At 63.9% G+C, this 115,343-nt stretch carries 107 protein-coding genes and 3 pseudogenes (1 of these 110 cut by a window edge); 53 read left to right on the forward strand and 57 right to left on the reverse strand.

The window, feature by feature from the left end:
* Positions 1–10: 10 nt before the first annotated feature.
* The 3 genes from V7R84_RS07190 to V7R84_RS07200 are packed head-to-tail and all read right to left on the reverse strand — an operon-like array spanning position 11 to position 3,207.
* Positions 11–1,435, reverse strand: coding sequence for a hypothetical protein (locus V7R84_RS07190; protein WP_338573541.1), 1,425 nt, complete (start codon positions 1,433–1,435; stop codon positions 11–13).
* 52 nt (positions 1,436–1,487) lie between these two features.
* A complete protein-coding gene (locus V7R84_RS07195; RefSeq protein WP_338573542.1) occupies positions 1,488–2,396 on the reverse strand; it encodes a proline dehydrogenase family protein in 909 nt (302 codons plus the stop codon).
* A gap of 1 nt (position 2,397) precedes the next feature.
* Positions 2,398–3,207, reverse strand: coding sequence for a sugar phosphate isomerase/epimerase family protein (locus V7R84_RS07200; RefSeq protein WP_338573543.1), 810 nt, complete (start codon positions 3,205–3,207; stop codon positions 2,398–2,400).
* 182 nt (positions 3,208–3,389) lie between these two features.
* Between V7R84_RS07200 and V7R84_RS07205 the strand changes: the two genes are divergently transcribed.
* Together V7R84_RS07205 and radA are read left to right on the forward strand one after the other, a co-directional pair.
* Positions 3,390–4,028, forward strand: coding sequence for a VOC family protein (locus V7R84_RS07205; RefSeq protein WP_338573545.1), 639 nt, complete (start codon positions 3,390–3,392; stop codon positions 4,026–4,028).
* Between the two features lie 159 nt (positions 4,029–4,187).
* Positions 4,188–5,606, forward strand: coding sequence for a DNA repair protein RadA (gene radA, locus V7R84_RS07210; protein ID WP_338573548.1), 1,419 nt, complete (start codon positions 4,188–4,190; stop codon positions 5,604–5,606).
* A gap of 157 nt (positions 5,607–5,763) precedes the next feature.
* On the opposite strand, the gene V7R84_RS07215 is transcribed toward radA, so the two are convergent.
* Together V7R84_RS07215 and V7R84_RS07220 are read right to left on the reverse strand one after the other, a co-directional pair.
* Entirely contained in the window at positions 5,764–6,051 is a 288-nt protein-coding gene (locus tag V7R84_RS07215; protein ID WP_338573551.1) for a transcriptional regulator, read from the reverse strand.
* Positions 6,048–6,515: a hypothetical protein gene (locus V7R84_RS07220; RefSeq protein ID WP_338573553.1), complete on the reverse strand. Its 468-nt coding sequence runs from the start codon at positions 6,513–6,515 to the stop codon at positions 6,048–6,050. Before V7R84_RS07220 ends, V7R84_RS07215 begins: the two co-directional genes overlap by 4 nt.
* A 92-nt stretch (positions 6,516–6,607) precedes the next feature.
* Between V7R84_RS07220 and disA the strand changes: the two genes are divergently transcribed.
* Entirely contained in the window at positions 6,608–7,669 is a 1,062-nt protein-coding gene (disA, locus tag V7R84_RS07225) for a DNA integrity scanning diadenylate cyclase DisA (RefSeq protein WP_338573556.1), read from the forward strand.
* 141 nt (positions 7,670–7,810) lie between these two features.
* On the opposite strand, the gene V7R84_RS07230 is transcribed toward disA, so the two are convergent.
* The 9 genes and pseudogenes from V7R84_RS07230 to ftsH form a co-directional block, all read right to left on the reverse strand.
* Positions 7,811–10,309, reverse strand: a complete 2,499-nt coding sequence (locus V7R84_RS07230; protein WP_338573558.1) for an ATP-dependent Clp protease ATP-binding subunit — start codon at positions 10,307–10,309, stop codon at positions 7,811–7,813.
* A gap of 691 nt (positions 10,310–11,000) precedes the next feature.
* Positions 11,001–11,324 carry an Lsr2 family protein gene (locus tag V7R84_RS07235; protein ID WP_338573560.1) on the reverse strand — a complete coding sequence of 108 codons (324 nt, stop codon included), beginning with the start codon at positions 11,322–11,324 and terminating at the stop codon, positions 11,001–11,003.
* Positions 11,325–11,809: 485 nt separating this feature from the next.
* Positions 11,810–12,466, reverse strand: coding sequence for a hypothetical protein (locus V7R84_RS07240; RefSeq protein WP_338573563.1), 657 nt, complete (start codon positions 12,464–12,466; stop codon positions 11,810–11,812).
* An 87-nt stretch (positions 12,467–12,553) separates the two neighbouring features.
* Positions 12,554–13,051: a DUF3180 domain-containing protein gene (locus V7R84_RS07245; protein WP_338573565.1), complete on the reverse strand. Its 498-nt coding sequence runs from the start codon at positions 13,049–13,051 to the stop codon at positions 12,554–12,556.
* Positions 13,048–13,611 (reverse strand): 2-amino-4-hydroxy-6-hydroxymethyldihydropteridine diphosphokinase, encoded by a 564-nt coding sequence (folK, locus tag V7R84_RS07250; protein WP_338573568.1) that lies wholly within the window; start codon positions 13,609–13,611, stop codon positions 13,048–13,050. Before folK ends, V7R84_RS07245 begins: the two co-directional genes overlap by 4 nt.
* The gene (gene folB, locus V7R84_RS07255) at positions 13,592–13,960 is read right to left on the reverse strand and encodes a dihydroneopterin aldolase (protein ID WP_338573571.1); all 369 of its coding nucleotides are present in this window, start codon (positions 13,958–13,960) and stop codon (positions 13,592–13,594) included. The genes folK and folB overlap by 20 nt, the downstream gene beginning before the upstream one ends.
* Positions 13,961–14,034: 74 nt before the next feature.
* Positions 14,035–14,835: a dihydropteroate synthase gene (gene folP, locus V7R84_RS07260; RefSeq protein WP_338573573.1), complete on the reverse strand. Its 801-nt coding sequence runs from the start codon at positions 14,833–14,835 to the stop codon at positions 14,035–14,037.
* Positions 14,836–14,839: 4 nt separating this feature from the next.
* Positions 14,840–15,406: a GTP cyclohydrolase I FolE gene (gene folE / locus V7R84_RS07265; RefSeq protein ID WP_338573574.1), complete on the reverse strand. Its 567-nt coding sequence runs from the start codon at positions 15,404–15,406 to the stop codon at positions 14,840–14,842.
* Positions 15,294–17,409 (reverse strand): annotated as a pseudogene (ftsH, locus tag V7R84_RS07270) (ATP-dependent zinc metalloprotease FtsH); the annotation flags it as partial. The pseudogene ftsH and the gene folE, both read right to left, overlap by 113 nt.
* Positions 17,410–17,741: 332 nt before the next feature.
* Between ftsH and V7R84_RS07275 the strand changes: the two are divergent.
* The 3 genes from V7R84_RS07275 to sigJ all read left to right on the forward strand — a co-directional run bounded on the left by V7R84_RS07275 (position 17,742) and on the right by sigJ (position 20,749).
* Positions 17,742–18,611 carry an NAD(P)H-binding protein gene (locus V7R84_RS07275; protein WP_338573576.1) on the forward strand — a complete coding sequence of 290 codons (870 nt, stop codon included), beginning with the start codon at positions 17,742–17,744 and terminating at the stop codon, positions 18,609–18,611.
* A 264-nt stretch (positions 18,612–18,875) separates the two neighbouring features.
* Positions 18,876–19,901: an FAD-dependent oxidoreductase gene (locus tag V7R84_RS07280; RefSeq protein WP_338573577.1), complete on the forward strand. Its 1,026-nt coding sequence runs from the start codon at positions 18,876–18,878 to the stop codon at positions 19,899–19,901.
* Entirely contained in the window at positions 19,898–20,749 is an 852-nt protein-coding gene (gene sigJ / locus V7R84_RS07285; RefSeq protein ID WP_338573580.1) for an RNA polymerase sigma factor SigJ, read from the forward strand. The genes V7R84_RS07280 and sigJ overlap by 4 nt, the downstream gene beginning before the upstream one ends.
* Here the strand turns inward: sigJ and hpt are convergent.
* Positions 20,740–21,291 carry a hypoxanthine phosphoribosyltransferase gene (gene hpt, locus V7R84_RS07290; protein ID WP_338573582.1) on the reverse strand — a complete coding sequence of 184 codons (552 nt, stop codon included), beginning with the start codon at positions 21,289–21,291 and terminating at the stop codon, positions 20,740–20,742. The two genes, sigJ and hpt, sit on opposite strands and share 10 nt — an antisense overlap.
* Before the next feature lie 111 nt (positions 21,292–21,402).
* On the opposite strand from hpt, the gene V7R84_RS07295 reads away from it, so the two are divergent.
* Positions 21,403–21,990, forward strand: a complete 588-nt coding sequence (locus V7R84_RS07295) for a histidine phosphatase family protein (protein WP_338573585.1) — start codon at positions 21,403–21,405, stop codon at positions 21,988–21,990.
* A 39-nt stretch (positions 21,991–22,029) separates the two neighbouring features.
* On the opposite strand, the gene V7R84_RS07300 is transcribed toward V7R84_RS07295, so the two are convergent.
* Positions 22,030–22,407, reverse strand: a complete 378-nt coding sequence (locus V7R84_RS07300; RefSeq protein ID WP_338573586.1) for a DUF2218 domain-containing protein — start codon at positions 22,405–22,407, stop codon at positions 22,030–22,032.
* 282 nt (positions 22,408–22,689) lie between these two features.
* Here V7R84_RS07300 and mutA point away from each other — a divergent pair, with 282 nt between their 5' ends.
* Both mutA and scpA read left to right on the forward strand, forming a co-directional pair.
* On the forward strand, positions 22,690–24,558 hold the full coding sequence (gene mutA, locus V7R84_RS07305; protein WP_338573587.1) for a methylmalonyl-CoA mutase small subunit: 1,869 nt from the start codon (positions 22,690–22,692) through the stop codon (positions 24,556–24,558).
* Between the two features lie 3 nt (positions 24,559–24,561).
* Complete coding sequence (gene scpA / locus V7R84_RS07310; RefSeq protein ID WP_338573589.1) at positions 24,562–26,754, forward strand: methylmalonyl-CoA mutase; 2,193 nt, start codon at positions 24,562–24,564, stop codon at positions 26,752–26,754.
* A gap of 242 nt (positions 26,755–26,996) precedes the next feature.
* Here the strand turns inward: scpA and V7R84_RS07315 are convergent, their stop codons facing one another.
* Positions 26,997–27,356 carry a hypothetical protein gene (locus tag V7R84_RS07315; protein ID WP_338573592.1) on the reverse strand — a complete coding sequence of 120 codons (360 nt, stop codon included), beginning with the start codon at positions 27,354–27,356 and terminating at the stop codon, positions 26,997–26,999.
* Positions 27,322–28,734, reverse strand: a complete 1,413-nt coding sequence (locus tag V7R84_RS07320; RefSeq protein WP_338573593.1) for an ankyrin repeat domain-containing protein — start codon at positions 28,732–28,734, stop codon at positions 27,322–27,324. The genes V7R84_RS07315 and V7R84_RS07320 overlap by 35 nt, the downstream gene beginning before the upstream one ends.
* 212 nt (positions 28,735–28,946) lie before the next feature.
* Between V7R84_RS07320 and V7R84_RS07325 the strand changes: the two genes are divergently transcribed.
* Complete coding sequence (locus tag V7R84_RS07325; protein WP_338573595.1) at positions 28,947–29,339, forward strand: DUF1304 domain-containing protein; 393 nt, start codon at positions 28,947–28,949, stop codon at positions 29,337–29,339.
* On the opposite strand, the gene V7R84_RS07330 is transcribed toward V7R84_RS07325, so the two are convergent.
* The 5 genes from V7R84_RS07330 to V7R84_RS07350 form a co-directional block, all read right to left on the reverse strand.
* A complete protein-coding gene (locus V7R84_RS07330; protein WP_338573597.1) occupies positions 29,329–30,285 on the reverse strand; it encodes a hypothetical protein in 957 nt (318 codons plus the stop codon). The genes V7R84_RS07325 and V7R84_RS07330 overlap by 11 nt on opposite strands.
* Entirely contained in the window at positions 30,285–30,602 is a 318-nt protein-coding gene (locus V7R84_RS07335) for an immunity 53 family protein (RefSeq protein WP_338573598.1), read from the reverse strand. Before V7R84_RS07335 ends, V7R84_RS07330 begins: the two co-directional genes overlap by 1 nt.
* A 280-nt stretch (positions 30,603–30,882) precedes the next feature.
* Entirely contained in the window at positions 30,883–32,346 is a 1,464-nt protein-coding gene (locus tag V7R84_RS07340; RefSeq protein ID WP_338573601.1) for a methyltransferase, read from the reverse strand.
* 143 nt (positions 32,347–32,489) lie between these two features.
* The gene (locus V7R84_RS07345) at positions 32,490–33,635 is read right to left on the reverse strand and encodes a cobalt-precorrin-5B (C(1))-methyltransferase (RefSeq protein WP_338573603.1); all 1,146 of its coding nucleotides are present in this window, start codon (positions 33,633–33,635) and stop codon (positions 32,490–32,492) included.
* The gene (locus V7R84_RS07350; protein ID WP_338573605.1) at positions 33,625–34,275 is read right to left on the reverse strand and encodes a precorrin-8X methylmutase; all 651 of its coding nucleotides are present in this window, start codon (positions 34,273–34,275) and stop codon (positions 33,625–33,627) included. Before V7R84_RS07350 ends, V7R84_RS07345 begins: the two co-directional genes overlap by 11 nt.
* Positions 34,276–34,544: 269 nt before the next feature.
* On the opposite strand from V7R84_RS07350, the gene cobI reads away from it, so the two are divergent.
* The 7 genes from cobI (at position 34,545) to V7R84_RS07385 (ending at position 41,075) form a co-directional block, all read left to right on the forward strand.
* On the forward strand, positions 34,545–35,291 hold the full coding sequence (cobI, locus tag V7R84_RS07355) for a precorrin-2 C(20)-methyltransferase (protein ID WP_338573607.1): 747 nt from the start codon (positions 34,545–34,547) through the stop codon (positions 35,289–35,291).
* Positions 35,288–36,148 carry a precorrin-4 C(11)-methyltransferase gene (cobM, locus tag V7R84_RS07360; protein ID WP_338573610.1) on the forward strand — a complete coding sequence of 287 codons (861 nt, stop codon included), beginning with the start codon at positions 35,288–35,290 and terminating at the stop codon, positions 36,146–36,148. The genes cobI and cobM overlap by 4 nt, the downstream gene beginning before the upstream one ends.
* The gene (gene cobJ, locus V7R84_RS07365; protein ID WP_338573613.1) at positions 36,145–38,565 is read left to right on the forward strand and encodes a precorrin-3B C(17)-methyltransferase; all 2,421 of its coding nucleotides are present in this window, start codon (positions 36,145–36,147) and stop codon (positions 38,563–38,565) included. Before cobM ends, cobJ begins: the two co-directional genes overlap by 4 nt.
* Positions 38,565–39,791: a CbiX/SirB N-terminal domain-containing protein gene (locus tag V7R84_RS07370; protein ID WP_338573615.1), complete on the forward strand. Its 1,227-nt coding sequence runs from the start codon at positions 38,565–38,567 to the stop codon at positions 39,789–39,791. The genes cobJ and V7R84_RS07370 overlap by 1 nt, the downstream gene beginning before the upstream one ends.
* A gap of 176 nt (positions 39,792–39,967) precedes the next feature.
* The gene (locus tag V7R84_RS07375; protein WP_338573618.1) at positions 39,968–40,192 is read left to right on the forward strand and encodes a DUF4244 domain-containing protein; all 225 of its coding nucleotides are present in this window, start codon (positions 39,968–39,970) and stop codon (positions 40,190–40,192) included.
* A 5-nt stretch (positions 40,193–40,197) separates the two neighbouring features.
* Positions 40,198–40,692, forward strand: a complete 495-nt coding sequence (locus V7R84_RS07380) for a TadE family type IV pilus minor pilin (RefSeq protein ID WP_338573619.1) — start codon at positions 40,198–40,200, stop codon at positions 40,690–40,692.
* On the forward strand, positions 40,689–41,075 hold the full coding sequence (locus V7R84_RS07385; protein WP_338573621.1) for an Rv3654c family TadE-like protein: 387 nt from the start codon (positions 40,689–40,691) through the stop codon (positions 41,073–41,075). Before V7R84_RS07380 ends, V7R84_RS07385 begins: the two co-directional genes overlap by 4 nt.
* Positions 41,076–41,161: 86 nt before the next feature.
* Here V7R84_RS07385 and V7R84_RS07390 read toward each other — a convergent pair whose 3' ends face one another.
* Positions 41,162–43,393, reverse strand: coding sequence for a DEAD/DEAH box helicase (locus tag V7R84_RS07390; RefSeq protein ID WP_338573623.1), 2,232 nt, complete (start codon positions 43,391–43,393; stop codon positions 41,162–41,164).
* A 701-nt stretch (positions 43,394–44,094) separates the two neighbouring features.
* Here V7R84_RS07390 and V7R84_RS07395 point away from each other — a divergent pair.
* From V7R84_RS07395 to V7R84_RS07415, 5 genes are all read left to right on the forward strand, one after another.
* Positions 44,095–45,237: a sensor histidine kinase gene (locus V7R84_RS07395; RefSeq protein ID WP_338573625.1), complete on the forward strand. Its 1,143-nt coding sequence runs from the start codon at positions 44,095–44,097 to the stop codon at positions 45,235–45,237.
* Positions 45,234–45,965 carry a response regulator transcription factor gene (locus tag V7R84_RS07400; protein WP_338573627.1) on the forward strand — a complete coding sequence of 244 codons (732 nt, stop codon included), beginning with the start codon at positions 45,234–45,236 and terminating at the stop codon, positions 45,963–45,965. The genes V7R84_RS07395 and V7R84_RS07400 overlap by 4 nt, the downstream gene beginning before the upstream one ends.
* Positions 45,966–46,079: 114 nt before the next feature.
* Positions 46,080–46,979, forward strand: a complete 900-nt coding sequence (locus V7R84_RS07405) for an ABC transporter ATP-binding protein (RefSeq protein WP_338573629.1) — start codon at positions 46,080–46,082, stop codon at positions 46,977–46,979.
* Positions 46,976–47,728: an ABC transporter permease gene (locus tag V7R84_RS07410; protein WP_338573631.1), complete on the forward strand. Its 753-nt coding sequence runs from the start codon at positions 46,976–46,978 to the stop codon at positions 47,726–47,728. Before V7R84_RS07405 ends, V7R84_RS07410 begins: the two co-directional genes overlap by 4 nt.
* A 6-nt stretch (positions 47,729–47,734) precedes the next feature.
* Positions 47,735–48,481 carry an ABC transporter permease gene (locus V7R84_RS07415; protein WP_338573633.1) on the forward strand — a complete coding sequence of 249 codons (747 nt, stop codon included), beginning with the start codon at positions 47,735–47,737 and terminating at the stop codon, positions 48,479–48,481.
* Positions 48,482–49,584: 1,103 nt separating this feature from the next.
* Here the strand turns inward: V7R84_RS07415 and V7R84_RS07420 are convergent.
* From V7R84_RS07420 to ssd, 4 genes are read right to left on the reverse strand one after another with little or no spacing between them, the layout of a single operon-like run.
* The gene (locus tag V7R84_RS07420; protein WP_338573636.1) at positions 49,585–50,196 is read right to left on the reverse strand and encodes a type II secretion system F family protein; all 612 of its coding nucleotides are present in this window, start codon (positions 50,194–50,196) and stop codon (positions 49,585–49,587) included.
* The gene (locus tag V7R84_RS07425; protein ID WP_338573639.1) at positions 50,193–50,981 is read right to left on the reverse strand and encodes a hypothetical protein; all 789 of its coding nucleotides are present in this window, start codon (positions 50,979–50,981) and stop codon (positions 50,193–50,195) included. The genes V7R84_RS07420 and V7R84_RS07425 overlap by 4 nt, the downstream gene beginning before the upstream one ends.
* A 5-nt stretch (positions 50,982–50,986) precedes the next feature.
* On the reverse strand, positions 50,987–52,126 hold the full coding sequence (locus V7R84_RS07430) for a TadA family conjugal transfer-associated ATPase (RefSeq protein WP_338573640.1): 1,140 nt from the start codon (positions 52,124–52,126) through the stop codon (positions 50,987–50,989).
* Entirely contained in the window at positions 52,126–53,148 is a 1,023-nt protein-coding gene (gene ssd, locus V7R84_RS07435; protein WP_338573641.1) for a septum site-determining protein Ssd, read from the reverse strand. Before ssd ends, V7R84_RS07430 begins: the two co-directional genes overlap by 1 nt.
* A gap of 95 nt (positions 53,149–53,243) precedes the next feature.
* On the opposite strand from ssd, the gene V7R84_RS07440 reads away from it, so the two are divergent.
* Complete coding sequence (locus V7R84_RS07440) at positions 53,244–54,008, forward strand: class I SAM-dependent methyltransferase (protein WP_338573644.1); 765 nt, start codon at positions 53,244–53,246, stop codon at positions 54,006–54,008.
* Between the two features lie 55 nt (positions 54,009–54,063).
* Positions 54,064–54,513 carry a phage holin family protein gene (locus V7R84_RS07445; RefSeq protein WP_338573647.1) on the forward strand — a complete coding sequence of 150 codons (450 nt, stop codon included), beginning with the start codon at positions 54,064–54,066 and terminating at the stop codon, positions 54,511–54,513.
* Positions 54,514–54,634: 121 nt separating this feature from the next.
* Here V7R84_RS07445 and V7R84_RS07450 read toward each other — a convergent pair whose 3' ends face one another.
* Positions 54,635–56,608, reverse strand: a complete 1,974-nt coding sequence (locus V7R84_RS07450; protein ID WP_338573649.1) for a tetratricopeptide repeat protein — start codon at positions 56,606–56,608, stop codon at positions 54,635–54,637.
* 64 nt (positions 56,609–56,672) lie between these two features.
* Positions 56,673–57,056 carry a hypothetical protein gene (locus V7R84_RS07455; protein ID WP_338573652.1) on the reverse strand — a complete coding sequence of 128 codons (384 nt, stop codon included), beginning with the start codon at positions 57,054–57,056 and terminating at the stop codon, positions 56,673–56,675.
* Between the two features lie 214 nt (positions 57,057–57,270).
* Here V7R84_RS07455 and V7R84_RS07460 point away from each other — a divergent pair, with 214 nt between their 5' ends.
* From V7R84_RS07460 to V7R84_RS07520, 13 genes are all read left to right on the forward strand, one after another.
* Positions 57,271–57,699, forward strand: coding sequence for a hypothetical protein (locus tag V7R84_RS07460; protein WP_338573654.1), 429 nt, complete (start codon positions 57,271–57,273; stop codon positions 57,697–57,699).
* A gap of 204 nt (positions 57,700–57,903) precedes the next feature.
* A complete protein-coding gene (locus tag V7R84_RS07465) occupies positions 57,904–59,916 on the forward strand; it encodes a hypothetical protein (protein WP_338573657.1) in 2,013 nt (670 codons plus the stop codon).
* Complete coding sequence (locus V7R84_RS07470) at positions 59,913–61,184, forward strand: hypothetical protein (protein ID WP_338573659.1); 1,272 nt, start codon at positions 59,913–59,915, stop codon at positions 61,182–61,184. The genes V7R84_RS07465 and V7R84_RS07470 overlap by 4 nt, the downstream gene beginning before the upstream one ends.
* Before the next feature lie 127 nt (positions 61,185–61,311).
* Positions 61,312–63,201 (forward strand): hypothetical protein, encoded by a 1,890-nt coding sequence (locus tag V7R84_RS07475; RefSeq protein ID WP_338573661.1) that lies wholly within the window; start codon positions 61,312–61,314, stop codon positions 63,199–63,201.
* A gap of 194 nt (positions 63,202–63,395) precedes the next feature.
* On the forward strand, positions 63,396–64,481 hold the full coding sequence (locus V7R84_RS07480; RefSeq protein WP_338573663.1) for a hypothetical protein: 1,086 nt from the start codon (positions 63,396–63,398) through the stop codon (positions 64,479–64,481).
* A gap of 3 nt (positions 64,482–64,484) precedes the next feature.
* Positions 64,485–66,587, forward strand: a complete 2,103-nt coding sequence (locus V7R84_RS07485) for a hypothetical protein (RefSeq protein ID WP_338573666.1) — start codon at positions 64,485–64,487, stop codon at positions 66,585–66,587.
* Between the two features lie 482 nt (positions 66,588–67,069).
* Positions 67,070–67,846, forward strand: coding sequence for a hypothetical protein (locus tag V7R84_RS07490; protein WP_338573669.1), 777 nt, complete (start codon positions 67,070–67,072; stop codon positions 67,844–67,846).
* 5 nt (positions 67,847–67,851) lie between these two features.
* Positions 67,852–69,900, forward strand: coding sequence for a hypothetical protein (locus V7R84_RS07495; protein ID WP_338573671.1), 2,049 nt, complete (start codon positions 67,852–67,854; stop codon positions 69,898–69,900).
* Positions 69,897–71,165 (forward strand): hypothetical protein, encoded by a 1,269-nt coding sequence (locus V7R84_RS07500; protein WP_338573673.1) that lies wholly within the window; start codon positions 69,897–69,899, stop codon positions 71,163–71,165. The genes V7R84_RS07495 and V7R84_RS07500 overlap by 4 nt, the downstream gene beginning before the upstream one ends.
* Before the next feature lie 91 nt (positions 71,166–71,256).
* Entirely contained in the window at positions 71,257–73,281 is a 2,025-nt protein-coding gene (locus tag V7R84_RS07505) for a hypothetical protein (RefSeq protein WP_338573674.1), read from the forward strand.
* Positions 73,281–74,528, forward strand: coding sequence for a hypothetical protein (locus V7R84_RS07510; protein WP_338573677.1), 1,248 nt, complete (start codon positions 73,281–73,283; stop codon positions 74,526–74,528). The genes V7R84_RS07505 and V7R84_RS07510 overlap by 1 nt, the downstream gene beginning before the upstream one ends.
* Before the next feature lie 384 nt (positions 74,529–74,912).
* Positions 74,913–75,068: a hypothetical protein gene (locus V7R84_RS07515; RefSeq protein WP_338573679.1), complete on the forward strand. Its 156-nt coding sequence runs from the start codon at positions 74,913–74,915 to the stop codon at positions 75,066–75,068.
* A gap of 199 nt (positions 75,069–75,267) precedes the next feature.
* Positions 75,268–75,567 (forward strand): hypothetical protein, encoded by a 300-nt coding sequence (locus V7R84_RS07520; RefSeq protein WP_338573680.1) that lies wholly within the window; start codon positions 75,268–75,270, stop codon positions 75,565–75,567.
* A 34-nt stretch (positions 75,568–75,601) separates the two neighbouring features.
* On the opposite strand, the gene V7R84_RS07525 is transcribed toward V7R84_RS07520, so the two are convergent.
* The gene (locus V7R84_RS07525; protein WP_338573681.1) at positions 75,602–77,608 is read right to left on the reverse strand and encodes an NAD(P)H-binding protein; all 2,007 of its coding nucleotides are present in this window, start codon (positions 77,606–77,608) and stop codon (positions 75,602–75,604) included.
* 37 nt (positions 77,609–77,645) lie between these two features.
* Here V7R84_RS07525 and V7R84_RS07530 point away from each other — a divergent pair, with 37 nt between their 5' ends.
* Positions 77,646–77,897 carry a hypothetical protein gene (locus tag V7R84_RS07530; protein WP_338573684.1) on the forward strand — a complete coding sequence of 84 codons (252 nt, stop codon included), beginning with the start codon at positions 77,646–77,648 and terminating at the stop codon, positions 77,895–77,897.
* A 184-nt stretch (positions 77,898–78,081) separates the two neighbouring features.
* On the opposite strand, the gene V7R84_RS07535 is transcribed toward V7R84_RS07530, so the two are convergent.
* From V7R84_RS07535 to V7R84_RS15470, 7 genes and pseudogenes are all read right to left on the reverse strand, one after another.
* Complete coding sequence (locus tag V7R84_RS07535; RefSeq protein ID WP_338573687.1) at positions 78,082–78,705, reverse strand: CoA pyrophosphatase; 624 nt, start codon at positions 78,703–78,705, stop codon at positions 78,082–78,084.
* Complete coding sequence (nth, locus tag V7R84_RS07540) at positions 78,684–79,301, reverse strand: endonuclease III (RefSeq protein ID WP_338573689.1); 618 nt, start codon at positions 79,299–79,301, stop codon at positions 78,684–78,686. The genes V7R84_RS07535 and nth overlap by 22 nt, the downstream gene beginning before the upstream one ends.
* On the reverse strand, positions 79,298–79,759 hold the full coding sequence (locus V7R84_RS07545) for a RidA family protein (RefSeq protein WP_338573691.1): 462 nt from the start codon (positions 79,757–79,759) through the stop codon (positions 79,298–79,300). Before V7R84_RS07545 ends, nth begins: the two co-directional genes overlap by 4 nt.
* Entirely contained in the window at positions 79,756–79,920 is a 165-nt protein-coding gene (locus tag V7R84_RS07550; RefSeq protein WP_338573694.1) for a DUF4177 domain-containing protein, read from the reverse strand. Before V7R84_RS07550 ends, V7R84_RS07545 begins: the two co-directional genes overlap by 4 nt.
* Before the next feature lie 140 nt (positions 79,921–80,060).
* A complete protein-coding gene (locus V7R84_RS07555; RefSeq protein ID WP_338573697.1) occupies positions 80,061–80,345 on the reverse strand; it encodes a WhiB family transcriptional regulator in 285 nt (94 codons plus the stop codon).
* Between the two features lie 833 nt (positions 80,346–81,178).
* A complete protein-coding gene (locus V7R84_RS07560) occupies positions 81,179–82,606 on the reverse strand; it encodes an MFS transporter (protein WP_338573699.1) in 1,428 nt (475 codons plus the stop codon).
* Between the two features lie 49 nt (positions 82,607–82,655).
* Positions 82,656–83,150, reverse strand: a pseudogene (locus V7R84_RS15470) (MFS transporter); the annotation flags it as partial.
* Between V7R84_RS15470 and V7R84_RS07565 the strand changes: the two are divergent.
* Positions 83,149–83,973: a class I SAM-dependent methyltransferase gene (locus V7R84_RS07565; protein WP_412728115.1), complete on the forward strand. Its 825-nt coding sequence runs from the start codon at positions 83,149–83,151 to the stop codon at positions 83,971–83,973. The pseudogene V7R84_RS15470 and the gene V7R84_RS07565 sit on opposite strands and share 2 nt — an antisense overlap.
* Before the next feature lie 474 nt (positions 83,974–84,447).
* Here V7R84_RS07565 and V7R84_RS07570 read toward each other — a convergent pair whose 3' ends face one another.
* The 3 genes from V7R84_RS07570 to V7R84_RS07580 all read right to left on the reverse strand — a co-directional run bounded on the left by V7R84_RS07570 (position 84,448) and on the right by V7R84_RS07580 (position 85,660).
* Positions 84,448–84,702, reverse strand: a complete 255-nt coding sequence (locus tag V7R84_RS07570) for a Txe/YoeB family addiction module toxin (RefSeq protein WP_338573704.1) — start codon at positions 84,700–84,702, stop codon at positions 84,448–84,450.
* Between the two features lies 1 nt (position 84,703).
* Complete coding sequence (locus tag V7R84_RS07575) at positions 84,704–84,955, reverse strand: type II toxin-antitoxin system prevent-host-death family antitoxin (protein ID WP_338573707.1); 252 nt, start codon at positions 84,953–84,955, stop codon at positions 84,704–84,706.
* Between the two features lie 120 nt (positions 84,956–85,075).
* Positions 85,076–85,660 carry a TetR/AcrR family transcriptional regulator gene (locus V7R84_RS07580; protein WP_338573710.1) on the reverse strand — a complete coding sequence of 195 codons (585 nt, stop codon included), beginning with the start codon at positions 85,658–85,660 and terminating at the stop codon, positions 85,076–85,078.
* 70 nt (positions 85,661–85,730) lie between these two features.
* Between V7R84_RS07580 and V7R84_RS07585 the strand changes: the two genes are divergently transcribed.
* Positions 85,731–86,960, forward strand: a complete 1,230-nt coding sequence (locus tag V7R84_RS07585) for an MFS transporter (protein ID WP_338573712.1) — start codon at positions 85,731–85,733, stop codon at positions 86,958–86,960.
* 199 nt (positions 86,961–87,159) lie between these two features.
* On the opposite strand, the gene V7R84_RS07590 is transcribed toward V7R84_RS07585, so the two are convergent.
* The 3 genes from V7R84_RS07590 to V7R84_RS07600 all read right to left on the reverse strand — a co-directional run bounded on the left by V7R84_RS07590 (position 87,160) and on the right by V7R84_RS07600 (position 89,496).
* Positions 87,160–87,762: a histidine phosphatase family protein gene (locus V7R84_RS07590; protein WP_338573714.1), complete on the reverse strand. Its 603-nt coding sequence runs from the start codon at positions 87,760–87,762 to the stop codon at positions 87,160–87,162.
* A gap of 337 nt (positions 87,763–88,099) precedes the next feature.
* On the reverse strand, positions 88,100–88,399 hold the full coding sequence (locus tag V7R84_RS07595) for a PIN domain-containing protein (protein ID WP_338573717.1): 300 nt from the start codon (positions 88,397–88,399) through the stop codon (positions 88,100–88,102).
* Positions 88,400–88,554: 155 nt separating this feature from the next.
* On the reverse strand, positions 88,555–89,496 hold the full coding sequence (locus tag V7R84_RS07600; RefSeq protein WP_338573719.1) for an aldo/keto reductase: 942 nt from the start codon (positions 89,494–89,496) through the stop codon (positions 88,555–88,557).
* 76 nt (positions 89,497–89,572) lie between these two features.
* Here V7R84_RS07600 and V7R84_RS07605 point away from each other — a divergent pair.
* Positions 89,573–90,493 (forward strand): annotated as a pseudogene (locus V7R84_RS07605) (LysR family transcriptional regulator); the annotation flags it as partial.
* A 199-nt stretch (positions 90,494–90,692) separates the two neighbouring features.
* Here the strand turns inward: V7R84_RS07605 and V7R84_RS07610 are convergent.
* From V7R84_RS07610 to V7R84_RS07625, 4 genes are all read right to left on the reverse strand, one after another.
* Positions 90,693–91,841 carry an ISAs1 family transposase gene (locus V7R84_RS07610; protein WP_338567917.1) on the reverse strand — a complete coding sequence of 383 codons (1,149 nt, stop codon included), beginning with the start codon at positions 91,839–91,841 and terminating at the stop codon, positions 90,693–90,695.
* Positions 91,842–92,119: 278 nt separating this feature from the next.
* The gene (locus V7R84_RS07615) at positions 92,120–92,527 is read right to left on the reverse strand and encodes a type II toxin-antitoxin system VapC family toxin (RefSeq protein WP_338573722.1); all 408 of its coding nucleotides are present in this window, start codon (positions 92,525–92,527) and stop codon (positions 92,120–92,122) included.
* The gene (locus V7R84_RS07620) at positions 92,524–92,805 is read right to left on the reverse strand and encodes a type II toxin-antitoxin system prevent-host-death family antitoxin (protein ID WP_338573723.1); all 282 of its coding nucleotides are present in this window, start codon (positions 92,803–92,805) and stop codon (positions 92,524–92,526) included. Before V7R84_RS07620 ends, V7R84_RS07615 begins: the two co-directional genes overlap by 4 nt.
* A gap of 147 nt (positions 92,806–92,952) precedes the next feature.
* Positions 92,953–93,822 (reverse strand): DUF4839 domain-containing protein, encoded by an 870-nt coding sequence (locus tag V7R84_RS07625; protein ID WP_338573726.1) that lies wholly within the window; start codon positions 93,820–93,822, stop codon positions 92,953–92,955.
* 779 nt (positions 93,823–94,601) lie between these two features.
* Here V7R84_RS07625 and V7R84_RS07630 point away from each other — a divergent pair.
* The 4 genes from V7R84_RS07630 (at position 94,602) to V7R84_RS07645 (ending at position 96,844) form a co-directional block, all read left to right on the forward strand.
* The gene (locus V7R84_RS07630; protein ID WP_338573728.1) at positions 94,602–95,042 is read left to right on the forward strand and encodes a transposase family protein; all 441 of its coding nucleotides are present in this window, start codon (positions 94,602–94,604) and stop codon (positions 95,040–95,042) included.
* 233 nt (positions 95,043–95,275) lie between these two features.
* Entirely contained in the window at positions 95,276–95,401 is a 126-nt protein-coding gene (locus tag V7R84_RS07635; protein ID WP_338573730.1) for a hypothetical protein, read from the forward strand.
* 17 nt (positions 95,402–95,418) lie between these two features.
* On the forward strand, positions 95,419–95,997 hold the full coding sequence (locus V7R84_RS07640) for a hypothetical protein (RefSeq protein WP_338573732.1): 579 nt from the start codon (positions 95,419–95,421) through the stop codon (positions 95,995–95,997).
* A 313-nt stretch (positions 95,998–96,310) separates the two neighbouring features.
* Positions 96,311–96,844 (forward strand): DUF4242 domain-containing protein, encoded by a 534-nt coding sequence (locus V7R84_RS07645; protein ID WP_338573734.1) that lies wholly within the window; start codon positions 96,311–96,313, stop codon positions 96,842–96,844.
* A 219-nt stretch (positions 96,845–97,063) separates the two neighbouring features.
* On the opposite strand, the gene V7R84_RS07650 is transcribed toward V7R84_RS07645, so the two are convergent.
* The 3 genes from V7R84_RS07650 to V7R84_RS07660 form a co-directional block, all read right to left on the reverse strand.
* Positions 97,064–97,828 carry a hypothetical protein gene (locus tag V7R84_RS07650; protein WP_338573736.1) on the reverse strand — a complete coding sequence of 255 codons (765 nt, stop codon included), beginning with the start codon at positions 97,826–97,828 and terminating at the stop codon, positions 97,064–97,066.
* 61 nt (positions 97,829–97,889) lie between these two features.
* Positions 97,890–98,963 (reverse strand): redox-regulated ATPase YchF, encoded by a 1,074-nt coding sequence (gene ychF, locus V7R84_RS07655; RefSeq protein WP_338573738.1) that lies wholly within the window; start codon positions 98,961–98,963, stop codon positions 97,890–97,892.
* 389 nt (positions 98,964–99,352) lie between these two features.
* A complete protein-coding gene (locus tag V7R84_RS07660) occupies positions 99,353–100,618 on the reverse strand; it encodes a M18 family aminopeptidase (protein ID WP_338573855.1) in 1,266 nt (421 codons plus the stop codon).
* A gap of 89 nt (positions 100,619–100,707) precedes the next feature.
* Here V7R84_RS07660 and V7R84_RS07665 point away from each other — a divergent pair, with 89 nt between their 5' ends.
* Positions 100,708–101,895, forward strand: a complete 1,188-nt coding sequence (locus tag V7R84_RS07665; protein WP_338573740.1) for a DNA recombination protein RmuC — start codon at positions 100,708–100,710, stop codon at positions 101,893–101,895.
* 115 nt (positions 101,896–102,010) lie between these two features.
* On the opposite strand, the gene alr is transcribed toward V7R84_RS07665, so the two are convergent.
* On the reverse strand, positions 102,011–103,123 hold the full coding sequence (gene alr, locus V7R84_RS07670) for an alanine racemase (protein WP_338573742.1): 1,113 nt from the start codon (positions 103,121–103,123) through the stop codon (positions 102,011–102,013).
* A 70-nt stretch (positions 103,124–103,193) separates the two neighbouring features.
* On the opposite strand from alr, the gene V7R84_RS07675 reads away from it, so the two are divergent.
* Positions 103,194–103,982, forward strand: a complete 789-nt coding sequence (locus tag V7R84_RS07675) for a hypothetical protein (RefSeq protein WP_338573743.1) — start codon at positions 103,194–103,196, stop codon at positions 103,980–103,982.
* 63 nt (positions 103,983–104,045) lie between these two features.
* On the opposite strand, the gene V7R84_RS07680 is transcribed toward V7R84_RS07675, so the two are convergent.
* Genes V7R84_RS07680 through pdhA form a run of 3 tightly spaced genes read right to left on the reverse strand, consistent with a single transcriptional unit; the run spans position 104,046 to position 107,601 of the window.
* Positions 104,046–105,530 (reverse strand): dihydrolipoamide acetyltransferase family protein, encoded by a 1,485-nt coding sequence (locus V7R84_RS07680; protein WP_338573745.1) that lies wholly within the window; start codon positions 105,528–105,530, stop codon positions 104,046–104,048.
* Positions 105,531–105,550: 20 nt separating this feature from the next.
* Positions 105,551–106,525, reverse strand: a complete 975-nt coding sequence (locus V7R84_RS07685) for an alpha-ketoacid dehydrogenase subunit beta (RefSeq protein ID WP_338573748.1) — start codon at positions 106,523–106,525, stop codon at positions 105,551–105,553.
* Complete coding sequence (gene pdhA, locus V7R84_RS07690) at positions 106,522–107,601, reverse strand: pyruvate dehydrogenase (acetyl-transferring) E1 component subunit alpha (RefSeq protein ID WP_338567663.1); 1,080 nt, start codon at positions 107,599–107,601, stop codon at positions 106,522–106,524. Before pdhA ends, V7R84_RS07685 begins: the two co-directional genes overlap by 4 nt.
* A gap of 372 nt (positions 107,602–107,973) precedes the next feature.
* Between pdhA and V7R84_RS07695 the strand changes: the two genes are divergently transcribed.
* The 6 genes from V7R84_RS07695 to V7R84_RS07720 all read left to right on the forward strand — a co-directional run bounded on the left by V7R84_RS07695 (position 107,974) and on the right by V7R84_RS07720 (position 113,887).
* Positions 107,974–108,345, forward strand: a complete 372-nt coding sequence (locus V7R84_RS07695) for a DUF6507 family protein (RefSeq protein ID WP_338567665.1) — start codon at positions 107,974–107,976, stop codon at positions 108,343–108,345.
* Between the two features lie 1,214 nt (positions 108,346–109,559).
* A complete protein-coding gene (locus V7R84_RS07700; protein ID WP_338567667.1) occupies positions 109,560–110,483 on the forward strand; it encodes a Tox-REase-5 domain-containing protein in 924 nt (307 codons plus the stop codon).
* Positions 110,484–110,599: 116 nt separating this feature from the next.
* On the forward strand, positions 110,600–111,766 hold the full coding sequence (locus V7R84_RS07705) for a hypothetical protein (RefSeq protein WP_338567669.1): 1,167 nt from the start codon (positions 110,600–110,602) through the stop codon (positions 111,764–111,766).
* 177 nt (positions 111,767–111,943) lie between these two features.
* Positions 111,944–113,023: a DUF6177 family protein gene (locus V7R84_RS07710; RefSeq protein ID WP_338567672.1), complete on the forward strand. Its 1,080-nt coding sequence runs from the start codon at positions 111,944–111,946 to the stop codon at positions 113,021–113,023.
* Positions 113,023–113,358 carry a hypothetical protein gene (locus tag V7R84_RS07715; protein ID WP_338567675.1) on the forward strand — a complete coding sequence of 112 codons (336 nt, stop codon included), beginning with the start codon at positions 113,023–113,025 and terminating at the stop codon, positions 113,356–113,358. Before V7R84_RS07710 ends, V7R84_RS07715 begins: the two co-directional genes overlap by 1 nt.
* A 55-nt stretch (positions 113,359–113,413) precedes the next feature.
* Entirely contained in the window at positions 113,414–113,887 is a 474-nt protein-coding gene (locus V7R84_RS07720; protein ID WP_338567677.1) for a YfbM family protein, read from the forward strand.
* 47 nt (positions 113,888–113,934) lie between these two features.
* Here V7R84_RS07720 and argF read toward each other — a convergent pair whose 3' ends face one another.
* Entirely contained in the window at positions 113,935–114,927 is a 993-nt protein-coding gene (argF, locus tag V7R84_RS07725) for an ornithine carbamoyltransferase (protein WP_338573857.1), read from the reverse strand.
* 101 nt (positions 114,928–115,028) lie between these two features.
* Positions 115,029–115,343, reverse strand: partial view of a low molecular weight protein-tyrosine-phosphatase gene (locus tag V7R84_RS07730; RefSeq protein ID WP_338567680.1) — the 3' portion only. 135 nt of this gene lie beyond the right edge of the window; 315 of the gene's 450 nt are visible here — the last part of the coding sequence; its start codon lies beyond the right edge, outside the window — the gene reads right to left on this strand; it ends in the stop codon at positions 115,029–115,031.

Raw genomic sequence — 115,343 nt, forward strand, 5'->3', positions numbered from 1 at the left:
CAGAATCGCGCTATCGGGGCCGGTACCCCACCAGCGAGGAGCCCTCGATGGCAATGACGAGGTCTTCTCGCACGATCGGCGTGACAGTACGTCGACCCGCCGCATGGTTGATGAGCGGGATCTCCTTTCCGCTCGGAATATCGACGAGGTCCACCGTCCCCGAAGTGCCTGACCCACCGAATCGCATGAACAGGGTCCGACCATCGGAACTCAGCGACCACTCATGCTGGAACCTCGCCCTATCCCTTACATCCCAACTCATCTTGTGCGTGAGGTCCAGTGGGGATGGATTGCCGTTGAAAGAGCACTCTTGCCTACTCGGACAGTCGATCACGACCCGCGCCCAGCTGACGTCACCGGTCTCGTAGGCCGCCCGGAACTGGTCAATGGTCGGTTTTCCCGTCTCGGCCACCACCAACGCGGCGTTGGAGCCGGTCAGCGGAAAGGAGGTCCGTTCACCGGTCAGGAAAACGGCGGAGGCCTCGGTGCCCTCCGGCGCGACATGAATCCACCCGTCAGCCGCCTCGATGTACTGGCCCTTCTGGTTGGATGCCGCCGCAGGCCATTCCGCCAACAGCGACCCATCCTCCAGAGACACAGTCACAATCGACTTTTCCTTGGCCGCAAGGTCGTTTTTCAGTTCCGCCAGCACCGCTCCCTTGTCCGTGGTCCCCGCAAGCCCCTGATCGGTCAGCGCTGAGAGCTTCCCGTCGTACTCCTGCGTCCAGCGTTGTGCGGGTGCGCCACCATTCCAGTCCCAGCCCGAGCAGACATCGGGTCGTGAACTGTACGAAGGCTCCGTGCAGATCAGCGCGAAATCATCGGAAAGGACTTGAGGGGTTTTCCAAGAACCCCAAGGACCGTCGCTCAATGCGCCGGTCGTGGGATCGAGGAGCTGACTCCCCAGCACCAGCTTCCCGCCCCACCACACATTGTCGTCGATGGTGCTGGGCCTGCGAAAATGTTCTTCCTCCATGGACCAGAGGCGCTGGGGACCATCCTCGGTGATCCGGTAGCCGGTCAGACGCGTCTTCTTCCCAGCCTCCCAGTTGGAGATCACGACCAAACAGTCGCCATGTGCATAGGCGTCCCAGAAATTGGGCTTGATCTGGTCCGGTTCACTTCCCCATTTTCCTTCACCCGTCTCAAAGCTCCACGCCTGCTGCCACTGGGTCGAGCCGGTCGAGGGGGTCACTACGTCGGAGGTGGCGGAGCAACCGCTGGCAGCTTCCTCACCCGTTCCCGGCGGTTGGGATAGCGCCAGCACCATTCCGATAAAGACAGCCCCAACCCCGAGTGCCGCGAAGAAAAACGGCCAGGAGAACCGGGGCCGGCCACCACCGCCACCCCCAGCGTTTCCAGAACCTATGCGCGCTGGCGGCTCCGGGCTGCGGCACGACGCCGATGTCTGTGACGGCGCCTCGAATTCCGGCATGTCTCGAGGGGAAGGAGAGGAGGTCACCGAATCAGTATCCCTTGGCCAGGGATCAGCGTTTGTCGAGAAGGGCGCGGGCGTAGCTGAACAGGATGCGCGGACGGGCGGCCATGCGGGTGGCGAGATAGCCGTACCAGCCGGGACCGAATGGGATGTAGGTGCGGCACCGCAGGCCGATGTCCGCGAGACGCCGTTGTTCCAGGGGGCGCACCCCGTGGAACATCTGGTACTCGAAGCTTCCGGGTTCGCGTCCGTTGCGTCTGGCCAGCTCCTGGGCCAACTCGATGATGCGCGGATCATGGGTGGCGAGCATCGGATAGGCCTGGGACTCCATGAGGATCCGCAGGCAACGCACCAAGGCCAGCGCCTTGTCCTGCTCGGTGCTGTGAGCGAGCGCGTGCCCCACCGGGTAGGAACCGACACACAACCGCACCCTGGCTCCCTCTGCCCCGAGTCTTCTGCACTCCGTCTCCACCCTCAGGAGGTTCGCGGGGAGGGTGATACCAAGCATCGGGTGGTTCTCACGGACCGTCCGGTACAGATCCATCACATCGTCGTAGTCGGCGGGCCACTGCATCTCCAGGGTCACGTGCGCGCCGTGCCCCTCGGCCATCACGCACAGCTCCGCCAAGGCCTTCCTGGCCTGCACGAGCGATCTCTTCATCCCCAGGGCCGAGGGTTTCACCGCCACCTCGGAGCCACTCGAGATGCCCTGCAGTTGTTCCAGGAGCTCGTCAATCACCGCATGGGTGTCTTCCCCGGGGTCATGGCCCGACAAATAGGAAAACCCCAGCCGCAGGCCCTGCCTGCACAGTTTCGACCCGACTTTCACGGCATCGCGGACCTCTCGTCCCGCCACGTAATTGCTGGCTAATTCCCAGACCCCAGGGTCCCGGGCCGCGCGACGCGCCACCCATGAGCCGAGGACGAGCCACCGGATCCAATCTCCCGAACGTCGCATCTCAGCTCCTCCTCGTCGCTTCCCCCACCCCAGCCTTCAGGTTCGCCCGGGTGGTTTCCAGCATCGACCTCAGCATGTCAGCCCGTTCTCCTCCCGTTCTGGCCCGCCGAGTGGAGACCTCCAGCACGATGTGTCCCTCGAAACCACGACGCCCCAGCTCACGCACCACCGCCCAGGCTTCCTGGTCTCCCTCTCCTGGGAGCAGGTGGTCGTCCTTGAACGATCCCCTCCCGTCGGTCAGGTGCACATGGGCCAGCCGGTCACCCCACTGCTCCACCAGGTCGAGGGACCGCAACTGAGCGGTCGAGGCATGGCTGAGGTCGAGGGTGAGGTGGTCGTAGTCGAGGTTCGTCGGGTCCCAGTCGGGCAGATAAGCGGTAAACGAGCCTGCAGGGGTGCGCCACGGGTACATGTTTTCCACCGCAAAGGTCACTCCCGAGGTGCGGTTCAGCTCCCGGATGCCCTGGACGAATCCCTCGCCGTAGCCACGCTGCCAACGGAAAGGAGGATGCACCACGACGATGTCGGCGCCGATACGTTTGGCCGCCTCGGCGGAGCGCCTCAGTTTCTCCCACGGATCGCTGCTCCAGGCCCGCTGAGTGATCAATAGGGTCGGCGCATGCAGGGACTTTACTGGCATCTTGTAACGATCACTGATTTCCGCGATGGCCTCTATGTCCAAACTGATCTGGTCCACCCCGACCATCAACTCCACCCCGTCGAATCCCGCCTCCGCTGCAAAATCAAAAGCACTGGACGTGGAATCGGGATAGACCGATGTGGTTGAAAGCAATATCAATGGCTCGGGCACGGCCACAACCCTAGCGCCGTCCACCGACCACACGGTACGCACAGGACAAAGCTCGGGACATCTCCCCCGCGCTTTCGTCCATGACGCCACGTCCTTCGAACTCCTGCCGGGGCGTGAGACCGTCACGACATCCTGCACCGCCCGATTGGGACATGCCACATTGCAAAAGGCAGAATGAGAGCATGCGCATCGATCACATCATCTTTGCCAGCGGACCACAGGGCATCAAAGCTGATGTCGCCTGCTTGGCCGAACAGCTGGGTGCTGATTTCAAAGAAGGTGGTTTCCATCCCCGGTTCGGAACCCGGAATTGCATCATTCCCCTCGCGAATTCCCGCTATCTGGAGGTTGTGGAGGTCCTCGATCATCCCGCGGCCGAGAAGGCACCGTTTGGGCAGGCGGTGCGGGCACGTTCCGAGATGGGCGGCGGCTGGCTGGGGTGGGCCGTGAGTGTTGACGACATCGCACCCTTTGAGGAACGCCTGGAACGCGCCGCAGCGCTCGGCGCCCGCCAGTTCCCTGACGGTCGTATTCTCGAGTGGCGCCAGCTCGGGGTCAGGGGGTTGATGGCCGATCCTCAGCTTCCGTTCTTCCTGCAATGGATTTCGAATGCGCAATTGCGCCCGACCGCGCTGGGTTCCACGCTGCGCCTGACCGAGATCCAGATCTCCGGTTCCGCGGACCGTCTGTCCGAGTGGCTCGGGGTCCCCGTGAATGACTCGCTCGACGGAGTTCACCTGGATCTGATCGCCCCCAACGGGCATCCGGGAATCACCCAGGTGACCTTCGAATCACCGTTGAGGGGCACCGTGGTCATCTGACCGCAACTGGGGGACGGCATCGACGGCAACACCGCAGCAATCCACGGAAGCGGTCGCACCGGCAAGACAGTGAGCGACCTCCTCGGTCTCGCGGGACGGCTCGGCTGCTCCGGAATCTCCGATCCGGTTGTGTCGGTGGCCCTCCGTAGACTCCCCGGCATGGCGAAACAGGACTCCTTCCAGTGCACAGAGTGCGGCTGGACCACGGCCCGCTGGGTGGGACGTTGCGGCGAGTGCCAAGCATGGGGCAGCGTCACAGAGCGGGGTACCCCGAAGTTGACGAAGGTCACCGCAGCGGCCCCGTCGCGCTCGGCGCAGCGCATCTCACAGGTCCCCACCGACGATGCCCGCCGCAAACGCACCGGCATCGAGGAATTGGACCGCGTGCTGGGCGACGGCCTGGTGCCGGGTGCGGTCGTGCTGCTGGCGGGCGAACCGGGGGTGGGTAAATCCACCCTTCTGATCGACGTGGCCGCCAAATGGGCGGGCACGGGGGAAACCACTCTCTACATCTCCGGCGAGGAATCGGCCTCACAGGTGAAGCTGCGCGCCTCCCGCACCGGGGCCGTCCACGACGATCTCTTCCTGGCCAGCGAGAACGACCTCGCCACCGTGCTGGGGCACGTCGAGGAGGTCTCGCCGTCGCTGCTGATCGTGGACTCGGTGCAGACCATCTCCGCCACCGGGGCTGACGGTACCCCGGGCGGGCCCGCGCAGGTGCGGGAGGTGACGGCCGCCTTGGCGCGGGTGGCGAAGAACCGCAACATGGCTGTACTGATCGTCGGCCATGTCACCAAGGACGGTTCCATCGCCGGGCCACGCACCATGGAACACCTCGTGGATGTGGTGCTCAGCTTCGAGGGCGACCGCCACTCAGGGTTCCGCATGGTGCGGGCCACCAAGAACCGGTTCGGCCCCGCAGACGAGGTGGGGTGTTTCGAGATGAGCGAAACCGGCATCGTCGAAGTGCCGGACCCGTCGGGCCTGTTCACCACCGTCCGCTCCACCCCCGTGCCGGGCACCTGTGTGACGGTGACCCTCCAGGGGCGCCGACCGCTGCTGGCGGAGGTGCAGGCGCTGGTGGCCCCCACCCCGGGGAACTCCCCGAAACGCGCCACCCACGGCCTCGACTCATCCCGCATCGCCATCGTCCTGGCCGTGCTGGAACGCAAGGCCCGGTTGCCACTCAGCCAGTCGGACGTCTACACCTCCACCGTGGGCGGAGCCAAGGTGACGGATCCGTCGGTGGACCTGGCAGTGGCGGTAGCGGTGGCCTCCGCCGCGTTGGACCGGCAGCACCCGCAACGTCTCCTGGCGCTCGGGGAAGTGGGTCTGGCTGGCGACCTGCGTCGCGTCCCCGGCACCGAACGCCGCCTGGCGGAGGCCGCCCGGCTCGGTTTCGAACTGGCACTGGTACCCCGTGGGTCACGAGACGTCACCGTGAAGGTGCCCCGTCTGGCGGGTTTGAAGGTGGTGGAGGTGGACACCCTTGCCGACGCTTTGGGCATCCTGGACCTGCGCCGCCCCGCCAGCACTCCCCCTCACACCGACAAAACAACCTCGTCCGAAGCCCCGTGACGCTGGCTGAGCCGGCGTATGAGCGAAGCGAATGGTCGAGTCGAAACCATCTGGCGACCAAGAAGCAGGCCCGGCCACAAAACCCCGGACACAGTCGCCATGGCGTCGACACGACCCGCTGGCTGGCGCTCACAGGCCGACCCAGCCGGCTTTGACGTCAGTTCTCCTCGATGATTTTTCGCAGGGCCGCGACGTGATTTCGGTATGCCCTGCGACCTGCGGAGGTCAGCCCCACCCAGGTGCGAGGCCGACCAAAGGGCTGGGGCTTGCGTTCCACCGCAACATAACCAGCGTCGATCAGCACCTTGAGCTGTTTGCTCAGCAGCGACTTCGACACCCCGAGCCCCTGCTCCAGGGTGGCGAACTCCACCTCCCGGGCCGCCGAGAGGGCCGCACAGATCCGCAGCCGGTTCGGGGAGTGAATGGTCTCGTTGAAGCCGATCACCAGATGTCATACTCCTCGAACCGTCCCTCGGCGAGACGTCGGTTGCGCCAGCGCTCGTCGAGCAGAAGAGCGACGAAATACACCACAGAAGCGATCATGCCGTAGCCGACCGCGATCCAGAACCAGTCAACCGATACATCATCCAGCAGGGCACGCAGCAGGAAGGGGAAAGGTCCCGCCAGCGGGAGCGGGAAGGCATGAATCCACGGTGATACGAGATGTTGACCGCGAGAGGTCCCCCATCGGTGGAGCAGCACGACTACGGTTGTCATCATCGCGATCCCGATGATGACAACCACCCAGGCATTGACGATGATTCCACCGCAGAAGACCCCGGCGCATGCAGCCTCCAGCGCGAACGGCCACCACGGCAGGGCAGCGGCATGTACGGTCGCCGCACGGGCCTCGTCGGCGAGCTCGAGGAGATGAGCCGCCGACTCGCGATCCGGCACGTTGGTTTCCATGTATTCAACCATACCGAGCCGGGAACGACAGTGAAGGAGCGGGTTTCGCTGGGTTTGTACACTTGCTCCGGTATCGACGGTTCGGGAGGGACATGAAGCGGGATCGGCTACGCCAGTACCAGCGACGCCTCGCGCCCGGCACCCCGCTGCGCGCCGGGTTGGACCGCATCCTGCATGGCCGCACGGGCGCGCTGGTCGTGCTGGGGAACAACCCGAAGGTGCAGCAGGTTTCCACCGGTGGTTTCCAGCTCAATGTCGAGTTCACCCCCCAGGCCCTGCGGGAGTTGGCGAAACTCGACGGAGCCATCGTCTTGTCCAACGATCTCACCCGCATCATCGCAGCGGGCGTTCACCTCGTCCCTGCCGGCGATCTGCCGACCGCCGAGACCGGCACCCGGCACCGTTCTGCTGACCGCACCGCGCAGGCCTCCGGAATTCCCGTGGTCACGGTGTCGGCGTCGATGTCCACGATCTCGCTGTTCATGGACGGGGACCGGCACGTGGTGGAGACCTCCGGGCAGATGATCAGCCGCGCCAATCAGACCTTGGCGACCCTCGCCCGTTTCGTCGACCGCTTGGGTGACGTCCTCCACCAGTTCAACGCTCTCGAGGTCGGTGAACAGGTCACCATTCGTGACCTGGTGCTCGTCGCCCAGCGTTTTGAGATGACCAGGCGCCTGTCCGCTGAGACCCAGTTCCACATCGACACCCTCGGGGTCGAGGGCCGTCTCATCGCCCTGCAGCACGCAGAACTGGTGGGCGAGTTCACCGGTCTCGACGAGCAGTTGAGAACCGACTACGCCCACAACCTCCCCGACCCGTCCCAGTTCACACTGGAACTGCTGCACAACTTCTCCGCGGACGAGCTGCTGAGTTCCCAGCTGGTCGCGGAGCGCATCGGCTTCGGCGAGTCTCCCTACCTGGAGACCCCGATCCACACCCGTGGCGCGCGTCTGCTGATCTCCGTGGGCCGCTTGTCGGAGGGCATGACGACGAAGCTCATCGATCGTTTCTCACTGCAGGAGCTGTTCAGCGTCTCCGTCTCGGAACTCCAGCAGCTCGAGGGGATCGGGGCGGCACGGGCCCGTCTGATCCGCGACGCCCTGCTGCGCATCACCGAGGCCGCCTACGCTCGCCCCCAGACCCCCGTCTGAGAGATTCTGCCGGACAAGGCCGTTCCAGTCGCTGCCCTGCTCAACCAGCTTCGGGACGGATTGGCTTCACCACAACCGGCTCCATCAGCCTGGCACGACACACGGGCCCCGACCATGGGTCGGGGCCCGTGTGTCACTCAGTCACTCATTCGAGGGGCCGGTCTCCGCGGGGAGAACCGGCGGGGTCTTGGAGATTCCCGTGAACTTGAACGGCAGTTCCGCTCCCTCCTCGGCAACGTCCACCTGGACGATCTGCCCGGCGGCCAGATCCCCGAACAGAATCTTCTCGGCGAGCACGTCCTCGATGTCGCGCTGCAGGGCGCGACGCAGGGGACGGGCCCCGAGCACCGGGTCGAAACCGCGCTTGGCCACGAGGGTCTTTGCGGCTGGGGTCAGCTCGATTCCCATGTCCCGGTCCGCCAGGCGGGTTTCGATCTGCGCCACCATCAGGTCCACGATCCGTTCGATATCGGACTGCGTGAGCTGGTGGAACACGACGATCTCGTCGACGCGGTTCAGGAACTCGGGGCGGAAGTGCTGCTTCAGCTCGTCGGAAACCTTCGCCTTCATCTTTTCGTAGCTGGAGGCCTCGTCCCCGGCCCGCGAGAAGCCGAGGTTGACGCCCTTGCTGATGTCGCGGGAACCGAGGTTGGTGGTCATCACGATGACGGTGTTCTTGAAGTCCACCACGCGGCCCTGCGCGTCCGTGAGACGACCCTCATCGAGGATCTGCAACAGCGAGTTGAAGATGTCGGGGTGGGCCTTCTCGATCTCGTCGAACAGCACCACCGAGAACGGCTTACGACGCACCTTCTCGGTGAGCTGGCCGCCCTCCTCGTAGCCTACGTAGCCGGGCGGGGATCCGAACATCCTGGACGCGGTGTGCTTCTCGGAGTATTCGCTCATGTCGAGGGTGATGAGAGCATCCTCGTCGCCGAACAAGAACTCCGTGAGTGCCTTGGTGAGTTCGGTCTTCCCGACACCCGAGGGACCGGCGAAGATGAAGGAACCAGAGGGTCGTTTCGGGTCCTTCAGACCGGCACGGGTGCGGCGGATCGAGCGGGCGAGGGCTTTGACGGCGTCCTCCTGCCCGATGTAGCGCTTCCCGAGTTCCTGCTCCATGCGCAGCAGGCGCGCCGACTCTTCCTCCGTCAGCTTGAACACCGGGATACCGGTGCTGCTGGACAGCACGACCGCGATCTCCTCTTCGCCCACCACGGCGGGGATATCGGAATCGCCCTGTTTCCAGGCTTCCTCCTTCTCCGCGCGCTGTGCTTGGATGCGGGTGACGTCGTCACGCAACCGGGCCGCGGTCTCGAAGTCCTGCGCATCGATGGCGGCGTCTTTCTCCATCTTCAGCTTCGCGATCTGCTCGTCGAACTCGCGCAGGTCCGGAGGCGCGGTCATTCGCTGGATGCGCAGCCGCGCACCGGCCTCGTCGATCAGGTCGATGGCCTTGTCCGGCAGGAACCGGTCCTGGATGTAACGGTCCGCCATCGTCGCTGCGGCCGTGAGGGCCTCGTCGGTGATGGTGATGCGGTGGTGGGCCTCGTAGCGATCACGCAGGCCCTTCAGGATGTCGATGGTCAATGCAACAGAGGGCTCGGCCACCTGGATCGGCTGGAACCGACGCTCCAGGGCGGCGTCTTTCTCGATGTGTTTGCGGTACTCGTCGAGGGTGGTCGCACCGACGGTCTGGAGCTCGCCACGGGCCAGCATGGGTTTGAGGATGCTGGCGGCATCGATGGCTCCCTCCGCGGCGCCGGCACCGACGAGGGTGTGGATCTCGTCGATGAACAGCATGATGTCGCCGCGGGTCTTGATCTCCTTGAGCACCTTCTTCAGGCGTTCCTCAAAGTCACCGCGGTACCGGGAGCCGGCCACCAGCGCGCCCAGATCGAGCGTGTAGATCTGCTTGTCGCGCAGGGTCTCGGGGACATCACCGCGAACGATGGCCTGGCTGAGGCCCTCGACGACAGCGGTCTTGCCGACACCCGGTTCGCCGATCAGCACCGGGTTGTTCTTGGTGCGGCGGCTGAGCACGGTCATGACGCGCTCGATCTCGCTAACACGACCGATCACCGGGTCGAGCCGGTTCTCGCGTGCCGCTTGGGTGAGGTTGCGACCGAACTGGTCGAGCACCTGCGAACTGGACTTCTCCGGCCCGGCCTCGGGGGCGCCCGCCATAGACGCCTCCTTGCCCTGATAACCGGCCAGCAGCTGGATGACGGTGGAACGCACCCGCCCAAGGTCGGCCCCGAGCTTCAGGAGCACCTGGGCGGCCACTCCCTCGCCTTCCCGCACCAGTCCGAGCAGGATGTGCTCGGTGCCGATGTAGTTGTGGTTCATCTGCAGGGCCTCGCGCAGCGAGAGTTCCAGCACGCGCTTGGCACGCGGCGAGAAGGGGATGTGCCCGGACGGCACCTGCTGCCCCTGGCCCATGATCTCAACCACCTGCTCGCGTGCGGCCTGTAGGGAGATTCCCATTTGTTCCAGCGCCTTGGCGGCCACACCCTCGCCCTCGTGAATCAGGCCGAGAAGCAGGTGCTCTGTGCCGATGTAGTTGTGATTTAACAGCTTGGCCTCATCCTGCGCCAGCACGATGACACGACGGGCGCGATCAGTGAAGCGTTCGAACATTCTCTATCTCCTCCTGCGGTGCACGACGACGTTGCGTCGACTCCGCTCATACCAGCTTAGAGGCTTACACAAGCATCGTGCTGGATCATGCTTAGAAACGCCTTCCACAGGGCGCATGACCGAGGTGACCGTGTCGGAAGCACTGGAGCGGATATGGCGTGATGGCGCGATCTCCTCGGGTTTCGTTCGGTCTGTTCACACCGTTGCGATGGCTCAGCGCCGCGAGACATGCACACAGACGCAAGACTCTGACCGGATTCTCGCCTGAAGGGCCCTCACCCGGTGAGGGAATGACTCGACACGGTAAGCCTCACCATGGTCACTTGCACAAGGAGGTGCACTCTTCCATCTCCCCGAGGAGATCAATTCCTCTGATCAGATCACGGGAGCCGTCGAGAGAAGCAGCGTGTTTCCTCCGCTTGCGGGAGAAGCACACAATCCGCTCATACACCAGCTCGTTCGAAACTCCAAATAGTTCCCATCGACCACTGCACGTTCCAATAATTCCGTTCCCTCAAAGGCAATCGCGTGAACATGTCCTCGTTCCGCGCACTGGAGCGCAAGGAAGAGCCTCAACAACACCCAAGGGGGCGGGAGTACGTGCTCCCGCCCCCTTACAGGGTTCGCTTCAGCTGAAGTGACAGGTGTCTTCTCGGCCCAAATCCCCCAAGCAGAGTCGACTGTTCAGATTTCAGTGGGCGGCTTCATAGGCCGCCATGATGGCAGTAGGAATGCGACCGCGATCGCTGACCTCATGGCCCTGAGCGCGTGCCCAGTTGCGAACATCGTTGGTGGAAGGCCCGTCATTGGAACGACGCTGGCTGTTGCGCTTGGAACTCTTGCGAACACGGCGGGCGGAAGCGGTCCAGGGCTCGAGGGCCTGAACCAGCTTCGTGATGTTGGCCTCGCTCAGATCGATTTCGTACTCGACACCATCGAGAGCGAAAGTCACATTGCGGTCCGCGACAGAACCGTCGATATCATCCTTGAGGAAGATCTGGACCTCACGAGCCATGGGAACTCCTGTTCATCTAAAACTTGTACAAGCTCTTTGCTTGCTTGGGACGTCAGTAACAATACATCACTTTCACAAGATTTGAACCTGAATATGAACCGCGATCAATGCGAGGACTCGTCAGGGAATACCACTTACCATGTCTGAGACCTTGACGATTAGGGCCTGATCGTCCTTCGAAGAGTGCCTTGCTGACCTATCGGATGACAAGAAATATTGACCGTTTGGAGGACAAGGCCAATCATGCCGGCGGGCTTCTCTGTGGTACACGATGTTCCTTGATGGGCAGTGCAAGGCATGTCTTTGAGGCTTTCAGAAGGAGGATCTGAGACGATCCGCGCGTGCTGGTCCTGAAGGCCCACTCCCGGGGTTTTGCGTGGTCCGTCTGTCCCCGGGACACGAGAAAATCCCCGTTCGGCTGGCCCTTGTGGGCCACACGAACGGGGATCTGGTGAGGTTGCTCTTCCGTCCCGGCGGGGGGCTGCTCAGGCCTCCTTACGGATGGGCAGCGACTCGTCGTAATGCGCCATGTTGAGCTTGGCGAGGTCCACCATGGTGGGGTGCTCGTCGTCGCTGATCCACAGCTCGATGGCCTTCTCGCCCTTTGCGTAGCGGGGCAGCTCCACGATGTTGCTGGATTCTTCAATCTCCTGACGGGCTTCTTCTTCTGCGGCGAGGCGCTCCTCCAGTTCGGCGATCTTGGCCTCGAGTGCGTCAATGCGAGACTGCCGCTCAGCGACCTCACCGCGCAGCCATGCGGAGTTGCCGCGCATGGTGCTGAGCTCGGAGTTGGCGGCGCCCAGCTGGCGGCGCAGCTTGGCGATCATCGACTTGAGGTTCTGCGCGCGCTCGTTGAAACGGTCGATCATCGCGACGGATTCAGCATGGTGACGCTCGGCCTGCTCGACGCGAATTGCCACTTGACGCTTGATTTCCTCGCGATGCTCTGTTCGTTCGCGCTTCAACTCCATCCAGGCCACGGAGACGGCGGCCACCGCCATCACCAGGGCCACGACGGCACCGGCGCGAACAACCCAGATGCCGCCCAGAAGCGATCCAAGAACCACCAGTGATCCCACGGAGAGGATGCCAATGGCGATGGAACGCTCGGAGGAGGACTTCGCAACGTGACGACCTGACATGCCGACAGATTAAACCAGCCCGGCAGGCCTTTCGACAGCGAAACGCCGAAAATCGAAGTTCTGGACATTCGACATACCCGAAATTTCTCAGGCGGGCTCCGAGATCTCCTGATCCTCTCCGGGGTCGGCATCGTTGCCGTCACCGTCGATCATGCAGGCACGTTCCAGTATCCATCCACCCCATGAACAGAAGGCGGCAGCGCCAATGGTTACGAGGCCGTGCCAGACCCGCGCCGCGGGCACCGCGGCGGCCATGGAAGCCAGCCAGCGGCCCACATAGATGACATGCCCTCCAGCGAGCAGAGCACCAGTGGCGATCAACGATTTCGCCATCACCATGGCCCGAACCGCTTCCAGCGCGGGGACACGGCGCTGCTCCAATCGTTTGGGGAGAGCGCGGGCGTAGACGATGGCCGCTATCGCCAGAAACGTCAGGAGAACCGGCAGGCTCCACGGTGTCACGGGCAGGAAAGCATTCGCGAGATCGAAGACGCTCAGGACCATCCATCCCACGACGGCTCCTGCCAGAACCCCGACAACTATGTGACGCCCGGTGGTCGGCGTCAGCCTCGGTTCCCGTGTCAACGCCGACCGGGATTCGCTATGGCGACGTCATCTCGCTTGATGACACCGGTTCTGTCGACCTGTTTGACAAGGTCCGCTATCGGTCCAGCTCCCACAATTTCACCCATCGGGTCAATGTCGAGCCAGGGAACCAGCACGAAAGCCCTTTCGTGGGCTCGGGGATGGGGAAGTTCTATGTCTTCTTCGCTGCGATGTTTACCGACCACGATGATATCGATGTCCAAGGTGCGCGGCCCGTTGGGAATCGTGCGTTCCCGTCCAAAACTCTCTTCTATGGCGAAGGCCCGATCCAGCAGGGTCATCGGTTCCAAGGTGGATTCCGCCACCACCACGAGGTTCAAGTAGTCATTTTGCTCTGGCCCTTCTCCCACGAAGGGCGTTTGGTAGACGGGGGAAACGTCAACGACAATCAGATCTGGGGTTTCCGCAAGCACGTCAACGGCCTGCGCGAGGATAGTGGGTGAGTCTCCCATGTTGGATCCGAGGGAAAAAACGACCTTGGAGATGGGACGCATGTTTCCCAGGGTGTCGACGTCAATGTCAAAGGGACCGTTGCTCATGGCTGCTCCTGGTGATGGTGACTGACAGATCTGACAATTCGTGAGGTACGGGAGCCTGCGGTTTGTGCACCGTCACACGAACCTGCTGGACCAGCGAATTGGACAGACACCGGTCGGCGATCCTTCCCGCAAGGGTTTCGATGAGCCGGCAGGGCTCGCCCTCAATCTCGGCACGGATCAGGTCGGCGATCCCGACATAGTCAACGGTGTCCGAGATTTCGTCGGACCGAGTCTCCAGCTGTACTCCGAGTTCCACGTCGACGACGAAGAGCTGCCCATTGCGTCGCTCCTCAGGAAACACTCCATGGAAACCTGTCGCGCTCAGACCTGTGATGTTGATGGAATCCACGCCTTCACCTCCTCACGGATCGCATTGAGCCGAGAATACCGGGTCCTGGTATAAGGACGACCCGAAGGAGACCGTCAGCCTGCTGCTCGGTTCCCGAGGCGCTGCCCAACCCGAGCTGCGTCGCGCTGTGCGGTCACCTCGTGGGTGCGCACCGCCCAGATCCCGTGGATGGCGCACCAGGTCGTGACGGCGGCGGTGGCGGCGTCACGGTCCGCCGCCGGCTTGTCGCCCAGCAGCTCACCCAGGAAGCGTTTGCGGCTGACGCCGATCAGCAGCCGGTGTCCCATGGCCTGGAAGATATCCAGACCGCGCAACAGCTGCCAGTTCTGTTCAGAGGTCTTGGCGAACCCGATCCCCGGATCGAGAATGATGCGTTCGGCTGTGATGCCCGCGGCCAGGGCGGCGTCGCGGCGAGCAGCGAGCTCTGCGAGCACATCGGTGACAACGTCGGTGTAGTCGGTGTGCTGCTGCATGACCTCGGAATGGCCACGCCAGTGCATGGCGACGTAGTCGACACCGAGATCCGCGACCACACTCAGCATGTCGGGGTCGGCGAGCCCACCGGAGACGTCGTTGACGATCCGGGCTCCCGCCGCAACCGCGGCCCGGGCGACGGAGGCACGCATGGTGTCCACGGAGCAGGTGATTCCGTGGGCGACCAGGGCCTCGATCACCGGTATCACGCGCTCCATTTCCTCGACCTCTGGAACCCGCGCCGCCCCGGGGCGGGTGGATTCGCCCCCGACATCGATGATCTCCGCCCCCTGAGAGGCCAGGAGTCTGCCGTGGGCGACGGCGGCCTCGGTGTCGGCGCACAGTCCGCCGTCGGAAAACGAGTCGGGGGTGACGTTGAGCACCCCCAACACAATGGTCATGAGATCACCTCGCCATGATCAGGCTCATGGCCTCGGCGCGGGTGGCGGCGTTGCGCAGCTGTCCGCGCACGGCGCTGGTGATGGTCCTGCTGCCCGGCTTGCGCACTCCTCGCATCGTCATACACGTGTGTTCGGCCTCGATCACGACGATCACGCCCTGTGCACCCAGATGGGTGACCAGTGCGTCGGCGACCTGTGTGGTGAGACGTTCCTGCACCTGCGGGCGGCGGGCGTAGAGGTCGACCAGCCGGGCCAGTTTCGACAACCCCGTGACCTGCCCTCCGCCGGGGATGTACCCGACGTGCGCCATCCCGAAGAAGGGCAGCAGGTGGTGTTCGCAGCAGCTCGTCAGCTCGATGTCGCGGACGAGCACGAGTTCCTCGTGATCGATGTCGAAGGTGGTCGACAGCAGCTCGGCGGGGTCCTGCGCCAGTCCGGAGAACAGTTCCTGGTAGGAGCGGGCGACGCGGGCCGGGGTTTCGGCGAGTCCATCGCGATCCGGGTCCTCGCCGACCGCGAGGAGGATCTCGCGAACCGCCGCCTCGATCCGGGGCTGGTCGACCTGGTTCACCTCCGGTCCTCGGGAGCGGGCGGGGCCCAGTTTCCGGGGATGTTGTCGCGGAGCGGGCGGGGCGCGATCGGCCTGGACGGGATCTCCTTGTCAGAGGAAGCGGGGGTTCCCGGCACCTCGACGGGCGGGATGGTGGAGGGCACCCGCAGCTCGGATCCGGTCCAGGCGGGGCGTTTGTCGCGGCGCTTCAGGTTCTTGAACACCTCCGCGACCTCGGCCTTGTTGAGGGTTTCCTTCGCGAACAGCTGCCGGACCAGCTCGTCGAGCACCTCACGGTTCTCGACCAGCACGTCGTAAGCCTCCTGGTGGGCGGCGTTGATGAGTTTGGCTACCTCCTCGTCGATGATCGCCGCGGAGGCCTCCGAGAAGTCCTTCGAGGGCTGCGCCCCGCGCATCCCCATGAACGGCTCGGAATCACCGCCACCGAGTTGGACGGCACCGACACGTTCGCTCATGCCGTACTGGGTGACCATGGCCCGCGCCACCTTCGTGGCCTTCTCGATATCGTTCTGGGCGCCGGTGGTGGGGTCGTGGAAGATCATCTCCTCCGCGGCCCGACCGCCCATCATGTAGGCCATCTGGTCCAGCAACTCGCCGCGAGTGTGGGAGTACTTGTCGTCGTCGGGCATCACCATCGTGTAGCCAAGCGCACGACCACGCGGCAGGATCGTGACCTTCTGGACGGGGTCGTTGCCAGGCATCGCTGCCGCCACCAGGGCATGCCCACCCTCGTGGTAGGCGGTAATGAGACGTTCACGGTCGTTCATCAGGCGGGTGCGCTTCTGGGGTCCCGCGATGACCCGGTCGATGGCCTCGTCGAGCTGCGGCTGGCCGATCTCGTTCAGGTTCATACGCGCCGCGAGCAGCGCGGCCTCGTTGAGGACATTGGCTAGGTCGGCACCGGAGAAACCGGGGGTGCGCCTGGCCACGGAATCGAGGTCGATGTCCTTGGCGAGGGGCTTGCCAACGGCGTGCACCTGGAGGATGTGGGAGCGACCAGTCAGGTCGGGAGCCTCGACGGAGATCTGGCGGTCGAAACGACCTGGGCGTAGCAACGCCGGGTCGAGCACATCGGGACGGTTCGTCGCGGCGATCAGGATCACCCCGCCACGCACGTCAAAGCCGTCCATCTCGACCAGCAGCTGGTTGAGAGTCTGTTCGCGTTCGTCGTGGCCACCGCCCATACCGGCGCCACGGTGGCGACCGACGGCATCAATCTCATCGATGAAGACGATGGCGGGCGCGGCTTCCTTGGCCTGCTCGAACAGGTCACGGACCCTGCTGGCACCGACGCCGACGAACATCTCGACAAAATCGGATCCGGAAATGGAGAAGAACGGCACCCCAGCTTCCCCCGCGACGGCGCGCGCCAAGAGGGTCTTGCCGGTCCCGGGAGGACCATAGAGCAGCACGCCCTTGGGGATCTTCGCTCCGAGTTTCTGGAATTTCGCGGGTTCGGCGAGGAATTCCTTGATCTCCTGAAGCTCCTCGACGGCCTCGTCAACGCCAGCAACATCGGCGAAGGTGGTTTTGGGCATGTCCTTGCTGGCCAGCTTCGCCTTCGATTTGCCGAAACTGAGTGGACTGCCCGAGCCACCTCCGTTGACCATGCGCATCACCACGAAGAAACCGATGACGAGAAGCAGGAAGGGCAGGCCCGTGTAGAGCAGTGAGGTGAACAGGTTAGCGGTGGGATGTTGGGTCGTCCAGCGATCGAGCGTTCCGGCGGTGGCACGCTGCTGGAGGATCTCCACGAAACCATCGACCTGGCGTCCCACCCAGCTAGACTGGATGCGCTGGCCTGCCTCCGTGGTGATCCGGATGACCTGGTCGCCGTCGTTGAGGACAACATCACTGAGCTTCTCGTCGCTCTTCAAGACGCTCATGATCTGGTCCATCGAGACTTCCCGGACTCCGAGCAGCCCGTTGAAGAACTGCATGACCAGCGTCCCGAGAAGGATGATGACAACAACCCAGGTGACCCAACTCATCGGGTTCTTCATGATTTTCTGCAACGGCGGGGTCCCCTAGAAGAAGATGTATGTGAGCAATGGAAGGCTACCAGCGCCCACCAAGAGGACAGTAATGCCGCATCCGGTGACCGGCGATCCTTGGTCGCTCCGGGGAATGCCGCCATCGCCTCGTTCTCCTCCGGCCAGTTTCCCCGCCCGTCGCCAGACGTGTCGGCCCTCACCCGGCACCACCGGGGCAACGAGAAGCGGCGACGCACGAGAGCATCAGTGCCCGGTGTGACACCATGATCTATTCTTGGACAACGTTGTTCAAGAACAGATCGCCGGCAGCCCACGACCGCATCAGACAGTCAGGAAGAACCATGACCACAGCCCTCGTCGCCGGAGCCACGGGGTATCTCGGACGCTTCATCGTCGCCGAACTGCACCACCGCGGCCACAGGGTGCGTGCGATCACCCGCAGCCGCGAGCGGGCCGTCTCCCCGGGCCCTTGGGATTCCCCCTCATTGGATGGACTCGTCGACGACTGGGCCGTCGGGGAGGTCACGGACCCGGGTTTCACCGCCGATGTCGCCCACGGGGTGGACGAGGTCGTCTCCGCCCTGGGAGTCACCACGCAGAAGGCCAACCCATGGGACATCGACCACAGGGCCAACCTCGCCATCCTGCGCTCCGCCGAGAGACACGGCGCCACCTGCTTCTGCTACGTCAACGTCATGGGGGGCGAGCGCTGCCCTGCGCAGCTGACCCGGGCGAAAACCGCCTTCGTCCGGCAGCTGACCTCATCGCCGATCCCGAGCCAGATCATCAACCCTTCCGGATATTTCTCCGACATGACCCAGATCCTCCGGATGGCCAGGAAGGGGCGCGTTTTCCTCCTCCGCCCGGAGATCCGCGTCAACCCCATCCACGGTGCCAACCTCGCGGAGTTCTGCATCAATCGTCTGATCGACGGCGAGAAAGGAACCTGGGACGTGGGCGGGCCGGAGGTTCTCACGTGGCGGGAGCTCACCGACTGCGCCTTCCGTGCAATCGGCCGGCCTGCGAAGGTCTCGGCTCTTCCACCCGCCGTCCTGACCCCGCTCATCACGATCCTCCGGCTCTTCAACCCCCGGCGGGCGGACATGATGCGTTTCCTCTCGTGGAGCATGCTCCACGACTGCGTGGGGACCCCCGTCGGAACACACCGCCTGTTCGATTTCTACGAACACCACGCCACGGATGAAAGCTGAGGGGTCCCGCAGAGGCCGCGGGCTAGACACCGGACTGTGAGCACACAGCCCGACCCCCAGGCTTCACGACGACGCCCGGACAATGCTGGCGTGACGGGTACCAGGGACCCACCTGGTCATCGAGCCCGCTGGGGAGAACAATTTCGGCGCGAGGGGACCAAGTGCGGACGTGAGGGCGAGAACACCGGGTCACGGAGATCGCGGCCACAACCAGTGACCACCAGAAGAACAGCAATGTCACATTGTGGTTCCCAGGCACGTCCCATGAGCATGAACACAATTGACGCAATCATCATCGGTGGTGGATATGGCGGAGTTATGGCTGCGAACAGGCTCGCCGCCAAAGGCCGCAGGGTCCATCTCGTCAACGACGGCCCCACATTCGTCAACAGGGTCCGGCTACACCAGCACGCCGCCACCGGGTACGGGGTGACGCGCCCGCTCGGCGAGATGCTGTTCCCCGAGGTCGGGTTGAACACGCAACGGGCGGTCCGGGTCTCGGCGGGAGGGGCGGTCCTGGCGGACGGAACGGAACTGGAGGCACCTCATGTCGTGATCGCCACCGGTAGCACCGGCGACGGCCCCGCAACCCTGGCAGGGGCCGATGCCCTGCGCACGGCCCTTTCCGCGCTCCCCGCCGGGGCACGGGTCCGGGTGGACGGCGCCGGTCTGAGCGGCATCGAGACCGCGACGGAGATCGCCGAGGCGATGCCGCACCTGAAGATGTCCCTGACCGATCCCGCCGGGCTGTTTCCCTGCGGCTCGGAGGAAGACAGGAAGTGGCTCGCGAACCAGCTTCCCCGGCTCGGCGTGGTCTGGGACGACGGCCCGGCCGACCTGACGGTCGACTGCACCGGGCTGTCCGCGCCGGATCTCGCCTCCCGGTCCGGGATGCCCGTGGATGAACGGGGCAGGCTCGTCGTGGACCGGACCCTTCAGGTGGCCCCCGGGGTCTGGGGACTGGGCGATGCCGTCATCTCGCCGCAGCTGCCCCACCTGAGAATGGGGTGCGCGACCGCTCTTCCGATGGGCGCCCACGTCGCGGACAACGTCCATCGGGCGCTGGCGGGAGAAGTCGCCACTGGTTTTGATTTCGGTTTCTCGTTCCGCTGCGTCAGTCTCGGACGCAGGAACGGCCTGATCGAATTCGTGAACCGTTGCGACGTCCCCACCGGTCGACGCCTGACCGGACGGATCGGGGCCTTCCTCAAGGAGAGGATCTGTCGCCTGGTGATCAACGCGCCTCACCGCTCGGCAGCAGGTTACCGTTGGCTCGGGAGGGAACGATGAGCACGAACGAGTATCTACGACATCGCGGGCTGGTGCTGCGCATCGCCTACGACATCACCGGTTCCCTCTCCGAGGCCGAGGACATCGCCCAGGAAACATGGCTGCGCTGGCACCGCGCAGCAGAGGAGACGGGTGTGACACGACCGAAGGCCTATCTGGCCCGAGTCGCCACGAACCTGGCACTCGATACCCTGAGGCGACGCGACTACCCCGGTCGTTTCCTACCGGAACCCGTACCGGAGGACGATGCGACCGACTCGGAACTGCTGGTGGCGGAAGAGGTGTCGCTGGCGCTGGCGCTGGTGTTGCAGTCGATGTCACCGCTGGAACGCACCGCCTTCGTCCTGCACGACGTTTTCAGTTTCTCCCACGAGGAGGTCGCGGAGTTCTTGGGACGCTCCCCCTCCTCCGTACGGCAACTGGCGAGTCGCGCCCGCCGCCACATCGAGGCAGGACGTTCTCGTTTCGACGTGGACGCTGAAAAGCACCACCGGTTGACCGAGGTATTCCTGACCGCATGCCGGGCAGGTGATCTCGAGTCGTTGAAGAACCTCCTGGCGGAGGACGTGACCGTCTTCTCCGACGGTGGCGGCCGGGCCACAGTGGCGGTGCGTCCCATCGTCGGAGCCGACAAGGTGGCTCGTTTCTTCCTGGGCCTGACCAGCAAGATGACGGAAACGACCACCATCGAGCTGACCAGTCTCAACTCAACCCCAGCCTGGATCGCCCGGCAGGACGGGCGAGTTGACCACATCGGATGGCCGATGGTCGCCCGGGACGGCATCTCGGTCTTCTACATCGTGCGGAATCCGGCGAAACTAATTGCTCTCCAGCGTTCTCAGGAGTAGACGTGGGGAGCCAGAACCGCCAGGTCACGGAGGTTGCGGTAGCGGCCTGCGTAGTCGAGGCCATAGCCGACGACGAACTCGTTGGGAATGTCGAAGCCGACGTACTTGACGGGCACATCCATCCGCGCCGCAGCAGGTTTGCGGAACATCGTCATGATCTCGAGGCTGGCGGGTTTGCGGCTGGCCAGGTTCGAGATCAGATAGCTCAGCGTCAGACCGGTGTCGATGATGTCCTCGACCACCAGGACGTGGCGTCCCTCGATGTCGACACCGAGATCCTTCAGGATGCGCACCACGCCACTGGACTGAGTGCCGGAGCCATAGGAGGAGATGGCCATCCAGTCCATCTCCACATGGCTCTTCATGGCGCGCTGCAAGTCGGAGACCACCATGATCGCCCCATTGAGCACCCCCACGATCAGGAGCTCCCGACCTTCGTAGTCGGCGTCAATCCGGGCGGCAAGCTCAGCGACGCGCGCCGCGATCTGGTCGCTGGTGTAGAGAACTTCGGACAGGTCGGAGATCACATCGGCTGCATCCACCCTTGTCACCCTAGAACCACCCACTCCCCGGTGCCGTCTTCTTGGTTGGCGAGTCGGCGACTTGGGTCCGAAACGCCCACTCGACCGACTTTGCCCGCTTACGATCAAGCCATGCGACTCCTCCTGATCCGTCACGGCGAAACCCAGGCGAACGCCGACCACCGGCTTGACACCGCCTACCCGGGCTACCGGTTGACCAATCACGGCCTGACTCAGGCCGCCTCATTGCCGGGGCGGCTTGCCGACGAACCGATCGAGGCGGTCTACGCTTCCCCACTGACACGCGCACAGCAGACGGCCACTCCCCTCGCCGAATCGCTGGGGTTAGAGGTGCAGATCCTCGACGGGGTGCAGGAGATCTCGGCGGGCGTGGAGGAGCTCAATCACGACTGGCGGGCCTATGTGGCGGAGCTGCACGCCTGGTCCTCCGAGAACATGGACTCCTGCCTGGAGGGCGGCGAGACGGCACGGCAGTTCATGTCCCGTTTCACCGCGGCCATCTCCAGGGTGGAGTCGGCCGGCCACGACTGCGCCGCGGTCGTCAGCCACGGGGCGGCGCTTCGGGTGTGGACGCTGGCCCAGGACCCCGGTTTCGGCCTGAAGAAGGCACCGCCACTCAGCAACACCCAGTGGATCGTGATGAACGGTTCCTGCCAGGAGGGCTGGAGCATCGAGCGCTGGGGCGACGCCGTGGCCTGACCCAGGCAGAGGATTCCACCAGCGAGAAAGTCGCCGGACTCAACGTTCCTCGGGGATCACGGGCCCCTGGGTGGTGCCCGGAGTCCCGTCGCCGCGCTCCCAGCGGACCACCATGCCCTGCTTGGCACCGAACCGGGCCAGGTGAACACCCACGACCTCCTCCAACCGCTCGAGGTGCTCCTCGGTCGTGGACAGGCGCAGCACCAGGGCGTCGCCGTCGCAGGAGAGTTCGACGATGCCGGTGGTCGGGCCCTCACGGTTGAATTCCAGGGAACCGGTCGCGCCCTCCTCGTCCCAGACGGCGGTAATCTTGCGTCCCATGTGCCCGGCCAACTGCTTGCCGTAGCGGGCAGGGCGTTCCGTCAGCACCCGCGCGCTCGAGGTGCGGGAAAAGGCATGCGTTTCTAAGGTGCTCATGGGACCATCCTTACCCACCCACCCAACGGACACCAGCCCCGACACCGCGAGGAGAGCGCTGAATAATCTCTGCACTCCAATCCCGGACCCACAACCCCACCTTTGGTAGGACCAATGCGTCCAAACCTTGTCCGGCGGGCACCTTTCAGCCGAAACGAATCAACCCCGAGGTCATTTGTTCGCCCGAGCTGGGCTAGGGTTGGGATGTCGAGGACTACCAGTCTCGAAACCAGGCAGCCATTTCCCCGCGATGGCTTGTCAGAAGGATTTGGACGGAGAGCGATGAGCACAGAATCAACGAGCGCGGCCGAGATCAGTCTCGCCGCCGACTTCGCCACTCCCAGCCTTGCCGACTGGGAGAAAGAGGTGCTGAAGGTACTCAACCGGAAGCGCCCCGAGGGCAAAGAACTTAACATCGAGCAGGCATACAAGCGCCTGACGAGCCACACTGTCGATGGGCTCGTGATCAAGCCGCTGTACACCATTGACGACGGCGTCGAGGAGCTTGGTTTCCCCGGAGTGGCCCCATTCACGCGCGGCACCATGGTCCGCGCGGGAGAGATGGATGAGGGCTGGTTTAGCGCTCAGCTCGTCGAGGAACCCGACCCGGCTGAGGCCCGCAAGGCTGTCGACACCGACCTGGAGCGCGGCACCTCCGCGGTCTGGGTACGCGTGGATCCCGATGCAGTCCCCGCCGACAAGCTGGCCGAGGTCCTGAGTGATGTCCTGTTCGACCTCGCCCCCACCCACGTTTCCTCCAACACCGACGAGCTGGCTGCCGCCGAGGCACTGGCCGCAGCTTTCACCGCGTCCGGCAAGGAGAACATCCGTGGCAGCCTCGGCGTTGACCCGATCGGTTTCGCCGCTCTGAACGGCACCACCCCTGACCTGTCGGTGATCGCGAAGGCCGTGGAGCTGGCCAAGCCCTTCCCGGGTGTGCGTCCCATCGTCGTGGATGCCTCCCGCTACGACTCCATGGGCGCCGGTGACGTCGCCCAGTTGGCCTACGCGCTGGCCACAGGCGTCGAGTACGTGCGTGCCCTCACCGATCTCGGTCTGAGCGCCAACGAAGCTTTCGACAGCATCCTGTTCAGGGTTTCGGCGAACACCAACCAGTTCGTCACCATCTCCCGACTGCGCGCGCTGCGCACCCTGTGGAACCGGGTCGGCGAGGTACTCGGGGTGACCCCGGAAAAGCGTGGAGCGGTGCAGCACGCCGTCACCTCGCTGCGGGAGATCACCCGCGACGACGCCTACGTCAACGTGCTGCGTGGCACCATCTCGGCCTTCGCGGCGGCCATCGGCCAGGCGGAGACCATCACGGTGCTGCCGCTGGACACCGCGATCGGTCTTCCCGACGTCCTGACCCGACGCATCGCCCGCAACACCCAGGTGGTGCTGGCCGAGGAGTCGAACATCGGTCGCGTCAACGACCCAGCCGGTGGCGCCTGGTTCGTCGAGTCCATGACCAAGCAGCTCTGCGAGAAGGCCTGGGAGCTGTTCGGTCAGCTCGATGAGAAGGGCATGGCGGCAGCCATCGTCGATGGCACCATCGCTGCCCAGCTCAAGGAGATCAACGAGGCCCGCGCCAAGCTGCTCGCCACCCGCAAGCTGCCACTGACGGGCGTCTCGATGTTCCCGAACCACCTCGAGAAGGCCCTCGAACGCACCCCGCGCCCCGAAGCCCCGAAGCTCGGCGGCATCCCGTTCGTGCGCGACAGCCAGGTCTTCGAGGATCTGCGGGACCGTTCCAAAGCCGCTAAGAAGACCCCAACAGTGCTGCTGGCCTGCCTCGGCACCCGGCGCGACTTCGGTGGCCGCGAGGGCTTCACCTCGAACCTGTACCACGTGGGTGGCATCAACACCGTGATCGCGGAGGGCACCGATCCGGAGGTGTTCGTCAAAGCCATGAAGGATGCGGACACCACCATCGCAATCCTGTGCTCCAGCGCGAAGGTCTACGCCGCCCACGGCCTGGCCGTCGCGAAGGCTCTCAAGGAGGCGGGCGCCCAGGAGGTGCGGGTCGCCGGGCAGCTGAAGGAACTCGGAGGCGACGAGGCCGAGGTGAACGCTGTGATTGACGGCAACGTCTTCGACGGAATGAACGTGGTGGAGCTGCTGACCTCCACCCTGGACAAGCTGGAGGCCTGAGCAATGACCACGATTCCCCGTTTCGGCTCGGTCGACCTGAACGGCGACGGTATCCCCACCGACGCCAAGACGCAGTTCGACGACCATTTCCACCAGGTCGGTCACTCCGCCGGCTGGCAGACCCCAGAGCACATCCTGGTGCCGCCGCTGTTCGGCAGCGGCGACCTGGAGGGCCTGGACTTCCTCGCCACCCGCCCCGGCATCGCCCCCTACCTGCGTGGCCCCTACGCGACGATGTACGTGAACCAGCCGTGGACGATCCGCCAGTACGCGGGTTTCTCCACCGCCGAGGAGTCGAACGCCTTCTACCGCCGCAACCTCGCTGCCGGCCAGAAGGGTCTGTCGATCGCCTTCGACCTGGCCACCCACCGCGGCTACGACTCCGACCACCCGCGCGTGGCCGGTGACGTCGGCATGGCCGGTGTGGCCGTCGACTCCATCCTGGACATGCGGCAGCTGTTCGACGGCATCCCGCTGGACCAGATGTCGGTGTCGATGACCATGAACGGCGCGGTGCTTCCGGTGTTGGCGCTTTATGTCGTCGCCGCTGAGGAGCAGGGCGTCAAGCCCGAACAGCTGGCCGGAACCATTCAGAACGACATTCTGAAGGAGTTCATGGTCCGCAACACCTACATCTACCCGCCGCAGCCGTCGATGAAGATCATCGCCGACATCTTCGCCTTCACCAGCGCGAACATGCCGCGGTTCAACTCCATCTCCATCTCCGGCTATCACATGCAGGAAGCCGGCGCGACCGCCGACATCGAGATGGCCTACACCCTGGCCGACGGCGTCGAGTACATCCGCGCCGGCGAGTCGGTGGGCCTGACGGTCGACGCGTTCGCTCCGCGGCTGTCGTTCTTCTGGGCGATCGGCATGAACTTCTTCATGGAGGTCGCGAAGATGCGCGCCGCCCGCATGCTGTGGGCACGTCTGGTGCGCGGCTTCAACCCGAAGAACCCGAAGTCGATGAGCCTGCGCACGCACTCGCAGACCTCCGGCTGGTCGCTGACCGCACAGGACGTCTACAACAACGTGGTGCGCACCTGCATCGAGGCCATGGCCGCGACCCAGGGCCACACGCAGTCGCTGCACACCAACGCTCTCGACGAGGCCATCGCGTTGCCGACGGACTTCTCCGCCCGCATCGCCCGCAACACCCAGCTGTTCATCCAGCAGGAGTCGAAGACCTGCCAGACGGTGGATCCGTGGGCCGGTTCGGCGTATGTGGAGAAGCTCACCGATCAGCTAGCCCGCAAAGGCTGGGAGCGCATCCAGGAGGTCGAGCAGGCCGGCGGCATGGCCAAGGCCATCGAGCAGGGCATCCCGAAGATGCGCATCGAGGAGGCCGCGGCCCGCACCCAGGCCCGTATCGACTCGGGCCGCCAGCCCGTGATCGGCGTCAACAAGTTCACCCTCGACCACGAGGACGAGCTGGAGGTGCTGAAGGTCGACAACCGCGCGGTCCGTGAGCAGCAGATCGCGAAGCTGGAGCGGCTGCGCGCCGAACGCGACGAGGCAGTCACCCAGCAGATGCTGGAGCGCGTCACCTGGGCGGCGGGGAACCCGGATCCGACGGACCCGGACCGCAACCTGCTGAAGGTCGCGATCGACGCGGCCCGCGCGAAGGCCTCCGTCGGCGAGATCTCCGACGCACTGGAGAAGGTCTACGGGCGCTACACCGCACAGATCCGTACCATTTCTGGTGTGTACAACAAGGAATCCGGTTCCTCCGAAGCGGTTGCAAAGGCCCGTAAGCTCGTCGAGGAGTTCGAGCAGGAAGAGGGACGTCGTCCCCGTATCCTGATCGCGAAGATGGGCCAGGACGGTCACGACCGCGGCCAGAAGGTCATCGCCACGGCCTACGCCGATCTCGGCATGGACGTCGACGTCGGCCCCCTGTTCCAGACCCCCGAGGAAGCCGCGCGGCAGGCCGTCGAGTCCGACGTGCACGTCGTGGGCGCCTCCTCCCTGGCGGCCGGTCACCTCACCCTGGTGCCCGAGCTGCGCAAGGAGCTGGACAAGCTGGGGCGGCAGGACATCATGGTCGTGGTCGGCGGCGTGATCCCGAGCCAGGACTTCCAGGAGCTGCGCGAGAACGGCGCGGACGCGATCTACCCGCCGGGCACCAACATCCCGGAGGCCGCGATCGACCTCCTCGAGGTCCTCAACAAGCGCCTCCACGGCGACAAGTGATCCCGTAACCAAGAGCGGTCCGTCCCTTTCCCGGGGCGGGCCGCTTCGCGTACTCACCGCATCATCCCCCGACCCGATTCCGCAGGAACAACCTCCTCGCTCAATCCTGGGGATACAGATCACGGATACGCAGTTTTTCAGTTCGTCGCGCGCTCGTAGCGGGTCGCCTGGATTCCCCGTGCCCCTCTCATGGCGACCCGGCCCGACCCTTGCAGACGACGCAGCGCAAACCGGAGCTGGCCTTAACCGGTTTCCCGCTTCAACTCGGTCATCGTCCTGGGCTGTGTGAGAGCCGCGAGCACTGCTGAACCGTGACGGGTGATTCCCTCTTTCCCGCCCTCCGCAGTTGCCGTCGCCGGGCCGGGGCCCGGCCGGCCAAGCTGTCCCTCGGAGACTCCCCACAGACCTCCCGGGTTCGTCACCACGAGCCGGTCAGTCATCAAGCGGATCTCGACGCGTTTTGAGCCCGTTATGGGGTCGAGGTTCCGATGAGCCAGGGCATTGGCGATTATCTCCCTGACAGCGCGCATCAGCAGTTCGGGCTGGTCGACGCCGTGACCTCGTTCGTCATATCCCATGGTGGATCGGGTGTTTCGTTCCACCCACTCCATGGTGTCGGCAAGCAGATCGGGAATCGAACCGACGAAGTGAACCAGGTCCCGGGTCCGTGCCCCACCGCTCCTGTCCGCGAGTTGCACGGCGGCGGTGACTCCCAGGCTCGGTGACCAGGACTGTGGCGCGTTTCCCAGCGCATACAGCCCAGCCAACTTCCCACGTAGGATCCGGGGCGACGCCGAGGAGCCGCTGCAGTTGCCCCAGCGCATCCTCGGCCACCTCCAGCCGGGGCAGGCAGGCGGCAAGAAGTCCGGGGCGCAGCAGGCCGCGATGGAACTCGAAGGCCCCTCCCGACCGGGCCAGGGCGGCGCGGGCCTCCTGGGTGACGGGCACCCCCGCGTCAAGCAGCATCCGGGCGATCGCGAGGGTGGTGGGAAGGTCTCTCATCGCTCCGGTGAGGCATTCCACCAGGGGCGATGGGGAAGCACCGCTCGGGTCGGGATCGGCACCGAGATCCAGCAGCGTCGCCACCACCTCGGGACGCCGCTCCCGGCAGGCAATGGCGAGCGGATTGCCATCCCCTTCCCTGTTGATGTCGGCCCCCAGCTCCACCAGTTCGCGAAGACGTGTGGTGGCACCGGCCACGATCGCCTCGTGGAATGCGCTGGTTGGTTGTTCGTGGCACCTGTCGAGGTCGGCGCCCCGGGTCTCCACCAGCCACCGGAAAACCTCCAGCGGGGTTTCGGGAACCATGTGGGCCTCGGTCCGGGAACCCCACAGGGTTGCATCGACGTTGCGTACCCGGAGAATCCGCTTCAGCTCCTCTGCGCTCCTGGTGCGGCACAGCACAACCCAGTCGTCGGGCAGCAGCGAGGGCTTGTGCCCCAACGTCGACCCCGGTTCGGGTGCGTGTCGGAGGATGCGCAGGTACAACGCGATGTCCTCCGGGATCTCGTCCGCGACCTCCTCGCCGCGACGATGGTCGTCCCAGTCCCGGAGTACCACCTTGACCCAGGCCGCCCGGCCACCGGCTCGTTCCATCCCCGGATGCACCGCCCCGGTGATCTTGAACTGCGCCATCGCCATGGCCATCATCCGGGTCGCCAGCTCCCGCAACCCAGCCTGCCCGGTCTCGTCAGCATTCAGCCAAGCCTGGATGTTCCCATCGGAACCCAGCCACACCTCCCGGGGAACACCGGATGCAGTGCCGGTTTCGTCCCGGAGCCCGGAGAGGTCGTCACCACCGCCATCGGTGTACCAGGCCTCCACGCGCCGCAACATCCCGATGCCCTCCGGACTCCCGAACGGCGAACGCGGATCGGTGATGTCGTGGTACCAGGCGGGCACCGTAGCGGCGAAGACCGGGTGGCTGGTGGTGGGCGACGGCACCCCGCCGGGAAGATCGAACCAGTGTGTGACGGCCATGCTTGAGCCTAGAGCTTGCGCAGTTATCCTCGACGCATGATGACCGGAGGCATCACGCCACGTCGCACGGGATTCTTCGATAGCCTCGACGCGAAGAGGCTTTGTGCTGATGGCGAGAAGATTCCCGGGGAAGGTCGTAACGATGCCGTCTCAAGCGACCCAGCCAGCCGTATAGTGGATTTGGTCGATTCACAAGAGGGGGAAAACTATCAATGGTTGTCGTCGGTCTCGTGCTCGCCGGAATCGCAGCGCTCATACACGTGTTCATCTTCTATCTCGAATCGATCGCATGGACGGGAGAACGCGCCCGAAAAATCTTCGGCACCGGGACCGTCGAGCGGGCCGAGGCGCAACAAGAACTCGCCTTCAACCAGGGTTTCTACAACCTTTTCCTGGCCGTCGTGACGGGCCTTGGCATCGTTGTCCACACCGCAGGGCAGCACGTGGTGGGTGAGACGTTGGTGTTCACGGGAGCCGGATCGATGGTGGCGGCCAGCCTCGTCCTTCTGCTGTCCAGCCCTGACAAGGCATCCGCCGCACTCAAGCAGGGTGTGATCCCAGCCCTCGGCGTGATCGCGCTGCTGATCGGCCTGATCACCTCCTGACGAGGATCGCGGACTTTCTCAACCGGTACAGGTAGATCAGGAGCACCACCAGCGACTCCGCAATGGGAAGAAGCCCATAGTGTCCCAGGTTCAGCTCGACACCAACCCCGGACATCAAGCGGACGACATCACCGAACACCGAGAGGGGCAGCCTGGCAAACCAGCCGAAGCCGGGCACATCCCCCAGCAGCAGGGCGAGGGCGGGCTGCACCACCGCCAGGGCCGGCATCAAACAGTTGATCAGCATCAGTTTCCCGGTGCGCAGCCCCGGCAGAGCGCGAATGAGATGCAGGAAGAGCCACATGCCGACGCAGTAGAGCCCCAGCATGGGAACCACCTGCGCCAAGGACATGCCGCCAGAGAAGGGCACCACGCAGAGCATGGCCGCGACCACCAGCCCCGCCGGCACCAGTACCACCGCCCAGATCTGCTGGTCGGTGAGCCCTCTCCTGGGCCTTCGCGGGGATGTGGCGAGCCACCGACCATAGCCACCGGTCAGCAGGCAGCTCAGCAGCGGGGCCGTCACCTGGTCCAGACCGAATTCGCCCGGATTGCCGAACCAGCCGTCTTCCGTGACGTTCACGAGCCCCAACGCCATCTGCCATCCGCTGGTCGCAAACCCCGCCAGCAGGGCCAGCACCTGCAGCGACCCCACCGTCGCCCACCGGAATCCCGGGAGACGCTGAAAACGTCGCGCCAATACCAGCGTGACTGTCATCCCGAACGCATAGAAGACCAGCGGCAGCAGCGCCTGCGGGGTGAACAACACCCGCGGATCCCATCCGTCCACGGCTTCCCGGCCCGCCGGTTCCCTCGGCTCGACGTCCCACCACGCGACGAGTTCCGGCACCATGGGCACCCACCGCCACAGCTGCCACGTCACGGCGCAGCCCATCAGGATCCACACCAGCCGACGAACTTCGCGCTGGCGAAGCGTTCTGCCCATCACACCTCTGGAAGCTCTGCCCAATCGAGGAAGATGTCCAGGGCCTCGGTGAGGCTTTTGGGGCCGCAGAATGCCTCGAATCGACGCCGCACAACCGTTTCGCCGGTGTCCACGGCTCGGGCGTAGATCCAGTCGTCATTGAGGCGCTCCACGACGAAGTCCTCGAACGGGGCGTGCTCCAGGTCGGTTCCCGTCAGATCCACCTCGACCTTCCAGCCCGGATTGTCGAGAGTTTCCACCGTGATCCCGCGGTCGCTTTCCCAGGTCCCGTCGCACTGTGCCATGTACCAGTCCTGAACACGTTCCAGAGCGTTCACGATTCTTCCCCCACACGGTCCGGGACATCCCGGTGCGCTCCCGCCCCCATCACAATGACCTGCATGCCGCCCCCGCGCCTCCTTCGCCCCGCTCACCCGGCGGGGTCGTCCGTTTCATATTCATGTTGTGTTTCCTGCTCAGCTGAAACCGGCCATAGTTTCACAGACCTTCCCCCGGGATGGGAAAAATCGACAGACTCCATTGAGAGGTTCGGCAATCGGTCCTACAGCTCACCGAAGGGTACCGGTCTTCGGCAGCTCCGGGCGGACCGGGTGCCGGTTAATGGGCGGTGAGGTACTGCTCCGCCAGGGCTTGCCGGACTGCTGGGATTGCCTCGGCTGCGATCTCCTCCACCGGGACCTCCAGCAACCGGGCGACGGCGGCGATGGTCTGCCCGACGGTGAGGTCGCCGTCGAGGGCTCCCAGCACCGCGCCTGTGACGGTGCTCAGGCGCATTCCGCGCAGCAGACCGGTGCGTTGCCGCAGCACCAGGTGTTCGGGGTCGGCGGCCCCAGGCTGGCCGGTGGTCTCCGCGACCACTCCGGTCAGGCGCGGGGTCAGCGACAGCAGGTCGGCGGTATCGAGGCGGGCGGCGTCGACGGCACGGGCGTGGGCGGCGAACACCTCCCCGACCGGCTGGGCGACGGCGTGCGGCCACGACTCGCACCGGATCTCAGGAATCTCGCGGCCCGCATTGGTGAGCAGGATCCAGCCCATGCCGACCTCGTCGATGCCGATGTGGTCGAAGTAGGCCAGCCATTCGCGGTAGGTAGGTTCCCATTCGGGACGTCCCGTCAGGCCCGCGTCGGTCAGCCACATCTCGATGTAGGCGAACCGGTCGAGGCGTTCGCGTTCGATGGCGAACAGATCACAGCCGGAGCCCTTGACCCACGAGGCGAGCCGTTCCTCCCACGGCTCCTGGGTGACGGCCCAGTTCGTCAGCAGCTGAAGGCTGCCTCCCGGCGTCAGGTGGGCGGGGGCGTCGCGGACGACGGCCTCCACCAGGCCGTCGGCGGTGAAGGTGGATTCGCGGTAGGTGAGGCGTTGACCGCCGGGTGGGCTCATCACGTAGGGCGGGTTGGAGACGATCAGGTCGAACCGCTCCCCCGCGACCGGTTCGTACAGCGACCCTTCCCGGAAGTCGACATCCATGCCGCTCAGCGCCGCACCGAGGCGTGCGAGCCGCAGGGCGCGCGGGTTGAGGTCGGTGGCGACCACCCGGTCGGCGTGGCGGGACAGGTGGTAGCTCTGCACCCCGCATCCTGTACCGAGGTCGAGGGCTTGCCCAACGTGGCCGCGCATAGTGATCTCCGCGAGAGTCAGGGATGCGGGTGAGGCCCCCAGCACGTAGTCGGGCCGGGTCGGTTCCACGATCCCGTCGAGCCCGGGGGTGAGGTCGCTGACCAGCCACCCGGAGGCGCCGTCGTCGGGTGAGGCGTAGGGCCGCAGTTCGACCACGGCCCGCGCGGACCCCCCATCCACGGCGATGATCCCCTGCGCCACCACGTCGAGGAAACACCCACCAAAGGCGCGTTCCGCGACCCCAGAGGGCACCTGCTGCCTCAGCAGGAACATCCGGATCAGTGTCGCGAGGGGGTCGTCCGCCCCGGTCAGGGCGACGTCGGCGGGTAGGGTGCAGTTGCGGTGCAACCCGGCCTGCCCAGCCTCCCCGATGCGTTCCAGCACGGAATCGGTGGTGTAGTCGATCTCGATCAGCCGGTCGCGCAGCCGGGAAATGTCCATGCCGACACCATAGAACCCCCACATGGGTGTTCGTGGCATTCGCGGACCACAGGAAACAGCCCAGGGTTTCCCCGGTCGCGCAGTTTCCGGACGCGGAACGAGACGTTTCCGCGTCGCGTGGCCCAGGTCATGAGCCGTGCGAATCAGTGGGCCGTCGCGAGGATCTTGCCGGCGCGGTTGATCACGACGATCTCCACTTCCACCGGCACCTCGCCGAGGACCGCCAGTGCCTCGGTGCGCGCCGAGTCGGCGATCAGCTGCGGCAGGTCAATGCCGTCCTCGCCGGCAAGGGTGACGGCGTGGGCGACGGTGGCGACCTCCCCGATCGCATCGGCCAGTTCCGGTGACGCGCCGGCTCCCTCCGCCAGGTGGCGCAGGTGACCGGGTTGGATGCGGGTGCGATGGGAGTGCAGATCGAGGTAGCCCGCCGCCAGTTTGGAGAGTTTCGCAACCCCCCCGACGATCGTGAGCTTGGGCAGTGGATGCTTGCGCAGGTATTTCAGGACGGCGCCGACGAAGTCGCCCATATCGAGCAGTTCGATGCCCGGATACAGCTCCTCGGCGACCCGTTCCGACGTCGATCCGGTGCAGGCGGCTGCGTGCGTCGCGCCGGTTGCGATGGCGACGTCGATGCCGCGATGGATCGACGCGATCCACGCCGAGCACGAGTAGGGCACGACGACACCGGTGGTGCCGAGGACACTTAACCCCCCGATCACACCGATGCGCGAGTTCCAGGTCTTCTCGGCAATGCGCGCGCCGTCATCGATCGAGACGGTCACGCGCACGTCGGGTGCGACCCCGAGGCGCTCTGCCGCGGCGGTGATGTTGGTGGTGATGTATTCGCGGGGTTTCGGGTTGATGGCCGGCTCCCCCACCGGCAGCGGCAGTCCCGGCAGAGTGACGGTACCGATGCCCTCACCGCCCGCGAAGCTCACGCCACCACCGGATTCGCCGGGTTCAACGACCACCCGCACGATCGCGCCATGGGTGACGTCGGGGTCGTCGCCGGCGTCCTTCGTGATCGCCGCCATCGCCTGCCTGGGCTGCAGCCGCGACTGGGTCAGGGCGAACGTGACCTCGCGACCGCCGGGCAGAACGATCCCGACCGGGTCGGGAAACTCGCCCGTGTGAAGAGCGATGAAGGCGCTGGTGGCGGCCGCGCAGGCGCAGGCCCCCGTCGTCCAGCCGGGTCTCAGCTTCGACGACTCCAGCTGCGCCTTCCGGCCGCGGGGGCGCAGCGCGTCCCGCCCCTCCGCTGCCAGGGTGGGATCGGCGTCAGCGGTCATTCGTGGTCTCGGCTCGACTGGCCATCGCGTTCATCGCGGCGACCGCCATCGCGGAGCCGCCACGGCGACCGAGAACCGTGATGTACTCGACACCGCTGTCGTCGGCGACCAGCGCGTCCTTCGATTCCGCGGCGCCCACGAAACCGACGGGGATTCCGACGATCGCCGCGGGCCTGGCGCCGGTCTCGTGCATCACCTCGAGCACCCGGAACAGCGCGGTCGGAGCATTACCCATGGCGATGACCGCGCCGTCGAGCAGGCCGTCCTCCTGCCACAGGTCGACGGCGGCGGCGGCTTTGGTGCAGTCCTTCGCCTCCGCGATCGCGGGGAGGCGGGGGTCCTTGATGTGGCAGATGATCCGGGTGTGTTCGGGCAGGCGGCTTCGGATGATGCCGGTCGCGACCATCGACGAGTCGCACAGGATCGGCGCCCCGGCCTCGAGGGCCGCGAGAGTGGCGGCGGCGACCCCCGGAGTGAAGGCGATCAGGTCGGCGATGGCCGGATCGGCCGCGGCATGGATCATCCGCACCACCACGGGCTCGATGTAGTCGGGGAAACGCCCCAGATTCGACTCCTCCCGGATGATCTCGAACGAGCGGGCGTAGATCGGGCTACCGGTCCTGATGTAGTCATGGCTCACACCTCAAGACTAGAGCAGCCGTCACCGCCCTCTGGGCAGCCAGCCCGCCCCGTCCGGGGCGCATCCCGATCAAACCGGAGGGGGGACTCGGCGCCAGAAATGCCTGGGCTAGGCTGTCTGGCGAAAGTTGACCATTCAGCTTGCCGACAACGACGAAGTCCGGCGCACATCCAGTAGCGGTGTCACCACTGTTGACCGCATCGCACACGGGAGCCAGACCCTTCGGGCCAGCCGAAACCGAACGGGCGTAGTGCCCGAGAAGGACCGATATGAGCGTTGAGCGCACCCTGTCCGGAGTGGGGGTGGGCCCCGGCGATCCGGATCACGTGACCGTGAAGGCGTTGCGGACCCTGGAGGCCGCCGATGTCATTCTCGTGCCGAGCACCGAGGCCCGCGCCGGCGGCGTCGGACGCGCCGAGGAGATCGTGTGTGCACACCTGCCCGCCAAGACCGCAGCGATCCGCCGCATCCCGTTCTCCATGGCCGAGCATCGCGGTGTCGGACAGCGCAGGGCCAGCGCGTGGGAGGCCTCCGCAACGACCGCCATCGAGGCATTCGAGGCCGGTGCGAAGCGGGTCGCGTTCGCCACCGTCGGCGACGCGTCGGTGTTCTCAACGTTTTCGTACCTGTGCGACCTGGTATCGCGGCGCGTCGAGGTCACGATCGAGGTCATTCCCGGGATCACCGCCATGCAGGCCATCGCCGCCACCAGCCGCACCCCGCTCGTCGAGGGCCAAGAGATCTTGTCCCTCGTGCCGTGGACCGTCGGACCCGAGGCCCTGGCCCGCGTCTGCGAGGTCTCCGACACCGTCGTCGTCTACAAGGGCGGCCGCGAGATGACCGAGCTTCGCGCCGTCCTGGAGGCGCAGGGCCGCCTCGACGAGGCCGTCCTCGGCACCGACCTCGGGTTGCCCTCCGAACGCATCGTTCCCCTGTCCGAGGTGACCGACCGCACCCCCTACTTCAGCACCGTCCTTGCCGCACCGAAGCGATCCACCACCGGAGGGAGAATATGAGCGAATCACGACTCGACCCGGAAGGCCTGGTGGTCTTCGTGGGGGCAGGCCCCGGGGCCGACGACCTGATCACCGTGCGCGGCGCCCGCGTCATCGCCGAGGCCGACATCATCATCTGGGCCTCCTCACTCGTACACCCCGGAATCATCGCCGGCCACAAGCCCGGCGCCGAGGTCATCGACTCCGCGTCGATCCCCCTGGAGGATCTGGTGCCGCTGTACACGCGGGCCCGTGACGAGAAACTCCTCGTCGCCCGCGTCCACACCGGAGACCCGGACATCTACGGGGCGACGGCGGAGCAACGCGACCTGTGCGCCCAGATCGGCATCCCCACCGAGACGATCCCCGGCATCTCGGCGTTCTCCGCCACCGCGGCTCGGGTCGGCGCCGAACTGACGCTGCCGGAGGTCGCGCAGTCGATGATCCTCACCCGCCTCGAAGGCGGTCGCACACCGATGCCCGAGAAGGAGAACATCCGCTCGTTCGCGGCCCACGGAACGACAATGTCGATCTACCTGTCGGCGGCCCGCCACAAGCAGCTGGAGGAGGCCCTCCTCGAGGGCGGTTATCCTCCGGAGACGCCGTGCATCATCGGCTACCGCGTGACCTGGCCCGACGAGGCCATCTGGCGGGTCCAGCTGAAGGACCTGTCGGCGACGATGAAGGAACACAAGCTCTGGAAGCACACGATCGTGCTCGTCGGCCCGGCCCTGGCCACCGACCGCGCCACCAAACGCTCCCACCTGTACCACCCCGGTTTCCGGCACGGATACCGGGCCGCCGACAAGGCCGCCCAGGCCGACCTGAGGGAACACGGCGCCATCACTTACAACCTGGAGAACGGAGACGAGGCATGATCACGGTCCACGGGCATCTCGGCACCCCCAGCGAGGAGCTGCGTCGCGCCGTCGCCGCCGCGGATGTGGTGGTCGGCGGACGCCGTCACCTCGACGAGCTGGCCGTCCCCGAGGACAAGCGAATCGTCCTGGGTGGCCTCACCCCCGCCGTCGAGAAGATCCGGCAGCTGCCCGAGGACACCGATGTCTTGATCCTCGCCTCCGGTGACCCGCTGTGGTTCGGTGTCGTACGCAAACTGCGGTCGATCGGGTTGCGCCCGAAGGTCGTCACGCGTGCCTCATCGGTGGCCGAGGCGTTCGCCCGCATCGGGTTGCCCTGGGACGACGCCATCACGGTCTCCACGCACGGTCGTCCCGTCGAGGCCGCCATTGCCGCGGCGCGCCGCTACGCGAAGGTCGCGGTCATGACCGACCCGCGCGAACCCCTCTCGCAGCTGACCGATCCCCTGGCCGGCCTCGAGCGGACCTTCGTCCTGGCCGAGCGTCTCGGCGAGGACGACGAACGCGTCCGGATCATGACCGGCGAGCAACTGGCCGCGGTCGAGGACGTCCGGAACCCGAACGTCGTGCTCATCCTGGAGCGCCACCCCGACGCCGAATGGGACGAGACGGCCCTTGCCACCACCGCGCCCCGCCGCGTCGCCGTCCCCGAGGTCGCGGTGGAACGGCTGAGCGCGAATGCGCTGACCGACCTGACGGTCGGGCAGGTCGTCTCCTCCGAGGCCGCCCGCACCCGCGCCTCCCGGATCGACGAGCTGCTCGGCGGAACCCGCATCTACGACGGACCCGCCACCGAGGGGTTGCGCCGGGCCTTCGACGAATGCGACCTGGTCGTCTCGCACCTGGCGATCGGCGCCACCACCCGCATCCTCGCGCCGCTGCTGGATTCGAAGAAAACCGACCCGGGTGTCGTCGTCATTGACCAGGGTGGGCATTTCGTCGTGCCGCTGCTGGGCGGGCATGTCGGCGGCGCGAACGCGCTGGCCGAGAAACTGTCGGAGGCCCTGGGGGCCACCGCGGTGCTCACGACCGCCACCGACTCCCTCGGCATCCCCGCTCTCGACACTCTCGGTTGGGCCCACAGCGGCGATGTCGCGGGCGTGACCGGCGCGATGCTCGACGGCCGTCCCGTGCGGCTGGTGCGGGAGCGACCGTGGCCGATGCCGCCGCTGCCGGCCAATGTCACCGAGGACGCGGCCTCACCGGTCGCGGAGATTCTCGTCACCGACCGCGACGCCTCGCAGCTGCCGCCCACCGGGCTGCCGCGGGTCGTCCTGCATCCTCGCTCGCTGGTGGTGGGTATGGGCTGCAACCGCGGCACCTCGGAAAAGGTCCTGCGCGCCCACCTGGAGGCGACCCTCGCGGCCGCGGGTCTGACGATCCACTCGGTCGCGGCACTGACCAGCGTCGACGCCAAGGCACGTGAGGGTGGGCTGCTCCGCCTCGCCAAACACCTGGGGGTGCCGTTCGTGTGCTATGAGGCCAGCGAGCTGGCGGACATCGAGGTGCCGACCCCCTCGGAGGTCGTCACCTCCGAGGTGGGAACGCCGAGCGTCTCCGAGGCCTCCGTCATCCGCCGCGGCGCCGAGCTGATCGTGCCAAAGACGAAGTGCCCGGATGCGACGTCCGCGATCGGCCGAGTGCCTGCGCGCGGTGAGTTGCGGGTGGTCGGTCTCGGCCCCGGCCACCGCGACCTGTTGACTCCGATGGCGAAGCAGGCGATCGAGACCGCCCGCTACGTGGTCGGCTACATCCCCTATGTGCGGCAAATCCGCGACCTGGTCAACCCTCACGCCGAGACCTACGCCACGAAGATGGGCACCGAGGAGCAGCGGACGGCGTTCGCGATCCAGAAGGCACGCGAGGGACATCCCGTCGCGTTCGTATGTTCCGGCGATCCCGCGATCTACGCGATGGCCTCCCCCACCCTGGAAATCGGCACGGAGGGGATCGACGTCCGAGTCATCCCGGGCGTCACGGCGGAGCTGGCCGCCTCGGCGCTGCTGGGCGCGCCGCTCGGTCACGACCACGTCACGATCTCCCTGTCCGACCTCCACACGCCGTGGGAGGACATCGAGCGTCGGCTCCAGGCCGCCGCGGAGGGGGATTTCGTGACGGTGCTGTACAACCCCCGCTCCCGCAAACGCCTCGCGCACCTACCCCGGGCGCTGGAGATCCTGGGGGCGCATCGCCCCGCCGATGTGCCGGTGATGGCCGTTCACGAGGCGTTCCGACCAAAGCAGCGCATCAGGTGGGCGCCGATCGGTGAGTTCAAACCCGAGTGGGTCGACATGCACACCGTCGTCATCGTCGGCTCGTCGACCACCACACCGGTGGCGACGGGGGCCGGTGAAACGGCGATCGTCACACCACGCGACTACCAGTGGATGGACACAGCTCAAGAAAGAAGCCGCTGATGCTTGAGAAACTGACCACCGTGCCGCTCGTCATCGCGGCACACGGCACCCGCGACCCAGAGGGCGTGACCGCGTGCCGAGCCCTCGCGGAGCGCGTCCGAACGAAACTGCCGGGCACAAAAGTGACCATCGGTTTCATCGAGTTGGCGGAACCGCGAATCCCCGAGGCCGTGGCCGATGCCCTGAAGGACAGCGCGCCGAGGAGCGGGGCCGAGGCCGTCGTCGTGCCGCTGATGCTCGCCTCCGGCGGGCACGTGCGAATCGATATCCCGGAGGCCATCGACAAGGGACGCGGCAACTCCGAAGTCGCCTACTCGGCGGCACTGCTGGGCAGCCCGCTGCTGGACTCGGCGGTGCGGCGTCGCGTCGTCGAGGCGCTCGGCGAGTGGCGCCCCCAGGACACGGCGTGCATCCTGGTGGGTCGCGGCTCCTCCGTCGTCGAATCGAACGCGGAGCGCTACCGCATGGCCCGGGTCCTCATGGAGGATGCGGGGCTTCGAAGCATCCATCCCGCGTTCATCCAGGTGTCGCGACCATCAGTGCCGGAGGCGCTGAACCACGCGAAGGCCACCGGTGTGAAAAAGATCGTCGTCGCCCCGCATTTCCTGTTCCCGGGCAAACTGCGAACCTGGAACCTCGATCAGGTCGCCGCCTGGCGCGAGAACAACCCGGATGTCGAGGTGCGGGTCGCCGAGGTCATCGGCGACTGCGACGAGCTGGCCCAGCTGGTCGTCGACCGCTATCTCGCGGAACTCGACGCCGAGGGGTTCGGCGAGGGTGCCCCCGGTTTCATGTCGAGCATCGTGTTGCAGGACCGCGACGTCCTGGTCGTCGGCGGCGGGGCCGTTGCCGCACGGCGCATTCCCCGGCTGCTCGAAGCGGGGGCGAAGGTGCGAGTCGTCGCGCCGAACCTCGGGATCCCCGTCGGTCGGCTCGCGGCGAGCGGTGCGATCGCCGTCGAGCAGCGCACCGCCAGGGCGGAGGATGTCGGCGATGCCTGGTACGTCCTGGCCGCCTGCAACGATCCGCACGTCAACGCGATGATCGCGGCCGAGGCGGAACGCCGCCACACTTTCTGCTGCCGGGCCGATGACGCCCTGGGAGGCACCGCGATGACCCCGGCGACCGCCTCCGCCGGCGGTCTGACGGTGGCGGTGATCGGCGACCGCAACCCGCGGCGTTCGGTGCGGGTCCGCGACGAACTGCTGCAGGTCCTGCAGGGCTGACAGCGATCGCGCGAGGCCCCGGGCCGCCCCGCGCGGGTGAGGTGTTGTCCGGTTGGGTGGTGGTGTTGTCACCCAACCAGTGGGGTGTGGAAAAGATAATCCCCACGGGTCCTGCTTCCCACGGTAGAAGTGTCACCGGATGAAAGGCGTCCGGTGGACACGTGAAAGGGGAAGCCATGTCCGAGTCCGCCAAGAGCATCGCCCGCGTCGAGAAGAAGAAGCCGCTGTCTCGTCGCTTCGCCGAGCGGGGGCTCACCACCGTCGAGTACGCCATCGGTTTGTTGGGTGCTGCGGCCGCAGCGATGCTGCTGCTCCGTGTCTTCCACGACAACTCGGTCTTCGACACGATCATGAAGTGGGTCACCGACATCTTCGTCAACGTCGCCCAGCAGGACAACTGACCAGCATGCGTGGGGCGGACGCATCCGCCCCACGCCTCCAGGTGGGTGGGCCGGGGGCGCGGGGCGAGGAAATAGCGACGGCTGACGCCGTCACCCCGGTTGCCCCGGTGCCTCGCCGGCGGCGGGCGGGGCATGTCAGCTGGTTCGGGCGACGCCGGGCCCGGCGCGGCCAGCGGGGTATGGCGACGGTGGAGTTCGCCATCGGGTTGGTCACTCTCGTGCTGCTGGTATCGGCCCTGGTCGGTATCGTCCTGCTCGGGGTGTCCCAGTCGGGTATCCAGACCGTCAGCTCGGAATTGGCCAAGCACCTGGCACGGGGCGACGATGCGCTGGCGGAGAAAACCAAGGAGAAGGCGCCCGAGCGGGCACGCATCGAGGTCGAACGCGCCGAGTCCGGGGTGCGGGTGACCACCCGCCTGGACGTCTCCATCCTCCACGTCGGTGCGATTCCCCTCGAGGCCACTGCCTGGGCTCACTGGGAACCGGGGGTCGGACCATGAGCACCACACACCGTCCGGGACGTTCCCGGGTCCGCGACGAGCGGGGAATGGGAACGGTGCTGGTCGCGGGGGTCTGTCTGGGGCTGGTGATGGTCGCTGCCACCGTCGCGCTGATCGTCGGGTGGCTGGCCCGCGCGGAACGGGCTCAGGATGTCGCCGATCTGACGGCCCTGGCAGCCGCCGCGGTCGAGGTGAATGGTGGCGACGCTTGCGCCGAGGCCTCGAAGGTGGCCTCGAAGAACGGTGGACGCCTCGCCGGCTGCGAGGTGCGGGGGCAGCGTCCCCGGTTCGTGGTCGAGGTGACAGTTGCCCTGCCGTTGCTGGAGGGGCGTGGTTTCAACCCCGCCGACGTGGAACGAAACGCCACCGCGGGGACGGTGTGAGAGGAGACGTCATGTGAGCACCATCCGGGGTTTCGCGGACGGGTGCTGTTCGAGGATCCGATCGAATCGCCCCGGCGGCCGGTTTCTCAGAGGATCCGGCGCAGCAGCTCGGTGGCTGCCGTTTTGTCGAGGACCTGGTTGGCGTTGCCGCATTTCGGGGAGACGACGCAGGCCGGGCAGCCCGTTTCACAGCGGCAGGTGCGCAGCCGTTCCAAGGTCGCCGCCAGCCACTGCTCGGCCACCTCGTGGGCTCGGGCGGCGAAACCCGCCCCACCGGGCAGGCCGTCGTGGACGAACACCGTCGCCAATCCGGTGTCCGGGTGACGGGCCGTGGAAACCCCGCCGATGTCCCAGCGGTCGCAGGGCGCGAAGGCCGGCAGCAAGCCGATGGAGGTGTGTTCGGCGGCGTGCGCAGCGGCTCCGAGTTGCAGCGAACCCCAGCCCAGTTCCCGTTCCAGGGTCTCCGGGACGCTCCACCACACTGCCTGCGTGGTGAGGGTGTGTTCCGGGCAGTCGAGCGGGGTGGAGTCGAGCACCTCGTGGGTGGTTTCGTCGCGGCGCAGGTATCCGGTGACTTGCCAGCTGAGTCGCACGTCGCCGAAATGCAGGGTTGTCGAGCCGAGTGGTCGCGACCGCTGCTCCCGCAGCACCGCGATGTCCTGGACGGATTCGGCCTGGGTGTACCAGGGGTTGCGGGCGGCCACCACCATGGCACGGCGCTCCTCGACGTCCAGTTCGGTCACCACAAACGAGCGTCCTTGGTGGAGGTAGACGGCACCCTGATGGACGGTGCGGTCGGCGGCTGCCGGATCCACCACCCCGATCACCTGTCCGGTGGAGCGTTCGATGATCTCCACGGGCCGGGGTGTGGTGGATCGCAGGTTGATGTGGTCGACGGCGCGGTCGGGGCGGGTCCAGTACCACGTTCTGCCGCGGTCCCGCAGCACTTTTCCGGCGGCGAGGTGTGCTGCTAGCGGCAGGGCGGTGGGGCCGAACCAGCGTTCGTCGGCGGCCGTCAACGGGTGTTCCTGCGCGGCGGCTGCCAGGTGTGGGCCGAGGACGTGCGGGTTCTGCGGGTGGCAGATCGCGGCTTCGACGGGGGCGTCGAAGATCAGTTCGGGATGTTGCAGCAGGTAGGCGTCAAGGGGGTTCTCACGGGCCAGCAGCACCACCAGAGCCTCCTTGCCCGCGCGGCCCGCCCGTCCGGCCTGCTGCCAGAACGCCGACAGTTTCCCGGGAAACCCGGACACGAGCACCGCGTCGATGCCGGAGACGTCGATGCCGAGTTCCAGCGCGTTCGTGGTGGCCAGTCCGAGGATCTCCCCGGTGTGCAGAGCTGCCTCCAGGTCGCGGCGTTCCATGGCCAGGTAGCCGCCACGGTAAGACGCGATCCGCCCCGGTTCGGCGGCCAGTTCAGCGGCCTCCAGGCTGGTCAGTTCCGCCCCGGCACGGGATGCGACGAAGGCGAGGGTCTGGGTGGCGTCGTCTGTCAGTCCCGCCAGCAGCCGGGAGGTGTCGCGGGCGAGGCTGGTGGATGGTTGCCACAGCACGACGGTGCGGGCGGCGGTCGGGGCGGTCGAGTCGGCGACCACCTCCACCCGGTCCTCACCGATCAGGGCGCCCCCGAAGTCGGCGGCGTTCGGTGCGGTGGCGGAGCTGAGCAGGATGGTCGGTTCGGCGCCGTGGGCGGCCGCAAGGCGTCGCAGCCGCCGCAGCACCTGCGCGACGTGCGCCCCGAAGACTCCCTGGTAGCGGTGGGCTTCGTCGATGATGACGTAGCGCAGCCCGCCCAGCAGCGCCGACCAGCGACGATGGTTCGGCAGCACGGAGAAGTGCAGCATGTCGGGGTTGGTGAGCACCAGGTTGGCGTGCTCGCGGGCGAATCGCCGCTCGGCCTCGTCGGAGTCGCCATCGAGGGCACCGATCCGCACCGACCCCGGGGCCAGAGCCTCGGCGGCCCGGGCCTGGTCGTGAGCCAGGGCCTTGGTGGGCGCCAGGTACAGCGCGGTGGGGCGGCGCAGCGCGAATCCCCTGCCGCGACCCGCCCTGGGTTCCCGCAGCGCGGCGAGCACTGGCATCAGGTAGGCCAGCGACTTCCCGGAACCGGTGGGGGTGCAGATCGCGGCGTGACTGCCAGCACGGGCCAGCTCCGCGAATTCCGCCTGGTGCCACCAGGGCCGGTCGATACCCGCGGCCCGGAACCCGTCGACGAGTTCCGCATCGAGCCAGCCGGGCCAGTCGGCCCACGCCCCCGGGGAAGCGGGCCGGCGGCGCACCACCACCGCCTCCTCGGCCCCGGTCACCCACTCCCAGTTCACCGGCCCAACTCTGCCACCCCTCGCCGACTGATCGGGTCGGACCATTCCATGAAACCGGTTGAGACGGCTCACGAGAAACGAGCGACCCGAGATGACGCATATACTCAGGCTCGCTGCATGCCCGGCAAAGCAGTTCCAGCTCTCCAGATTCGTCCCGATCCCGAGCTTCAGGTGGCGCTCCTAGCCGGGCTGATGTCTCCTGGGCGTGTTGAACAACATCACCGCCGGACAGACGGCTGCGGTCTTCGCTCATGCACGCCAGCAACGGATCCCGGTTTCCGTGTGGCGCACTAGGCGGCAGTGTGGACACGACCACAAGGCCAGAGTGACCTGCACCGTGGCGTGGCCCTGATCGGGATCAGCTTCACGTCTAATCTAGCCGCAGGATCCTCACTATGTCGCTGTATGTAATGATCCATTTCGATGGAATTATCGATGATCATGCATGGCCTGGCTGGTGTCACTGGAACGGTCGTAAGGATGTCGGCCTTCACACTGATGCTGACACACCTGGGGAACACAAGTATTCCAGGAACCTCTTAGACCACCTACCCGAATGACCCGATCAGATGATCTTTTGAGGAGGGCCCGTACGATTAGCGGAGGCAACTCCTCCAATGGTCATAGACCGTGAGATGGAATCGGCGGACTAGCGAGGTTCATCCTGTTGGCTATGGGCAACGCGCAGTTAAGCTTGATGTATGAGCGAGAACTGGGGGCATGGATGGCGCGGCGACATGCTCGTCGCGCTGGTGGCGATCCTGGTTTGTATCCTCATGGGGCTGGTCGGGCAGCCTGACTGGTGGTGGTCCGCGATGATGGCCGCAACGCTGGCACTGCGGAGAACAGCCCCTGTCGCGATGGCAACGGTTGCTATGTGCATCTCTTTGGCACACTTGCTCGCGGAAGCGTCGTTCCTCTTGCCCGGCGATGCAATACTGCTCGTGGCTGCATACTCAATGGCAGCCCATTCACGCGAACAGCATTCCATCATCGGACCGATACTCGGCCTGACGTTTCTGACAGTGTTCACAGGACGGGCGATCGCCGGTGGTCAGATGCCTACTCACAGCTCTGCCGTTCTCATCATCGGCTTGGTTTCCGTAAGTTTCGTTGCCGCTTGGTCTCTTGGGCTGCTGCTGCGGCACCGTGCCGATGCTGTACAACAGGCAGAGTATCGACGACTGCTATCCGAACGTGACGCTGAAGCCCGCTCGCAACTCGCTGCGCTTGAGGAACGTGAACACATCAGCGATGAAATACACGATATTCTGGCGCACACGCTCACTGGTATCGTAATACAAGCAGAAAGCGGGCAGGCCATCGCACCAACGAGCGAAGTCTACGATCTGTTCGCGCGGATCTCTGGAGCTGGTCGATCAGCACTTACAGAAGTGCGCTGTCTACTTGCGCCGGCGGACTCTGAAAAGACAAGCCCTTCACCAAGCCTGGAAGACCTCGACAGACTTCTCCAAGAGCTCCGCTCCTCAGGGCTGCGTATTAGCTACCAGGAAGACGGCGGTCCGGTCCCGCTGAGTCCTGGCCTGTCACTGGCCGTCTATCGGGTGCTCCAGGAGTCGCTGACAAACGTCATTCGTCACGGTGCTGAGAGCAGCGTTCAGCTTGCCTTCAGCTGGACAGCAGAGAGCCTCACGGTCACGGTATCGAATCCCATTAAGGCCGAGTCTGTGAATGCGCCGGTGCGTGAACACCGCGGCATCGCTGGAATGAGGCGCCGCTGCACGCTCTACGGCGGTCGTCTATCCTACGAGGTATACGACTCCTTTACCCTTGTCGCGATATGGCCATTGACTGCGGCAGGTACTACGGTGACGGCGCGATGAACGATAAGCGGGATCTCGGTGTGCTCGTCGTCGACGACCAATCGCTCGTCCTTGACGGGTTCACTCGCATCGTCAATGCCCAACCAGACATGCATACCGTGGGAACAGCTCGTAACGGCAAGGAAGCAATCGATCGCGTGCGTGTGCTTAAGCCCGATGTGGTCTTGATGGACATCAGGATGCCGCTCCTCGATGGCATCGAAGCGACCCGGACGATCGTCAACGAGCAGATCAACCCGACCACACGGATCCTCGGGTTGACCACATATGACACCGACGCCTACGCCATCAGGATGCTCAAAGCCGGTGCCATCGGGTTCATCCTCAAAGACAGCACTGCGGGCGAGCTCGTCGATGCGATCCGCGCGGCCCATCACGGAACATTCACCACCGCGGCGAGCACAGGGAAACGCCTGCTGGCCCGACTCACAACAGAGGAGCCGAAAGCGACTGCGAGAGCCGGGGCATTGACAACACTCACCGAGCGCGAGCGAAACGTGTTCGACCTCGTGGTCACCGGGCACTCCAACCCAGAGATCGCCCGACAGTTGTCCATCGCGGACGTCACCGTCAAAACACACGTAGGGCATATCCTCTCCAAACTCGGCGTCCGTGACAGGGTGCACCTCGTCATCTGGGCTCATAGACAGGGACTGGCTGACCCACTGATCACGCTTGCAGCGAGAGATGAAGGCATCATCGACGAAGCACAGGGCCCCCAGTCATAGGTCTCCCACAATGGTATGAGGTGTCGGGCAAAAAATTTCCCCCTGCGGCACGATGCGTAACAGGCCCGGCACCGGGAAACTTGGAAGCATGCTGCACACCAAGTCGAGCGCATCATGAGTACCGTCATTGAAACTCGAGGTCTGACGAAACAGTTCAAGGGTCACACAGCTGTCGACAGTCTCGATCTGAGGATCCCACAAGGCGTCGTTTACGGATTTCTCGGCCCAAACGGTTCGGGAAAGTCGACGACGATGAAGATGCTGCTGGGCCTGACCCAGCCGACAGCCGGTGAGATCGAGATCTTCGGGAAACGTCTCACACCTGCCTCACGTGGTGAGCTACTGCCATTAATCGGTTCGATGATCGAAGCGCCCCCAGGCTATGGACATCTAACCGGCTGGGAGAACATGCAGATCGTCCGCGACATGCTCGGTCTCGCTGTTCCACAAATCGAGGAAGCTCTGAAAACCGTGCGCCTCATAGAGCACAAAGACAAGCTGGTGCGGAACTATTCACTGGGAATGAAGCAGCGCCTCGGCATCGCCATGGCCCTCGCACGCAATCCCGCACTACTAGTGCTCGACGAGCCTACAAACGGCCTCGACCCAGCCGGTATCGAAGAAATACGCACCCTCCTTATGGATCTTGCAAACAAGGGCATCACAGTGATGGTTTCCAGCCACCTACTCGACGAAATCGACAAAATGGCAACCATCTTAGGTATTCTTTCATCGGGGAAGATGATCTTCCAGGGCACACGCGAGCAATTATTTGAACACTCCGTGCCTGATCTGATCATCAAAACTTCCCGTCCTGGAGATGCTCGCCGGCTCGTCGATGGCGCGACCATTACCCCTGATGGCATTATCGTCAGCGGACTGGATAAGGAACAAACCGCCGCAATGGTAAAAATACTTGCTGCTGCTGACATCCCAATCCACGAGGTGCGTCGTGTGCAGCAGAGCCTTGAGGACGTTTTCATGGATCTCACCGGCCGAGGCGGTCTCGTATGAGAAACAACATCTGGCTGGAATTCCGCAAGATGCGACGTCTACACACATTACCACTACTCATCGGACTGATCGCCGCTGTTGCAGCTCTTAGCTCAGCTTCACTGTTCTCCGGTAGAACGCACGAGATGTTCGATAACCCAGCAGCACATCCGTGGGCCAGCCTATTACTGAGTTACACGATGATGGCTGCAATGACCTCGCCGATTCTTGTCGCCGTCTTGGCCAGCCGTCAAACAGACATTGAGCACTCCGGCGTCGGCTGGACACTAGCCGCAACAGCAGGGCACACCCCGGGAACATTGTGCCGCGCCAAGCTCGCTGCCCTTGCAATCTTGCTCCTACCCGCCGTCCTCGTAGAGACGCTTCTAGTGATTGGCATCGGCCGGCTAGCAGGCATCCAGGTACCGTTGGAGGTTGCGCAATGGGCAGGCTACACTTTGCTGCTTTACCTTGTGGACGTCGCCTTCTGTGCCTTACACATTTGGCTTGCCGCTCGGATGGAAAACCAACTCGTCAGTGTCGGCGTTGGAATGCTCGGGGCGTTCTTGGCCGTGTTCTCTCTACTCATACCCGCCGACATCACCAAGGTAATCCCATGGGGCTACTACGCTGTGATCTCTCATGTTGGCCAACATAATGGCAATGTCTCTTATGTTACCGTCGCCTACGGCTGGGTCGCCGGATTCCTTGTCATAGTCGCGCTCGTCTTCATCCTGGTCACTCGGCATTTGGATCACGTCGAAAGGTAAAGCTCAATGTTCAGGGCAGAACTTACCAAGCTCAAACGCTCCAGCACCTGGATCATCGCATTCGTCCTCCCGATCCTCGCAGTCACCACTGGCACGATCAACTTCGCTGGCAATAGCAACGCACTCGACTCAGGATGGGCCTCATTCACATCCCAGGTCGTCCTGTTCTATGGCCTACTATTTTATTCAATGGGCATCAGCCTGCTTGCGGCGACGGCCTGGCGCATGGAGCATCGCGGCACCAACTGGAATTTGTTGTTAACGGCAACCGCAAAACCTTTCCGACTCGCGGCCGCCAAGGTTGGTGCGGTTTTTATCCCAGTGACACTCATGCAAGCCGTCCTCGTCACAGGAACCGCCTTCTCGGGAATCTTCGTCCTTCACCTAGAAGGACCTTTCCCTTGGGGGTTTGCAGTCGTTGGATTCATCGCACTGGTAGCCGCTCTGCCATTGATCACCGTGCAATCTCTGCTTTCAATGCTACTGAAATCCTTCGCCGCGCCAGTAGCCTTGTGCCTGCTGGGGTGCGTGGCCGGGGTAGCAGCCGTCACTTCTACCACACTGAAGCCCATCGGATATATCCTCCCGCAAGCCATCAACACTCGCGCTCTCAATCTCGGTTCCATCGCAATCGCCGAATCCGGCGGACTCACCATCGGCGACGCCGCGTCTCTCCTGATCACGAGCCTCGCACTAACAGCGGCCCTCGCATGGATTACCGTTCCCCTCATTCAAGCAGTCAAGCTTCGTTGACATCACGAGGCCGGCATTGTCAACGACGTCGCGTAACGAAAATCAGAGAAGGCATGGATGAACGTTCAGACCTCTCATATCAATAGCAGAGCTCTAGACTTTTGTAGATGGCAGTAAAAAACTTGGATTATACTCCAGACCTCCGCCCGATTTTCCTCAATTCCCAATAGGCTTCCTTCGGCACGCACCACCCGAGCAAAAAATTGAAGCCCAGTCTGATTGCCTTCAGCCTTCAGCCTTCAGCCTTCAGCATTCAGCCTATGATGCCGCCATCTTTGATCGCTTTTATTCTGACAGGACTCCCGTTGGGCAATTCTATTTTCTTGCAAACAGTGAGGCTTATTCACAGACGGCGTGGCGGCCAGCAAAGCCCCTAGTCAGGGCGCACTTGAGAAAGGCTGTGAATAAGGCTCAGTGTTGAATGATATCTACTGCAGCGCTGGTCGCAACACATCCCCGCCATTCCTACCGAAGCATTAGGTAGCATATTACTCATAACAACGACATGGCCGACGTACATGTATTCTACCCCCGAACCTGACTGGGGAATCATCACATCCTTGACGCGCCAAGAGTTCCACACCGCCAAACCTTCAACGCGCTTTGGATCACTTCGGTTCACATGCATCCCTACTATGGCGCAACCAACAATTCTTGACCGAGCGGACAGCCCAGTCATGGTCGTCGGAAACACGCTTCCTTCCCGGCGAGAAGTATGTGGGCGATATCACCGACATACTTCTGGAACTAGGACATCAGCTGTGAAGTCTTTTTGATCAGGCCGGGATGTCCCGTCGGCACGGTAGTTGTGCACCTTGGGGTTCGCAGATCACTGCGCGAACATCAATGGGAATACCGCGACAAGGCCATCACGGTTCATGAGGGTGTTACGGAGGACATGCTACTGCGTTACGTCTCGGATGGTTGATCTGATTTTCCTGCAATTCTTCGTGATGCCTGACCTGAAGCTGACAACGGCGTCCGTCCACATGTCGCGCGGCCGCAAGAAGTTCCAACCATCACCCATGTCCTGAGACATCACACTCACAGGCCGGCTCAACCAGCGTCGGGGAAGGGATCCAGCCGGTTTCGGACCTTCGGGTTCAGCGACCCGCGAAGGTGCCGAGCAGCGACGCCACCAGTGGTACCACCCCGACGAGCACGAAGGCGGGCAGGAAACACAGCGCGAGCGGTTGCACCGATTTCACCCCCACCGACCTGGCCCGTTTGGTTTCCTGTTCGCGACGGCGACGGCGCGCCTCGTCGGCGTGGACGCGGAGGCAATCCACCAGGCTGGTGCCGGAGCGGGCCGAGCGGGCGGCGTCGCGGGCCGGCGGCCCCCAGTCGGGGTGGTCGGCGAGGCTGCCCCAGGCGTCCTGAGGGTCCCTACCGACCTGCAACTGCGCATCGATCCCGTGCAGGATCGCAGCCGTGGCGGATGGGCTGACCTCGGCGACCGTGGCGATGGCGTTGGTCATGGGGGCTCCGGCCTCCAGGCAGACGGCCAGCAGCTCCAGGGTTTCGGGGAGTTCCCGCACCACGGCCCGCTCCGCCTTCCTGCGACCGCTCCGCCATGTCACCACCCACTCCCACGCCTTCCCCACCCATCCGGGCAGCGGAGAGGGCTGGGGGTCCAGCCTACTCAGGGGCGGTGGGGCCCACCATGCCAGGACGGCTGCAGCAACGAGGAAGCCGACCAGAATCGCGGTATTCATTGCTGGGCCGCCAGTTTCTCGGTCCACACCACCCCGGCGGCTGCCAACCCCACCCCGGCGAGCGCCAGCACCGGCCCGAGCGGATTTTCCAGCAGGAAACCGAGGGGATTGGCCCCGACGAAGGAACCGAGCAGCAGGGCCCCAAACGGTAGGAAGGCCATGATCCGGGCGCTGCCGCGCGCCATCGCCAGTTCGGCCTCGACGACTCCCGCGAGTTCTCGTTCGGCCCGCAGCCCCTCCGCGACCTGCAGCAGCACGGAGGCAACGGGCGCGCCGGTGCGTTCCGCCACCCGCCACGCTCCGGCGACCCGCGCCAGGCCCTCACGTCCTGGGGCCTGGGCCACCTCCTGCAGCGCGGCGGGGACGTCCCCGCCCAGGGTGGCGACGGCTGAGACGGGGGCCAGGGCCTCGCAGTCCGTGGCGGCCTCGGCGAGCGCCACTGTGGGAATCTGTCCGGCGCGCAGCAGCATGGCCAGGCCCACCGTCACCCGGGTGGTTTCGTCGGCCCGGTTGCGTCGGATGCGTTCCGCGGTGGAACGCCGCAGCACCCACGCGGCGGTGCCGACGGCGATGGCGGCGACGAGACCCCAGCCCGCTGCTTTGATTCCGAACACCACGGCCACCGCCACCAGACCGGCTGCGAGGACGATCACCACGGGCCGGGACGTCTTCCTCACAGCAGCTGCGCTGTCACGTCCCGGTCCGCGACGAGCCGGTGTTTCCAGCCTCTCCAAATTCTGCTCCTTTCCGACGAGCAGCGCAGCAGCGAGGGCAAAAAACAGCACGCAGATCAGCATCGCGACCACTCCAGCCAGTCGCGCACGAGGTCCGCTCCCGGCCCCCAGGTGGTGGCCCCGTCGGCGACGGTCATGGCGGGCACGATCCCGACCAGCCCATCCGCGCCCCGCCTGAACGCCCCCACCTCCGCCAGCCAGCGTTTCCCATCGGCGCCGCGACGCAGATGCAGCACCAGTCGTAGGGCCGCGGCGAGTTGCGCGTGACAGGCCTCACGACCCAGTCCGCCGAGTGCGGCGAGGGCTTCCAGCCGGGCAGGAACGTCGGCGACGGAGTTGGCGTGGACGGTGCCGCAACCGCCCTCGTGTCCGGTGTTGAGCGCCGAAAGCAGGTCGGTGAGTTCCGCGCCACGTACCTCCCCCAGCACCACCCGGTCGGGGCGCATCCTGAGGGCCTGCCGCACCAGGGTGGTGAGCGTGATCGCTCCTTTGCCCTCGTTGTTGGGGGGCCTGCCCTCCATGCGCACACAGTGCGGGTGTCGGGGGGTCAGTTCCCGGGCGTCCTCCACCACGACGATCCGTTCCGTTGCCGGCACCTCGGCCAGCAGCGCCGCCAGCAGGGTGGTCTTACCAGTTCCTGTGCCACCGGAGATCAGGAACGGCACCTTCCGGGCGATCACTCTCCGGCACAGTTCCAGGGATTCGTCGGTGAGCGACCCCGCGGCGTGCAGCTCCTCCAGGGTCAGGCTCCGCGACGCCGGGACCCGCAGCGAGATGCACGTCCCCGGGCTGGCCAGCGGAGCCAGCACCGCGTGCAACCGCACCCCGCCCGGCAGCCGACCGTCGACGAATGGCTGGGCGTCGTCCAGGCGTCTGCCCGCGGTGGCTGCCAGCCGGATCGCGAGCCTGCGGACCGCCTCGTCGTGGATGAAGCGCACGTCTGCGGTCTCCAGTCCGGCGCCGCGATCCACAAACACCGCGTCCGGGCCGTTGACGAGCACGTCCGAGACTCCCGGTTCCCGAAGAAGCTCCTCCAGCGGACCAGCCCCGACGGAGTTGCGGCGCAGCTGGTCCATGGCCTGCCTCAGAGCCGTGTCGGTGACCACTAGCCCCATGCCGCGCATCGCGGTGGCGACGTCCGCAGCCGTGTGGGGGCGACCGAGCCTGCCCAGCCTGGCCTGCAGCTCCTCCAACATCACAGACGCACCTCCTGCAGCAGCCGCGCCGAGTCCCGGCGCAGCCGGGCCGCGGGCCGCGATCCGACGCTGGCTCCCTGGGCCGCGAGCCGCGGCACTTTGGGGTCGTCGCGCACCACCCCGGCCAGCGGCAGACCCAGCGCATCAGAGACCGCTTCGGGTGGCAGCCCGCGACCCTTCCCGACCCGCACCACCAGCAACGCCCCGGTCAGGTCGATCCGGCGGGCCCGCATCCGGGCCGCGGCCACCGACCGCACGTCTGCGCCGACCATCAGCAACGGGACGACGCGACGTCCCAGCTCCGCCAGGCGAGCGCCGTCGCCCGCGTCCACGACCACCAGGTCGTGGCTGCGTTCCAGCGACCTGAGCACCGCCGACAACGCCGCCTCGTCGGGGGAATCGCCGTGGGGTCTGCCCAGCGCCAGCACCGAGACCCGCTCCGCCGGGACCAAATGTGGGGTGAGGTCGCCGATCTCACCGACGGCGTGCCGCAGCTCCTCCCAGGTCATGCCCTCCTGGGTTTCGGCCCCGAACAGCAGATCCAGGCCACCACCGCAGCTCGCCAGCTCCACCGCCACCGAGCGCAGTCCCGTCTCTGCGGCTCGTGTCGCTAACGCCACCGCGAGGGAGCTGACCCCCAACCCACCGGAGGCCCCTGTCAACGCCAGCGTCTGCGCCGCGTCCCGGCCCGGCAGCTCGTTGGAGAGGACCTCCGCCAGGCGCTGCGACTCTTCGGGCAGCAGCAACGCGGGCGCGCCCAGCTCCGCGGAGGCCGGCAGCAACTCCTCGGAGTCGAAACCCACCACCCACACCCCGGGCACGACCCCGAGGGCCGCGGCCCGCGACGCCATGTCCGCGCCCACCAAGCGCAGTGTGGCGGTGCGCCAGCGGCGTCTGAGCTCTTCCCGATCCGTGATGACCTCCAAATCGATTCCGAGGGCCAGCGTGGTGGCGAGCACGGAATCCGCGAGCGCGGCTTCCCGCGTCGCGAGCAATGGACCGGTAATCTCCGATGTGTTCACGTTTTCACTGTGGGAACCGATGGGGTTGATTCTCCGTTTCCGCTCGAGGGTGTGGATAACCTGTTTGATGTACCTGAAGAACAACCCGAGAAGAGATGACCACCACCGATCCCCTGCCTCCTGAAGCACTGACCTGGCTTGCCGTCTGGCCGGGGGTGCGGGGGTTGACCTTTGGGGGCAGCCTGCTGCCCCAGCGCCTCGAGGAGGCGGGCCACACCGTTTTCGCGATGGCCGACACCGACCGCGACATGCGTCGCCTGCTCGCCCTCCAGGGCATCATCCCCTTCTGGGCGCGCCCCGAGGCCATTCCGATCGATCCCTGCCAGTTCGACGTGGTGTTCGCCCACCAGTCTTTCCATCTTTTCGATCCCGGGCAGGCGTTGTCGGAGATCGCCCGGGTGCTGCGCCCCGGCGGTTGTTTCTCGGCCTCGTACATCATCCGCGACGACTCGGTGCCGTGGGTGCGGCGCCTCACCGCGCTGATGCGTCACTACGACCCGATGGCGATGCGCGGCGACTACGGTCACACGTCCCTGGCAGCCGTGGACGATTCGAAATATTTCCCGGAGGTGGAGCACCGCGCCTTCCGCATCTGGCAGACCGTCAGCCTCGACGATCTTCAACGGCTCGTCGCCAATCAGCCGTTGTCAAAACGACTTTCGGAGCTGCAACGCAAGCGCCTGGCCGACGAGATCAAGGACCTTTTCGAACACGCCGTCAGGCCCGGGGAGAACCTGCGTCTGCCGTTCCAGTTGCTGGCGTGGCGGGCCTGGGTGAATCACGACGAACTGACCGAACCGGTGTCCATGCCGGAAAGCGGCATCGAGATCGACATGCAGGTCGCAACACCCCTGCGGTAGCCGTAGGCTAGGGATACCGGCTGCGCCGCAACCGGTCGGACGCGAAAGGAATACGATGGCCCGTCCCACACCGTTCCAGTTGCTCCGCGACGGCCTGATGGATTTCGTCGCCCGCGAAACGGAGCTGGCCAAGGCCGAGCTCATCCCTGCCGCGAAACAGGCCGGCATCGGCTCGGCCTTCGTCGGGGCCGCCGTCACCTTCCTGCTGCATTCGCTGTGGATGCTGGTGATCGTGCTGGCGCTGGCCCTGAGCTGGCTGATGAGCCTCACCGGCCTCAACACCGTCGGCTGCCTGACACTGGGGTTCCTGACGGCGGCGCTGCTGTCGATCGGGATTGCGGTGCTGCTGATCTTCATGGCCCGCGCCCGCTTCCGGAAGGTCAAGGCCCCGACCGCCACCATCGAGGAGGCCAAGGCCACGTTCGTCGCCCTCACCGACGCCGCCCTCAACCGGTCGACGGAGGTGGTGGTGAGGGAGGAACCATCCCTCCCCGAAGTCAGCTGAACCGGGTCGCGACGAAGGAGCGCCCCGAGTCGGAAACCATCTGCTGAGACGTCCCGGGGTGTCGTCGCAATGTGGAGCCTCTGGAAGTGCGCGATCTCGTCAGCTCTTGCCGACAGGGGGATCACCCGATCCGAATCCACTCCGCGACGGGGGCTAGTCTGTCCGCGTACACGGGCTCTACCCGGAGGGTCTCGATGCATCGCCGGAAGATGTCCAGGTCGTCCGGGGCCACGTGGTCGCCGATCCCGGAAAGGTGGCGCTCCGCTTCTCCGGGGGCGTCGGTGAGGCAGGCGTGGAGCGCCGCGGCGAACCTGCCGCAGGGGGCGTGATCGGCAAGCTCCGGGTGGAGACGCAGGGCGCAGAGGATCGCGGAGACGTTGGCCTCGTCGATGAACCCCCGGACCGCCTCGTGGGCCTTCTCGGAACTCCCTGCGACGTCATGGGCCTGCTCGGCTGAGGACACGGCGGCCAGAGCCAGCAGGCCCTCGATGTATATGAACTCCCCGTGCTCGATGTGCCCAGAATCCTTGTCGGGGAGGACGTCCCGGGAGCCTCGATCAGCTTCCGCGCGGGGTGGGGTGTCGGTGGCACAGGCCGGCACGTCGTCCCCTCGCGCGGCGGTTTCCTCGACGACCTCGCACTGCAGATCGACGACCTCCCGAGCGGCGACCAGGGCCTCTGGGAAATCCCCCAGCTCCGCCAGCTGGGTGGCTAGAGCGGACAACGGCATGGCCAGAAACGGCCCGAAGGCCCTGCGGAGTTCGCCGGAAAGCCCCCGATACACCTCGATGGTTTCCCGGTGAATCCCTACGGCCTCCCGCAGCACCTCCACGGCTTGCGCAGAATTTCCCGCCTCCACCAGCCGGGCAGACCAACCGGCCAGCGACACAACCAGGTGGGAGCCGAAAAACACGCGGAATTCTCCGGTGAGCTGACGATGAATCCGTACGACTTCTCGCTCCACATTCAGCGCGCCCGCGTGATCCCCCACATCCCACAGGCGGGAGGCGAGATTGGCCAGGGGAAGAATCAGGCCTTGGTCCGTTGAATCCTCATCTGCGGATTCGCGGTGAATTCGCACGGCTTTCCGGGCCATCTCTAGGGCGCCCACGCGATCTCCCGCATCAGCCAGGTGCGTGGAAAGACCAAGCAGGTTCATCGGCTCCCGGCTTGTTTCCAGGACACGAGCGAGTGCCGCGACCGCGACACCACGCAAGGCCGGATCTCCCGGCCAGATTGCGGCGAGAATCGTGATAGCGGGCAGATCCTCCCCGCCTTTCAACGCCTCCTCCAGTGCCGTGACGAACGGGCCTCCCTGACGCTGCGCGACATCAAGGGCGGCCACCCACAGGTGCGGCCGGTGATGCAGAACGGAACGCGCAAGGCGCACTGCGGCCGCATCCCCCTGGGACGTGCACCGCGTGATCGCGTCGCACATCCGCTCGTCCTGGGCATCACGAGCATCGGTTTGCCCGGTTCCCAGTGTGGAGAACCCGGGGGCGCCGGGCGGCTCCGGCAGTACCTGGTCCAGCAGTTTCTCGGGATCCTCGCAGCCTTCACCGTCCACGAAGGTTGCGATGATCAGGTGCTCCGCGATCGACTCCGGGCGCAGAGCGCGTTCTCCTGTGGGCCGCGACAGCATCTCGAACAGCAGCCGGGCGTACCCCTCGGCGTCTGGCACGGCGCTGGCCTCCGGCAGACGGGACAACACATCGCGGACTTCCTCCGGTGTGACGGGGCGGAGCAGGCTCAGCGTCGCCGCCGCGGTTCTCCACGTCGCCTCGGGAAGTTCCCCCAGTCCGCGCCTGATGGCCTCTGCCTGCCAGGCGAAGATCTCACGTCGCAGGATCTCGTCGCACGGTTCATCGCAATCGGCGAAGGGCATGGTTCCCGTGCGGGCGTCGATCGGCTGCATCGGACCCCGCTCGGTGTCCGGGGCGGGTTCCCGGTGGCCCGGTTCGAGCACCGGACTGCGCAGTGGTTCGTGGGCCGAGCGGTCGTGGTCGCCCCTTAGGTTGTCGGATCTCCGCCGCGTGCGCGCATACTTCAATTCCAGTCCGGCGACGATCCCCCTGATCCTCTCAGCACCCAACATCCCTTGATGCTAGTGACGCAGGAGTTCATTCCCCCTTTTCCGAAATCGCTTGAACCGTCCCCGTTCAATAATGTGGCGCACGTCCCACGTCCCCCGCCCGGATCCGCCCATCCCCCCGCCCCGGGGAAACGAGCGGGGCCCCGGAGCAATCCGCCGCAGCGGTATGGACCGCGCGACCCGCACCCACCTGGCATGCCGGATACCGGCTTCGGGGAAAGGCGTCCACGACGCCCTGACGATCGTTCTCGACGCCCGCACCGGTCAGGTCACCGGGCAGCACGCCTCCCACTCGACGTGGGCCCTCCAGCTCACCGACTCCGCCCTCCTGGACGGCGCCACCGCATACGACCTGAACACCGGCGAAGTCCGTTGGACCCTGCCGAACCCCGGGGGCCTGACCGGCGGCGACATCAAACGCCGCGACGCCCGCTCCGGGGCCGCGGGGCACAGTTTTTTCGTCCTGATGTCCACACCGTCCGGCGACAACACCGGTCTGCGTGCCACCGTCGTCGTCTTCAACTCCGCGTACGGATCATCGTCCGGCCACGGCAAGCGCGGCCCCGAAGCCGGACACGCGTACCGCATCCACGGCCTACCAGTGGCTCGTCGGCGCCACATCGGATTCCGTCCTCCTGTCGCCCCGGAAAACCGGCGGGGAATGTATGCCCCTCACCAGGGCAGGCACCAGCGGGGAGGTCCTGGGCGTCGTTCCCTGCGTTCACGGTGTCAAACCGGGCGGCTGGGTCATCCGTTTCACGGATCCGAGGACCGCTGCCGAGGTCCTCGCCCGGAAGGAGACCTCCACGTCCGACGTCCTGACGCTGCCACGCGAACTGTTCAACGTCACCACGGGGGCGGTGATCGACGTGACCGGCATGTCCGTCGACCACGTGGACCTGCCCGACGGTCCAGGACTGCTCCTGCAGACGGTCACCACGACCGGAGAGGGGAAAACCACCAACACACCTACGGCCTGGCTGAGCGCAACCCCGGACAGCACACAGGCCCGCACCGACGACATGACCACACTACTTCTCACACCCGAGAGGATCTCCCAGAAAACCGTCCGCATGGGAGAGGAGGAGACGTGAGTGCACACCACCCGGCTGCGCCAGGCAACACCCCTCCCCTGAAGCCGATTGAGCCGGGCCGCGACGAACAAGCAATCCGCGTCGACACCACCATTAGCCGGACAGCACACGGCGCGTCGACGACATGCGCAGGCCGCTTCTCAAGGCCCGCGGGATCTCCCGGAAACCAGACGGGTGACCCTCCCCTGTTCGATAATGAAGTGCATGTCCCAGACATCTGACGACATCATCGACACCGACTCAGACGATATCCCAATCGCCGCGAACCGGCGGGTCCTGGTCCTGCGGGCCCTGAGGATCGGCGGGCTGATTGCCGCCCTGCCCAGCACGGTTCTTGCGGTTGTGTGGTGGAACAGTTTCCCTCTGCCGCAAGACCTGCTCACATCATTTCTTCAGCTTTTGCTCGCCCTCCCGGCGCTGTGGGTCGCGAGTGCGCTCGTCCGCAAAGTATGTCACTGGTCCGAAGAAGAGTTCGCCCGCAGGATATGGCGGGGGGCGCGGAAGTTTTTCGCATCGCTCGTCGCTGTCTACACGATCGCCCTGACGGGGTCGCATGTGCATCGCTGGTGGCATTTCTATGCAGATTTCTCGTTCAGCATCATCGTGTTGCTGACGCTGGCCGCGTTGACTGTCGCTCTGGGGCTGGCGACCGCCGTCGATCTGTGGCTCAGGGGCATCCGCGACCAGCGCGACGTCCTTCCTGGCGAACCCGATGACCCGGCCCGGTTTCGTCCCTTCCTGCCGGATGCGAGCGACGAGGATGATTCCGGTTCCTCTCGGCGAAGGGGCCGCAGGTACTGGGGTCGTCGTTTCATCGCGTTGCTGGCGCCCGCTCTGGCACTGACACTCACGTTGCTTCTCGTTCACGACACATCGAACCCGGTGGTCCAGACCACCGCCCACGCTCCGGATGGCCCCCTCCCCACCCGGCCCACGCACATCGGAAGCAGAATCGCCTGGGAGAAGGACGTCCCCGGTCTACTCGACATCGCATCCGGGGTCACTGGCCCCCTGGTCCTGACCCCCGAGGGCTTGACCGCCGTCAATCCCGCTGACGGCTCCACCCTCTGGAGTTATCACCGCGCAGGAGCGCAATACGTCAGTCGCTGGGATTGGGGACGGCACAACATGTTCGGACCGGTTTCCCACAACACTCCATATCTGCTGACCAATCCCAATGGTCGCTACGTCGCGTTTCGTATCGACGCCCCCGACGGGCTGGAGCAGGGCGGCGAGGAAATACGCGATGGCATCCTGACCATCATCATTGACACCGCGACCGGCCAGGTGACCAGCGAGCGCCTCACCGAAGAATATTCGCCTCTTCAGCTCACCGACACCGCTTTCTTGGACGGCGCGACGGCCTACAACCTTTCTGACGGTCAGGCTCGCTGGACCCTGGAGGCGGGAACAATGAAAGGAAATAAATCCTTCATCGGTCCCGCAGGCCACAATTCGTTTGTCATCGATATGATGCTGAATACCAAATCACGTCAGCACAAGATCTACGACCTGACCCTCGCTTCAGATAAAGACCCCAGGCAGAACGCCACAGCATCAAATTTTCCCGAGGTCGACGAAAACCCTGATGACAGGCCCGTAAGCATCAATGGGTGGACCGTGCAGTACGCGGAGAAGGTCGATGACCCCGACCATTACACGGCCCGGCAAATGCAGGCCGTCAGCTTCGATTCCCTGGCCGGCCTGGAGGACACCCCCGCCGTGGATCTCGGGAAGACCTTCGGACCCAATATCGTCGCCTCCCACGCCTCTGGCACCGTGGCCCTCTACCCCGAGGACGAGTACGACCCTGCCCAGCAGGTGGGAACCGTCTTCGATCCCGCTACCCGGACCGTGACGCCGGCCTCCGGGTGCGCGGGTCCCGTAGCGGTCAGGCTGGGCATCACCAGGGTCGCTGATGGTGGGGCGGTGTCGCGGGCGCTCGCCATCCGGCCCTGCGATGGTTCCGACGGACTGACGCTCCCCGTGGTTCCCGGACCGTTCAGGCCGCCCACGACAACTGAGGGATCGGCCCCCCGACAGCTAGGAAGTCAGGGGAAGCAGGTCGCCACCATGATGAATGTTCCCGGCACGACTCTCGTCGTCTTCAACCCCGAGGGAGAAGTAAAAGCCAACCAGACAAGTGGCTCTGAACGGACCTATCCGCACCATCGCTATCCGTACCATCTGTATGCCCTGGCGGGTGATGCCTCGTGAAATCTCTGACACCGCTCACCCGCTTCATCGCGGCTGCCCTGCTCCTGGCCTTCTCGCTGACGGCCTGCTCCCGGGATGCGGGGACCCGTTTCACGTCTCTGACGGATACCAGCGACGTGTCCGACCTCGTCTCCGCTCCCAGCGCGACCGATCCCGGATGGACGGTTGATCTCACAGATAAGTTGTACGCGAATCTGACCCTCCCCACGGCCAGCGGTCCGGTTCTTTTCTTCCACACGTCCCGTCCCGCGACCCCGGACGATTCCGCAAAGGGAACGACAGTTGGAACGACGACCCTGGTGTCGCTGAATCCCGATACCGGTTCGGTGCGCTGGGCCAGGACTCTGGGGTCGGATCCCGTGGCTGACACCGCTGACAGCGATACACATCAGTCGCTGCTCGACAGCAGCAGGAGAGGGCTCCGTCACTCTGATGACGAGGAAGCGGGTTATGCCACCGTGAGCCCGAATGGGCGCTATCTGGCGATTCAGGCGCGGGCCCACATGGTGTCCGAGAAGTCCACCGATCCGGGTGACCAGCGCGTGGGCATCGTCGTCCTGGACACCGACACCGGACAAGAGGTCCGCACCGTCGAGGTCGCGGGAATCGTCCTGGCCCATGCCCTCACCGACGATTCCCTGGTGGTCGAAACCGCGCAGAACTTCTTCCCTGCGGGCAGCGGGACACTCAATCTCTTTTCCCTGGGCGATACCCGGGCAGAACCCACGACCCTTCGAACCGACCAGTGGCTGGCCGGCACCACACACGACTCGCTCCTGTTGGCCCCGAACGAGCTGACAGAACTCCGGTGGGACTATCTCCCCATGCCCTGCACCGTCACCCGGCTCAGCACCACCGGCGAGGCCCTGGGCACAGTGACCGGCGCCCGCGTGATACATCCCGGCGGCTGGGTCGAACGTTTCAAGGATCCGGAGGCTGCGGCCATCACCCTGGCCCAGGAGTCATCCGCTTCCGGTGTGGCGACCGAGCTCGTACATGTGGAAACCGGAACAATCATCGATACCACCGGTTTCAGAGTCTCTGCAGAAACCCTTCCCACGGGCCCGGGAATTCGCCTGTACACAAACGCCACTGCCGACGAAGACCGGGGGGACAAGATCGAAGACCGCACGACATATTCCTGGTTTCCCGCCACCCCGGACAGCACGGCTCTGCGCACCGACGACATGCCCTGGATCACCGATCACGTCACCACCGATGATAAACGGATCCTGTCCCGGGAAATAATTCACATGGAAAAGAGCTAAAACTTCGCCCCGGTTGCACGACACTCAATGATTTCACCGTCCATGTGCAGCACTCCACATGGATGTTGGGTGCTGCACAACCAGAAAACCGAGGCGAATGACCCTCTCCTATTCGATAATGAAGTACATGTCCCAGACATCTGACGACATCGTCGACGCCGACACGGGCGACACCCCCATCGTCACGAACCACCGGGTGCTGGTCCTGCGAGCACTGAGGATCAGCGGGCTGATCGCCTTCCTCGTCGCGCTGCTGCTGGCCTGCCCGTGGTGGGATGGTTTCCCCGTTCCGCGGAGCCACGTCAATCAGCTCTTGCTGTTCGGCACCACACTTCCGTTCCTCTGGCTCCTGGGATGCCGGAAAGGGGCCTCCAAAGTGTGGTTCGCCTGCCTCGTGATCATCGACGCGGTCCCATTGGCGGCTTTTCAGGTGTACCGGTGGTGGCTGTTCCATTCGCTGTCCTCCGTCAGCGTGGCCCTGTTCCTGGCGTTGGCGCTGCTGGCCTTTGGCCTGGGATTGTTCATCGTCGCCGATCTGTTGCTGCGAGCGCTCCGCGATCGGCTCGACATCTCTCATCGCGACCCCGCCAATCCCGCACGTTTCCGCCCCCTCCGCGACACGAATGCCACGTCTCGGTGGCGCGGGCGTCTGCGTCGTCTCTCCCTCGTCGCGGGAGCCGTCGTGGTGCTGGTGGCCCCGGTTTTCCTCGCTCCCGCACTGACGGGTCCGGTCTCCACGACCGCCACGGCCCCGGAAGGCGACCTGCCCGCGCGTCCCACCACCATTGGCAGCGAGGTGACGTGGAGGCAGGATGTCCGTGGGCTGATCGACGTCACGGCGGGGGCGGCTGGGCCGATCCTGCTCACCAAGGATGGCGTGACCGCCCTCAACCCCGGCGACGGAACGGTTCTGTGGAGCTATCGCCGGTCAGGGGCCTCGTATCTCATGATTCACTCCAGCGTTGGAGACAGCGCCGAGCGTCCTTTTTCCCACATGGTGACCAGCCCCACCGGTCGCCACGTGGCGCTACGGGTCATGGGTCCCAAAGAGCTAGACCAAACGGCGCACGCCGACCGTGATGCATCCATCAATGCCGTAACCATCGTCATCGACACACTCACCGGACAGGTGACCGGCGAGCATCTCTCCAACGACGTCTGGCGTCTCCAGCTCAGCGACTCCGCCGTGCTGGATGGCACAACCGCCTATTCCCTGAAAGATGGCCAAAAACTTTGGTCCTTCACAGGGAAGTATGGGTACGCGGGCTACTCGGGCCCGGCAGGGCACACATGCTTCGTCGCGACGAATCACAAGCAGACTAACGGACCACACGTCAGCACACGCATAACACTGACCCCGGACAGCGCTATACGAACCGACTCCAAGAGAGCCAGCATCACTGTGGACGCTGACGCCGAAGGACTCCCAGTGCTGGTGAATGGCTGGACGGTCCAGCCCAAGAACCCGGATGATGCACTGCGCACGGACGAGGGAGAGAGCTGGGAAGCCCAAGCGATTTCGCTCGATTCCCTCATCGGATTTGCCGAGGAGGAGCCGGTCGATCTCGGCAGGATCACCGGCGTCTATCACGAAGTCTCACACAGGTCAGGGGTCATCCGCACCTCGGAGTCCATCTTCGACCCTGCCACCCGCACGGTCACTCCTCTTTCCCAGTACCCGGGCCCGGCGGGAGCCACGGCCGGAATCGATGCAACCATTCAGGAGGGCAAGCAGACAGGGGCTTTCGTCATACGCCCAAGCGATGGCTCGGCAGGGATCACGGTTCCCATTGAACCTGGTTCCTTCCCGGTTCCTTTAGCAGGTAAAAAACCCGCCCCCCTCACCGTGTCCGGCGGTATGCACGAGAAATTTTTTCTCAGCGCCCCAGGAGTCACCCTCATGGCCATCAATCCCATGACAGGAAGCAACGATTACTCCAATTCCAGCAGCACAAAGCATGGCTACACCCGCATCCACACGTACCGCCTGTACGGCGTGGCAGGGGGTTCTGCATGAGCACGAAAAAACGACTGACGCGCGTGATGGTTGGCTTGCTTCTTCTCACTGTGATGCTTTCAGGATGCTCTCACCTCGAAACCAGGAGCAGCGATAGGCATCCACGACAGATTCACTCCGTCACCTTAACGAAATCCGACAGCTCCCATCACGATCCTTTCCCAGAACCGATCCAAACCGACGACGGTTGGCACATGGAATCCGCGACGAGCACCGTCCGGAAGTATGACGCTTTTCCCACAGCACACGGACCCGTACTGATCACGGACGCCAAGGACAAGGAGATTATTTCCTTGGATGCCAGCACGGGATCTGTGAACTGGAGGCTCACCATGAGCACCGGCATCGGGGCAGAGGAAAGGGCCGCTGACACACCACAGACGTGGGCCTCCACGCAAGAGGCTGTCGTCAGCCCCCATGGGAAATACCTGGCGATCCAGACTCATTCGTACCTGAACCCCGAGGATTCCGAGAACATTGGCGACCAGCGCGTGGGCATCACCGTCCTGGACACCAAAACCGGGGACACGATTCGCACCGTCGAGATCTCCGGCATGGTTCTGGGGCAGGCCCTCACCAATGATTCACTCGCAGTCGAGACCGCCCAGAACTACTACCCCGCCGGCACCGGGGTTATCACTATTTTCTCGTTGAGTGACGCGCAGGCCGAACCCACCAGCTTCCGCTCCAATCAGTGGCTGATCGGAGCCAGCCCCGAATCCCTGCTCATGTCGCAGGAGCTTCCGCCTCGCGACGACTTCGGTGCTTTGTGGCCCTATGCCATCACCAGACACAACACTGCGGGCGAGGAGCTGGGAACCGTGATCGGTGTCCGTGGCCTTCATCCCGGAGGCTGGATCGATCGTTTCAAGGATCCGGAGGCTGCCGCGAAGATCGTGAACTCGCAGAGCAAGGCATCCGAGCGCACAAAGGCCCTGGAAGCGCTGCAACACGAGCTGTTCCACGTCGACACCGGAACAACATTGGATGCGACCACTCTGCTGGTGGCCGACGTGATCCTCCCCACCGGCGCGGGGATTCTTCTCTACACGCAACGCACGGAGGGCGAGGAGAGAAAGCCGTCAGCCTTGTATCCCACCCCGGTGTCCTGGCTCGACACGACGAGCGGTCACGATTCACTGAGTCAGGAGAAGATGACCCATATCTTGCACCACGCCTCCCAGGACGAGCGGAAAAACGGTTTCGCTCCATCACGCGCAACCCTCACCCCCGGGGTGGAGGCCCCACCGGAGTCACTACCGCTGCCAAAGGAGCGATGATCCATGTCCGATACCTCGATTCCAGAAGACGACATGGCAACCGACGGCATCGACGCCCCCATCACGGAGGACACTGAAACCCTCGATTCGACGAAAGACCAGCGGCGATACACTTTCTTGGCGCGACACATCTCAACACTCAGGGCTCTCCGACTCGGTGGCCTATTCACTGTTGCCGCGGCAATCATTGTGACGATCGTCTGGTGGGTGCAGCTGACGCTGCTGTGGGGGGTCGTGTTCCCCTACTTCCTATTCACACTGGCCATTGTGCTCCTTTGGTTTGTCGGCGCCCACCTGCGCCCTTTGAAACGCACACTCGCTGCCCTCACCGTTATCTGCACGGTCGTTGCCGTTGGTGTCATAGGGCAATATTGGTGGCTGATCCACGAACAATCCTCCATCTGGATCGTTCTGCCCTCCGTCCAGGCCTTGGCGACTCTGGGTTTGGGGATATTTATTGTTTCCGATGTGCTGCTGCGCGGCATCCGCGACCACCAAAACATCCCACCCGGTGATCCCTCCGATCCGGCCCGCTACCGTCCCAGGAAACACAACAACACGTCTTCGAGACGCTGGGTCACTCTGCTCCGCCGGGCCGCTCTCGCATTGGCGCCGGTCACCGCTGCGGCAACCGCGGTCGCTCTCCTCCAGGCCTCGGCAGCTCCGATCAGCCACACCGCCCCACTCCCCGAAGGACCCCTGCCGGAGCGCTCCACCGGGATCGGCACCACTCTCTCATGGACGAGAGACGTCACAGGACTGCTGGCCACCGCGTCCGGAGCTGCCGGACCGGTGATACTGACCATCGACGGCTTGACCGGTCTCAACCCCGCCGACGGCACCACCCTATGGACCTACCAGCGTACAAACGCCACATACGCGAAGATACTGGACCCGTATACATTCGGCAGTTTGTCGAGTTCCTACCTGGTGAGTAGCCCCAACGGCAGATATGTCGCCCTACGCATCACATTCCCGGATGAACTCGCACAGATTCATGCCAAATTCATTACAAACGTGGTTGGAAAAGAAATACCGACCCACAATGCCGTGACGATCATTGTTGACACCCTCACCGGCCACGTGACCAACGAGCACCCGTCAAACATCAACTGGCTTCTACAACTCACCGATTCCGCCATTCTCGATGGCACCACCGCCTACAACCTCGACGACGGAAAAGTCCGCTGGACCCTGAAACCCCCGACCAAAGAGTCAGACTCAGATCACGTAAGCGACTATTCCGGCCCCGCGGGACACAGAAGCTTCATCCTGCCCGGACAATTTACCGGGTACAAACCAGAAAAACACATGAGCAGGTCGTTGACCCTGATGTCCGACACCGATCCGACTGACACCACGACGGTGGAAAACGTCGCAATTGACATCCTGACCGACTATCCGGTGATCGTAAATGGCCTCACCGCCCAGTACGCGAAAGCCCTTGTCGTCGAAAAAGAGGAAGGAGGAACGCCGAGAGCCATCCAAGCGCAGGAGACCCGCGTCGTGACGCTCGACTCCCTCGCAGGACTGGAAGAAATGAAACCTATAGACATGGGAAAGACCATTGGGCTCAATGCGGCAGCATCCCACGCCTCCGGAACACTCGCCGCCTATCCGATCCCCGAGGATGGAAAGATAAAAATTCTAAAATACGACACGGTTGTCGACCACCTCGAATGGGGCAACCCGACGGTGGGTACCGTGTTCGATCCGACCACCCACACCGCCACCCCCGCCAACCAGTATCCCGGCCTGGCCGCCGCCACCGTGGGCATCACCCCCACAGCCGGCAATGAAACAGTGTCAGCAGAAATCGTCATGAAACCTGCCGACGGGTCCACCGGAGCTTCAGTCCCCTTGGACACACGAACCATGTTTCAAACAATAAGCACCAATGAACCCATTCAAATCTTGGAGAAGAGAGCAAGAAGGGCTGCTGTACATATCATCGATGTTCCCGGGGCAACTTTCGCAACCCTGAGAGTTGATGATGGCCTACCGGTCGATTCGGATTGGTATTCCTCGTATTCTCCATTCACGAGCACCGGATACGAGTACGCCCCTTCCTATCGCCTGTATGGTTTGACGGGAGATGCTTCATGAATCTTCACAAGCAACTCATCTGCGCCTTGACCGGGCTGGTGTGTGTCGCCCTGCTGGCATCGTGCACCCCGCACAGTGATGGCGCTCGCTCGGTAACCATCACAGACGCTGGGAACACCTCCGAAATCCTCGGCTCTCCCATTCAGACCGAAACTGGCTGGAAGGTTACGTTTCCCGAATCAACAACCACGGCACGCGACAACTGCACGGCGACGGATTGGCCTGTAACCTATCTCGAGAGTCCCAATAACGAAAACGGGAACGCCTCTTCCAAGGCTGCGAAACCTGAAACTACGCTGGTTTCACTGAATCCACAGGACGGCTCGGTGTGCTGGGCCCGCACCATAAAGCCAGCAATGCGCACACACAACTTCCAAGACGATTCTGACACTCCCCAAAGCTTGTTCCTCAGAACCCAGCAGTGCGCAATTGCCGCGCTCGTTTCCAATGAGCGATATCTGGCTTTCTATCTCCGCCCCTGGATGACCTCCAAGGGAAGCAGCAACATCAGCGATCAGCGCATGAACATCATGGTCCTCGACACCGAAACCGGCAACGAGATCCGCACCATCGAAGTATCCGGACTCGTCCTAGGACAAGCCATCGTCAACGACTCCCTCGTGGTCGAGACCGCCCAAAACTACTACCCCGCAGGCACCGGAATCCTCAACGTCTTCTCCCTCACAGACCCCCACGCCGAACCAACCACCACCCGCACCGACAACTGGCTCATCGGCTCCACCAAAGACCCCCTCTTCATGTCCCCACAAAGCTCACTGTCACTGACACACAACACTCGCGACGGAAAAACACGTCAGATTTCGACCATCATCAAAGCAGCCACGTCCGGAGAGGCGCTGGAGACCATCACAGGCGTCATGGCCATTCATCCCAACGGCTGGATCGAACGCGCCAAGAACCCACAAGAAGCAGCAGAAACCGCCATCAGCCCCGACAAAACTCCACTAACAACCCTGCCCCGGGACCTGATCAATATTAACAGCGGAACGAGCCTGGATGTCACCGGACAATACGTGGCTGACGTGAGTCTTCCAACCGGCCCCGGCCTCCTCCTACAAACAGTCACCACGGTCGGGGAAGGAGAGAACAAGAAGACCACCTACACCAACCATTCCTGGCTTCCCGCCACCCCCGACGCCGCGGAACCACGCACCGACGACATGCAACGCATCGAGATAGACGGCGCTACTAATAAAGTCCTCAGCAAACCTATCCGCATGGGAGAGGAGGACATGTAGACATCATGTCCGAAGAACCCGAGATCACCCCCACCACACACGACACAGAAACCCCCACCGACGATGTCGGCACCCCGGCCACGGACGACACAAAGACTCCAGAACCGGCGAAAGACCAGCGACGATACACTTTCCTGTCGCAACACGTCTCGATGCTCAGGGCTCTCCGATTCAGCGGAATTCTCACCATCCTTTCCGCGATCATATCGATTCCTTCCCTGGGGGGCAACAACAACGCTTTTGGGCCATCCGACGGACTGTTTCTCGGATTGTTTCTGACATTTCTTCCGATTTCGATCTTCTGGGCTTGGAGCAGCCAGAAAAACTCCTGGCGACGCTTGATTGCCCTGCTCGTTGCCCTATGCTCGGTCACGTCCGCCGGTTTTCTGGTGCGCTGGTGGTGGACTCTCTACGACCAGACCTCGTTCAACTCCACTTTCCTACTGTCTTTTGGCCTGGCATCCCTCGGGCTGGGTTTGCTGATCGCCACCGACCTGCTGCTCCGGGGAGTCAGAGACCATGCGGGAATCGCTCCTGGCGGCAACGACGATCCATCCGTTCTTGCTACCTACCACCCCAGCGCGGACTCTGCCGCTACCGGCACAGGGACCAGGATTTTGCACGGGATTCTCCAGTTCATTCGCATTGTGGTGCCCACCGCGGTGCTGGTCACTGCGGTCATTGTGGCTCATACGGTGGCGAACCCGGTCACGCAGACGACCGCGCCGCTTCCCGAAGGGCCCCTACCCGAGCGTTCCACGGGCATTGGCACCACCCTCGCCTGGACCAAGGACGTGCCGGGACTGCTGGCCACCACATCTGGAGCCGCCGGACCGGTGCTACTCACCACCGAGGGCGTGATCGGTCTCAATCCCGCCGACGGCACCACCTTGTGGAGCTACACACGGAAAAGCACCGGCTTCTGCATGGACGTGATGTGGTGTGGAGAAGCTCCTTTTCGCGTGCACTATCCATACACCAGCCCCACGGGTCGATATATTGCTGTGCAATTCCGCATGCCGGAAGCTGTCATCAAGAAAACCATTCCATTTCAGGACGCCATGACAGTGATCCTGGACACCCTCACCGGGCAGGTCACCGGTGAACATCCATCAAAGATGGAGAGTAAGCTCCAGTTGACGGATTCTGCTCTTCTCGACGGAGACACCGCCTACAACCTTAATAATGGAGGGACCCGCTGGAAATTGAACGGATCGGGAAGTTCGATCGTCGGAGAAAGCGCCCATTCAGGCCCCGCAGGACACAGATCATTCATAGTGACTGGCCCCGGCTACAAAAAGAGTCTGATCTCCGATAGCGACCCGACCTCCTTCACCGAGGTGGCGAATCTCGCCAACGACCCCCTGACCGAACGGCTTGTGGTGGTGAATGGCTGGGCCGCCCAGTACACGAATCCTCCCGATCTCAAGGGCAGAGAGACGCACAAAAATATCGGGGGCGGGGAAGCGCGAGCCGTCACACTCGACTCCCTCGCCGGTCTAGACGACGGCACCACCCCTATCGATCTCGGCAGAATCTCCGGGGTGAACTCCGCAGCCTCCCAGGCATCCGGAACCGTGACCACATATCCCCCATACGACGGTCGCTCCAAATTTGAACCCAGTGAATACACCGATGACATCTGGGTAGGAACTGTCTTTGATCCATCCACCCAACGTGTCACACCCGCCACTCAGCACGCGGGACTGGCAACCGCCAAGGTAGGGCTCATGGCAACCTCCGAGAAGGGACAGCTGTCGGGCTCCCTCGTCGTACGGCCAGGTGACGGCTCAAGCGGCGTCACCGTCCCCATAGCCCCGGGCTCCACAGTAATACCCCCCGAGCAGCTCGCACGAGAGCGTGACCAGCAGCCCATGCAATTTTTCCCCATCGGCAACACAAGATACGTTGACTCGCACAACGTGGAGAGGGCCGTCGACGCCATGAATACTCCCGAAGTGACACTCCTTCTGCTGAATGGCAGCCCCCCCTCCTTGCGTTACAGCGATCCTCAGGCCTACCGGCTGTATGGACTGACGGGAGCCACCTCATGAATTTTCACAGAAAACTGGCCGCAACAATCACGGGAGCACTTTTCCTTTCCCTACTGCTCAGCTCCTGCAGCCACAACACTGATCCTCATGCCGTGAAGAACAGCGACGCCGGAGACGTCTCACACCTCATCGAGGCCCCCGTGCAAAACGCCACCGGCTGGAAGGCCACCGCGACATGGTATGCCATCCACAACAGCGCATCACCTGTCGTTTCCACACCCGGCGGCCCCATCGTCTTGTTCGACCCATCCCGCACACAAAAAACCTCGTCATCCTCGGGAGAAACCGCAACGGGAACCCTCGTGGCCTTGAACTCCGAAGACGGCTCAGTACGCTGGGCACGCACAGTGGAGCCCGGCTTCCCCGAGGAATATCACCGCGGCCCCGACGACATCGAAGACGACATGCCTCAAACCATATTTGAAAATGCTCTGGGAGGAAGGCGAAAATTCGTCGCAGCCAGCCCGAACGGTCGCTATCTGGCCGTCCGGCTCCTGCCCTACATGACATCCAAGAACCCCCACAGCTTCGGTGACCAGCACACGCACATCACTGTCCTCGACACCGAAACCGGCAACGAGGTCCGCACCGTCGAAGTCACAGGAATCGTTCTGGGACACGCCCTGACCAACGACTCACTCGCAGTCGAAACCGCTGAAAACTTCTACCCAGCAGACACCGGAAAAATCGACATATTCTCCCTCACAAACCCTCAGGAAAAACCAACCACCACACACACAAACCGCTGGCTCACCGGAGCAACCAACAACTCACTACTCCTATCACAACAAAACACCGACGAAAATTACTACAGCTACGAGCAGCTCTACACCCTCACCACGCTCAGTATCACCGGCGAAGAAGAAGACACCATCACGGGCGTTACCGCCATTCACCCAGGCGGCTGGATAGAACGTTTCAAAGACCCAGAAACCGCCGCAACCATATTCCAGACAACGCAGGGAGAGACGCAACGCACGAAAGAGCTGAATGCACTCCCCCGCGACCTGGTCAACCTCGACACCGGAACCACCTTCGACATCACCGGCCTATCCACAACCGAGGTGATCCTGCCAACCGGCCCCGGGATTCTGATGCGAACAGCAACAACAACCGAAAAGGATGGAAAGGAAAGCACCACCTACACCGCAACCTTCTGGCTTCCCGCCACACCAGACGCCACGGAACTACGCACCAACGACATGCAACACATCAAGGGCGAAGTGGCCAGCGAACCCATCCACATGGGCGATGAGGTGATATAGGAGTCATATGGCGTCGACACGAGCAGCTTCGGGGAAGCGCCTTTTCTCAATAACTGCTCGCACATGACCCGTTCGTGTTCGACAATGAAATATGCCCCAGACATCCGACACCGCCATCAGGACCGTAGCTCCTTCGCTGCGTTTCATTCCTAGCCTCAGGGATCTGAGGCTGGCGGGGCTAGGGGTCGTCGCTATCGCTGCGCTTCTGGCGATCCCATCCTGGGGCGACATCGCCCTGCTCCTACCCACCATCACTCCTCACCTCCTGACACTCGCCGCGATACCGGTTTTCTGGCTGTTGGCCGTCTGGTTGGGCTTCCGGAGAATCACCCCGACCGTGATCGTCACGGTGGGTTCGATCGCGGCGGTCGGTTTCCACTGTCGTCGATGGTGGGTGATTTACGAGCAGTCGTCGATCCGGTTGGGGTTGCTGCTGGTCATGGCCTTAGTTTCCCTCGGGCTCGGGTTGTTCGCGGCATCCGACCTGCTGCTGCGGGGCATCCGCGACGGCATGGATCCGCGCCCCGAGGCCTCCGACGACCCCGCCCGCTTCCGTCCCCTGCTACGCACCCCCGTATCGCCGGACACCAGGGTTCGCCGGCTCACCCGCGTCCTGCCCCCCGTCCTTGCGCTGGTGCTGGCGGTGCTACTGGTTCATGTGTTCACGAATCCAGTCTCCCAGGTCGCTGCGTCCCCGCCCCCGGGTAGCCTGCCCGCTCGGCCCACCCGCATCAGCACCACACCCACTTGGGAGAAGGAGGTCCCGGGGCTGCTGGAGGTGGCCGCCGGTGCGGCAGGCCCGATGCTTTTCACCGACGAGGGATTGACCGCTTTGAATCCCACCGACGGCTCCGTTCTGTGGAGCTACCGCCGCGACAGGGCCTCCTACGTTAGTCTGCCATTCCTCGGCAACGAGATTCCCCAAGGGTCCCTTGCCACAACCAGCCCAACCGGTCGCCACGTCGCCTTCCGAATCAGGAGCGCGAAAGACCTGACGGATAAACACCGGGACAGCCAGGACCGTACAGACAAGACCCTGGTGTACGACGCCGTGACCATCGTCATCGACACCCTCACCGGGCAGGTCACCGGGGAGCATCCCTCCAATACAACCTGGCGCATCCAGCTCAGCGATTCCGCCCTTCTGGACGGCGACACCGCCTACAATCTGACCGATGGGCAGCAGCGCTGGACCATGAAAGGGCCCCACCGTTCGACCCACAACCCCGCCGGCGAGTCGACGGATTACTCCGGTCCGGCGGGACACAATCCCTTCATTCTCAGCTACACCGAGAACGAATTATACAGTGACAAAGCTCTCGACGGCGTTCTGAAAATCGCCCCCGACACCGATCCCACGAAGGTTTCCGAGGTGGTGAGCATCGCGGTCGGAGGCAGGCACTCCACTCCCGTCGTCGCAGGCGGGTGGGTCGCACACTTCACGGAACCAATCGATGTTCACAACAGCGAACCCAACGAATATGGAAAGACCCACGAAATAATCACCAACGGCATCGAGACGGAGGCCGTCACCCTCGACTCCCTCGCCGGCCTGGAACCGAAATCCCCGGTGGCCCTGGGCAAGACGACGGGCATCAATTCCTACGCATCCAGGGCGACGGGAACCCTCGCCGCCTACCCGGACTATTCACCCGATCCTCTTCCCATTTGGGAACTTCACGACAGATACAACAAACCAAAGGTGGGAGCAGTATTCGATCCGGTCACCCGCACCACCACTCAGGCATCCCACTACCCCGGGCTCGCAGCAGCCACGGTGGGAATCGCCGTGATCACCGGCGACGGGTCGAGGAACGGAGCGATCATCGTGCAGCCCAGCGACGGTTCACAGGCGGCCATGATGCCCATCGCCCCGGGGACCACGGCCGAGCCTCCCGACTCGCTGGGCGCCAGGTCCCCTGAGGCCCTGCCTCAGCTCGCGGCCCCGCACAAAGGAGAAACCGCCTCAACCATTTTCATGACGGCCCCGGGTCTCACCCTCGTGGCCTTCGACCCCGAATCCGGAGTCGGGTACGAGTCACACAACGACAACACCGATACCAGCTACGTCCACCAGCACGTTCATCACCTGTACGGCCTGACGGGAGAGTCCTGATGAAAACCTGGAACACGGTGCTCCGGCTGTCGGCGGCACTGCTTCTCGTCCTTCTTCCGCTCGGGTCGTGCGCCCCGGCAGCGAACCGCGACAGCTCCCCCGCCCCGCCCTTCTCCCTGAGCCTGGAAGACGCGGGAAACAGCTACTCCCCCTTCACCGCTCCCACCCTCGACGGTACCGCCTGGGATCTGAACAACAGCATGATGCTCGCCCGCGGCCCTTCAGTGCATTCCACGCCCTTCGGCATCATCGTCATCATCAATACCTACTATCCCTTGGATACCTCCCCGAAAAGCAACGACACCGAGACGACCAAGATCCTCTGCCTCGACCCGGCGAGTGGTTCTCTGAAGTGGGCTCGCATCCTGGAACCGGCATCCTCAGAGAACCATCACAACAGCGCCGGGACGGCCCAGGACATCCTCAACTCGCTCGAACCAGCCCGCATCGTCACCAGCCCGGATGGACATCACCTGGCGATCATGGTCAAACCGTACCTGGTCTCGAGGAGCTCCAGCGACGCGAGCGACCAACGCATGCACATCGTCATCCTCGACACCGAAACCGGCAACGCGACCCGCACCGTCGAGGTCTCCGGTTTGGTGCTGGGGCAGGCCCTCACCAACGATTCCCTGGTGGTTGAAACCTCCCAGCACTTCTATCCGGCAGGCACCGGAGCCCTCAACGTCTTCTCCTTCACCGACCCACAGGCCGAGCCCACCAGTTTCCGCACCGATCGGTGGCTCGCCGGAGCCACCTCGGATTCCGTGCTCGTGTCGTCCCAGAAGATGCGGGAACGCGGTCACCTGCCCACCACCCTCACCCGGATCAGCACCTCGGGTAAGGAGCTGGGCACCGTTACGGGTGTCACCGATGTCCATGACGGGAGCTGGGTCTTCCGCTACCAAGACTCGGAGGCCGCGACCGCCGCCATCAGAGCGGGTTCCACGGACAAGCTGCCCGAGGAGTTGTTCAATATCGACTCCGGGGTCGCCTTCGACATCACAGGTCTAGACGTTGTTTCCGCGGACCTGTCCACGGGGTCCGGTTTCCTGCTGCAACGCTCCGTACCCGACGACGCCGATCAACAGAAAACCTCCTACGTCCCCGTAGCCTGGCTGCCCGCCACCCCGGACGGCAAGGAGCTGCGCACCGACGATGCGGCATGGTTCAGGGAAGGAGATCCCCATAAGCGGGAGAGCCTCTACACCATGCGTACCATCCGCATGGGCGAGAAACCGGACTGAGGTTCTTCCCTGTCTGTGCAGCGCTCAAAGCACCCTGACCGCTGTTCTCCCCCACCCTCGGTTTGCTGGCCTTACCCTGTTTCGCTGGGCTTGTTTACGCTTGCCTGCGTTGTGACCACACATGATCCAAGTCAGGAAAGGGATCTGCCCGCCGGGACGTGACCGGGAGGGCAGGGAAACAGGAAAGGTCTGCCTGTCAGGTGCGCGCTATCCGCCATGTCAGGTCCGTCACTAAGTACTGAGCTAACAACAAGGACGAGTAGCCGTCGCAATGTTTTACATAGACTTCACAAAGAACTTGGAGACGATGGAGGTCTGATGCCTGAAACGCTGCAAGCTCCCCAGCCGTTGCTAGTTATCACGAACCTGCAGTCCTGAGCCTTCATGCCGTCCGAGACATGTCACCCCGAGTTTGCGCAGTGGGCACACAAGTTCGGAGCACATCTGTACTTGGTACTTGGTGGGCCGCTCACGGAGATCATCGCCCTTGATGAGGCCACCGCGACCGTCGCCTTCGTCGCGCTCGACGCCCATGTGTGAAGTCGGGAGACGAGCTTCACCGTCAGACCGGACACCCTGGAGAAGACCGATGCTGCCGTATTCCAGATCATGGATGAGGCTGATGGCCGCCACGAGGCTCGGTCGCACCTCCGGTTTGCAGTCAACTTGGCGACAGACGAGAGAGAAACCCTGCCAACCGAGTCACCCCTTTCCTGGCAGGCGGATTGAGGGGCTGGCAGTGCTGCCGCGAAAAGGCCTCGGCACGTGGTGTCGTTTGCTCGCTCGTGGAGACGAAAGTGCGTTCGATGACACGGTGGCCACGCCTGTAGCCGAGGCGGGCGTGGCGCCACCCGCGTTCGTCGGCTCGCTGACGCTCGACTTTGCGGAGCCAGGCGGGTTGGTCGATCACCTTTTGCTTGTCCAAAACGGTGCTGATGGCGGCGAGCGCGAACGCGGCGGCGATGTGGGATGGTTGAGCGATCCTCAGCCGGTTGAAGTGATGGCGCGGATCGTGATGCGCTCACACAGAATCACCTGACACCGCAGCGCCCGCACCTGGCCTGACGCCGCATTCAACGGTGGCTGGAACGATTCTGCCCCAGGACGCAGCGCCCTGAGATCGCTATGCACTCTTGAATCGTCGACTCGTCATCCAGGCAACGGAGCATGTGACCAGCGACATCAGCCCTGGGGATTGGCCATCCCAACCAGCCGCTCTCGGCATCCCGAAGCTCTCGGACCTTGCCCGTGGCCCGCTTGTTGGTCAGACCTACCGGTCGGACAATCGTCCAATCCAGTCCCGACTCTTGGACCACATGTTCCTGGGCGGTGTGGTCGGCGAGGGCCGGGGCGAGCATACGGGTTGCCAGATGCCGCATGCCGGGGAGCAACATTCCTGCGGAAGCACCAGCGCCCAACGAGGACTGCACGACGATCCGGCGTAGACCTGTCTGCCCGGCAGCCTTGAGGACGGCCTGGGTGATGGCAGTTCGATCACGACTGCCGTCGTTACCGCCACCGACGGTGACAAAAACCGCCGTGGCATCCTTCAACGCGTGGCGCACGACCTCCGGGTCACAGGCATCGCCGGCAACAAGGCGCGCCCCGATAGGACCAGCACCGCGACGGGAAAGACACGTAACCTCGAAGCCCCGCTTCAGCGCCAACTCCGCAAGTTCCCTGCCCGTGCCGGACGAGCCGCCGATGACGCTGATCCGCCGTCGACCACCCTCGGGCTGGTGCGCGGCGAGGGTCTGAGGTTCCGCGCTGATCGGTTTGTTGACACGTCTCATCACGCCTGTCGCGATCCGGCGCAGGGGCGGGGTCCAGCGATCCCGGAACTGGATCCACGGCCCAATGGCGTCCCGATAAGGCATCCGGCCTGCATCAGGGCCGAAAAGCCGCCTCTCCAGATCACCGCCCTTCTGACCAACGAGACCAGCTACCGCCGAAAGAATTCGGAGCCCGACGTTACTGACGGATCGAACCGGATCCTCGTTGACGACGTTGTCCCTGAGATGACACGCATACTCACCGAGTGCCTTCAGGTCAGGAACTCGACCCTCGTCGTATTCGCGCAACGGCATCGAGCTACCAGAGGCCAGCGCATCAGCCAGCAGCATCGCGTCCTCCAGACCGGAATTGACGCCCTCACCTGTCGGCGGGATGACGGAATGGGCAGCATCACCAAGAAGGACGAGCCACCCGTCATGGGACACCCGGGGACAGCGCACAACGGCACCACCGAAGGGAACCCGCCCGAAGAAATCCACATAGGCGTCACGAGTGAGCAAGGGAAGGACGAGCGGGGCGTACTGCCGCAGGTGCCGACGCAGGGCGCTGATGTGGTCCTCCGTAGGCTCCCTCGACAAAAGCAGAGCCTCCGCTGGGTCGCCCTTGATAGCCGCGATCGCAATGCACCACACACCGTCCGGCAGCGTCGCAGTGTAGATACCTTTGCCCGTGAAAATGTGATGCCAATTCGGATCCAGCCCGGGAGCCACTGCACCAGGTGCCGAGAAGAGAACACGAAACTGGAGGCCCCAGTCACTCACCTCCGGGGCGAAATCAGCACACTGCTCAGCCATGCTCTGACGCGTCTTCGACCAGACCCCATCACATGCGATGACCAAACCGTTTCCCACCTCGACCGCACGGGGCCCTGCGAACTGCAGAGTTCGGGAGGCCAGATCGATGGCCTCCAGCCTGTGGCCGGTGCTGAGAGTGATTCGCCGGTCCTGTTCCACTGCAGCCAGAAGGATGCCCGTGAGCCGGGCTCGGGTGGTACCGACGATGGCGCCAGACCGCAACGACGCAAGCATCCGGCGCCCGGCACGGATCTTGAATCCCTCGACAAGTTCACCCTGCGCGCGCAACTCCTCAACCAGACGCGGATCGATACGCCGCAACGTCTCCTGACCACGCGGGTTCACCCCGATCGGGTAACTGTTCGCATCGGTCAGAGACATGGCATCCCGCGCCTCGTGGATTGTGACGCACCGGTCTTGGGCAGCCAGCAGCAACGCCGTGGCCAACCCGACCGGGCCGGCACCGATGATGTGAATATCCGGGTCGCCCATGGGCCATCCTTGCCTTCTTGGAATTCCTTCCCCCACTGTGGACGACATGCTACTCGGGGCGCCTGGTAGCTCTGGCGGAGCGGTTTTCAGGCCGCGGGACCCATCACCAGGAACGGGGATCACCGCCGCCATCATCAACTCCGGGATCGTCAAAGGCCTTCAGAGTCGCGACCTCACCATCACCTCGGTCGCACTGGGGTTGAGCGTTCTCCTCGACAGCTTCGACGTCACCCGTACCCCAGGTCGTTGGACGGTCGTGCTCAGCATCCCCCTCCCGCCGGCGCTCTGACCGCCACCCTCCCCACCCCGCCTCGCTGGGCTTGACCCCGATTTGCTGGCCTTGACCCTGTTTCGCTGGGCTTGTTCACGTTTGCCTGCACTGTGAGGCCAGCAAACATCGACAAGCCCAGCGAACCGTAGACAAGGCCAGCGAACCGTAGACAAGACCAGCGAAGCAACGGTGATGCAGTGGGTCAGTCCCTCAGGAAACGACCCGGCACCGGTACCTCCCGACCCTGGTCCCACGACCGCTCCCAGCCCGCGATCCGCAGGATAACGTCGAGGAGGTGGGCGGTCATACCCCAGATAAACAGCTCCCCGAGCTGGAATCCGGGGCCACGATAACCGCCGGGAACAGTGGCCGTGACGCGGTTCGCAGGGTCACTGAGTTGCGATATCCGCAACTGAAGCACGTTCGCGACTTCCCCGGGATCGACGGGCGCCAGCGGCTGCAGCTCAGACCACTGCGCGATGACGGGGGTGACCTCATAGCCGCTGACCGGCACCCAGGCCGTCGGAAGCTGGCCGAGGACGGTGACGAGCCCCGCATCCAGGCCGACCTCTTCGCGGGCTTCCCTCAGCGCCGTGGCGACGGGGGTTTCGCCGATGTCCGCGCCACCCCCGGGAAAGGAGATCTGTCCGGCGTGTGAGCGCAGTCCCCCGGCGCGTTCAGTGAACAGGACGGCTGGGTCGGGTTCGTCGCTGAGCAGGATCAGGACGGCGGCCCGGCGCGCGTCGCCGGGGGCACGACCGAACTGACCGAGCGGCCCGGTCACGCCGTCGCGCAGCGCCGCCGTCAGGCCTGAGAGCTGGGACACAGATCCTCCACGGGGCAGGCGGTGCAGGCAGGTGTGCGAGCGCGACAGCAGCGACGACCGTGCCAGATAATGCGGTGACAGAGCATCACCCACTCGCCGGGCGGGAACAGCGCCCCGACTGCGCGCTCCACGTCATCGGGTTTGACGGAGTGCACCCAGCCAAACCGGTTCGAAACGCGGATGACGTGGGTGTCGGGGGTGATCCCGGGGATACCGAAAGCGTCCCCGAGCACGACATTGGCGGTCTTGCGCCCCACTCCGGGCAATTTCACCAGCTCGTCAAGGCTGTCTGGCACCAGGCCGTCGTGGTCGGCAACGAGCGCGCGGGCCAGTCCGGTCAGCGATCTCGCCTTGGAGCGGTACAGCCCGAGGCTGCTGATGATGTCCGCGACGTCGTCCTGTTCCGCCTCCGCGAGGTGCTCCGCATCGGGATAGCGGGCAAAGAGCTCTGGGGTGACCTGGTTGACGCGGGCGTCGGTGGTCTGGGCGGACAGGACGACGGCGACAAGCAGCTCGAAGGGTGAACGGTGGTCCAGGTCGCAGCGAGCGTCAGGGTAGGCAGCTGCGAGCCTGGACCCGATCAGGGCCGCCGTCACCTGGCGGTGAGTTCGGCCACCAGCTCCACTTCGACGGGGGCGTCGATGGGCAGGACCGCCACCCCGACGGCACTGCGCACGTGTGGGGTGCCGAAGACCTCACCGAGCAGTTCGGAGGCACCATTGGCGACCTGCGGCTGGGCGGTGAAGTCGGTGGTGGAGGCGACGAACACCACGGCCTTGAGGATGCGGGCCACGTTGTCGAGGCCCCCGGCCTGGTCGGCAATGGCTGCCAGAGCATTGAGGGCCGCGACCTTCGCGGCCTCTGCGCCTTCGGCCAGGTCGACGGCGTCACCGAGGCGGCCCGTGGCGATGAGTTTCCCGTCGCGCAGGGGCAGCTGCCCGGAGACCCACACCTGAGTGCCCACCGTGAGGGCAGGGGTGTAGGCGGCGAGGGGCTTGGCGACGGGCGGCAGGGCCAGTCCGAGTTCGGTGAGTCGCTGGGTAGGAGTGCTCATCGCCCTTCCTCCAGCGGCCTCTTGAAATATCCGACCATCGTTTCGGGGGTCGGGCCGGGTGCGACGGTGACGAGTTCCCAGCCGTCGGACCCGAAATTGTTCAGGATCTGCTGCGACACATGGCTAAGGATAGGTGCGGTCAGGTACTCCCATTTGGTCATACCCCAAGCCTGCCACCAAATACTCCACCCGGGCCAGAACGACCACGACTCCCCGAGCACGCTCACGATGTTTCGCCGCTGCCCGCGCGCCGACGCTCGCAGGCCGACTCAACTGGCTTCACAGGAAACGCGGACAGCCGTCAGCTGGCCTCGTCGAGACGACCGTAAGTGGACAGCACTTCTCGCCAGGACGTGATGTCAGGCCGGGAGCGAAGCAGACGGCGGCGTTCACGTTCGGTCATGCCGCCCCAGACTCCCCATTGGACGCGATTGTCAAGCGCCTCGGCGAGACACTCCATGCGCACTGGACAGCTCATACAGATATTTCGGACCCGCCGCTGATCCTTGGATTCGGGGAACAAAACGTCCTCCATGTCACGGCATTTGGCCCGCAAAGTCCATTCGCTGATCTCACCCAGTGACATCCACACCCTCCCTCGCCCAGTTATTCCTTCGAAATTCAGCTATGACGCTAGCGCATCCCCCCAAAAAGCAAAAGCGCAGGATAACGACCACTTTCCCCTCGCCGATGCCCCCCGAGCCCCTGAAACCGGGGGTTTCCGCACTCCATACTCACCGAATGCCACCAGATTTTGCAAAACGCCGGCCAATCGGATGACAGAACACGACTCATCCTCCCTAACTTTCGTTATCTAACTACTTACGTTTAGCGCGAAAAATCCCCTTGTGACGACGAAACGCCACCACGAGGTCATCGAACGACGTTGGCTTGCCGCAGGTGACGTCAACCGGAGCCACAGGTGATCGAAACGGCCACGCTGGATCTGACGCCTTGAGCCATACCGAAACATCTCCACGATCAAGGACATCAGACATCCGATGAATGATCGGATCACGCCCACGTCTGATCCCACAATCCGTTCCCACCCGCACACGCAATCCAGCATCACCGAGATCCCGGATCACCGGGTTATTCGAATCCCAACCTCGGCGAATATACCAATGCGAACATTCCCACCCGTGAGATAACTAACTTTCGATAAACTTTGGCAATTCGCCAGCTCATGCATTACTCTTGTCGTGGCGGGGGAGGCATCCGTCAAATTGTAAACAAACTAACAATCACTGCGGTTACCAAACTTCTTCAGCAACAACCTCCCCCGCCGCCTCAGATCACTGATTCAATTATCAATGATTTCTTCGGGGCAATTTTTCAGCAATGCGCACCACGGTCAGCAACGACGGGACCGTCAACCGGATCGGGGGTTGATCCCCGACTCTTCAGCTCGACCGTCCTTCAGCGATCAGCGGGCCCCAGCACCATCAGCTTCTCCGGGTCCGGGAAAGACACGAACCCCACCTCGGCGTAGAGATCGTGTGCATCGGGGGTAATGAGCATGAGCCGCTTTAGCCGGAGTCGCCGGAACGTTTCCACTACGGTCCGGGACAGTGCGACCCCGAGCCCACGCCCACGCACCTCGCGCGCGACGTAGACGTCGCAGAGCCACCCGAAGGCAACACCATCGGTTACCACCCGCGCGTACCCAACCTGCGCGCCGTCTGGCCCGTACACGCCGAAGTTCACCGACGCCGCCGCGGCCCGCTCCACGAAATCGCGGGACCGTCCCAGCGCCCAGTACGCATCCGTCGACAACCAGCGGTGTACGCGTTCCAGATCGAGCCGACCGCGGTCCGTGTCCACCACGAAACCTCCCTGCAGCTCCACCCTGACGTCGGGGTCGGGCACCGCGATCACGGTCTCACCGGTCATGACAGCCTCCTCGCGCTCGACGACGGCTCGGCACGGAAACCCTGCGGGCGTTTCCAGCATGCCACCGCCCATCGCCTTCCCAGCGACGAATCGCCCCTGCCCCGTCAGGACGTGGAACGAGAGCTGGGCGCCCGTGGCCGTTCCCGCCACCGGGTCGGCCGCCTCGGCCGCGTTGACGATGGCGGTCACCACCGCGGTTCTGATGGCCCCGCCGAGCTGCTGGATGGTGTTGAACGCGGCGTTGCTGTCGGCCTGGAGGTCGTCGGGAAGGGAACGCAGGCCGTTGGTCATGGAGTTCGAGACGGACAACCCCTGGCAGATTGGGAAGAGCGCGTAGATCAACGCCAGCCGAACACCTGAGCCGTGAACACCGAGGACGGCGAAGAGCACGAAGGGCACCACCCCGATGGCGGAGCCGGTGAGGATGGGCCGCATGGGACCGAAGCGGTCCAGGATCCCGCCGCCGAACGGGGTGAGGAGCGCGCCGATGATGCACCCGGGCAGCAGTAGACAGCCCGCGGCGAAGGAGTCCATCGACTTGCCGACCTGGGCAAAGTACGGGATCAGGTATCCCAGCGCCAGCACGATGGCCTGAATGAGCACCACGTAGACGATGCTCAACGCATAGGTGCGGTCGGTGAAGATCCGCATCCGCAGCAGGGGATCGGTGGAGCGCCAGGAGAGCAGGACAAAACCGGCCATGAGCACCAGGGAGAGGACGAACAGCCCGAGCACCTCCGGGCTGGTCCATGCGCTGGTGGAGGCCGCGTTGGTGGCGAAGACGAGGGCGACGAACCCGGCCGCCATGAGCAGGAACTGGACGGGGGCGAAGGAGACCCGCCTGGTCTCCTGGGCCTGGCGGATCGTCAGGGCCCCGAGCACCAGGGCGATGGCCAGGAAGGGAACGAGCACCAGGAAGATCGAACGCCACCCGAGCGCGCCTGAGGAAACCACCGAGTGAGGGCCCCACGGCCGGGGCGATGGCGGTGATGAGCGTGGCGAGACCCATCATGGTTCCCATCCGTTCGTGGGGAACCTGTTGCAGCACGATGTTGAACATCAGCGGCAGCGCAATACCCGTCCCGATGCCCTGCAGGATGCGTCCGCCGATCAGGAGCACGAAGTGCGGGGCGGCCGCACTCATAATCGTCCCGGCCAGGAAGGTGAGCATGGCCGTGACGAAGAGCGTCCGGGCGCGGAACCTGCGGTTCAAGAACGAGGAGATCGGCATGATCGCGGAGAGCACCAGCAGATACCCGGTCGTGACCCACTGCACGGTCGCGGTGTTCACCCCGAACTCGTCCATGAGCGCCGGGAAGGCGACGTTCATCGCGGTCTCCACGGCCTCCCCGGCGAACGACATGATGCCCACCGCGACGATGGAGACGACGAGGCATGCGTCGAGGCGTCGTTCAAACCCTGACACGTTGTCGCCTCTCTTTTCACATCCCGGACATGACTGCGGCGCGAAATCCCGCCGGTCCACTATTGGCCCCATGGCTTCCGAGCAAACCCCAGGGACCACTCATCGATACACCCACGGCCACGGTGCGGCGGTCCTGGCCAGCCACTCCCGTCGCACCGCCCAGGACTCGGCGGGATACCTGCTCCCCCACCTGCGGCAGGGCATGAACCTGCTCGACGTCGGCTGCGGACCCGCCTCCGTCACCGCCGACCTGGCTGAGCTCGTCGCGCCCGGAAGGGTCGTGGGGCTCGACGCCTCGCCCGCCGTGCTCGATGTCGCCCGGGCTCTCCTGACAGAACGGGGCCTTCGAGACCGGGTGGAGTTGATGGCAGGCGACGTGTTCGCGCTGCCCTTCGACGACGACACCTTTGATGTCATCCACGCCCACCAGCTGCTCCAGCACCTGAACGATCCCGTGGCGGCGCTCGCCGAGATGCGTCGGGTGGTCCACCCCGGGGGGATCGTCGCTGCGCGTGACGCCGTGTACTCGGCGGATGCGTGGTTTCCCCAGCCCGCCGGCATGGATTCGTGGCTGGAGGTCTACATGGCCACGGCCCGGGCCAACGGCGGGGAACCTGACGCGGGCAGCAGACTGCTGGCATGGTCGCGGGCCGCGGGTTTCCGGGAGGTGACGACGTCGGCGTCGGCCTGGTGTTTCGCCACCGAGCAGGACCGTGAATGGTGGTCCGGCACCTGGGCGCAGCGGTGCCTGACCTCGTTCGGCCCGCGGGCGGTAGAACTCGGCCTGGCCACGACAAGAGACCTGGAGACGATGGCTGAGGCCTGGCGGCAGTGGGGCGCCAGCGAGGACGGCTGGTTCGTCGTCATCCATGGTGAAGTCCTGCTCCGCGCCTGAACCGGCATCAGGTCAGGGCCTTCATCGCGTTCCGGGATGGGCAGCTCGTCCACTCCCCCAATCTCCTGCGCGGCCTGCATGAGGGCCAAACCGATGTTGGGATGGGTCACGCCCTTGGTCAGGATGTCGCGAGCCTCGGACAACGATGGATGCCACCGCAGCCACCTCCCTCAAGCGATATCAAGCATGATGTCACATCGCCCGCAAGAGGCGCATCGAGAGCCCCTGCCACTGGATCATAAAGACCCCGGAACCAGGAGGGAACGTGTACACATCATCGAAACGTCCGCACAACGTGTCGAAAAATCACCAAAATTTCGACACGTCCCGCCGAGGGGCGTGAGGTCATTCTGGATCGCCTGGGCTCGTGGGAGAAGTTCCTGCACGAGCGACCACGGCGTGGACCCACTCGTGGTCATGGCGTTGGCCCATTATCAGTTCGAGGCCATCCACCCCGACCGCAAGATGCTGGACTCAGTAGTGGTAGCGAGCCTGAAGGATCACCAGGTCGTCTCCGTCGACGAGATACACGAGCCGATGCTCCTCTGTGATGCGCCGCGACCACGCCCCGGTTGCCCCATACCTGAGTTGTTCTGGTTTCCCGATCCCGCCGAAGGGGTCGCGGAGACAGGCGTCGATGAGAGTGTTGATCCGCTTGAGAATCCGGCGATCCGGGGTCTGCCAGTACGTGTAATCCTCCCAGGCCGAGGGATCCCACGCCAGGCGCACCTCAGTTCCCCCGAATGAGATCGTGTTCCTCGGTCCGCCCCTCCCGAGCCCTCTCGTAGGCGTCAAGCAGCCTGCGGGCATTGGCGGGGGAACGGAACAGGTAGGCCGTCTCCTGCCACGCAGCGTATTCATCGGCGGACACGAGAACGGCGTTCCCCTTGCGGGAAACGATCTCGACGGCAGTGCGATCGTCGTTGACCTGCTCGATGAGCGGGAACAACGTCCTGCGGGCCTCGCTGGCGCTGATGGACACGGACACACCTCCCCTAAAAGTGATGTGGAACAACGGTACCGGTCATTGCGCTTCGTTGCCGTTCTTCCTGCACGCCAACCAGGCTCTGGAGAAGGAATCACGGTTGCACAACCGGGGCGGTCACAGCCCGTCGATGGTGGTTTCGATCATGCGGAGGGCCTGTCGCTCGAAGGCGGGATCCGGGTTGACGAGCATGTGGATGGCGAGCCCGTCCACCAGCCCGTGCAGGAGTGTTGTTGCCTCTTCGACGTCGAGGTCCGGCGCGGCGAGCCCGGCCCGGTGAAGGTGGGCGACCATGTGACGGCAAGCGTCCCGGACCGTTGCATGGGCCACATCCAGGACCTCCTTGACGCGCTCGTCACCGGGGGCCTCGGCTATGAGCGCGACGTTGACCTCCATCTCGGCCCGCCGTTCGGCATCGAGGGGCAGAAGCTCCTTGATGACGGCGAGGACGAGCGCACGAGGATCCGGTTCGTCCAGATGCTCCTCGATCCGCCCCTGGGCGCGCCGCCCCACCAGCTCCGTTGCATGCACGAGCAGATCGGCCTTGCTGGGGAAGACATGCCTGAGCGAGCCGGTGGAGATCCCGGCCTCCGCCGCGACGGTGCGGATGGAAACCCCGCTGATGCCCTGGGCATGGATCACCCGCCAGGTCGCCTCTGCGATCTCCTCCCTGCGCCGGTCGTGATCAATGAGTTTGGGCATCCTCCATGGTAGCGCATTCGTGTTACCATAACTTTTACTAGCACGATCGTATTAACAACTTGGAGGGCTGATGTCTTCTCCCGACACCCCAGCACCGTCGCGGGAACGCCAGACGCTGAACGGCGCGATACTCGCCAGCGGCGTGGATCAAGCCATCCAGTTCGTTCTTCCCCTATTCGCCGGCGCGATACTTGGCCTGCCCCCGTGGCAGACCGGATTGCTGGTCGCAGCGAACGCGCTGGCGACGTTCGTGGTTCGCCCGTTCGCCGGTGTGGTCGTGGACCGCATGGATCGAGGCGTCATCGCCGGCGCAGGTGCGGGGGTGTTCGCGGCCGGGTGCGGACTCTACGCCTTGGCAACGGGCCTGCCGCTGGCGCTGATCGCCGCGATCGTGACCGGCGTGGCCGAGGCCCTCCTGTGGGTGGCGATCCGGGCGATCGTCGGCGAGCGCCTGCCCGAGGACTCGGGCGTGTTCGCGAAGCTGGTGGCCGCAGAAGAAACCGGGGGCTGGGTGATCATGGTGCCCGCGATCTTTCTGCTGTCCGCTGCCGGATACCAATGGATGTTCGCCGGCGTCGCCGCGTGCTGCCTCGCAGCCGCCCTGGAGCTTGTCAGCCTGCCACGGCGCGACGCACCAGACGACGCGCTCGCCGGCACGGAGTTGTCGGGCATGTCACTTCGGGGGCTCGGCGCCAGGCTGCGACCGATGCTCGCGGTCGTGGTGGCCACGATGACCGCGGAGACGACGATCAGTCTGCTGCTGATCCTGCACCTGCAGCGCGGATTCCATCTCGGGGCGGTGCAGGTCGCCTACGTGTTTCTGCCCGGAGCCGTCGCGATGAGCCTCCTCCCGCCCCATCTGCACCGCCTGGTCGTGCGATTCGGTCGCCGCAGGATACTGATGCTCGGTTCCGCGGCGAGCGCACTGTTCGCCGTCGTCCTTGCCTTTGCACCGAATCCGCCGTGGATCGCAGCGCTCTGGGCGCTCTCCGCAGTCACGTGGTCCTGCGTGATTCCGGTGGAACAGTCCGTGATCGCCGAGGCAGCGGGCAGCACGTATCTCGGTCGCGGGTTGGGCCTCTACGAGGCGGCGTGTCTTGCCGGGGCAACCATTGGTTCCCTCGCCGCCGGCTTCCTCTACGAATCGGGAAGCTGGCTACTGGCCTGCGCTACGTGTGCGGTGATCATCGCTTCCGGCGCTGTCTTGATCCCAGCCGCAGTGAAACGCCTCGGCGTCACCGACCACCCCGCGCCACCAGGCGATGACCTTTCCGATCCGACGCCGCTCACGAGGCGTTGAAGGCCGTGCGCTTCCCTTGCCAGCCGATCGCACGGAGGAGCCGACGCCAGACCACCCCATGAAAACGGTGTAGTGACTCACTGATTTCGAGCACACCTTCCTGCCCACGCTTCGCAGTGGAAACGCGCCACACCGTATCCGAAGCAGCAGATCGGCCCTGCCCGGGTCCAACGTCAGGGAAGCTGCCGATCCCGGCGGACTAACCGGGAAGGTTGTAGGCCGACAGGCGAACCCTCCGCTTGGAATGGCTGACCAGGGCGTAGCGGCAGTTCTGCAAGGTGCCGAGTTTCGTCGACAGCTCGTCGGGCAGGCCCAGCAGCCGGGCGATCCCGACCCGGATGGCCAGGCCATGGCTGACGATCATGACGGTCTGGTTCTTGTTGTCCTTGATGATCTCGAACAGCGCCTCGCACACACGATCGGCCACCTCAGCCGCGGTCTCGCCGGTATCCGAGCGTCGGAAGTCCTGTCCGCTGCGGCGAAACTCGACGAGTTGGGGGAACTCCTGTGACACCTCGTCGATGCTGCGTCCATGCCAGGAACCGCAGTGGATCTCCCGAAGCCTTTCGTCGGTGTGCACCTCGTGGCCGGTCAGCTTTGCGATCTCGTCGGCGGTCTGTGTGGCTCGCAGAAGATCGGACGCATAGATCGCGTCCGGTTCGAGAGCTGCCATCGATGCCGCGACCGCCCGGGCCTGTCCGAGGCCTACATCGTTGAGTGGCTCGTCCAGCTGCCCCTGGAACACCCCGAGCGCGTTCAGTCTGGTTTCGCCATGCCGGATCAGGATCAGTGTGGTGCTCACGATACCTCGATGCTTTCCTTCGGGGTCCTGGTCAAAGTCCAGCGCAACCGCTGGCAGGTCCTTCCACAGCCGTTCCCGGGAGTAGTGGATGAGATCGCCATGGCTGGCACCTCAAGCAACGATACCTTGCTGGCCGGCACATCCTGCGCACAGACTCCTGATCAAACTGATCTGACGGCCTCATACCCTGATCCTTGTGAAGAACGCTTTCCGCTTCTGCCTGGGGCTGTTGTTGATCGGTGGGCTCGCGTGGTTGTTCCTCCGCAGGTACCGCAGGACGCAGCAGGCTGGCTCTGTCCGTGCCGGCCGACCGTGAACGCTGCCCGATCACCGACCTTCACGTATGCGCTGTTCCGGGTGCGATCACCTGAAGCCCCACGGCCCGGGCCGCCTCGCCGAGCCTGTGGTCGTAGGTGAGAACCGCGGTGACATCGAGTCGCATCGCTGCTTCGAGATGCAACACATCGAGAGTCCGCAGGTATGGCATGGGCAACAGACCTGAGCCGCGGTAAACCGCCCGGTCAAGAGCGGCCAACTCAACCCCGTCGAGAATCCAAGTCACGACGCCCTGATCGATCCCCTCCCTGACAGCGATGCGACGCAGCTCGGTTTCGACCAGATCACAGGAAACCAGCACGTCCGCGGTCCTGCTCCATCTCGATCAACCACCTGCACTCCTGGCGGCTTGAAGCAACGACACACCACGACCGGAGCCGAATCCATCAATTGATCCGGCTCCGGCGGGCTTTTCCGGGGCACGTCGGCATCAGAAGACCACCGTGCGTCCTCGGCTCAGCTGTGGCGCTGGGATGGTCGAGTTGTGACAGGAACGGCGAAGGAGGCGCGGTCTCCTTCCCATGTGTTGTCAGGAACAGCAGCAACCAACGCTCTGAGGCTCTCCACAGTGAGCCGGGAGTGCATGATTGCTGCGTTCTCCTTCACGCGATCTGGCCTCCGCGTTCCTGGGATGGGGACGACGTCATCGCCCTGCGACAACAACCACGCAAGGGCAACCTGAGCCGTCGTCATGCCCCAGGACCTTGCAAGCCGAGTCAGAGCTTCGACCTGTTTCAGGTTTGCAGCGAGATGCTCACCATTAAATCTGGGGTCGTTCGCTCGAAAAGGACTGTCGGCGACGGTAGCGGCATCAAGCCAACCACCCAGTAGTCCACGACCCAGAGGGCTGTATGGCACGAGCCCAACTCCAAGCTCTCGGGCTGTGGGCACGATGCTGGCCTCCGGTTCACGCCACATGAGCGACCACTCCATCTGTACCGCCGCAATGGGATGAATGGCATGAGCGCGTCTCAGCTCATCAGGCGTGACCTCCGAAACTCCCAGATAACGAACTTTTCCCTGGGTAACCAGTTCAGCCATCGCTGCGACGGACTCTTCGATCGCCACTCGTGGGTCCACACGATGCAGGTAGTACAGATCGATGACGTCTGTTCCCAAGCGGCGCAAGGATGCCTCGCAGTAGGAAGCGATGCGACTGGGATGAGCGTCCAGTTGAACTCCATCTTCACGCCTGACGATGCCAAATTTCGTTGCGATGCAGAGATCGTCGCGCGCCACCGTGGTGGTGGACACAGCTTTACCAACAAGTTTTTCATTGTGGCCCTGCCCGTAGCTCATGGCCGTGTCGAGCATCGTGATACCGGAGTCGATGGCAGCATGGAGAGCGCTCAAGGACTCGCTGTCATCAGTAGGGCCGTACCCCTGAGAAAGACCCATGCAACCAAACCCCAAGGATGAGGTTTCCAAGTTTCCCAAGCGTCGAATGGTTGAATCTGCGGATTTGATGAATACCATGCTTGGACGATACCCACATACCCATCGATACGTCCAAGACAAATTAGACATACTTCCCATATCGTTTTACTATGGAGAGGTGGAATTGCGTTATCTGAGATCATTCGAGGCGATCGTGCGATGCGGCGGATTCACAAAGGCAGCAGCCGATCTCCACGTGGCCCAGCCAGTTGTTTCCACCCACATCAAACGGCTAGAACAGGCTCTGGGGGTGACTTTGCTGCACCGATCTCGATCAGTTTCTCTCAGTGCCGCCGGCGAGTCGTTCTTGCCTTACGTGCGCCGGGCCTTGGCAAATCTTGACGAAGGAGAACGACTCATACATTCATTCCGTTCCGTATCCACTGGACATATCAGACTCGCCGCTACACCACTCCTTGGTAATTTCAACCTCGTACGCATGATGAGCCGATTCCGAGTGAGATATCCGGGAGTGACGGTGTCACTGCGAACAGGACTCATTGCCGAGTTGCTGGAAGAACTTCGACAGGGCCGACTCGATGTCGCGATTGGGCCCGTGGAGAGAGAGCGGGAACGGGAAGGTTTCCACCGCACCGAGATTGCAAAAGAACACTTGGCCCTGATCACCCCCCTTTCAGGAGTTTCACATGTGACATCGCTGGCTGACGTGATGAACGAGCCATTTGTCTGCCTACCCTCAGGTAGTGGATTGCGACGCTTGCTAGACGAAGCATTCAGCATGGTTAATGCAACACCAAAGGTAGAGTTCGAGACGCATAGCCCAACCAGTATTCGCGAGATGGTTTCGGCAGGCTTGGGGTGTGCTTTGATTGCGCATTCAGCAGCCGAGGAAGACGGCCCAGCAGTCCAGGTTCATAATGTCCAAGGCCTTCCCGCACATCCCCCCATCGCCGCAGTTTCAGCATCGGATGCCGCGCCACCAGTTATCCGATTTATCAAAGAACTGAAAGCGTCTCTTCACAGCTCAGGGGATAGACCGGATCTGATTCCGCCAGCTTCCAGCAGTGATCGGGCGGTGTAGCGAATGTGACTGCGGAAGTCGAGGGCTGTGCCTCGGCGGTGTTCCAAGCGAGTTTGAGGGCGTCGGCGATGCGACTCACAGACAGGCGGTCGACCAGGGGGTCGGCAAAGTCGGTTTAGGTGGTTGTTTGGGTGAGTAGCTTGATGGCGCGTTTTGGTTGTCGTGATAGGGACCTGGTGGTTGAGGCGATGGCGGCTTGGACGCCGTAGGCCAGTCGGATGAGGCTGATGGCCAGGTTGCGCAGGGCGGCCATGATCTCGGGGCCGTTAGCGGTGCGCAGCTGGTGGTGGTCCTCGTCGAAGACCATGTCTCTGACCCAGTGGAGCCGGTTCTCGATTCCCCAGTGCCCTTGGATCCAGGCGGTGACGGTCTCGGGCTGGGCATCAGTCATGGGTAGAGAGCAGACCAGGTAGACCACCTCCACAGTCGTCGTCTTGGCGCTACCGCTGCTGTTCTTGCCTGTGTTCCTGCGATTCTTGGTGGTTCGGGTGCGCCGGACCTGGATCACCTGAGCCGCCCCGGGGAAGTCCACCCAGGCGGGAGCCTCGACCGCTTTGACGGTACGCCGCACCCGCCGCCCACGCGAAGTGTCAACGCTTGAGATTGACGGAACGTTCTTCCAGGGCAGCTTCTTGAGCGTCCTACGTACACCGGGCTGGTTGTTCTTGACAGTGAGAAGATAGTGACCACCCTGATCGTGGATCCAGTGAGCGGTGTCTACCTGGGTGTGCATGGCGTCGGCGGTGACCACCGCCCCGTCCAGGTCCAACGGTTCGAGAAGCTCCCTGAGCGCCGGGATCTCGTTGGTCTTGTCCGCCACCCGCGCCTGGGTCAGGACCGTGCCGGTGGCGTGATCCAGGGCTGAGAGGAGATGAGGCGCCGGGTCCTTGCTGGTACGGGCCCCACGCATGGTCTTGCCGTCCACCGCGATCACCCTTCGACCGGCGACGGTGCCGGTACGTGTACAGAACCAGGACCTCAAATGGGTGTTGAGGTCTGCGGGGTCCAGGTCCTGGAGCACCCTGCGGATGGTGGACTCCGACGGCAGGGCCTGGCCCGCCTCCAGGTCGGTGGCGGTCAGATCGGTGGTGTGCTCCCATATCGCCGTCAGGCTGCGACACCCGGCCATCACTCCGGTCACGGCCAGTGACAGCACCGTGAACAGGCTGTGGCGTACTCCCCGCCGATCACGCGGGTCGTCCACGTTCTTAAGAACCTCGACCAGGGGCTGGCGTGACAGAACGGTCGTGGTGGAAGATGACATCAGCGCGGGCTCCCAGGACGAAAGGGATGACTAGACACCACTCATCGTCCCTACGGGGCCCGCGCCCCACCTCAACGACACGCCACCCCTGTCAACGCTCAGCCGCCCTCACCCACCCACTTTGCCGACCCCCTGGGCGGTCGACCACGAGCATTTCCAGCGACCAGCGCAAGGCGTCCTTGGACGATGACGACCGCGGCTTCGCAACACTCACCGGCTGGCCTCGTCGGAGAATGTGATCGCGCGCCCCGCTGCTCCTTCGTCCCGTTCACCGACTTTCACACGTGCGCTGTTCCGGGTGCGATCACCTGAAGCCCCACGACCCGGGCCGCCTTACCGAGTCTGTGGTCGTAGGTGAGAACCGCGGCGGCATCGAGTCGCATCGCTGCTTCGAGGTGCAACGCATCGAGAGTCCGCAGGTATGGCATGGGCAGCAGAGCCGCGCCGCGGTAAACCGCCCGGTCAAGAGCGGCCAGCCCAACCCCGTCGAGAATCCGAGTCACGGCACCCTGATCGATGCCCTCCCTGACAGCGATGCGACGCAGCTCGGTTTCGACCAGATCACAGGAAACCAGCACGTCCGTGGTCTGGTCGAGCCACTCGACCAGAGCATTGCTCTCGGGTTGCTCGATCAGCAGGACACCGAGGGCAGACGTGTCGACGTACACGATCGCGCCCGGAGTCACAGGCTGTCCTCACGCAGCTCGTCGAGAATCTCCGAGAGCCTCCTCGCGTCGGTTCTCCGCGCGATTCCCAACTCCGCCCACCCTCCCCGACGCCGTGCCGGGCGGACGATTCGCAACGTGGGTGCAGGCTCGTCGAGCGGCACGATTCTCCCCACGGGCACCCCGCTGTTGGTCAGGATGAAGGACTGGCCTTCGCCCACCGCGCGAAGGACCCGCCCAGACTCATTGCGCAACTCACGCTGGGACAGGCTCCTGATCCGCGGCTCGGTGTCACTCATGACACACAAGCGTAGCGCTCGTGCTACAAGACGCTGTGGCGAATCTTGGTTCGCGCCCAGCACCAATCGTCGGCAACTCTGCCAAAGAGCGAACGCACAGGGTTTGGCGTGCAGGCCTTCCGTAATGTCACGCAACGGATTCCTGACTCACCGCACGCTTGTTTTCACCGGTCGGAGCTGGAACAGAGTCGTTTTGCTGTCGTACTTCCCCACTTCGGCTGTGAAGCGGAGATTGGTTCCAGAAGGAACACTGCCCGGCGATTTGTCGGCGGGAAAATGGAAGTCGTAGTAGTTGATGTCGAAGAACTGGAAGTTCGGTCCCAGCGCACTGTCCGGATCGTAATTCCCCGCGGACAGCAGGTAATCGAAGCGAGTTTTCGTTGATCCGTGCCGAGTAATAACCATGACGCATCCGTCGAATTCAATTATCCGCCCTTGGTACTTGCTGGCAAAAGCGGCAATCGAGGGATCACCCGGATCCTTGAGGCTCAGCAGAGCCGCCAGATCCGAGTTGTTCTCCGCAGTCAGGATTCCTGGCGTAGACGTCGCATCCGAGGCGGAGGGCTCTTCTTCAGGCGTGGGAGCAGTGGAAGATTGCGGACTCGAGGACGGGGTTGGTTGATCCGTCGGGGTCTCTGCCGCCTCGGGCGTTGCCGACTCTTTCGCCGGGAAAGTGTGGTAACGGATGACCACTGGGACATCCGGGGCGAATTTCTCATTCGCGGTGTAATCGGAATCACCGGCGATTGACACATCCTTCACCTCCTCATCACCAGCAAACAACCCAATGACAAGGTCTGCGACCGCCTCGGTCGTGACGTTGGTGAACCCGGCGTTCTCGAAACGAGTGACAACGTCCTGATATTTCTTGCCCTTGACCTCTGACGCCGAGAGCGGCGGGTCAACCCGCCCAGGAACATCACCTCCTCCACAGGCAGCGATCGGGAAAATGATGAGTAGAGTCACCACCATGGCGACCACCCGAGACAGTCCGGGGTACGGTGAACGAGTGAGCATGCGTGCATCCTCAGGATGTGTTGGGCGCGGAAAGCGGGCGTGCCACACCTTGGCAAACCATCATCAATGTAGCCACATCGTTGGCGCCTGAATATTCCATTTGGTTGATTAACCAAAACCCCTTTCTCACATCCTGCACGGAGCGCGATCGGACCCCACTTTTCAAGGGTTTTACATCCAGTTCGCAATCTCCAATTGCAGATCCGAGAAGCAGACCCTTCTCCATGGCCACACAGTCTCCAGAAGCACTCGTGAGGTAAGCCTCGGCAGATGAGTCACACCCACGTCGTCACCCAGCATTTTCTTCTCGATTTCGAGACAGTGAGGCTTATTCATAGGGGTGTTTTGGTTTCCCTAACTGACGCTTTATCCGAGGGGGACGTGAAGGCGGCTTGCCCGATCTGAGACAATTCAAAGTGTTCTACTACAAAGACTCTCAGATGAAAGACAAGCCGCTGCCATGAATACTACCACAAGCCTTGACCGCAACCAGATTCTCAACCTGTGTGAACTGATCCACACATCCCATTCCGGAAACCTATCCGGCAGCAGGATCCCGTGACCTGGGGTTGTTCCGCTGTATCCAGATCCATTTTGTTGACGCTCAGACACAACCTCACCCAAGAGTTACTGGCCGACATCCACACAGTTTCCCAAGCCACCATCTCGAGAGTGGTGGCGGTCTACACCCCCTTGATCGCCGACCTCCTTCAAGCATGGATACCTGAGCTGGAAGATCCTCGACCCAGACCGCCAGTACATCATCGACGGCACCCTTGATGTCCTGCTGGTCGTGGCGCGACCGTCCCGAGCTGTACTCAGGCACACACCACACCACGGGGGTGAACCTGCAAGTGGCCTGCACCCTAGCCGGACACCTCGCCTGGATCTCCCCACCCCTGCCGGGTAGTGTGCATGATGCGAAGGCCATCAAGGAATCCGGATTCCTTGAGGCACTTGATGCCACGACGCATAGTGGGGACAAGGGCTACATCGGTTTGGGGATGATCACCCCCGCGAAGAAACCCGCCCATGGTGAACTCACCAACACCGACAAGAGAAACAACACGACCATCAACCGCATCCGCTACCTCATCGAACGCGTCATCACGAACCTCAAAACCTGGCGTGTCCTCCACACCGATTACCGCCGCCCCTACAACACCTTCGAAACCACAATACAAGCCATCACCGGACTCATCTTCGCCTACACCCCATGAATAAGCCTCAGTGGCGTGACTGCAAGTTGGCCCAGAGTTGCGGACTCATCTCAAAGAAACGCCCCCATCGCACCGTCGCGTCAATCGCGATCTGACGTTTGCCGCGCGCAACCTCGCTGATTCAGCGCCCACGACAGGATGTCCCCCTGAAGCGACACAACGTCTGAATTCATGACACTTTAGATCTTAAAGTATCATCAGAGACGAAAGAGCGATACTTTAGGGAGGGATGAGTGGGACGGTGGGTCACGCGCTCCTGGCAGAGCACCTACGACGGCGGCCTGCGCCGTCGAGACCGTCGTTCTGGCGAGTACGTTGCCTACATCCCCGATCCCTCGTGGGTGCTGGTCTCGCGCTGACCCCTGAGACAGAAGGCTTGGCAGCTCAGGCGGAGACCCGCGCGCGAGCCGTGAACGCATCACCGGATTTGGTGCGCATCGGAAGGTTTCTCCTGCGCAGCGAGGCAATCGCGTCCTCCCGGATCGAGGGGATAGCACCATCGGCCCACAAAATTGCCCTGGCGGAGCTTGGGCAGCAGGAGGAGATCAAGGGGCTGAGCGAGCAAGCCCGCTCCGTCGCGCACAACATGACTCTCGTGCGCAGGGCCGTGGAAGAACTCTCGGACTCCCACCCCATGACACGCGAACACCTGGTGGCTCTTCACCGTAGCCTGCTACCAGATTCACCGGAACATCACGGCATCCGCGTGGTCCAGAACCGGTCGGGAGGTTCCTCGTACCATCCGCTGGATGCCGACTTCGTTCCCCCACCAGCCGACTCTCTCCCACCACTGATCGACAACCTCCTGGAATACCTCAACGGTGCAATCCACGGACGGGAAGCCGAACGGCAGTGCTGCACAGAGCACGCCTGGGACCGGACGCGATGCATGGATCGCGTTCTTCCTCAAAGCCGTCATGATCGCCTGCGATCAGGCGGAGCGGATTTCCGCTGAACTGGCCGATCTCCGGGAGCAGTGAAACGAGGACCTTCAGCACTGGACCAACCACAGGAACGCAAATCGCTCCCAGCGGAAAGATTTGACAGCGCTACGGATCCTGGAGGACCTGCCGGGCGCACCTGTCCTCACAATCACAACGGCTTCAAGAATCCATGGCATCTCGCGCACAGCCGCATCCCGGACACTCGCAACGCAGCCACTGCGCTACGCCACCATGCTGGACTCCACTCTCAGGAGGACTGGGCAGGGGAATAATCCTGACGCCCGCAAGGTTGATGACCTACATACCCTACGGAAAGGAGCTGCCATGTCACTCCAGCTCTTCGAGCTTGTCCCTGCAACACCGTCCCGCGAGGCCGCCGAGACCCTCATCGCTCAGGTCTCCCAAGCCGTCGAGGCCGTCGGCGCCTCTGTCCTGGAATCGCAGGTCACCGCCAGCCACGAGCGCATCTTCACCATCATCGAGCTCGGATCCGACGACGTCGCCGGCCTGACCACCGCCGTCCGGAACGCCGTTTCCGATGCCGAGGTCACCGGCCCTGACGAGGTCCGCCTCGTGGGCGCCGAGCTGGAGGACGTACGCGCGCTGGCCCGCAAAGCCGACTACCTCGTGGAGTGGGATATCCCCGAGGAGATCTCCATGGAGACCTACCTGGCGCGGAAGAAGGCCAACTCCCCCAAGTACGCCCAGGTCCCGGAGGTGAGTTTCCTTCGCACCTACGTGCGCGAGGACACGGTCAAGTGCCTGTGCTTCTACGACGCCCCCGATGAGGACGCCGTGGTGCGCGCCCGGGAGGCCGTCTCCACCCCGATCGACCGCCTGCACACCCTGGAAGGCTGAGGCGTCGAGGCGCAAAACGGTCGGCGTCAGACCCACTAACTGGTTGGGTCCGACGCCGGCCAACATCCCTGATGCGTCGTGTCAAGATGGCGGCAAAGAGTGCACCGGGCCGGCGAAGGCGAAAACGGAGCGCACGAGCAGAAGCGGGGAAGCGGGATACCACGAGGCTTATTCACAGAATCCCGAAGATGATTCCTGTGAATAAGCCTCCAAGTCTTTCTATTCATCATCTGGCGGCGAAACACTAAATAGGAAACCGCGAGAATCATCATAGCCGCTATCAAGCCTATGATACTTTGAGTCAGCGGATATAGCAATAAGCACCTGTCGGTTTTCGCCAACTACTTGCTCGCTAACCTCCACATCGAACCGCACTTCTTCACCTACAGCCACCGAATTCCATTTCTCTCCCGGAGAATCGCCACATCCAAGGCCATATTGATCCGCCCAAGTTGCATACCATCGCATTTCTTTACCGCGCGCAGTAGATGCTCTCCCATGAAAGCCGAGCGGGTGTCCAACATCTATTCGGTAACACGAAACACTGCCAACCGAATCTGGCCTCTCTCCAGAACGACCGAATGAATCTACGAGCGATTCAATTATGGGGTAATATCTGGCAGTATTTTCATTTGACATGCGGAACATCGAGACCTGATTCCGTAGCATACCGGAGACGCCCCGCACCAAGTCCTGTTCAAATTTCACAAGATCACGAGAGTGCGCCACAGAGTTCCGGAGCTTGCACATTAGAGACGGCAAAACTTTTGTCTGTTGCTCATCCTCAAAAACCGGTTCAAATTTTGACCAGTTATTTTGAGCCAGTGAGACGAGTTTGTGAAGTTCTAGATAGTCAAGAAGATCTTCAGACGCCTGAACGCCTTCTTTCTTATTACTCTCTGATTGGCGCACTTTTTCCAGTCTTTTCAACTGATCCGCATGGAACCCTTCTTGCCAGTTCGGGAATACGGCACGGATCGCCAATCACAGAGCGATTTCAACACCAGCCAGTGCGCTTGCGACGCCGTCTTCAAACTCACACCCCTCACACATTGAACCGGAATTCCACGACATCGCCGTCCTGCATGACGTAGTCCTTGCCCTCCAGGCGCATCTTACCTGCCGCCCTTGCCGCCGCTTCGGAGCCTGCCGCCACGAGGTCGTCGAAGCTGACGACCTGGGCCTTGATGAAGCCCTTCTGGAAGTCGGTGTGGATCACCCCCGCCGCTTCGGGGGCCGTCGCCCCCTGGGGGATGGTCCAGGCCCTGGCCTCCTTCGGGCCCGCCGTCAGGTAGGACTGGAGACCGAGGGTGTCGTAGCCGACCCTGGCCAGCACGTCGAGGCCCGGTTCCGCGATTCCCATCTCCTCCAGGAAAGCGCGGCCCTCCTCCTCGTCCATCTCCACCAGCTCGGCCTCGAACTTCGCGTCGAGGAAGATCGCCTCGGCTGGGGCGACGACCTGGCGCATGCGGTCCTTGAGGTCCTCGTCGGCCAGTTCGTCCTGATCGCAGTTGAACACGTACAGGAACGGTTTCGCGGTGAGCAGGAAGAGGTCGCGCAGCAACTCCAGGCCCAGTCCCGAACCGTGGATCCGCTTGCCGGATTCGAGGACCTCGACAGCCGCCTGCATGGCCTCCAGCTTCGGGCGCGACTCCTTCTTGATCCGCGCCTCCTTCTCCACGCGCGGCAGCGCCTTCTCCACGCTCTGGAGGTCCGCGAGGATCAGTTCCGTGGTGATCGTGTCGATGTCGCCAGCCGGATCCACCTTCCCGTCGACGTGCGTCACGTCGACGTCCTCGAAGACGCGGGTCACCTGACAGATGGCGTCGGCCTCACGGATGTTGGCGAGGAACGCGTTGCCCATGCCCTCGCCCTTCGACGCCCCCCGGACAATGCCCGCGATGTCCACGAAACTCACAGTGGCGGGCACGATGCGCTGCGAGCCGAAGATCTTCGCCAGCACCGGCAACCGGGAATCCGGCACCCCCACCACGCCGACGTTCGGTTCGATCGTCGCAAACGGGTAGTTGGCCGCCAGCACGTCGTTGCGGGTCAGCGCGTTGAACAGGGTCGACTTGCCGGCATTCGGGAGGCCGACGATTCCAATGGTGAGAGCCACGAGCGACGAGTCTACGGCACACCACCCCAGGAGGGGGCGACGTCGCTCCGGCAAAAATATTTACGAACCTCTTGCGTTTCCCAAATGCTATGGGTTAGGGTTTCCTCAGTAACCGACACAGTTGGTCACAGGTGTTCAGGACCACCGTCATGCGCTCTGCCACAAGCGCTCGACAGGCCCGCCGCGCCGGCCTTTTTCTCTCCTTGGGCCGGGTTCGCAGGCGGGCCTGCACGCTGTTTCCAGGGGTTCCACAAGTATGAGCACTGCCCCGCTACCGCTGCGGAGGGACAGCCGAGGGAGCGCGTCCCCGAAAGACCGTCGGGTGGCGCCGACACGACCCGCTCATCGACGCTCGTGAGGCTCGACTCAACCGACGTCGGGGGAACCGGTCACCCCACGAGGTAGGCGCGCAGCGCGGCGGCCAAATGATGCGGGTCATCCACCCCGCACATCTCCCGAACCGAGTGCATCGACAACAACCCGATGCCGACGTCCACCGTCACCATGCCCAGCCGCGTGGCGGTGATGGGACCGATGGTGGAACCGCAGGGCATCGCATTGTTGGACACGAATACCTGCGACGGCACCCCCGCGGCCTCGCAGGCCCGCAGCCACAACGCCTCACCCACCGCGTCAGTGGCGTAACGCTGATTGGCATTGACCTTCAGCATGGGGCCGCCGTTGGGAGCGAGATCGACTCGCGGGTCGTGGTGCTGGGGGTAGTTGGGGTGAACCAGGTGCCCGGCATCCGCTGACACACAAGAACCGCGGGCGTACAGCGCTTTCGTCGCGTCGAGATCACACCCTGCGACAGAGACGATCCGCTCCAGCACGTCCTCGAGGAACGGCCCAGCCGCCCCGGAACTGGTGGCGGAACCGATCTCCTCGTGGTCGAAGGCGGCCAGCAGCACCAGGTCGTCGCCGTCGCCCAGGTCCTCGATGGCCGTCAACCCGGCGTGGGTGCTGGAGAGGTTATCCAGACGAGACGAGGCGAAGAACTCGTTGCGCAACCCGAAACGAGCCGGAGGCTGTGAAAGGTAGGTGAACAGGTCGTGTCCCAGGACATCGCCAGCCCTCACCCCGGCCTGTTCCGCGAGGACCGCCAGCAGATCGGGTTCGGCATCGAGGGTGAAGACGGGCTGAGTGTGGGTCTGTCGATCGAGCGTGAGACCGTCATTGACCGACCGGTCCAGATGAATGGCCAGCTGCGGGAGCCTGGCCACGGAGTCGAGACGCACCAAGTGCTGGGTGCCGTCGCGGGTGATGATGCGACCCGCGATGCCGAGTTCCCGGTCCAGCCACGAGTTCAGCAGCGCACCGCCGTAGATCTCGACGGCAATCTGACCCCACCCGCGGAAGGAGAAGCTGGCCTCGGGTTTGACCTTCAGAGCCGGGGAATCGGTGTGAGCACCCACAACACGCAGCCCGGTGGCCTCGTCGATGCGTTCCGGTTGTCGCCAGGCGATCACGGCGCCGTGTCGCACGACGAAGAACCGACCGGCACCCCGCGGGAACCGGCCCTTCTCGTCGACCGGGACGAAACCGGCATCGGAAAGGCGCGACGCCATGCTCGAGGCCGCGTGATAGCTCGTCGGGGAGGCCGTCACGAAAGCGGCCAGGTCATCCAGATGGGAGGAAGGAGTCGAGAACACGATCCCATTCAACACCCGCCCCGGCAGAACCGCTCCCCACACGGGCGTGGGGTGCGGCAAAAAATGTCGGTGCCGTCTGCGACCCTTCCCTCATGGACACTTCCTCACTGCTCCTGGCCGTGGTAGCGCTGCTGGTCGGCGTGGCCCTCGGTTTCCTGCTCGCCCGCCAAAGCGCCGCCACCCGCACGGCACGCGCCGAGGCGGAACGCGACGCCGCCATCCAACGAGCCGCGGACGTCACCGCGGACCGCGAACAGCTCGCCCACCAGTTCCGAGCCCTGTCGGCGGATGCCCTGGAGAAGCAGACGCACCAGGCCGACCGCGCCGCGGAACTGCGCCTGACCCCGATATCCGAGGCGCTGCGGCAGCTCCAGCAGCGGCTGGCGGAGGTGGAGAAGCAGCGCACCGCCCTGGCCGCGGAGCTCAGGCAGCAGGTGGAGGGGGTCCGGGTCTCCGGCGAGGCGGTGAGGAAGGAAGCGGCGTCGCTGGCGTCGGCGCTGCGGGCCCCTCACGTGCGGGGCGCCTGGGGTGAGTCCAGTCTGCGGCGGATCGCGGAGGTCGCGGGGCTGGTGGAGCACTGCCATTTCGAGACCCAAACCAGCTACACCTCCTCGGATGGCAACCGGCTGCGCCCCGACATGCGCATCGACCTCGACGGGGGCCGGGCGGTATTCGTGGATTCGAAGGTGCCCCTGTCAGCCGTGCTGGAGGCCTGCCAGGCCGAGGACGAGGAGGAACGCGCCGCGCACCTGCGGCGCTTCGTCAGACACGTCCGCACTCACATCGATCAGCTTTCCGCCAAGGAGTACTGGGCCCTCGATGCCGGCAGTCCCGAGTTCGTGGTGCTGTTCCTCGGCAGCGACGAGTTCTACCGCCTCGCTCTGGAACAGCAACCCACCCTGCACGAATACGCCGCCGCCCGTCGAATCACCCTGGCGGGTCCGGGTCTGCTGATCCCACTGCTGCAGATCATCTCCCACGGCTGGCGGCAGTCGCGGCTGGCGGAGTCGGCGACGAGGATCAGCGCGCTCGGACGCGAGCTGTACTCCCGACTCGCGACCCTGGGATCGCACTTCGAGAAACTGGGGGCGTCCATCAACGGCACGGTCAAGAACTACAACGCCGCCATGGGCACGCTGGAATCGCGGGTGCTGGTCTCGGCGCGACGCTTCCGGGCGTTGGACGTCTCCATGGACGAACTGCCACAGCTGAACTCCGTCGACGAGGGGGTCCGGGCCCCCGTCGCCCCGGAGCTGACAGCTCCTCCGGAGGCCGGGTGAAAGGTCTCATCACCGACGGTTCCCCTGTCCGCGAGCCGGGTGCGCCGGCCCTCACGAGTCGGCTCACCCAGCTTCGGGACGAACACCCACGCCCCTATCCCCGCACCCCAGGGATCTACGAGTAGATGCGCAGCACCCTGGGCGCGATCAGGCACGGCACCTCATAGGTGATGGTGCCCATCAGGTCGGCGAGTTCCTCCATGGTGATCTGCTCGTCACCCTGACGTCCGAGCAGCACCGCCTCGTCGCCCACCGCGACCTGCGGATCGTCGGGGCCGAGATCGATCATCGTCTGATCCATGCACACCCGACCCGCGATCGGGCAGGAACGCCCACCCACCAGCATGCGACCCCGGTTGCTGAACAGTCGCGAGTAGCCGTCGCCGTACCCGACGGGGACGGTGGCGATCCACGTGTCGCGGGGGGCGGTCCAGGTGCGGCCATAACCGACGGTCTCCCCCTTGGGGACGCGTTTGAGGAACGAAATCCGCGACGTCCAGGTGCCTGCGGGGCTCAAGCCCTCCCACGCAGTGGTGGAGTCAGCACGGTAGCCGTAGGCGATGATCCCGGGGCGGATCAGGTTGGTGCCCGTCAGGTCGTGGCCGAGCACCGCCCCGGAGTTCCCGGCGTGGACGTAGGGGATCTCCCCGACGGCGTTGCGGATCTCATCGACGACGGCGATGAACCGGGCAAGCTGGTCCTTGGTGAATTCTTCACCTTCGGGACAGTCGCTAATCGGCAGGTGGGTGAACACGCCCTCGAGGATCAGATTGGGGCTTTCCTGGATCTGTGTTGCCAGGGCGACGGCATCGCCGGGATGGACACCGACACGTCGCATGCCGGTGTCGATCTTCAGGTGCACGGGGTGGCGGACATCTGCGCGTTCGGCGGCTTCCTGAGCCGCCCTCACCCCCGCAGCATCGCCCACGGAAATGGTCAGGCGCGCGGCGATGGCGCGATCCAGCTCCTCCGGAAAGCACGGCGAGAATTTCAGGGCGGGAAGCTCGACACCCCCCTCTCGGAGCTGCTCGGCCTCCGATACCTCTGCCACGCCGAGCCACTGGGCGGAGCCCACGGATTCGACATGCCGGGCGACGGGAACTATCCCGTGCCCGTAGGCGTTGGCCTTGACAGGAAGGAGGACTGCACGGCCGGGATTGCGTTCGCTCGCCAGGGCAAGATTCGCGTCGATGGCGGCCAGGTCTACGTTGAACTGGGAAGGACACATGGCCTCATTCTGACGCACATAGCGAGACCGTGGGATGGCGGTGTCCGTTTCGAGTGGCAGAATGGCCCCCATGTCGAACAACCAGTGGACCGGCGCCCAGGATTGGAACGCCCAGCCCCAGCAGTCGAACGCCCAGGATTGGAACGCGCAGTCGGCCCAGGATTGGAACGCATCTGCGCAACAGCCCGCCCAGGATTGGAACGCGCAGTCGGCCCAGGATTGGAACGCATCTGCGCAACAGCCCGCCCAGGATTGGGGGGCGCAGTCTCAGGATCAGACCACCATCCAGCCCGCAGCCCAGGATTGGAACGCACCCGCGCAGGACCAAACCTCTGTGACCGCGGCGCAGGATTGGAACGCCCAGCCCCAGCAATCCGTCCCGTCCGCCCCGGATTGGGGTGCGGGTGTCTCGGGCCAGGAGAACACCGCCCAGCAGAACATGCAGGACTGGAACCAGCAGGCGGCCTGGGGTGCGGCCCAGCAGTCGTCGCATCCCCAGCAGCAGTGGGGCGGCCAGCAGCAGGCCGCTGCTCCCTACGGCGGCCAGCAGCAGTGGGGCGGCCAGCAGCAGGCCCCGTCCGGTCTTGGCGCGCTCTTTGACTTCGGTTTCAGGGGCAGCGCGCTCAAGAACGGCATCGGCACCATCTACCTGGTGACCGTGATCTGCTTTGCGGTCTTCGCTCTTTTCGAGCTCGTCTCTGGCATCGGTGTCAACGGCCAATACGGTGGAAACGTCTTGCTCATCCTCCGCTCCCTGTTCGTTCCGGTGGCGTTGGCCTTCGTGGGAATCATCCTGTCCCGCGCCTTCCTGGAGGGAATGGCCGCCTTGGTCAAGAAGAACGACGACAAGCAGGAGTGACACCTCCCCCCACGAACCATCAGGCCGGGCCCACAGCGGGCCCGGCCTTCATCGTTTCTGGGATCAGAACAGCAGCGCCAAGGCGGGTTCTGCGAGGATCTCGGCGACGTCGTGGAGGAACCGGGATCCCTGCTCACCGTCGATGACCCTGTGGTCGAAGGAAACAGCCAGGGTGGTGACCCAGCGCGGCACGACCCTCTCCTCTGCACCGACACCCACCACCCAGGGACGGCGCTGAATGGCGCCCATGCACAGGATCGCCGATTCGTCGCCATTGATGATGGGGGTTCCCGCATCGACCCCGAAGACACCGACATTGGTGATGGTGAAGGTGCCTCCCGCATAGTCGGGGGGCTGAAGCTTGCCCTCACGGGAAACGGCGACGAGCTGATTGAGGGCCCGGCATAGCTCCAGGAGGCTGAGGTCCTGCGCGGCCTTGATGTTGGGCACCATCAGTCCCCGCGGGGTGGCGGCCGCGACACCGAGGTTCACGTCCCGGTGGTAGACGATCTCACGATTCTCCTCATCCCAGGACGTGTTGAGGTCAGGATTGCGACCCAACGCCAAACACACCGCCTTCGCGTGAATCAACAGTGGCGAGACACGCAACCCCGCGAATTCCCGTCGTGCCCTGAGCGTCTCGACGAACTCCATCGTGCCGGTGACATCGGTGGTCAGCCACTCGGTAACGTGCACGTGGGTGCTGACGGAACGCACCATCGCCTCGGCGGTGACCCTGCGTACCCCCTTGATGGGAACACGACGCTCCCCACGACCCTCCGGACCGCGCGACGACCCGAATCCGTGGCTTCGCGGCCCCGGATCCTGGAAACTGGCGGCGTCGTTGACGACCCTGCCCTGCGCAGGCTCCTCCCGAACACCCTCCCCCGCTGCCTGGGACCGTTCGAAGACCCATGCAGCCTCGACATCGGCGCGGGTGATGGTGCCCTCCGGCCCGGTTCCCGCGACCTTCCCGAGATCGACCCCGAGATCGCGCGCATACTTGCGCACCGGCGGTTTGGCCCGCGCGGACTGCGGATCAGAGGCCAGCACTAGCGTCGATTCGGTGGGCGCATCACCCGCCTCCGGCAACGGATCACCGACGGGAGCGGCGACGACCCGACCCGCCGGATCCACGTCGTCGGGACGCCGCGACGGCTCACGAGGGGCATAACTCTCCCCCAACGCTTGGCGGGCGGCCTCCGCATCCCGACTGGCAGTGCTTCTGCGGCGGCGCCTCGACCTGACAGTTTCATCGCGCGGCCCGTAGCCGACGAGGGTCGGGGGTTCCTCCTCACCACCCTCCACGCCGTCCTCGATCTCAACGATGGCGGTGCCGACCTCCACCGTGACCCCCTCCGCCACCAGCAACGACGTCACGGTCCCGGCATAGGGCGAGGGCAGCTCCACCAGCGACTTGGCGGTCTCGATCTCGACGAGCACGTCATTGACATCGATCTCCTGCCCGACGGTGACCCGCCAGGCGACAATCTCGGCCTCGGTGAGGCCCTCACCGGGATCCGGGAGAAGGAACTGGCGTTTCATCATCACTCCTTGTTCTTCTGGGTTCACCAGGTCAGGGAACGGTCGAGGGCGTCGAGGATGCGGTCCACCGACGGCAAGAACTCGCCTTCCAAGCGCGACGGCGGGTAGGGAATGTCGTAGCCGGTGACGCGCAGCACCGGGGATTCCATGTCGTAGAACAGGTCCTCGTGGAGGCGGGCGGCGATCTCCGCGCCCAGCCCGAGGGTGCGGGGCGCCTCGTGGACGACGATGGCACGGCGGGTACGACGCACGGAGGCGGCCAAGCTCACCCAGTCGATGGGCGCGAGGGATCTGAGATCGACGACCTCCACCGATGTGCCCTCCTCTGCGGCGACGGCGGCGGCGTCCAGGCAGGTGCGCACCATCGGCCCCCACGCGATGAGGGTGGCGTCGGTTCCCTGCCGCAGGATTCCGGCCTGGTGCATGGGGACGGGCCGCTGCTCGGAGTCCACCTCCCCCTTGACGTGGTAGCGGCGTTTGGGTTCGAGGAAGATCACAGGATCTGGGGATGCGACGGCCTGCTGGATCATCCAGTGGGCGTCGTGCGGGTTGGAAGGGGTGACCACCTTCAACCCAGGGGTGTGACAGAAGTAGGCCTCGGGGGATTCGGAGTGGTGCTCGACGGCCCCAATGCCACCGCCGTAGGGGATGCGCACCACCATCGGCATCGGCTGGCGCCCGGCGGTGCGGGCGTGCAGTTTCGCGACCTGCGTGACGAGCTGATCGAAGGCAGGGAAGACGAAACCGTCGAACTGGATCTCGGCGACCACACGGTAGCCGCGCATCGTCAATCCCACGGCGGTGCCGATGATTCCCGATTCCGCCAGCGGCGAGTCGATGACCCGGTTGGTTCCGAACTCCGCCTGGAGGCCCTCCGTGACGCGGAACACACCACCGAGTTTCCCGACGTCCTCGCCGGTGATCAGGACCTTCGGATCAGCCTGGAGGGCACGACGCAGGCCCAGGTTGATGGCCTTGGCGATCGTCATGGTGCTCATGCCTGCTCCCCCACTGCCCATTCGGCGTACTCGCGGCGCTGCGCCTCCAGAGCGACGGTGTTCTCGGCGTAGACATTGTCGAACAGTTCATCCATGGTCAGGTCCGTCAGCTTCGGGATGGCGGCGCGGATCTCGGCACCGAAGTCGCGGGCATCGGCGTCGAGGGCGGCCAGCCAGGCGTCGTCGATGACCCCTTGCCGTTTCAGGTGGGCAGTCAAGCGGGTGATGGGGTCGCGACCGGCCCACTCGGCGGTTTCCTTGTCGAGGCGATACTTGGTGGGATCGTCGGAGGTGGTGTGGGCGCCCATCCGGTAGGTGAAGGCCTCGATGAAAGTGGGACCCTCGCCCTGGTGGGCACGTTTCAGGGCCCAGCGGGTGACGGCGTGGACGGCCAGCACGTCGTTGCCGTCCACCTGCACCCCGGGGAACCCAAATCCCCGGGCGCGTTGGAACAGCGGGATCCGCGACTGCAACGCGATGGGTTCGGAGATCGCCCACTGGTTGTTCTGGCAGAAGAAAACCACGGGGGCGTTGTAGCTGGCCGCGAACACATAGGACTCGTTGACGTCGCCCTGCGAACTGGCCCCGTCGCCGTGGTAGGCGATCACGGCTGCGTTGTCGCCATCGTCGTTGCCGACGAGGCCATCCAGCTGCAATCCCATGGCGTAGCCGGTGGCGTGGAGGGTCTGGGAGCCGATGATGATCTGGTAGTTACGGAACCGGTCGAGCTGATCCCAGGCCCCGGCGTCACACCCCCGAAACAGGGCCAGGATCTGCTGAAAGGGCAAACCGAGAGCGAGGAAAACGGCGTGTTCCCGATAGGTGGGAAAGACGACGTCGCGGGCTCCGAGGGCGTGAGCGGAGCCGACCTGCGCGGCCTCCTGGCCGAGGGCAGGCGGCCACAAACCGAGTTCGCCGTGCCGCTGCAGGGCCGTGGCCTCGGTATCGAACCGCCGTGCCAGCACCATGTCCCGAAGGTACTGGGTCAGGTCGTCGTCGGTTCCCTCGAAGGAGAACTCGGGGTTCTCGACGCGCTGCCCATCGGGGGTCAGCAACTGCACCATGTCGTGTTTCATGACCTCTCCTAAAACCTACGCAACCGTAGCCTACGAGTACGTAGGTTTCCTCCAAAGGCCGAAAACCTACAATTCCTCCGACGAGATTTGTTGGTTCCATCCACCCGCCCTGGGAGCCACCCCACGCCCTTACATGCGACACGAGGCGCACTCGTGTCGTCTTTTTGGTCGACACGGAGTCGACGCGCGTCAATCGTTCACAGGTATTGCTCGAAGTCGGGTCGATTTTGGTCAGGTCCCGATACGAGACGTCCTGACCTCTCGTGCAACCCGGGGGTTGCGGGCGCCGGGGCTTCTTCGGTTGGGTTCTGTACCGGGGGCCGGCACGGCGGGCACGAATGTCGCCGTTGAACTGTAGAAAGGGAACTGCTGATGTCGCAGTGGAAGATCGTCCCCTCGGCGGTAAGGGCGGTGCTGCTGGAGGTTTCCGGGCAGCAGGAGGGCCTGGCCGCCACGTTTTCCGAGAAAGACCTCGAAGCCATCGAGGCTGCCTTGTCGTGGTGCCCGGAGGTCGCTGGATACATTCCAGCCGCACTGAATCGGGTGATGGGAACCCAGAAGAAGAACCTGCACACGGTGGCATCGCACGTGAACGCCGGAATCGTGGGCGTGGGAAATGCAACGATTTCTTACGAGCAAGCCCAACAGGAGATGGCTGACAACTTCGAGAGGGAGATGTTTAATTCAGCAGCATCTGGGGACTTCTCGTATTTCGATCAACACGGCTACAAGGGCGAGGAGTAGGACATGCCGGGCGAAAACGCTCCAGTGGACGAAACGGGCCTGATAAACCCAGACGCCTTTCCTTGCAAACCGGAAACCCTGGATCCCGAAACGATCGATTCCGCTGGCAAATCCTTGCGCTCCATGGGCGTCGATATCGTTTCACGGACGACTGCGATCAGGGAGTCATGGTCCAGGTTACCTGCCATCTACGAGTCTCCGGAACAGGAGCAGGTGTACAGCTTGATGCTGAAAACCACCATCCCCTCCTTTGAGATCAGGGCTGCACTGGTAATATCGGGATCGGCCATCCAGGATTATGCCAGCACGATGACCACGATAAAAAAAGAGCTTCAAGACCTGGATAAGGATGCAAGGGAATTCCGGAAAGAGGCTCAGGCCGGATACGATGAACAGGTGCCGGATTCGAGCGTCACGATTCCCCGGCCCGCCGGCGTGGGATGGATTGGTGCCGCGCCACCATTGAAGACGGAGAAGACCGACTGGCGACGCCATCAGCATGCCGTCGACAAGAACAACGAGTTCGTGGCGAAATACAACGCAATCTACGTGAAGATCGCTCAAGCCGTCAGCGAGTGCGCGGACAAGATCAACAAAACGGACTCGACGGTGTGCATTCCAGCTCCTCCGGCCCCCACCCTCGAAGAACTGGAGCAGATGGGGCCCATGCCTTGGGGAGCCCCCGGGGAACGTCAAGCAAAAAACTGCGCTGACTCCTTCAACATGGGGGCCAGTCGGTTCCTTCAGGAGGCCTGGGACGGCACCAAACGCCTCGCCGGCTTCGACGAGCACGGCTGGAGTATCGGGAACACGTGGAACACGATCTGGAGCGGTGCGGTGGGCATCACAGACCTGGGCACATCGCTGGTCGTATCCGTTATCGTGACTCCCTTCATCGTGTGGGGAGGATACAAGCCCAGCGAATGGGAACGCGAACGCTTAGAAGTCTTTACCCGCGCCGGGTCGGACATGGTGGGCTTCGATCTCGACGCCCACTGGGCCGGAAAGGACGGCTGGCACAAGTGGACGAACGATCCCATCGCCACCGCAACCGAGCTGGGGCTCGGGTTCTTCGGAAAAGCGGCCGCTCTGAAGACCTTGGGCAAGCTCGGCCTGCTTCCCAAAATTCCACACCCGGCCACACGTACCTGCGCAACCAGATCCCGAGATTCACAACCGGGCTCAAGAACTTCAACGCATCCCTCAAGGATTGGATGCACAAGGGCAACCAGAAGATCCTCGAAGGAATCGACAAACTCGGTGAGACGGCCGACAACCTGGCCAACGAGATCCGCAAGAGACACGGTCGCCAACCCGCCTACGCTGGCGCGCCCAACAATGGACGCAGGGGAATCGCCAACAACTTCGACGTCGTCCATCACACCGCGGATCCCACCCCCGGCACCGGCAAGCGCTCCGAGAACTCAGCCAAACCACGCCGAGCCACTGACGATCCTCACCCAGACGCTGGCGATCATCAGGCTCACGGTTCCGACGGAACCAACCCCTCGGCTCCGAACTCCGCATCAGGTCGCACACCCCAGCATCTGCCCCCGGGAACGAATCCTGACTACTATCCCGACGGCCTACCGCACCCGGATCCCCACATGGGCAACGAATGGACCGGCGACACAAGACCCGGATTCGACAAGCCCCGAACCCCGACCCCGGGAGATTCCGATGGCGGTCCCGGGGAATGGCAGACCCGCAACCGCGGGATGTCCAAGGCAGCCGCCGAGTACCAGAAGCACGTCACCGGGGTCGATCACACCCTGAACGCGAACGAGAAGAGTTTCGCGATACAGGAGTACATTGTCCGCAAATCCGACGGGCAACCAGTCGACTTCGATGGCCACGTCTGGCGCAAGGACGGCAACGGAAACCCACAGGAGGTCTTCCTCGAAGCCAAGAACAAGTACGGCTGGCTCTTCGGAAAATCAAAGGGATTGGAAACAAAGCGCATCCAAACCATGAACGACTTCTACGATCAAATGAGGCGCCAACTGGAAGCAATGCCGAGGGGAGCAAAGCTCGAGTGGCACTTCCAGGAAAAAATCGTCGCAGACGAGGTCCGGAAAGGACTCCCACCGAAACTACAAAGCCAAGTCGACATCTACTTCAATCCCATCAAGGAATGACATCAAAAAATAAGCATCAGATTCGACCGAGAAAAACCCTTTCAGGGAAACCTAGCTTCATCAAGAAACCCCATCAAGATATATATCCCACAAGTCTCCTAAAGTAAAGGAATAAAATGACAAATCACGACACGCATGAAACCCCTCTTGAGTGGCATGGTTTCACCGCCATCTGGTTCAACCCGGACGGGACGCTACGAGACTTCACCCCCGGGGTGTCCCGATTTCTCAAGGATGCAGAAGAAATAGTTCCGGAGTCGAAGGGAAACTGGTTCATCATCGAGGAGAACAGCAGCACCGACGCCGAGGTCATCGCATCCGCCATCTCAACCAGAAAGGTTCCAGGCGTTCGAAATGCGGACGGCTCACCGGTCTATTCCGAAGGCGTCTCAGGTGAGGCCTACCTCGATGGCGATGACGACAACCTCGCGTTGGAAAACTCCGTGGGACGGTTCCGGCTTCACAGGGATGTCGATCAGGCTGAGCAGCAGACGTTCGATCTCATTCTTCACAGGTCGACCTTCCCCATGCTGTCCGAACTGGTCCGCTCAGCTGCCAAACACCTCCACCCCGACTACATCTCCGGAATCAACACCACCTTCAACCAGGACATGATCAACGCCCGAACCGCTTCATGGGACGCGGTTCCCCTCGTTGGGCTCGTCTCCTGGGTACGCGGCCTCCACCCCCGAGAACTCGCAGGCTACCCCGTCACCAACATCGAAGAATACGAAGGCGGCCTGTACTTCGAAGCCATCTCCGACCAAGCCGGCACCACCCTCGCCCAACTCGCCGACCACCTCGAACACATCGGCACCCGCCACGCACTCGGCCTCCTCCCCGAACGCAGCAACTTCGTATGGCCCAACCGCCCCGGAGCCCCCACCCCCCTCTACGGAAACCCAACCTTCCAGGCCTACGTAGCAGGCCTCGAACTCCCCGAAGACGGCAGCCCCCTCCCCGTCTACGTCATCACAGACCCCCACGGAAAAGAACTCCCCTTCCACGGACACGTCTGGCGCTCCGTCCCCGACCCTGCCACCAACCAACCCCACCCCCAAGAAATCTTCCTCACCGCCCTCGGCGGCTTCCCCACCAACCTCCCCGAGACCATCATCGAAGGCTGGGCCCAACACGCCACCCACCAAATCGCGGCCATCCCACCCACCGCCCACAACGAATGGCACCTCGACAACCGCGACCTCGCCAACCGCCTCCGTCAACACTTCCACGACCACAACATCCCCACCCGCGTCTACTCCCACAGCCAAACCACCACATGATCAGAACCTTCGACACGGCCCCTCAACCCGGCTCGAACTCGCCTGATCATGACGGGACCCGCCGCCTACGCGACAGGCGACTACTCCGGATGGAGCTCATCGCGAAGATGGTCGGGTCGGTCTGCTAACCCATTCACGTGTGGCCCCGGCCTTCCTTGCTGCGCAGTAGCCTGAGTCATGACCACTTCAGACCCCCAGTTTGCCGAGTTCTGGGAACCGGGCATCCGATTGTTCGTCTCAGAGTGCGACCAGGTGATCCTCACCGAGCCGATACGTTCCTTCATCCTTGAGGCACGCCACGACGGGCGACGACCGGTGCTGCTCACCAAGGCCTCGGCCCACATCGGGTGGTTCGTCGCCGACGAGCTGCGAAACGCGGGTGGCCGCTGGGTGGTGCAGGATCCCGAGGGCCGCGACCACGACGCCACCACCGGAGTATTCATCTCCGGTATGGCCGACCTGTGGCAGGACCTCTCCCCGGATCGTCCCACATTGTCGTCCTTCGAACGGGGACAGGATCAACCCGGACTGGGAACCTTCTTCTTCGAGGTTTTCTCGCGAGAACGCGCGCGCAACAGCACCCGGTGCGGCAGGGTGGCAGAGCACATGGTCTCTGGACTCGGGGGCGGGCGCCTCATCCGGTGGGATGAGTGCGAGCCCTTGGCCACACCCTGGGATCTCACCGCCATCACCACGTCCCTGCAACAACAGATGCCACTCACCCGCCGCCATCTCGGGCGAAGCGACCGGGGCGCCATGGTCAGCATCGCCGTCGCCAGAACCGACCAGGGTTTGCTGGAACACACACGTGGACTGCTGCCAACCGGTCCTTACGGACAGCCAATCGGTCTTCCCGACGGGGCCTCCCTCGCCATGCACCCGGCGATCACGGAGACACTGATGGAGCTTGGGACCCGCTTCCGGCCCAACATCGCGATCATCTCCTACGGCGAGGCGGAGGAACGAGACGGTTCTCTCGGGCAGCTCGCGATTCAACGGCACGGCGAGGTGCCACTGGCCGCGCTCATCGGCCCTCCGGCCGTGCGTGACCTACGCATCGACATGGAGGAAATCTCCCGGACCCACGACGTCACCCCCGTCGGTTTGAAGAAAGCCCCCAGCATGCTGGTGCGTTTCAGCCGGGGCGACGACTTCTGGCTTCAGATGATCTCCTTCATACACGCCCTGGAGCAAGAGAGACTGGCCACAGCCCTGGGGGGCACCCCCGTCGATCACCCCGGGAAGGAACACCACTGATGGCTGTTGAGCTGGTTCTCCTGAGCGACACTCCCCCCACCCTCGAACTCCAGCAGCTGGTTCTCGGTGCCATCATCGGATCGGGCATGGTGACCCAGTGGAGCAATGGCGCACTCAGCACCATGTTCTCTGAAACCGGAACCCCACTGCTGCGGGTACACACCCCGAAACCGATTCAGGACGGCACCGAGGCCAGGGCCGCTCTCCACGATCCCCCGAAGACCTTCACCTGGTGGACCGACCTCGTGCTCCTCGACCAGCAGAACAGAACCACCATGCAGGTGGCCGTCGCACTGGCATCGCACGTGAACGGCATCCTGCGAATCAGAAAGTGACATTCACGAGGAAAGATTCTGTTCTCCCTCCAAGATGTCCCCTTAAGCTGCCACCATGCTTGGACTTCACCTCCGCCTCGACGCAGCTGACGTCTCCCGCCTGACGGACAACGAGGAAGACCTCGCGGACATCCTGGAAGAGTTCGAAGAGGACGAGGAACTCTTCGACCGCGCATGCCAGACTGACAAGGCATGGGAGCCCATCCACAACGCCCTGGCCCCCGACGGCGAAGACGACGAATGGCCCGCCCGAGGGGTCATCGGCGGGGCCCGCACCCTCCACGAGGACGACGACGTCTGGGTCACCCACTCCAGCCCTGACGAGGTGACGGAGATCGCCCGGTGGTTGGACACCTTCGGCGACGACGACTTCCGTCGCTCCTACACCGAAATGCCCGAGGAACTGCGCGGCCCGGAACACGGACCGGAGGAAGAAGACTACGCCCTGGAGTCGCTGTCGGATCTGCGCAGCTTCTACCTCGAAGCCGCAGCCGAACGTCGCCACGTCATCTTCACGGTCTACGGCTGAGTCGACACCACGCACCGCAGGTGCGCAGTCGACCGAAGAGTGGAGGCTCAGTCAGCGAGGGTTGCCACCAGAATGGCCTTGATGGTGTGCATCCGGTTCTCAGCCTGGTCGAAGACGATGCTCGCCTCCGACTCGAAGACCTCGTCGGTGACCTCCAGCGAATCCAGTCCGGTGGTTTGGTAAATCTCCTCCCCGACGGTGGTGTTGCGGTCGTGGAAGGCGGGCAGGCAGTGCATGAACTTGACCCGCGGGTTCCCAGTGGCCGCCATCACGTCCGCATTGACCTGGTAGGGCTTCAGCAGTTCGATGCGCTCAGCCCACAGTTCCTTCGGTTCCCCGAGTGAGAGCCACACATCGGTGTGGAGGAAATCAGTTCCCTTCACGCCCTCCGCGATGTCATCGGTGATGGTGATGCGGGCCCCCGTCTTCGCGGCGATGGCCTCGGCCTGGGCGCGCATCTCGTCGGTGGTTTGGAGCTGTGTGGGAGCGATCAGACGGATGTCGGCGCCGACCATGGCGGCTGAGATCAGGTTCGAGTTGCCCATGTTGTTGCGCACGTCGCCGATGAAGGCCCACGACGTCTCCTCCAGGGGCTTGCCGGAGTGCTCCAGCATGGTGAGCTGGTCGGCGAGCATCTGGGTGGGGTGCCAGGAATCGGTCAGGCCGTTGTAGACGGGAACCCCGGCATAGCGCCCCATGATTTCGAGGGTTTCCTGGGCGAAACCGCGGTACTCGATGCCGTCGTACCAGCGACCGAGTACACGAGCCGTGTCAGCAGCCGACTCCTTGTGGACGAACTGCGACCCAGCCGTATCGAGACGGGTGGCATAGCCGCCCTGCTCCGTCATGGCCACGTCGAAGGAGCAGCTGGTGCGGGTAGAGGTTTTCTCGAACAACAGGGCGACCTTCTTGCCCACCAGCCGTTTGACCTCGCGTCGTTCCCGCCTTTCAGCCTTCAGCTGGGCGGCGAGGTCCAGGACGGCCACCCACTCGGCAGGAGTGAGGTCGGTTTCCTTGGTGAAGCTGCGTCCTTTGAGCATCACGAGGCCTTTCTGCGAGGAAGTTCACAGGGTATCGCGACAACCCACACGCGCACGCCGGTGTCCGGAACAACGCATCGCCTGCGACGAGACAGGCGGGATCAGGTGAGGGCGTCGAGGATGCCCGGCATGGCGGCCTCAATGTCAGCCAGGGTGCTGCGGAACCCGGAGGCGGGACCGTACCAAGGGTCGTCGAGGTCCTGGCCCTTCGGCATCGCAGGATTGAAGTCGTTGATGAGGGCATAGGTGGCGTCGGGGCAGAGCTGTTCGAGCCTGTCGATGTGGAACCGTTCGGCGGCGACGACGAGGTCAGCCGAGGCGAGGTCGTCGGCGGTGACCCGCCGGGCCCGATGCCCGTCGGCGGAGTACCCGGCTTCGCGGAGCACGGCGGCGGCCCGTCGGTCGATGGGGTTGCC

Source organism: Arachnia propionica (assembly GCF_037055325.1).
GTDB lineage: Bacteria > Actinomycetota > Actinomycetes > Propionibacteriales > Propionibacteriaceae > Arachnia.

Coding starts and splice junctions, on each gene's coding strand:
- V7R84_RS07190 (WP_338573541.1), bottom strand. CDS start 1,435: ATGCCGGAATTCGAGGCGCCGTCACAGACATCGGCGTCGTGCCGCAGC.
- V7R84_RS07195 (WP_338573542.1), bottom strand. CDS start 2,396: ATGCGACGTTCGGGAGATTGGATCCGGTGGCTCGTCCTCGGCTCATGG.
- V7R84_RS07205 (WP_338573545.1), top strand. CDS start 3,390: ATGCGCATCGATCACATCATCTTTGCCAGCGGACCACAGGGCATCAAA.
- radA (WP_338573548.1), top strand. CDS start 4,188: ATGGCGAAACAGGACTCCTTCCAGTGCACAGAGTGCGGCTGGACCACG.
- V7R84_RS07220 (WP_338573553.1), bottom strand. CDS start 6,515: ATGGAAACCAACGTGCCGGATCGCGAGTCGGCGGCTCATCTCCTCGAG.
- disA (WP_338573556.1), top strand. CDS start 6,608: ATGAAGCGGGATCGGCTACGCCAGTACCAGCGACGCCTCGCGCCCGGC.
- V7R84_RS07230 (WP_338573558.1), bottom strand. CDS start 10,309: ATGTTCGAACGCTTCACTGATCGCGCCCGTCGTGTCATCGTGCTGGCG.
- V7R84_RS07235 (WP_338573560.1), bottom strand. CDS start 11,324: ATGGCTCGTGAGGTCCAGATCTTCCTCAAGGATGATATCGACGGTTCT.
- V7R84_RS07240 (WP_338573563.1), bottom strand. CDS start 12,466: ATGTCAGGTCGTCACGTTGCGAAGTCCTCCTCCGAGCGTTCCATCGCC.
- folK (WP_338573568.1), bottom strand. CDS start 13,611: ATGAGCAACGGTCCCTTTGACATTGACGTCGACACCCTGGGAAACATG.
- folP (WP_338573573.1), bottom strand. CDS start 14,835: ATGACCATTGTGTTGGGGGTGCTCAACGTCACCCCCGACTCGTTTTCC.
- V7R84_RS07275 (WP_338573576.1), top strand. CDS start 17,742: ATGACCACAGCCCTCGTCGCCGGAGCCACGGGGTATCTCGGACGCTTC.
- V7R84_RS07280 (WP_338573577.1), top strand. CDS start 18,876: ATGAGCATGAACACAATTGACGCAATCATCATCGGTGGTGGATATGGC.
- sigJ (WP_338573580.1), top strand. CDS start 19,898: ATGAGCACGAACGAGTATCTACGACATCGCGGGCTGGTGCTGCGCATC.
- V7R84_RS07295 (WP_338573585.1), top strand. CDS start 21,403: ATGCGACTCCTCCTGATCCGTCACGGCGAAACCCAGGCGAACGCCGAC.
- V7R84_RS07300 (WP_338573586.1), bottom strand. CDS start 22,407: ATGAGCACCTTAGAAACGCATGCCTTTTCCCGCACCTCGAGCGCGCGG.
- mutA (WP_338573587.1), top strand. CDS start 22,690: ATGAGCACAGAATCAACGAGCGCGGCCGAGATCAGTCTCGCCGCCGAC.
- scpA (WP_338573589.1), top strand. CDS start 24,562: ATGACCACGATTCCCCGTTTCGGCTCGGTCGACCTGAACGGCGACGGT.
- V7R84_RS07320 (WP_338573593.1), bottom strand. CDS start 28,734: ATGGCCGTCACACACTGGTTCGATCTTCCCGGCGGGGTGCCGTCGCCC.
- V7R84_RS07325 (WP_338573595.1), top strand. CDS start 28,947: ATGGTTGTCGTCGGTCTCGTGCTCGCCGGAATCGCAGCGCTCATACAC.
- V7R84_RS07330 (WP_338573597.1), bottom strand. CDS start 30,285: ATGGGCAGAACGCTTCGCCAGCGCGAAGTTCGTCGGCTGGTGTGGATC.
- V7R84_RS07340 (WP_338573601.1), bottom strand. CDS start 32,346: ATGGACATTTCCCGGCTGCGCGACCGGCTGATCGAGATCGACTACACC.
- V7R84_RS07345 (WP_338573603.1), bottom strand. CDS start 33,635: ATGACCGCTGACGCCGATCCCACCCTGGCAGCGGAGGGGCGGGACGCG.
- cobI (WP_338573607.1), top strand. CDS start 34,545: ATGAGCGTTGAGCGCACCCTGTCCGGAGTGGGGGTGGGCCCCGGCGAT.
- cobM (WP_338573610.1), top strand. CDS start 35,288: ATGAGCGAATCACGACTCGACCCGGAAGGCCTGGTGGTCTTCGTGGGG.
- cobJ (WP_338573613.1), top strand. CDS start 36,145: ATGATCACGGTCCACGGGCATCTCGGCACCCCCAGCGAGGAGCTGCGT.
- V7R84_RS07370 (WP_338573615.1), top strand. CDS start 38,565: ATGCTTGAGAAACTGACCACCGTGCCGCTCGTCATCGCGGCACACGGC.
- V7R84_RS07375 (WP_338573618.1), top strand. CDS start 39,968: ATGTCCGAGTCCGCCAAGAGCATCGCCCGCGTCGAGAAGAAGAAGCCG.
- V7R84_RS07380 (WP_338573619.1), top strand. CDS start 40,198: ATGCGTGGGGCGGACGCATCCGCCCCACGCCTCCAGGTGGGTGGGCCG.
- V7R84_RS07385 (WP_338573621.1), top strand. CDS start 40,689: ATGAGCACCACACACCGTCCGGGACGTTCCCGGGTCCGCGACGAGCGG.
- V7R84_RS07395 (WP_338573625.1), top strand. CDS start 44,095: ATGAGCGAGAACTGGGGGCATGGATGGCGCGGCGACATGCTCGTCGCG.
- V7R84_RS07400 (WP_338573627.1), top strand. CDS start 45,234: ATGAACGATAAGCGGGATCTCGGTGTGCTCGTCGTCGACGACCAATCG.
- V7R84_RS07405 (WP_338573629.1), top strand. CDS start 46,080: ATGAGTACCGTCATTGAAACTCGAGGTCTGACGAAACAGTTCAAGGGT.
- V7R84_RS07410 (WP_338573631.1), top strand. CDS start 46,976: ATGAGAAACAACATCTGGCTGGAATTCCGCAAGATGCGACGTCTACAC.
- V7R84_RS07415 (WP_338573633.1), top strand. CDS start 47,735: ATGTTCAGGGCAGAACTTACCAAGCTCAAACGCTCCAGCACCTGGATC.
- V7R84_RS07420 (WP_338573636.1), bottom strand. CDS start 50,196: ATGAATACCGCGATTCTGGTCGGCTTCCTCGTTGCTGCAGCCGTCCTG.
- V7R84_RS07430 (WP_338573640.1), bottom strand. CDS start 52,126: ATGTTGGAGGAGCTGCAGGCCAGGCTGGGCAGGCTCGGTCGCCCCCAC.
- V7R84_RS07440 (WP_338573644.1), top strand. CDS start 53,244: ATGACCACCACCGATCCCCTGCCTCCTGAAGCACTGACCTGGCTTGCC.
- V7R84_RS07445 (WP_338573647.1), top strand. CDS start 54,064: ATGGCCCGTCCCACACCGTTCCAGTTGCTCCGCGACGGCCTGATGGAT.
- V7R84_RS07450 (WP_338573649.1), bottom strand. CDS start 56,608: ATGTTGGGTGCTGAGAGGATCAGGGGGATCGTCGCCGGACTGGAATTG.
- V7R84_RS07460 (WP_338573654.1), top strand. CDS start 57,271: ATGCCCCTCACCAGGGCAGGCACCAGCGGGGAGGTCCTGGGCGTCGTT.
- V7R84_RS07465 (WP_338573657.1), top strand. CDS start 57,904: ATGTCCCAGACATCTGACGACATCATCGACACCGACTCAGACGATATC.
- V7R84_RS07475 (WP_338573661.1), top strand. CDS start 61,312: ATGTCCCAGACATCTGACGACATCGTCGACGCCGACACGGGCGACACC.
- V7R84_RS07480 (WP_338573663.1), top strand. CDS start 63,396: ATGGAATCCGCGACGAGCACCGTCCGGAAGTATGACGCTTTTCCCACA.
- V7R84_RS07485 (WP_338573666.1), top strand. CDS start 64,485: ATGTCCGATACCTCGATTCCAGAAGACGACATGGCAACCGACGGCATC.
- V7R84_RS07490 (WP_338573669.1), top strand. CDS start 67,070: ATGACCTCCAAGGGAAGCAGCAACATCAGCGATCAGCGCATGAACATC.
- V7R84_RS07495 (WP_338573671.1), top strand. CDS start 67,852: ATGTCCGAAGAACCCGAGATCACCCCCACCACACACGACACAGAAACC.
- V7R84_RS07500 (WP_338573673.1), top strand. CDS start 69,897: ATGAATTTTCACAGAAAACTGGCCGCAACAATCACGGGAGCACTTTTC.
- V7R84_RS07505 (WP_338573674.1), top strand. CDS start 71,257: ATGCCCCAGACATCCGACACCGCCATCAGGACCGTAGCTCCTTCGCTG.
- V7R84_RS07510 (WP_338573677.1), top strand. CDS start 73,281: ATGAAAACCTGGAACACGGTGCTCCGGCTGTCGGCGGCACTGCTTCTC.
- V7R84_RS07515 (WP_338573679.1), top strand. CDS start 74,913: ATGCCGTCCGAGACATGTCACCCCGAGTTTGCGCAGTGGGCACACAAG.
- V7R84_RS07525 (WP_338573681.1), bottom strand. CDS start 77,608: ATGGGCGACCCGGATATTCACATCATCGGTGCCGGCCCGGTCGGGTTG.
- V7R84_RS07545 (WP_338573691.1), bottom strand. CDS start 79,759: ATGAGCACTCCTACCCAGCGACTCACCGAACTCGGACTGGCCCTGCCG.
- V7R84_RS07550 (WP_338573694.1), bottom strand. CDS start 79,920: ATGACCAAATGGGAGTACCTGACCGCACCTATCCTTAGCCATGTGTCG.
- V7R84_RS07555 (WP_338573697.1), bottom strand. CDS start 80,345: ATGTCACTGGGTGAGATCAGCGAATGGACTTTGCGGGCCAAATGCCGT.
- V7R84_RS07565 (WP_412728115.1), top strand. CDS start 83,149: ATGGCTTCCGAGCAAACCCCAGGGACCACTCATCGATACACCCACGGC.
- V7R84_RS07580 (WP_338573710.1), bottom strand. CDS start 85,660: ATGCCCAAACTCATTGATCACGACCGGCGCAGGGAGGAGATCGCAGAG.
- V7R84_RS07585 (WP_338573712.1), top strand. CDS start 85,731: ATGTCTTCTCCCGACACCCCAGCACCGTCGCGGGAACGCCAGACGCTG.
- V7R84_RS07600 (WP_338573719.1), bottom strand. CDS start 89,496: ATGGGTCTTTCTCAGGGGTACGGCCCTACTGATGACAGCGAGTCCTTG.
- V7R84_RS07610 (WP_338567917.1), bottom strand. CDS start 91,841: ATGTCATCTTCCACCACGACCGTTCTGTCACGCCAGCCCCTGGTCGAG.
- V7R84_RS07620 (WP_338573723.1), bottom strand. CDS start 92,805: ATGAGTGACACCGAGCCGCGGATCAGGAGCCTGTCCCAGCGTGAGTTG.
- V7R84_RS07625 (WP_338573726.1), bottom strand. CDS start 93,822: ATGCTCACTCGTTCACCGTACCCCGGACTGTCTCGGGTGGTCGCCATG.
- V7R84_RS07630 (WP_338573728.1), top strand. CDS start 94,602: ATGTCCTGCTGGTCGTGGCGCGACCGTCCCGAGCTGTACTCAGGCACA.
- V7R84_RS07645 (WP_338573734.1), top strand. CDS start 96,311: ATGTCACTCCAGCTCTTCGAGCTTGTCCCTGCAACACCGTCCCGCGAG.
- V7R84_RS07665 (WP_338573740.1), top strand. CDS start 100,708: ATGGACACTTCCTCACTGCTCCTGGCCGTGGTAGCGCTGCTGGTCGGC.
- alr (WP_338573742.1), bottom strand. CDS start 103,123: ATGTGTCCTTCCCAGTTCAACGTAGACCTGGCCGCCATCGACGCGAAT.
- V7R84_RS07675 (WP_338573743.1), top strand. CDS start 103,194: ATGTCGAACAACCAGTGGACCGGCGCCCAGGATTGGAACGCCCAGCCC.
- V7R84_RS07680 (WP_338573745.1), bottom strand. CDS start 105,530: ATGATGAAACGCCAGTTCCTTCTCCCGGATCCCGGTGAGGGCCTCACC.
- V7R84_RS07685 (WP_338573748.1), bottom strand. CDS start 106,525: ATGAGCACCATGACGATCGCCAAGGCCATCAACCTGGGCCTGCGTCGT.
- pdhA (WP_338567663.1), bottom strand. CDS start 107,601: ATGAAACACGACATGGTGCAGTTGCTGACCCCCGATGGGCAGCGCGTC.
- V7R84_RS07695 (WP_338567665.1), top strand. CDS start 107,974: ATGTCGCAGTGGAAGATCGTCCCCTCGGCGGTAAGGGCGGTGCTGCTG.
- V7R84_RS07700 (WP_338567667.1), top strand. CDS start 109,560: ATGCACAAGGGCAACCAGAAGATCCTCGAAGGAATCGACAAACTCGGT.
- V7R84_RS07705 (WP_338567669.1), top strand. CDS start 110,600: ATGACAAATCACGACACGCATGAAACCCCTCTTGAGTGGCATGGTTTC.
- V7R84_RS07710 (WP_338567672.1), top strand. CDS start 111,944: ATGACCACTTCAGACCCCCAGTTTGCCGAGTTCTGGGAACCGGGCATC.
- V7R84_RS07715 (WP_338567675.1), top strand. CDS start 113,023: ATGGCTGTTGAGCTGGTTCTCCTGAGCGACACTCCCCCCACCCTCGAA.
- V7R84_RS07720 (WP_338567677.1), top strand. CDS start 113,414: ATGCTTGGACTTCACCTCCGCCTCGACGCAGCTGACGTCTCCCGCCTG.
- argF (WP_338573857.1), bottom strand. CDS start 114,927: ATGCTCAAAGGACGCAGCTTCACCAAGGAAACCGACCTCACTCCTGCC.